This is a genomic window from Chitinophaga filiformis (assembly GCF_900102545.1).
GTDB lineage: Bacteria > Bacteroidota > Bacteroidia > Chitinophagales > Chitinophagaceae > Chitinophaga > Chitinophaga filiformis.
Genome location: NZ_FNBN01000008.1, coordinates 296,704 through 408,002, shown reverse-complemented (window position 1 = coordinate 408,002; position 111,299 = coordinate 296,704). Strand labels below are relative to the sequence as shown.

84 protein-coding genes and 2 riboswitches (1 of these 86 running past the window's edge) are annotated in these 111,299 nt (G+C 46.6%); of the genes, 40 read left to right on the top strand and 44 right to left on the bottom strand.

Going from position 1 to position 111,299, the window contains the following annotated elements:
- Nucleotides 1–124: 124 nt before the first annotated feature.
- The 3 genes from BLR32_RS27340 to BLR32_RS27330 form a co-directional block, all read right to left on the bottom strand.
- Nucleotides 125–769 (bottom strand): VIT1/CCC1 transporter family protein, encoded by a 645-nt coding sequence (locus tag BLR32_RS27340; protein ID WP_089836637.1) that lies wholly within the window; start codon nt 767–769, stop codon nt 125–127.
- 57 nt (nt 770–826) lie between these two features.
- Entirely contained in the window at nt 827–2,059 is a 1,233-nt protein-coding gene (gene rocD, locus BLR32_RS27335; RefSeq protein WP_089836635.1) for an ornithine--oxo-acid transaminase, read from the bottom strand.
- Nucleotides 2,060–2,248: 189 nt separating this feature from the next.
- Entirely contained in the window at nt 2,249–2,506 is a 258-nt protein-coding gene (locus BLR32_RS27330; RefSeq protein ID WP_089836633.1) for an acyl-CoA-binding protein, read from the bottom strand.
- 131 nt (nt 2,507–2,637) lie between these two features.
- Here BLR32_RS27330 and lepA point away from each other — a divergent pair, with 131 nt between their 5' ends.
- Entirely contained in the window at nt 2,638–4,428 is a 1,791-nt protein-coding gene (gene lepA / locus BLR32_RS27325; protein WP_089836673.1) for a translation elongation factor 4, read from the top strand.
- Nucleotides 4,429–4,668: 240 nt separating this feature from the next.
- Here the strand turns inward: lepA and BLR32_RS27320 are convergent, their stop codons facing one another.
- Nucleotides 4,669–5,265: a DUF6580 family putative transport protein gene (locus BLR32_RS27320; protein WP_089836631.1), complete on the bottom strand. Its 597-nt coding sequence runs from the start codon at nt 5,263–5,265 to the stop codon at nt 4,669–4,671.
- Between the two features lie 32 nt (nt 5,266–5,297).
- Nucleotides 5,298–6,524: a mannose-6-phosphate isomerase, class I gene (gene manA, locus BLR32_RS27315; protein ID WP_089836629.1), complete on the bottom strand. Its 1,227-nt coding sequence runs from the start codon at nt 6,522–6,524 to the stop codon at nt 5,298–5,300.
- A 78-nt stretch (nt 6,525–6,602) separates the two neighbouring features.
- Between manA and BLR32_RS27310 the strand changes: the two genes are divergently transcribed.
- Nucleotides 6,603–6,959, top strand: coding sequence for a YraN family protein (locus BLR32_RS27310; RefSeq protein WP_089836627.1), 357 nt, complete (start codon nt 6,603–6,605; stop codon nt 6,957–6,959).
- A gap of 297 nt (nt 6,960–7,256) precedes the next feature.
- Here the strand turns inward: BLR32_RS27310 and purB are convergent, their stop codons facing one another.
- Entirely contained in the window at nt 7,257–8,597 is a 1,341-nt protein-coding gene (purB, locus tag BLR32_RS27305) for an adenylosuccinate lyase (protein ID WP_089836625.1), read from the bottom strand.
- A gap of 65 nt (nt 8,598–8,662) precedes the next feature.
- Between purB and BLR32_RS27300 the strand changes: the two genes are divergently transcribed.
- Nucleotides 8,663–9,400 carry a menaquinone biosynthetic enzyme MqnA/MqnD family protein gene (locus BLR32_RS27300; protein ID WP_089836623.1) on the top strand — a complete coding sequence of 246 codons (738 nt, stop codon included), beginning with the start codon at nt 8,663–8,665 and terminating at the stop codon, nt 9,398–9,400.
- Between the two features lie 185 nt (nt 9,401–9,585).
- Nucleotides 9,586–10,251 carry an NADPH-dependent F420 reductase gene (locus BLR32_RS27295; protein ID WP_089836621.1) on the top strand — a complete coding sequence of 222 codons (666 nt, stop codon included), beginning with the start codon at nt 9,586–9,588 and terminating at the stop codon, nt 10,249–10,251.
- Between the two features lie 179 nt (nt 10,252–10,430).
- On the opposite strand, the gene BLR32_RS27290 is transcribed toward BLR32_RS27295, so the two are convergent.
- On the bottom strand, nt 10,431–12,071 hold the full coding sequence (locus tag BLR32_RS27290; protein WP_089836619.1) for a M1 family metallopeptidase: 1,641 nt from the start codon (nt 12,069–12,071) through the stop codon (nt 10,431–10,433).
- A gap of 138 nt (nt 12,072–12,209) precedes the next feature.
- On the opposite strand from BLR32_RS27290, the gene BLR32_RS27285 reads away from it, so the two are divergent.
- The 3 genes from BLR32_RS27285 (at nt 12,210) to BLR32_RS27275 (ending at nt 16,428) form a co-directional block, all read left to right on the top strand.
- Nucleotides 12,210–13,829 (top strand): ABC transporter substrate-binding protein, encoded by a 1,620-nt coding sequence (locus BLR32_RS27285; RefSeq protein ID WP_089836617.1) that lies wholly within the window; start codon nt 12,210–12,212, stop codon nt 13,827–13,829.
- 393 nt (nt 13,830–14,222) lie between these two features.
- Nucleotides 14,223–15,230 (top strand): lipase family protein, encoded by a 1,008-nt coding sequence (locus BLR32_RS27280; protein ID WP_089836615.1) that lies wholly within the window; start codon nt 14,223–14,225, stop codon nt 15,228–15,230.
- A gap of 427 nt (nt 15,231–15,657) precedes the next feature.
- A complete protein-coding gene (locus tag BLR32_RS27275; protein WP_089836613.1) occupies nt 15,658–16,428 on the top strand; it encodes an acyl-CoA desaturase in 771 nt (256 codons plus the stop codon).
- A gap of 88 nt (nt 16,429–16,516) precedes the next feature.
- Here BLR32_RS27275 and BLR32_RS27270 read toward each other — a convergent pair whose 3' ends face one another.
- From BLR32_RS27270 to BLR32_RS27255, 4 genes are read right to left on the bottom strand one after another with little or no spacing between them, the layout of a single operon-like run.
- A complete protein-coding gene (locus BLR32_RS27270) occupies nt 16,517–17,107 on the bottom strand; it encodes an HAD family hydrolase (RefSeq protein ID WP_089836611.1) in 591 nt (196 codons plus the stop codon).
- Nucleotides 17,104–17,835 carry an SDR family oxidoreductase gene (locus BLR32_RS27265; protein WP_089836609.1) on the bottom strand — a complete coding sequence of 244 codons (732 nt, stop codon included), beginning with the start codon at nt 17,833–17,835 and terminating at the stop codon, nt 17,104–17,106. The genes BLR32_RS27270 and BLR32_RS27265 overlap by 4 nt, the downstream gene beginning before the upstream one ends.
- Before the next feature lie 31 nt (nt 17,836–17,866).
- Entirely contained in the window at nt 17,867–19,198 is a 1,332-nt protein-coding gene (locus BLR32_RS27260) for an FAD-binding oxidoreductase (protein WP_089836607.1), read from the bottom strand.
- Nucleotides 19,198–20,085, bottom strand: a complete 888-nt coding sequence (locus BLR32_RS27255; RefSeq protein WP_089836671.1) for a decaprenyl-phosphate phosphoribosyltransferase — start codon at nt 20,083–20,085, stop codon at nt 19,198–19,200. The genes BLR32_RS27260 and BLR32_RS27255 overlap by 1 nt, the downstream gene beginning before the upstream one ends.
- A 145-nt stretch (nt 20,086–20,230) precedes the next feature.
- Here BLR32_RS27255 and BLR32_RS27250 point away from each other — a divergent pair, with 145 nt between their 5' ends.
- The 6 genes from BLR32_RS27250 to BLR32_RS27230 all read left to right on the top strand — a co-directional run bounded on the left by BLR32_RS27250 (nt 20,231) and on the right by BLR32_RS27230 (nt 26,276).
- Nucleotides 20,231–21,922 carry a hypothetical protein gene (locus tag BLR32_RS27250; RefSeq protein WP_089836605.1) on the top strand — a complete coding sequence of 564 codons (1,692 nt, stop codon included), beginning with the start codon at nt 20,231–20,233 and terminating at the stop codon, nt 21,920–21,922.
- Nucleotides 21,923–21,978: 56 nt separating this feature from the next.
- Nucleotides 21,979–22,893, top strand: a complete 915-nt coding sequence (locus BLR32_RS27245; protein ID WP_089836603.1) for an EamA family transporter — start codon at nt 21,979–21,981, stop codon at nt 22,891–22,893.
- A 404-nt stretch (nt 22,894–23,297) separates the two neighbouring features.
- Nucleotides 23,298–23,471 (top strand): hypothetical protein, encoded by a 174-nt coding sequence (locus tag BLR32_RS34440; protein ID WP_245705533.1) that lies wholly within the window; start codon nt 23,298–23,300, stop codon nt 23,469–23,471.
- A gap of 5 nt (nt 23,472–23,476) precedes the next feature.
- Complete coding sequence (locus BLR32_RS27240) at nt 23,477–24,553, top strand: putative DNA modification/repair radical SAM protein (protein ID WP_245705532.1); 1,077 nt, start codon at nt 23,477–23,479, stop codon at nt 24,551–24,553.
- Between the two features lie 126 nt (nt 24,554–24,679).
- Nucleotides 24,680–25,450: a TIGR03915 family putative DNA repair protein gene (locus BLR32_RS27235; protein WP_089836601.1), complete on the top strand. Its 771-nt coding sequence runs from the start codon at nt 24,680–24,682 to the stop codon at nt 25,448–25,450.
- 184 nt (nt 25,451–25,634) lie between these two features.
- Nucleotides 25,635–26,276: a class I SAM-dependent methyltransferase gene (locus tag BLR32_RS27230; protein WP_089836599.1), complete on the top strand. Its 642-nt coding sequence runs from the start codon at nt 25,635–25,637 to the stop codon at nt 26,274–26,276.
- Nucleotides 26,277–26,303: 27 nt separating this feature from the next.
- Here BLR32_RS27230 and nfi read toward each other — a convergent pair whose 3' ends face one another.
- From nfi to BLR32_RS27215, 3 genes are all read right to left on the bottom strand, one after another.
- Entirely contained in the window at nt 26,304–26,996 is a 693-nt protein-coding gene (gene nfi, locus BLR32_RS27225; RefSeq protein ID WP_089836597.1) for a deoxyribonuclease V, read from the bottom strand.
- Between the two features lie 99 nt (nt 26,997–27,095).
- Nucleotides 27,096–27,194: riboswitch (TPP riboswitch) on the top strand.
- Nucleotides 27,195–27,248: 54 nt separating this feature from the next.
- Nucleotides 27,249–28,460: a DUF763 domain-containing protein gene (locus BLR32_RS27220; protein ID WP_089836595.1), complete on the bottom strand. Its 1,212-nt coding sequence runs from the start codon at nt 28,458–28,460 to the stop codon at nt 27,249–27,251.
- A 15-nt stretch (nt 28,461–28,475) separates the two neighbouring features.
- Nucleotides 28,476–29,147 (bottom strand): MgtC/SapB family protein, encoded by a 672-nt coding sequence (locus BLR32_RS27215; protein WP_176842451.1) that lies wholly within the window; start codon nt 29,145–29,147, stop codon nt 28,476–28,478.
- Nucleotides 29,148–29,244: 97 nt separating this feature from the next.
- Between BLR32_RS27215 and BLR32_RS27210 the strand changes: the two genes are divergently transcribed.
- From BLR32_RS27210 to BLR32_RS27200, 3 genes are all read left to right on the top strand, one after another.
- Entirely contained in the window at nt 29,245–29,496 is a 252-nt protein-coding gene (locus tag BLR32_RS27210; protein WP_089836590.1) for a hypothetical protein, read from the top strand.
- Between the two features lie 104 nt (nt 29,497–29,600).
- Nucleotides 29,601–29,852: a hypothetical protein gene (locus tag BLR32_RS27205; protein WP_089836588.1), complete on the top strand. Its 252-nt coding sequence runs from the start codon at nt 29,601–29,603 to the stop codon at nt 29,850–29,852.
- Nucleotides 29,853–30,248: 396 nt separating this feature from the next.
- Nucleotides 30,249–32,036: an ABC transporter ATP-binding protein gene (locus tag BLR32_RS27200; RefSeq protein WP_089836586.1), complete on the top strand. Its 1,788-nt coding sequence runs from the start codon at nt 30,249–30,251 to the stop codon at nt 32,034–32,036.
- A 270-nt stretch (nt 32,037–32,306) separates the two neighbouring features.
- Here the strand turns inward: BLR32_RS27200 and BLR32_RS27195 are convergent, their stop codons facing one another.
- Together BLR32_RS27195 and BLR32_RS27190 are read right to left on the bottom strand one after the other, a co-directional pair.
- Nucleotides 32,307–32,783 (bottom strand): acyl-CoA thioesterase, encoded by a 477-nt coding sequence (locus tag BLR32_RS27195; protein ID WP_089836584.1) that lies wholly within the window; start codon nt 32,781–32,783, stop codon nt 32,307–32,309.
- A 25-nt stretch (nt 32,784–32,808) separates the two neighbouring features.
- On the bottom strand, nt 32,809–35,286 hold the full coding sequence (locus BLR32_RS27190) for a TonB-dependent receptor (RefSeq protein WP_089836582.1): 2,478 nt from the start codon (nt 35,284–35,286) through the stop codon (nt 32,809–32,811).
- Between the two features lie 143 nt (nt 35,287–35,429).
- Between BLR32_RS27190 and BLR32_RS27185 the strand changes: the two genes are divergently transcribed.
- Nucleotides 35,430–36,191: a DUF695 domain-containing protein gene (locus BLR32_RS27185; RefSeq protein WP_089836580.1), complete on the top strand. Its 762-nt coding sequence runs from the start codon at nt 35,430–35,432 to the stop codon at nt 36,189–36,191.
- Nucleotides 36,192–36,268: 77 nt separating this feature from the next.
- Nucleotides 36,269–38,344, top strand: a complete 2,076-nt coding sequence (locus tag BLR32_RS27180) for a BamA/TamA family outer membrane protein (RefSeq protein ID WP_143011609.1) — start codon at nt 36,269–36,271, stop codon at nt 38,342–38,344.
- On the opposite strand, the gene BLR32_RS27175 is transcribed toward BLR32_RS27180, so the two are convergent.
- The 3 genes from BLR32_RS27175 to BLR32_RS27165 all read right to left on the bottom strand — a co-directional run bounded on the left by BLR32_RS27175 (nt 38,330) and on the right by BLR32_RS27165 (nt 43,535).
- Nucleotides 38,330–40,642, bottom strand: coding sequence for an FdhF/YdeP family oxidoreductase (locus tag BLR32_RS27175; RefSeq protein WP_089836576.1), 2,313 nt, complete (start codon nt 40,640–40,642; stop codon nt 38,330–38,332). The genes BLR32_RS27180 and BLR32_RS27175 overlap by 15 nt on opposite strands.
- Before the next feature lie 10 nt (nt 40,643–40,652).
- Nucleotides 40,653–41,507 carry a formate dehydrogenase accessory sulfurtransferase FdhD gene (gene fdhD / locus BLR32_RS27170; RefSeq protein WP_089836574.1) on the bottom strand — a complete coding sequence of 285 codons (855 nt, stop codon included), beginning with the start codon at nt 41,505–41,507 and terminating at the stop codon, nt 40,653–40,655.
- 171 nt (nt 41,508–41,678) lie between these two features.
- Nucleotides 41,679–43,535: a DUF4132 domain-containing protein gene (locus BLR32_RS27165; RefSeq protein ID WP_089836572.1), complete on the bottom strand. Its 1,857-nt coding sequence runs from the start codon at nt 43,533–43,535 to the stop codon at nt 41,679–41,681.
- Nucleotides 43,536–43,705: 170 nt separating this feature from the next.
- On the opposite strand from BLR32_RS27165, the gene ypfJ reads away from it, so the two are divergent.
- Nucleotides 43,706–44,566, top strand: a complete 861-nt coding sequence (ypfJ, locus tag BLR32_RS27160) for a KPN_02809 family neutral zinc metallopeptidase (protein ID WP_089836570.1) — start codon at nt 43,706–43,708, stop codon at nt 44,564–44,566.
- A gap of 223 nt (nt 44,567–44,789) precedes the next feature.
- On the opposite strand, the gene BLR32_RS27155 is transcribed toward ypfJ, so the two are convergent.
- Nucleotides 44,790–46,736 carry an ATP-binding protein gene (locus BLR32_RS27155; protein WP_176842450.1) on the bottom strand — a complete coding sequence of 649 codons (1,947 nt, stop codon included), beginning with the start codon at nt 46,734–46,736 and terminating at the stop codon, nt 44,790–44,792.
- Between the two features lie 283 nt (nt 46,737–47,019).
- On the opposite strand from BLR32_RS27155, the gene BLR32_RS27150 reads away from it, so the two are divergent.
- The 3 genes from BLR32_RS27150 to BLR32_RS27140 all read left to right on the top strand — a co-directional run bounded on the left by BLR32_RS27150 (nt 47,020) and on the right by BLR32_RS27140 (nt 49,586).
- Entirely contained in the window at nt 47,020–47,298 is a 279-nt protein-coding gene (locus tag BLR32_RS27150; protein WP_089836566.1) for an Rdx family protein, read from the top strand.
- A gap of 33 nt (nt 47,299–47,331) precedes the next feature.
- Nucleotides 47,332–48,492, top strand: coding sequence for a BamA/TamA family outer membrane protein (locus tag BLR32_RS27145; protein ID WP_143011608.1), 1,161 nt, complete (start codon nt 47,332–47,334; stop codon nt 48,490–48,492).
- 92 nt (nt 48,493–48,584) lie between these two features.
- On the top strand, nt 48,585–49,586 hold the full coding sequence (locus tag BLR32_RS27140) for an outer membrane beta-barrel protein (RefSeq protein WP_089836562.1): 1,002 nt from the start codon (nt 48,585–48,587) through the stop codon (nt 49,584–49,586).
- Here the strand turns inward: BLR32_RS27140 and BLR32_RS27135 are convergent.
- Entirely contained in the window at nt 49,558–50,115 is a 558-nt protein-coding gene (locus BLR32_RS27135; RefSeq protein WP_089836560.1) for an NADPH-dependent FMN reductase, read from the bottom strand. The two genes, BLR32_RS27140 and BLR32_RS27135, sit on opposite strands and share 29 nt — an antisense overlap.
- Before the next feature lie 727 nt (nt 50,116–50,842).
- Here BLR32_RS27135 and BLR32_RS27125 point away from each other — a divergent pair.
- Nucleotides 50,843–53,065, top strand: coding sequence for a xanthine dehydrogenase family protein molybdopterin-binding subunit (locus BLR32_RS27125; RefSeq protein ID WP_089836556.1), 2,223 nt, complete (start codon nt 50,843–50,845; stop codon nt 53,063–53,065).
- A 318-nt stretch (nt 53,066–53,383) separates the two neighbouring features.
- Here BLR32_RS27125 and BLR32_RS27120 read toward each other — a convergent pair whose 3' ends face one another.
- Nucleotides 53,384–54,127, bottom strand: a complete 744-nt coding sequence (locus BLR32_RS27120; RefSeq protein ID WP_245705531.1) for a LytR/AlgR family response regulator transcription factor — start codon at nt 54,125–54,127, stop codon at nt 53,384–53,386.
- 29 nt (nt 54,128–54,156) lie between these two features.
- Nucleotides 54,157–55,284 (bottom strand): sensor histidine kinase, encoded by a 1,128-nt coding sequence (locus BLR32_RS27115; protein WP_089836667.1) that lies wholly within the window; start codon nt 55,282–55,284, stop codon nt 54,157–54,159.
- 315 nt (nt 55,285–55,599) lie between these two features.
- On the opposite strand from BLR32_RS27115, the gene BLR32_RS27110 reads away from it, so the two are divergent.
- Complete coding sequence (locus tag BLR32_RS27110) at nt 55,600–58,062, top strand: TonB-dependent receptor (RefSeq protein ID WP_089836554.1); 2,463 nt, start codon at nt 55,600–55,602, stop codon at nt 58,060–58,062.
- Nucleotides 58,063–58,090: 28 nt separating this feature from the next.
- Here BLR32_RS27110 and BLR32_RS27105 read toward each other — a convergent pair whose 3' ends face one another.
- The 4 genes from BLR32_RS27105 to BLR32_RS27090 all read right to left on the bottom strand — a co-directional run bounded on the left by BLR32_RS27105 (nt 58,091) and on the right by BLR32_RS27090 (nt 63,562).
- Nucleotides 58,091–58,780 carry a hypothetical protein gene (locus tag BLR32_RS27105; RefSeq protein WP_143011607.1) on the bottom strand — a complete coding sequence of 230 codons (690 nt, stop codon included), beginning with the start codon at nt 58,778–58,780 and terminating at the stop codon, nt 58,091–58,093.
- 19 nt (nt 58,781–58,799) lie between these two features.
- The gene (locus BLR32_RS27100; RefSeq protein ID WP_089836550.1) at nt 58,800–61,355 is read right to left on the bottom strand and encodes an outer membrane beta-barrel protein; all 2,556 of its coding nucleotides are present in this window, start codon (nt 61,353–61,355) and stop codon (nt 58,800–58,802) included.
- Between the two features lie 85 nt (nt 61,356–61,440).
- The gene (locus BLR32_RS27095; RefSeq protein WP_089836547.1) at nt 61,441–62,145 is read right to left on the bottom strand and encodes a response regulator transcription factor; all 705 of its coding nucleotides are present in this window, start codon (nt 62,143–62,145) and stop codon (nt 61,441–61,443) included.
- On the bottom strand, nt 62,117–63,562 hold the full coding sequence (locus tag BLR32_RS27090) for a sensor histidine kinase (RefSeq protein ID WP_089836545.1): 1,446 nt from the start codon (nt 63,560–63,562) through the stop codon (nt 62,117–62,119). The genes BLR32_RS27095 and BLR32_RS27090 overlap by 29 nt, the downstream gene beginning before the upstream one ends.
- A 105-nt stretch (nt 63,563–63,667) precedes the next feature.
- Between BLR32_RS27090 and BLR32_RS27085 the strand changes: the two genes are divergently transcribed.
- Nucleotides 63,668–64,123, top strand: a complete 456-nt coding sequence (locus tag BLR32_RS27085; RefSeq protein WP_089836543.1) for a NanQ anomerase/TabA/YiaL family protein — start codon at nt 63,668–63,670, stop codon at nt 64,121–64,123.
- 168 nt (nt 64,124–64,291) lie between these two features.
- Here the strand turns inward: BLR32_RS27085 and BLR32_RS33865 are convergent, their stop codons facing one another.
- Both BLR32_RS33865 and BLR32_RS27080 read right to left on the bottom strand, forming a co-directional pair.
- Nucleotides 64,292–64,444 carry a hypothetical protein gene (locus BLR32_RS33865; RefSeq protein ID WP_176842449.1) on the bottom strand — a complete coding sequence of 51 codons (153 nt, stop codon included), beginning with the start codon at nt 64,442–64,444 and terminating at the stop codon, nt 64,292–64,294.
- A gap of 3 nt (nt 64,445–64,447) precedes the next feature.
- Nucleotides 64,448–64,846, bottom strand: coding sequence for a DoxX family membrane protein (locus BLR32_RS27080; RefSeq protein WP_089836541.1), 399 nt, complete (start codon nt 64,844–64,846; stop codon nt 64,448–64,450).
- Between the two features lie 170 nt (nt 64,847–65,016).
- Here BLR32_RS27080 and BLR32_RS27075 point away from each other — a divergent pair, with 170 nt between their 5' ends.
- The 3 genes from BLR32_RS27075 to BLR32_RS27065 all read left to right on the top strand — a co-directional run bounded on the left by BLR32_RS27075 (nt 65,017) and on the right by BLR32_RS27065 (nt 71,829).
- The gene (locus BLR32_RS27075) at nt 65,017–68,217 is read left to right on the top strand and encodes a HEAT repeat domain-containing protein (RefSeq protein ID WP_089836539.1); all 3,201 of its coding nucleotides are present in this window, start codon (nt 65,017–65,019) and stop codon (nt 68,215–68,217) included.
- Nucleotides 68,218–68,227: 10 nt separating this feature from the next.
- Complete coding sequence (locus BLR32_RS27070) at nt 68,228–69,886, top strand: hypothetical protein (RefSeq protein ID WP_089836537.1); 1,659 nt, start codon at nt 68,228–68,230, stop codon at nt 69,884–69,886.
- A 434-nt stretch (nt 69,887–70,320) separates the two neighbouring features.
- Nucleotides 70,321–71,829: a reverse transcriptase family protein gene (locus tag BLR32_RS27065; protein ID WP_089836535.1), complete on the top strand. Its 1,509-nt coding sequence runs from the start codon at nt 70,321–70,323 to the stop codon at nt 71,827–71,829.
- 95 nt (nt 71,830–71,924) lie between these two features.
- Here the strand turns inward: BLR32_RS27065 and BLR32_RS27060 are convergent, their stop codons facing one another.
- Nucleotides 71,925–72,287: a hypothetical protein gene (locus tag BLR32_RS27060; protein ID WP_089836533.1), complete on the bottom strand. Its 363-nt coding sequence runs from the start codon at nt 72,285–72,287 to the stop codon at nt 71,925–71,927.
- A gap of 222 nt (nt 72,288–72,509) precedes the next feature.
- Here BLR32_RS27060 and BLR32_RS27055 point away from each other — a divergent pair, with 222 nt between their 5' ends.
- Nucleotides 72,510–73,673 (top strand): cytochrome P450, encoded by a 1,164-nt coding sequence (locus tag BLR32_RS27055; RefSeq protein WP_089836531.1) that lies wholly within the window; start codon nt 72,510–72,512, stop codon nt 73,671–73,673.
- Between the two features lie 244 nt (nt 73,674–73,917).
- Nucleotides 73,918–75,711, top strand: coding sequence for an ATP-binding protein (locus BLR32_RS27050; RefSeq protein ID WP_176842448.1), 1,794 nt, complete (start codon nt 73,918–73,920; stop codon nt 75,709–75,711).
- A gap of 35 nt (nt 75,712–75,746) precedes the next feature.
- On the opposite strand, the gene BLR32_RS27045 is transcribed toward BLR32_RS27050, so the two are convergent.
- Together BLR32_RS27045 and BLR32_RS27040 are read right to left on the bottom strand one after the other, a co-directional pair.
- Nucleotides 75,747–76,727 carry a terpene synthase family protein gene (locus BLR32_RS27045; RefSeq protein WP_089836527.1) on the bottom strand — a complete coding sequence of 327 codons (981 nt, stop codon included), beginning with the start codon at nt 76,725–76,727 and terminating at the stop codon, nt 75,747–75,749.
- Between the two features lie 722 nt (nt 76,728–77,449).
- Nucleotides 77,450–79,099, bottom strand: a complete 1,650-nt coding sequence (locus BLR32_RS27040; RefSeq protein WP_089836525.1) for a hypothetical protein — start codon at nt 79,097–79,099, stop codon at nt 77,450–77,452.
- 158 nt (nt 79,100–79,257) lie between these two features.
- Here BLR32_RS27040 and BLR32_RS27035 point away from each other — a divergent pair, with 158 nt between their 5' ends.
- The 5 genes from BLR32_RS27035 to BLR32_RS27015 all read left to right on the top strand — a co-directional run bounded on the left by BLR32_RS27035 (nt 79,258) and on the right by BLR32_RS27015 (nt 86,829).
- On the top strand, nt 79,258–81,858 hold the full coding sequence (locus BLR32_RS27035) for a M1 family metallopeptidase (protein ID WP_176842447.1): 2,601 nt from the start codon (nt 79,258–79,260) through the stop codon (nt 81,856–81,858).
- A 220-nt stretch (nt 81,859–82,078) separates the two neighbouring features.
- Nucleotides 82,079–83,863 carry an ATP-binding response regulator gene (locus BLR32_RS27030; protein WP_089836523.1) on the top strand — a complete coding sequence of 595 codons (1,785 nt, stop codon included), beginning with the start codon at nt 82,079–82,081 and terminating at the stop codon, nt 83,861–83,863.
- 157 nt (nt 83,864–84,020) lie between these two features.
- Nucleotides 84,021–84,995, top strand: a complete 975-nt coding sequence (locus tag BLR32_RS27025) for a terpene synthase family protein (RefSeq protein ID WP_089836522.1) — start codon at nt 84,021–84,023, stop codon at nt 84,993–84,995.
- 330 nt (nt 84,996–85,325) lie between these two features.
- Nucleotides 85,326–86,381, top strand: a complete 1,056-nt coding sequence (locus BLR32_RS27020; RefSeq protein WP_089836519.1) for a ParM/StbA family protein — start codon at nt 85,326–85,328, stop codon at nt 86,379–86,381.
- 46 nt (nt 86,382–86,427) lie between these two features.
- Nucleotides 86,428–86,829, top strand: coding sequence for a bactofilin family protein (locus tag BLR32_RS27015; protein WP_176842446.1), 402 nt, complete (start codon nt 86,428–86,430; stop codon nt 86,827–86,829).
- Between the two features lie 405 nt (nt 86,830–87,234).
- Here BLR32_RS27015 and BLR32_RS27010 read toward each other — a convergent pair whose 3' ends face one another.
- The 3 genes from BLR32_RS27010 to BLR32_RS27000 all read right to left on the bottom strand — a co-directional run bounded on the left by BLR32_RS27010 (nt 87,235) and on the right by BLR32_RS27000 (nt 90,048).
- Nucleotides 87,235–88,311, bottom strand: coding sequence for an NADH:flavin oxidoreductase/NADH oxidase (locus BLR32_RS27010; RefSeq protein ID WP_089836515.1), 1,077 nt, complete (start codon nt 88,309–88,311; stop codon nt 87,235–87,237).
- Nucleotides 88,312–88,616: 305 nt separating this feature from the next.
- The gene (locus BLR32_RS27005) at nt 88,617–89,156 is read right to left on the bottom strand and encodes a hypothetical protein (RefSeq protein WP_089836513.1); all 540 of its coding nucleotides are present in this window, start codon (nt 89,154–89,156) and stop codon (nt 88,617–88,619) included.
- 688 nt (nt 89,157–89,844) lie between these two features.
- Complete coding sequence (locus BLR32_RS27000; protein WP_089836665.1) at nt 89,845–90,048, bottom strand: cold-shock protein; 204 nt, start codon at nt 90,046–90,048, stop codon at nt 89,845–89,847.
- A gap of 283 nt (nt 90,049–90,331) precedes the next feature.
- Here BLR32_RS27000 and BLR32_RS26995 point away from each other — a divergent pair, with 283 nt between their 5' ends.
- Entirely contained in the window at nt 90,332–91,420 is a 1,089-nt protein-coding gene (locus tag BLR32_RS26995; RefSeq protein WP_089836511.1) for a fatty acid desaturase family protein, read from the top strand.
- A 99-nt stretch (nt 91,421–91,519) separates the two neighbouring features.
- On the opposite strand, the gene BLR32_RS26990 is transcribed toward BLR32_RS26995, so the two are convergent.
- The 5 genes from BLR32_RS26990 to BLR32_RS26970 all read right to left on the bottom strand — a co-directional run bounded on the left by BLR32_RS26990 (nt 91,520) and on the right by BLR32_RS26970 (nt 97,928).
- Nucleotides 91,520–92,665 carry a family 20 glycosylhydrolase gene (locus tag BLR32_RS26990; RefSeq protein WP_089836663.1) on the bottom strand — a complete coding sequence of 382 codons (1,146 nt, stop codon included), beginning with the start codon at nt 92,663–92,665 and terminating at the stop codon, nt 91,520–91,522.
- A gap of 108 nt (nt 92,666–92,773) precedes the next feature.
- Nucleotides 92,774–93,685, bottom strand: a complete 912-nt coding sequence (locus tag BLR32_RS26985) for a hypothetical protein (protein ID WP_089836509.1) — start codon at nt 93,683–93,685, stop codon at nt 92,774–92,776.
- A gap of 19 nt (nt 93,686–93,704) precedes the next feature.
- A complete protein-coding gene (locus tag BLR32_RS26980; RefSeq protein WP_089836506.1) occupies nt 93,705–94,832 on the bottom strand; it encodes a DUF5074 domain-containing protein in 1,128 nt (375 codons plus the stop codon).
- A 3-nt stretch (nt 94,833–94,835) separates the two neighbouring features.
- On the bottom strand, nt 94,836–96,806 hold the full coding sequence (locus BLR32_RS26975; RefSeq protein ID WP_089836504.1) for a TonB-dependent receptor: 1,971 nt from the start codon (nt 96,804–96,806) through the stop codon (nt 94,836–94,838).
- A gap of 63 nt (nt 96,807–96,869) precedes the next feature.
- The gene (locus BLR32_RS26970) at nt 96,870–97,928 is read right to left on the bottom strand and encodes a DUF5074 domain-containing protein (protein WP_089836502.1); all 1,059 of its coding nucleotides are present in this window, start codon (nt 97,926–97,928) and stop codon (nt 96,870–96,872) included.
- A gap of 174 nt (nt 97,929–98,102) precedes the next feature.
- Nucleotides 98,103–98,318, bottom strand: a riboswitch (cobalamin riboswitch).
- Between the two features lie 69 nt (nt 98,319–98,387).
- Between BLR32_RS26970 and BLR32_RS26965 the strand changes: the two genes are divergently transcribed.
- From BLR32_RS26965 to BLR32_RS26950, 4 genes are all read left to right on the top strand, one after another.
- Nucleotides 98,388–100,283, top strand: a complete 1,896-nt coding sequence (locus BLR32_RS26965; protein ID WP_143011606.1) for a peptidase associated/transthyretin-like domain-containing protein — start codon at nt 98,388–98,390, stop codon at nt 100,281–100,283.
- 56 nt (nt 100,284–100,339) lie between these two features.
- A complete protein-coding gene (locus tag BLR32_RS26960) occupies nt 100,340–101,215 on the top strand; it encodes a carbon-nitrogen hydrolase (RefSeq protein WP_089836497.1) in 876 nt (291 codons plus the stop codon).
- On the top strand, nt 101,215–102,264 hold the full coding sequence (locus tag BLR32_RS26955; RefSeq protein ID WP_089836495.1) for an agmatine deiminase family protein: 1,050 nt from the start codon (nt 101,215–101,217) through the stop codon (nt 102,262–102,264). The genes BLR32_RS26960 and BLR32_RS26955 overlap by 1 nt, the downstream gene beginning before the upstream one ends.
- Nucleotides 102,265–103,148: 884 nt before the next feature.
- Nucleotides 103,149–103,895 (top strand): murein L,D-transpeptidase catalytic domain family protein, encoded by a 747-nt coding sequence (locus tag BLR32_RS26950; protein ID WP_089836494.1) that lies wholly within the window; start codon nt 103,149–103,151, stop codon nt 103,893–103,895.
- A gap of 212 nt (nt 103,896–104,107) precedes the next feature.
- Here the strand turns inward: BLR32_RS26950 and BLR32_RS26945 are convergent, their stop codons facing one another.
- From BLR32_RS26945 to BLR32_RS26930, 4 genes are all read right to left on the bottom strand, one after another.
- Complete coding sequence (locus tag BLR32_RS26945; protein ID WP_089836492.1) at nt 104,108–105,721, bottom strand: L,D-transpeptidase family protein; 1,614 nt, start codon at nt 105,719–105,721, stop codon at nt 104,108–104,110.
- A 102-nt stretch (nt 105,722–105,823) separates the two neighbouring features.
- Nucleotides 105,824–107,176: an ATP-binding protein gene (locus tag BLR32_RS26940; protein WP_089836489.1), complete on the bottom strand. Its 1,353-nt coding sequence runs from the start codon at nt 107,174–107,176 to the stop codon at nt 105,824–105,826.
- Nucleotides 107,161–109,698 (bottom strand): contractile injection system tape measure protein, encoded by a 2,538-nt coding sequence (locus tag BLR32_RS26935; protein ID WP_089836487.1) that lies wholly within the window; start codon nt 109,696–109,698, stop codon nt 107,161–107,163. Before BLR32_RS26935 ends, BLR32_RS26940 begins: the two co-directional genes overlap by 16 nt.
- On the bottom strand, nt 109,699–111,299 hold the 3' portion of the coding sequence (locus BLR32_RS26930; protein ID WP_089836484.1) for a hypothetical protein. The gene runs 1,156 nt beyond the window's last position; the window shows 1,601 of its 2,757 coding nt (coding positions 1,157–2,757); its start codon lies beyond the right edge, outside the window; the stop codon is at nt 109,699–109,701.

Genomic DNA, 111,299 nt, shown 5'->3' with positions numbered 1-111,299 from the left:
AACCCCGGGAAAACGGGTGGTATCACCGAAATCCGATAACGACAACAAAACATCAATCAACCCTGTTAGGGGTTGTATTGTTTGTAGCCCCGGGTGACAACCCTGGGAAAATGCGGGGGGGTATTTATCTAAACACCAACAGGATGATATACGCGCCCAGCCATACAGCAGCGCCGTACGCAAGATTCCGTAGGATAATCGGAATGGTTGGCTGGTTGGTCATTCTTGATTTGAGGAAACTGAATACGGTGGTGGCAATGAATACATACAGCACACTGCTACTTGCAGCTGCGGAGAAATGCTCATCGCGCAGATAGGGTAAGAAGGGGAGGATGCCGCCCATAAGGAAGGAGAGGCCAGTCAGCAAGCCACTGCGGATGGCGGTGGCGAGGTTGAAATGCTTTTCCTGTACCTGTTGTGACGCCAGCGTTTCTTCCCATTGTACGGCATCTTTCTGCATTTCTGCAGCGATATTTTCTATGATGGGGTCACTGATGTTGAGTCGTTCCAGCTTCTGTCTTTCTTCCGGGGACAAGGTACTTTCATCATGTTGCAGATCTCCCCGGTTGGCCTGGAAAGCGCTGATCATTACCAGCAGACTTCCCGCTATCCAGATACAGGTGTTCACTGTATAGAATTGCTGTACGCTTACAGGCAAGCCATGCAACAGGAAAGTGGTGAAAAATAAGAGTAATAATCCATCAGGAAATCCTATCAGGAAGTCCGTTCTCCAACCGCTGCTGCGGATGGCTTTCTGTTGTTTAGGCATGCGCGGCTATAGTATTTCTGCTATAACGTATAATGTATCTGATGTACTATAACACTGCTATAATGTTTCGAGGCTTTTGCCGATGATCTGCACGGCTTCTCTTACCTGGGTAGCAGTGATCAGCAGGGGAGGCGCGAAACGGATCTTGTCGCCGTGGGTCGGTTTGGCCAGCAAGCCGTTGTCCTTAAGCGCCAGACAGAGGTCCCAGGCTGCTTCCGGATGGTTATGCTGAATGACGATAGCGTTCAGGAGTCCTTTACCACGGATGGTGCTGATATAAGGCGAATTGAGGGCCTTGAGTTCCTGTCGCAGGAGTTCTCCCATGGTGGCAGCATTCTCTATCATGTTTTCTTCCTTCAGGACTGTGAGCGCCGTAATAGCTACCCGGCAGGCTAGCGGATTACCACCGTAAGTGCTGCCGTGTTCACCAGGTTTAATGGTGAGCATGATCTCATCGTCAGCCAGGACGGCGGCTGCCGGTAAGGTTCCTCCGGAAAGGGCTTTACCCAGTATCAGGATATCGGGACGCACATTTTCGTGATCACAACAGAGCATTTTACCTGTGCGGGCAAGGCCGGTCTGGATCTCGTCGGCAATGAAGAGTACATTGGCGTCTTCGCAATACTGACGGGCTTTGGCCAGGTAGCCCTCGTCGGGTACCATGACACCTGCTTCTCCCTGGATCGGTTCTACCAGGAAGCCGGCAACGTTCTTGTCCTGCAGCGCCTTTTCAAGGGCAGGCAGATTATTATAAGGGATGATCTCGTAACCCGGCATAAAGGGTCCGAAATCAGTCCGGGAAGAAGGATCTGTGCTAAAGGAGATAACGTTCAGGGTGCGCCCATGGAAGTTGTTAGCACAGACGATGATCTTTGCCTGGTTCTCCGGGATACCTTTTACCACATAACCCCAGCGACGGCACAGCTTCAGGGCTGTTTCAACTGCTTCTACGCCGGTATTCATGGGAAGTACCTTGTCGTAGCCGAAATAGTCGGTAATGAAGGCAGCATATTCGCCGAGCAGGTCGCTATGGAATGCGCGGGAAGTCAGGGTCAGTTTCTGTGCCTGTTCAATGAGGGCACGGATGATCACGGGGTGACAATGGCCCTGGTTAACAGCAGAGTAGCCGGAGAGGAAATCGTAATAACGTTTTCCGTCTACATCCCAGAGAAATACACCTTCCCCGCGGCTCAGGACTACCGGCAGCGGATGGTAATTATGGGCGCCATACTGTTCTTCCAGGTCAAGGAAATGCTGTGTTTTTTCAGTAATCTTAGATGCGTGTAACATAACCCTTCAAAGGTACGCAATACAGCTCATGTATTAGAATCGGGAAAGGAAAACAAACCGGAAAGACTACAATATCATCCTTTACAGCCTTACAGGGCGGTTTTACGACCAGCACACACTGGTTCATCAACTATGCTTTTTCCTCCCACGCCACCGGACAGACAATCCGCTGCTGTACTATGACTTTCCTTACCCTTTCAACCTTGTAACCAACGCCACATATTCCTGCTGGGCCTCTTCTTTTGACTTGCCTTTCAGTTTCTGCCATGCCTCATATTTCGCCTTGGCCACAAAATCAAAAAGATTGGTGGGAGGATCTGTATTTACGTCGCCCTCGGTAGCTTGTTTATAGAGGGAATAAAGTTGCAGAAGTGTTTCATTATCAGGTTTTTGGGGTAGGGTTTTGCTGGTTGCAGCGGCTGCTTCGAACTGTTGTTGGAGATCCATGGGATTTTTTTAACATTAAATGTAGACAAAATAGTATCAAATACGACAGGTTCACCTATCCGGGAATAGCAAAATTTAAATACCTTTGCGGCTTGACGCGGGGCGTTAAACGCCTGGTTTTAAAAGCATATATGAAGAATATCAGGAATTTTTGCATCATTGCACACATCGACCACGGTAAAAGTACATTGGCTGACAGGCTGTTAGAACATACCAAAACCATTTCCGACAGGGACATGCAGGCACAGGTACTGGATGACATGGACCTGGAAAGAGAAAAGGGGATCACTATCAAGAGTCACGCTATCCAGATGAACTATGTTCACGAGGGACAGCCCTATGTATTTAACCTGATCGATACTCCCGGTCACGTGGACTTCTCCTATGAAGTATCCCGTGCACTGGCTGCCTGTGAAGGTGCGCTCTTGCTTGTAGATGCTGCTCAGGGTATTCAGGCGCAGACCATTTCCAACCTTTACCTGGCACTGGAAAATGACCTGGAGATCATCCCCGTGATCAACAAGATCGATATGGAAGGAGCGATGATCCCCGAAGTGAAGGACCAGATCATAGAGCTCATCGGTTGTAAAGAGGAAGAGATCCTGCTGGCTTCGGGTAAAACCGGTATCGGTATTGAGGAGATCCTGGAGGCGATCGTAAAACGCATTCCTGCTCCGAAAGGCGATCCTGAAGCTCCCCTGCAGGCGCTGATCTTTGACAGCGTATTCAACTCTTTCCGTGGTATCATTGCTTATTACAGGGTGTACAACGGTTCCATCAAAAAAGGTGATAAAGTTAAATTCTTCAATACCGACCAGGAATACTATGCTGATGAAGTGGGTATCCTCAAATTAGGCCTGCAGCCTACTCAAACCGTTAAGACCGGCGACGTAGGATATATCATCACCGGTATCAAAAATGCCAAAGAGGTAAAAGTAGGTGATACCATCACCCTGAGCGCCAATCCAAGTACGGAAGCGATCAATGGTTTTGAGGAGGTAAAACCAATGGTATTCGCAGGGATCTTCCCTGTAAATACGGAAGACTTCGAGGAGCTGCGTGACTGTATGGAGAAACTTCAGCTGAACGATGCTTCCCTGACCTTCGAACTGGAAACCTCCCAGGCCCTCGGCTTCGGTTTCCGATGCGGATTCCTCGGTATGCTGCACATGGAGATCATCCAGGAGCGTCTCGAAAGGGAGTTCAATCAGACAGTGATCACTACCGTACCGAACGTAAGCTTCATTGCTCACACCACCAGGCAAGAGGTTATTACTGTGAACAACCCTGCCGAAATGCCGGATCCCAGTAGGCTGGAACGCATTGAGGAGCCGTTCATCAAGGCACAGATCATCACCAAGCCGGATTATATCGGTAATATTATGACCCTGTGTCTGGGTAAGAGGGGTATCCTGCTGAACCAGAGCTATCTGACCCCTTCCAGGGTTGAATTAATATTTGAAATGCCTTTGACAGAAATCGTATTTGATTTCTATGATAAACTGAAGAGCCAGACCCGTGGTTATGCCTCTTTCGATTATGCGCCGATCGGTCGTCGTGACAGCGATATCGTGAAGATGGATATCCTCCTGAATGGTGATAAGGTGGATGCGCTCAGCGCCCTGATCCACCGCAGCCGTGCACAGGACTTTGGTCGTAAGCTGTGTGAAAAGCTGAAGGAACTGCTGCCACGTCAGCAATTCATGATCGCTATCCAGGCAGCTATCGGCGCCAAGATCCTGGCCCGTGAAACCATCAGTGCTATGCGTAAAGATGTAACTGCTAAATGTTATGGTGGTGACATCTCCCGTAAACGTAAGCTGTTGGAAAAACAGAAAGAAGGTAAAAAGCGTATGCGCCAGATTGGTAATGTGGAAGTACCGCAGGAAGCATTCCTTGCAGTACTCAAGTTGGATGACTAGGCGCAGTTTATATCAAATTTGGGAAATTAAAGCGGCCAGGAGACTGGTCGCTTTTTTATTTTGAGCTGATAGCAATAGGTCATATGATCCGCTGGTTGTAACTATGTGTCGCCCGTGGTGGCACCTGTGGGCGCAGGGAGCACTACAAACAGTGTGAGATATATGTATCGCCTGATATATTCAGACAAAAGGCCGGCTAAGAATATTCTCAGCCGGCCTTTATAATATTATTCTTACCTATTAAGCCAACTGGCTTTTCGGAGTGATTACTACCTGTTTTATTGCTGCCCAGGCACCGAATAATACTGCTGTAAAGAACACATTCCCCATCAGGCCATTCAATGCAAAGCTGCTGAACATATTATCTGACTGGTAAAAAGGAATACCAGCTGCATAACAAGCTAGCAGACCAGCACCAGTCTTGGGATACAGATCAGTTGTAAGGAAAGTACCCAGGTTGGAGATCAGGAAGAACAGTACACCTGTGTCGATAGAAGATAACAGTAACGTGAGTACGTTCACTTTCTTTATCAGGGTACCGATCCAGGTGATCAGCAGGAATGCACCATATACGAAGAGCAGTTGTCCCAGGTAATTACGGTCCAGTGCATGTATGCTGGTGAAGCATTGCAGGAAAACGTCAGACATAAATAAAGACAATAACGGAACGACATACGCCAGGCGTTTATCTTTCAGTACGATACCGCCAAATAATGCTGCTGCGCCGATGGCATTAAAGTTCCACAGACCGATCTGGTTTGTGAAAATGCGGCACAATGCAGACAGGAAGATCAGCATGGCAACGATCAGTATTTCGCGGATGGAATCCTTTTTCATAATGGGTCGATTATTTAACCAAAGATATGATTTTAAATAGATTCAACAGGCACACTTGCTTTAAAGATCACAACGCCTGCCTTGCTTACAATACTATAGGCCGTATTGTAATAAGTAACTACTGCCTGACCTTTCTGCAGTGAGATGGTTTCTCCCCCTGCTTCAGTGATCTCAGCAGCGCCTTCCATTACCAGCATGATCTCTGTTGCCTGACTGGTATGCTCATAACGCTGACCATTCTGCATAGCTATACGGCTTACCACGAAATCAGGTGCAGGAGAGTGGTAGATGGTTTCCAGTCCGCCGGCTACACTTTCTCCGCTGAGGATCTTCGGATGTACGGGTTCGAAACGGGTATGTTTCAGCAGCTCGGGTACATCGATATGTTTAGGCGTCAGTCCGCCGCGTAATACGTTATCAGAGTTAGCCATCAGCTCCACGTTCTGCCCTTCCAGGTAAGCGTGTGGGATACCGGCATCCTGGAATACGGCTTGTCCGGGGTGTACTTCCATAATGTTAAAGAAGTAAATAGAGAAGATCCCTCTGTCCAGGTTTTCCAGTCCCTGAGGATCATTCACAATCGCTCTTCCTGCCCAGAATGCCGGATCGGATTTCGCCAGGTTGCCATCTTTGTAAGCGGCAGATACTCTTTCCGCCAGCGGGCGTAGCATCGTATTCACCTCAGCTTGTGGCATTTCCATTACCGCTTTGTACAGTCCGAAGTAGCCTTCTTTTTCAAAGATGGGAGCGAGTGATGCAAATTCTTTTACGCTCTCTAATACCTTTCTCAGTTTATCTTCCGGCAGGAATCCGTGCAGCAACCAGAATTCACTGAGGGCCACCATGATCTCGGGTTTATGGTTGGCGTCCTTATAATTACGGTGAGGAGCATTCAGCGGGATACCGGCTTCATTTTCCCTGGCAAATCCTTTTTCTGCTTCTGCTTTCGTCGGGTGTACCTGGATAGACAACATGTCTTTTACATCCAGGATCTTGAGCAGGTAAGGTAATTCGCCAAAGCGTTTCCATACCTTAGGCCCCAGTACATGTTCGGGATCGGCTTTTACCAACTGGTCCAGCATGGAAGGCTGCGTTCCGGTAGCGATAACAGCAGGTGCGCTCTGGTGTGCGCCCATCCAGTATTCTGCACTAGGTTTCCCATTTTCAGGAATACCTAATAAAGCAGGAATATAATGATATCCACCCCATGCATAATTTTGAACCTTACCTTCCAGTCTGAATAATTTCTTCTCGCTCATGCGTAATATGTTTGTATTTTCCTAGAATTGTTAACCTGTTGTCTTTCTCCGATAGGAACAGCAAAAATAGTTAAAACAATGGCATCCCATATAGCTTTGGGCAAAAAAGGGGAACTGATTGCGAAGGAATTCCTTCTTCAGCGCGATTATAAAATTCTGGCGGTAAACTGGCGGCATCGGCGACGGGAGATTGATATCATTGCGGCGAAGCCGGATTGCCTGGTGTTCTGTGAGGTGAAGACGTTGGCGAGTGATCTTTTTGGCTGGCCGGAGCAGCATGTGACCGCGGAGAAGCGGAGGCATATTCAGGCGGCGGCGAATGTATATATGGATAAGCTGCCGCGGCTACCGCCGGCGATCAGGTTTGATGTGATTTCGATTACTTTTCAGCCGGATGGGGAGTATGAGTTGGTGCATTTTGAGGATGCGTTCTGAGATGCTTCTTTTAGATGGTAATATTATTCGGGAGTATGGGGAGGGGGAGTGTGTGGGGATGGTGGGCCGTCAGATACTTTGGGGGTGGATATAAAAATGAAGACGGATTACAGATAATGAGCACGTTGCGCGATAATATCTATAATCCGTCTTTATTGTTGCTTTGCTTTCTGCTCTTTCCTTGCTACTTAATCAATCCTCTTCAGTCAGTCTGCTTTTAGCCTTTGTGCATTTGCATGCTTGAGGTGCTGGGCGCTCGGCTTCAGCCTTTAGCCTCTAGCCTTCAGACGATTCATATCATCCCCACACACCTGTATAGTTCTGAGGCGTGATTGCTTTCAGCTCCTTCTTCAGCGAAGCACTGATCTTCAGACCATCAATGAACTTGTGTATCGTCTTCTGGTTGATCTGTTCGCCGCCACGGGTGAGGTCTTTCAGGGCCTCGTATGGTTTAGGGAAGTTTTCTCTGCGTAGTACGGTCTGGATAGCTTCTGCTACAACGGCCCAGTTGTTTTCCAGATCTTCCTGTAGTTTGGCCTCGTTCAGGATCAGCTTATCTAAACCTTTCTGAATGGATTTCAGTGCCAGTACGGTGTGACCGAATGGTACGCCCACATTTCTCAGGACGGTGGAATCGGTCAGGTCACGCTGTAGGCGGGAGATAGGCAGTTTGGCGCTCAGGTGTTCGAAGATGGCGTTGGCCAGTCCGAGGTTACCTTCGGCGTTTTCGAAATCGATCGGATTTACTTTATGTGGCATAGCGGAAGAACCCACCTCGTTGGCTTTGATCTTCTGCTTGAAATAATCCATGGAGATGTATGTCCATACGTCGCGGCAGAAGTCTACCAGGATCGTATTGATACGCTTCAGGGTATCAAATTGAGCGGAGATGTTGTCATAATGCTCGATCTGGGTGGTATATTTCATACGTTGCAGTCCGAGGGTGTTGTTCACGAATTTATCGCCGAACTTCTCCCAGTTGATCTTAGGGAATGCTACATGGTGAGCGTTGAAGTTACCTGTTGCGCCGCCGAATTTGGCTGCGAAAGGAATATCTCCCAGCAGTTTTACCTGGCCTTCCAGTCTTTCAACGAATACCAGGATCTCTTTTCCGAGGATGGTAGGTGAGGCAGGCTGACCATGGGTACGGGCCAGCATCGGGATCTTTATCCAGGACTTGCCCATCTTTTTCAGTGCCAGTATCAGGTTGGCGATAGCAGGCATATACACGTGTTCTACCGCTTCTTTCCAGAACAGCGGGGTGGCAGTGTTGTTAACGTCCTGGGAAGTAAGACCGAAATGCACCCATTCCAGTTTGTCGTCCAGTCCGAGCGTTTTCAGCTCATTCTTAACAAAATACTCTACAGCTTTCACGTCGTGATTGGTCACCTTTTCAGTTTCTTTGATCAGCTGTGCATTCTCGATGGTAAAATCCTGGTAGATCTTACGCAATGCCGGTACCTGGGCCTTTGTGAGCGTGAATAGCTTCTGCTCTGACAGTGCAATGAAGTATTCGATCTCTACCTGCACACGGTAACGGATCAGTGCAAATTCTGAAAAGAAAGGAGCCAGTTCTTCCAGTTGTCTCCTGTAGCGTCCATCCAAAGGAGAAATGGCGGTTAAAGCTTGTAATTGCATAATGTTAATTGATTAAGTGAGCGTTTATCACTTTTTACCTAATTTAGCCGGCAAAATTACTGAAATTGGAACGGAAAGTAAAAGTAGCGGCAGTAAGTTATTTGAATACCAGGCCATTATTATACGGATTCAGGGATCACCCGGTGATGAAAATGCTGGAACTGAGTGTTGATTACCCTGCGAAGATAGCCCAGCAGCTGATTGATGGAGAAGTAGATGTAGCCCTCGTACCTGTGGCTATTATCCCTAAACTGAAAGAATATCATATCATTTCTGATTATTGTATCGGTGCGGAAGGCCCTGTTGCTTCTGTCTGCCTTTTCAGTGATGTTCCTCTCAATGAGATCAAACGTATCTACCTCGACTACCAGAGCCGTACCTCTGTTGCTTTGCTGAAAGTACTGGTGCGTGAGCACTGGAAGCTGGATGCTGAGCTGATAGAAACGACCGGCGACTACCAGGATAAGATCAAAGGTACCGATGCCGGTCTGGTGATCGGTGACCGCGCACTGGCGCAACGCCATGTATCGCCCTTCATCTACGATCTGGCAGAACATTGGATGCGGTTTACCAGCCTGCCCTTCGTATTTGCTGCCTGGATCAGTAATAAGGCGCTGCCTGTTGAGTTTATCCAGGAATTCAGCAATGCGAATAGTATCGGGATACATAATATTCCTGCTGTTGTAGCGGAGAATGCGTATCCGCTTTATGATCTGACAACTTATTATACCCAGAATATCAGCTATCCGCTGACTCCTTCAAAGCGGCAGGGAATGCAACGGTTCCTGAGCTACCTGATATAAGGGCATTGATAAATGATGATAATGGCGGGCCTGCGCTGGCTGTCCGCCATTATGATTTTATTGCCCATACATCCCATTATCCTGCAACTACTCATATCAATTGCATCAGCCTGAAGCAATTAGACGCCTCATTCAGCTTTTTTCTTTATATTAGTTACCCCATCTGTTCACACAAATCCTGCAACATGAAAATTGGCATCCTGGGTAGTGGCCCTGTTGGACTCACGTTAACGGAAGGATTGATCAGGGCTGGTCATGAGGTGATACTCGGTACCCGCAATCCTGCGAAAGAATCTCTTCAGCAATGGATTAAGAAAAAAGGAGGTCCCAGCGTAGCAGCTGCCCCGTTCAGAGATGCAGCCGCACAGGGAGAGTTGCTGGTCATCTGTACCAGCTGGGCAGGAACGCAGAAAGCCATTGAGTCTGCCGGACTATGGAACTTCAAGAACAAAGTTGTTGTGGATGTCACCAATCCCCTGGATGGCAAAGGACCTGATCAGCAGGGACGGCTTACTTTCTCCATAGGCCATACCAACTCGGCAGGCGAACAGCTGCAGGCATGGCTGCCACCAGATGCGCACGTAGTAAAAGCACTCAGTTGTATAGGACATGAATCCATGTTCCGCTCCCAGCAGGAACCGGAAAAGGAAACACCTACTATGTTCATCTGTGGTAATAAGCGCGCAGCAAAAATGGCGGTAACAACGCTGTTGAATGAGATGGGCTGGAAAGATATCGTGGATATGGGGACGATTGAAATGAGCCGGAATATAGAGCCCTTAAGTATACTATGGTATGCGTATGGGTTCAGGACAGGGACATGGACACATGCGTTCAAATTGGTGAAGTGAGGATACAGACATAAATAGGCTATGACAAATACCTCGCGACAAATGCAGTGAAGATCTATCCGGAATACTGATGACTACCGGAAAAACATTTGCGACGGCAAAACGAAAACCCCGGACCAATAGCCCGGGGTTGGAAATCGCTCATAAGGGAGTAGAATGTGAATGACATCAAACTAAGCTTATATCTCTTTTACATTAACGTAAAAGTTTGGATCTACCTTAAACTTCTTTGGATCTGATAAGGTGATACCTGTTGATTGCCAGCTTCTTCCGGGATAAATGAAACGATATCCTTCATCTGTCAGGGTCACCTTTACGGGCATATTAAAGTTCTCAACGTCTGTTACCCAACGGAACTTCAACTGTGAGCCTTCAATATGATATTCCAGTGTTGGAATGGAAGTCTTCGTCAGGTATTGCTCGAATACCTTGTTGAAATTCATCTTCGTCTTTTCGTTGAAATATTCTTCTATCTGGCGGGTAGTCACTGTCTGATGGTAGAAGGTTTTGTTTAATCCACGGAGGATCTCCCGGAATATATAATCGTTGTTCACGATCTGGCGGATCGTATGAAGCATGTTACCTCCCTTGTAATACATATCGCCACTACCTTCGTTATTTACCCCGTAAGCGCCGATAATAGGACTATCGTTTTTGATATTCTTCCTGACACCGGTAATGTATTCAAAAGCTGCCTGCTGACCATACTCGCATTCTGTGAACAGGGTCTCAGAGTAGTTGGTAAAGCTCTCATGCACCCACATGTCGGCAATGTCTTTGGTGGTGATATTGTTACCAAACCACTCATGACCGCTTTCGTGTACGATGATGAAATCCCATTTCAATCCCCAGCCGCTACCGGAAAGATCGTGACCTTTGTAACCCATCTGGAATTTGTTACCATAAGCAACTGCGCTCTGATGTTCCATTCCCAGGTGAGGTGATTCCACCAGTTTGTAGCTGTCTTTATAGAAAGGATATTTGCCAAACCATGATTCAAAACATTTCATCATCGGCTTTACTACGGCAAACTGTGTTTTAGCGGTATCTACGTTGTAATCGAGCACCCAGTAGTCAAGGTCCAGTTTACCACCTTCACCGGAGTAAACGTCTTTAAACTCTGCATAGTGACCGATATTCATCGCTACGTCGTAGTTATTGATCGGATTGCTGACATACCAGGTCCATACGATATTCCCGTCGCGGTCCATTGCCTTCTTTTTCAGACGTCCGTTGGAGACATCTACCAGGTCGGGAGGTGTGGTAATGCTGATAGTCATGTTGTTAGGCTCATCGCTCTGATGGTCTTTGTTAGGCCACCATACACTGGCGCCCAGGCCCTGACAGGCAGTAGCCACCCAGGGTCTGCCCTGGTTATCTTTTCTCCAGATCAGTCCACCGTCCCATGGTGGGTTCACTGCTACTCTGGGTTTTCCGTGATAGACGATGGTAATCTTTTTGTCTTTGCCTTTCAGCTGCTTTTTGGCAACCATGTTAATGAAGATGGCATTACCTTCCCTCTGATAGGTCAGGGATTGTTTATCCTGCATCACACTGTCTACCTCCAATGGCTCCTGCAGGTCTATCTGCATAATGCTGTCGACTTTCAGGACCCTATAGGTAATCACGTTATAGCCCTCAAGGGTGCTGTCATTGATATTAGGTTTGACATGCAGGTCGTAGGATTTTACATCCCACCAAGCACGTTCCCTGCCGATCGATCCACGTAAGCTATCGGCGCGTGTAAATGTCTGTTGATGTTGGGCACCGGCGGTAAGCGCCGTAAGCAAAACCAGGAAAAGCATTAGTATGCCTCGCATAGAAAATCTTATTTTATGCCGGAAAGGTATTAATTTTCATTAATAATGCCTACGTGCTTAATGGCTAATGCTTAACGGATTTTGTAGATATACATAAGCGGTAAGCAGGCGCCGGCCAATGGCTGTAAGATAGTCCGCATGTACATAGAAGTCCTTTTCATACCGTTAATTTTGCTGTTTGCCGCCTGCGGACATCCACCCACTTCAGGGCGACAGGTGTTCCGTTATAATATGCAGGAAGGTATCGCTTCCCTTGATCCTGCGTTTGCCAAAAACCAGGCGGTTAACTGGGCAGTAAAACAGTTATACAATACCCTCGTGGAGCCTGATGATCAGCTCAATATCCGTCCATCTCTGGCTACCCGCTGGGAAGTGGCACCTGATTATAAGACGTATATCTTTCATCTGCGGACGGACGTCTATTTTCATGACAACGTAGCATTTCCTGATGGTAAAGGTCGCAGGATGATCGCCGCAGACGTGGCATACAGTCTTAAACGTATCATGGATCCAGGTACGGCGTCTTCCGGCGCATGGATCTTTAACGGGAAGGTAAACCCGGATACAGGTTTCCGGGCATTGAACGACTCGACCTTTCAGCTTACCCTGTTACAGCCTTTTCACCCGGTACTGGGCATTCTGAGTATGCAATACTGCTCCATTGTACCACATGAAGTTGTGGAGAAATACGGAAAGGATTTTCGTAAATATCCCTGTGGTACCGGCCCTTTCATGTTTTCCTTCTGGGAGGAAGGACAGGCGTTGGTACTCCATCGTAATCCCCGTTATTTTGAAAAGGACAGTGGTGGGCATGCGCTGCCATATCTGGACGCGGTAAAGGTGTCGTTTCAGGATAACAAGGCAACCGAGTTCCTGTTATTCCGCCAGGGACAGCTGGATTTCATGAATGATATTGATGCATCTTTTAAAGACGAAGTGCTTACTAAAAAAGGAATGCTGAAGAAAGAGTGGGAGGGGAAGCTGGTACTCGATAAAAGTCCTTTTCTTAATATAGAATACCTGGGATTTCTGTTGGACACGACCAAAGAAGCGGTGAAAATCTCTCCTTCCCGTTTACAGAAAGTACGACTGGCCATTAACTATAGTATTGACAGAGGCAGGATGATCACCTACCTCCGGAATGGCATTGGTTCTCCGGCGAATGCAGGCTTTGTGCCTATCGGGTTACCCTCTTTTGATACCGCGAAAGTAAAGGGATATACCTACGACCCTGCGAAAGCAAGGCAATTACTGAAGGAGGCAGGTTTCCCGGAAGGAAAAGGACTGCCGGTCATGCATTTGCTGTCCATCCCCATTTATGAAGACTACGCCAATTATGTGGCAAACCAGTTACAGCAGGTAGGCATCCCAATACAGGTGGAGGTGTTGCAGAAGGCTTTGTTGCTGGAGCAGACCGCCAAATCGCAGGCACTCTTTTTCCGTGGCAGCTGGATCGGCGACTATGCGGATGCTGAGAACTACCTGGCCGTATTCTACAGTAAAAATGGTGCTCCTCCTAATTATACAAGATATGCCAACCCTGCGTTCGACCGCTTGTATGAACAGGCCCTGCGGGAGAATAATGATTCCCTCCGTTACCTGCTTTACCAGGAAATGGACAGGATGATCGTAGCAGATGCCCCGGTAGTGCCCTTGTTCTATGACCAGGTCATTCACCTGGTACAACCCAATGTGACAGGATTTACCAGTAATGCCCTCAATCTGCTGGACTTGCGGAGAGTCAGGATAAAAGTTTGATATACCACACAGGGCAGTACTGATCTTAGTAAAAGAACCGCCTCAAAAGCATTTGGCGTGTTACCGTATGCGATTGATCCAATAGCTGCGAAAAGATTGTGGGAGCTAAGTGAGGAGCTGAATTGTTAATGTAGATAGTATTTTATTTGCAATCCGAATAAATTTACTAACTTAAGTACCCAAAGTAACCATTAATCACATTAATAGCCATTAATCCTTTTTCATTTTGAAAACCATAATCAGGGATTAGTAGTTCCTTGTCAGTAACAATCGAACAATAGATAACCAGTTTACTCCATTTTTTTAATTCTGAACACCATAACTATGGGACCCGACATCCCATATCAGTAACCAATTCAATCCCCATTTTTTTCACCTTCAAAAACCATAACTATGGGAACAATCACCCCCAACACCAGTAACGGCGATCAACTCGCGAATGCACAAGCTGCTGTACAACTTTGTTCTGCTGCGTCTGCAATTAATCCAATCAATGAATTTGGCACGCTTATGCCGGGCTGGAAAATAGTCTGGAACGGCAAGCAGACTATCGACTGCAATTACGCATTTGTTGCCCAAAACTCAAACGGAGACTATGCGCTGGCTATTCGAGGCTCAGTTCCACCCTTCAGCAGTTATAGCGACTGGGATGTTTTTGCAAATTGGGTCCTGGAAGACCTGGATGTATTAACGATGGCGCAATGGGCTTTTGCGAGCACTCCTAAACCCCTTATCAGCACTGGTGCCAGTATTGCTTTCGCAAATTTGCTGTTTATGACAGACACGCTGGGATCCAACCAGTTTATCACCGATTTTTTGTTGGCCAACACTGTCAATAGCGGCAAACAACTGATCATTACAGGGCATAGTCTGGGTGGTAATATAGCCAGTGTATTCACATCATACTACGTAGAGATCCTTAAAAAGAAAGGGCTGGCCACCAATAACATTTCGCTTTACACCTTTGCAGCACCTGCTGCCGGTAACGCCGATTTTGCCAAAGACCTGGATGCTAAACTGCCGACAGCATGGCATTACGAGAATATAAATGATCTTGTGCCAAAGTTCCCTGTTGTTGCCGGGATCATTGTTACAAGTCTGATGTACGAACCGCAACCTTCGCCGTTTGAAATTTACCTGGGTTATCAGGACCAACGCATAAGCCTGCATGACGCGTTTCTCTTGCTTGCTGGCGCATTACAGACGCAGGGTTACCAACAGCCACTAAATAACTATACGATCTTCAAGAATGACCTGGATCAGCGTTATGAAGACAACACTCTTGAGGCGTGGTTCGATCAGGCGGGTAGCCAGCACCAGATCGTCAACTATGCGAACTACCTTGGCGTAAAGCTGCCATTGGCCAAGGCAGTACAGCCTTTGGAAACAGCGGCTTTCTAAACAGATCGTTCAAAATATCAGTAAAAGAGGACGCCTTCCGTAATTGGAGTAAAGCCCTAAAAACAAAAAGTTTTAAAAAGAGCTTTCAGGCTGGTCTTTTAAGGCCGGCCTTTTGCTTTTCTATATAACAGGATACAATAAGCGCCATTCCAACAATCCCACAAACCCGCAGGTAGCAGCTTCCAGTTGACTGATTTGATTATCAGGTATGCGAAGGACTAAAAACCGGTTTTAATATCATTTTCAGCGTCATTATTGTGTTTAAAATGTGGCTTTAAAATAATTTTAACATTTCCTAAACACGCCCCTGTGGCTATCTCACTACTCATATAAGCGGTGTCTATCATTGATACGTAATTATTTATAGGGGTTCACGCCCATTTTGAGCTACCTTTGACAACTTATTAATTACGTTTAAAGAGAGAAAATGACGGCGATTTTAATATTCTTTTTTTCACATTGGTTCTTATCCTTATTCTTCCACACCTTTTTCCTGCATAGATACGCATCTCACCAGATGTATACTACCAGTAAGGGTTGGGAAAGGGTATTCTACTTCTGTACATGGTTCTTCCAGGGAACCTCTTATTTAGTTCCGCGTGCTTATGGCGCTATGCACCGTATGCACCACGAATTCAGTGACACCGAGGACGATCCGCATTCTCCACACTTCTTTAAAGATGTATGGAGCATGATGTGGCAGACCCGTAAACTGTACAATGACATCTACACCGGTGCAAAAGTACTGGACGAGAAATTTACAACCAATCCTCCGCTGCCTGTATGGAATGCTATGGACCGCTTTGGCGACCATACCATCACCCGTCTGGCATGGGCAGGTGTTTATATAGCATTCTATATTGCCTTTGCTCCAGCCTGGTACTGGTTCCTGTTATTGCCTATTCACTTCCTGATCGGGCCTGTACAGGGTGCTGTTGTGAACTGGTGCGGCCACAAATATGGTTACAAGAGCTTCGACAATGGCGATAAATCAAAGAATACCTCTCCATGGGGTATCCTGTTGCTGGGAGAACTGTTCCAGAACAATCACCACAAGTACAAAGACAGTCCAAACTTCGCTAAGAAATGGTTTGAACTGGACCCAACTTATCCGGTGATGAAATTCCTCAATGCTGTAGGTATCATTAAACTGAAGACTGCTAAGGTGAAAGTAGTGAAAATGAAAGCGGCAGCTTAAGTACTATAAGTAGTAAGTAGAAATAGATAGATGCATTTCAGGCCATCAATTACCGTCAGACCGACTGTGATTGATGGCCTGAGTGTTTTCAGAACTTCCTGAAGAAGCCAAATGTAGCCAACTGCAGCATGGGTCTGTCGCCATTGGTATCGCCGTAGGCGTAAATATCTCCGAAGACAGGCAGATCGTACTGCTGCCGTATACGACGCACTTTTTCCTCGCCATTACAGTTCACCCCATGGATGCGACCGGTGACCCTGTCATTCCTGATCTCCAGCTGGGTGCCGATACATTCAATACCCACGTTATCGCACCAGGGCTTTACCCATTCCTGGGCGGAAGCTGTCACCACCACCACACGATGTCCTTTAGCCAGGTGCTGATTGATCTCTTTCAGGGCATTTTCCCTGATCAGACCGGGAAGTTTGTCGCGACAGAAAGCGGCGCATTTGTCGCGGAACTCGTCTATAGGTGTGTTACGGAAAAAGTATTGCAGGACCAGATCCTTACCTTTCTGTTTAGAGATCAATCCCAGCTTCATCATGACCAAAGCGGGTGATAACAATGCCAGGCCGGCATACAATGCACCCTCGCCTTTCTGGAAACGGATGATCTCGAACAGGGTATCCCTCCTGGTGATAGTACCGTCAAAATCAAAGAAAGCAATGGCTGGCTTCATAATTTGAGTTTTTTGAAGATACCCTCAGGTATTGACTTGATAATGAGCATAATATAACGCCAGAACCACTTTGTATAAATGACATTTTTCTTCGCTACAACCGCCTTGTAAACATCCTTTGCTACGTCCTGGGGCTGGGCCGTCAGGGGAGCAGGCAGTTTCAGGTGCTCCGTCATACGGGTGTATACAAACCCTGGCTGAACGCTCAGTACATGTGCGCCTTTATGGAAAAGACGGTTACGGAGTCCGCTGAGATAAGCTGTAAAACCAGCCTTGGCGCTACCGTAAAGATAGTTACTCTGCCGGCCACGTTCTCCGGCTACAGAACTAATGCCCACAATAGTACCATTACCACGGGCAGCATATTCATCTGCCACAATATTCAGGATGGACACGGCGCCGGTATAATTGGTATGCAGGATACGGGCGGCTTCATTCCAGTCGGATTGGCCTTTTTCCTGCGAACCCAGGTACCCGAATACAGCAATAGTAACATCTGGCGGCTTCGGCAGCGCTATATAAAAAGCAGCATGACTGGTAAAATCAGTCGCATCAAAGGCATGGGAGCTGGCAGTTACCCGGTAACGGATACGAAGATCCTGCTCCAGGGGGGAGAGGGATGCTACATTACGGGCAGCCAGTTGAATATCGTATTTGTTCCTGGCAAACTCTCGGGCAATGGCAACAGCCATGTCTGACCCGGCTCCCAGAATAAGAACAGTAGGCATATAATTGATTATCGGTATTTTAAGTAGAAGATTATTCTGTCAGCAGCAAGCGGTCTGACTGTACAGAACGGAACAGCTTAGCACCATTATATGTTTTGATGATTTCAGCGAATTTTTGCGCATTTGGGTAGCTCTGCCAGAAAACCTCCTGTTTCATTCGGGCATCTTTCGACAGGTATAGACGTCCGCCATATTGCAGTACGATCTCATCCAGCTTATCAAGGAACTCAAAGAGTCCTTTACGAACAGGGAAGTCCAGCGCCAGTGTATATCCTTCCATGGGGAATGATATAAGGCTATCCTGTTTACCGAATACTTTCAACACAGCCAGGAAAGAACCCAGACCTGCGTCACTGATCTTCCGGAGAATGGCCACCAGTCCCTCTTTCTTTTCCAGGGGCAGTACAAACTGGTACTGTACAAATCCGGCCTTACCGTAACCACGGTTCCAGTGCAGAATGGCGTCCAGGGGGTAGAAGAACGGTTCGTAAGGGATGACGTTATTGATCTCCCGTTTTGTATTCTTTAGATAATATAACCAGTTGAATGCCTTGACCGTCAGGGTATTGAGCGCGAAGGAAGGAAGATTGAAAGGCACTGATAGTTTACGTTTTGCAGCCAGTAGCAGAGGGCTTTTACGCTGCTGTTCATTCAGTTCTTCCGGGGTGGCATGTTCACCAACAATGAGAATACCACGACCAAAGGCGTCGCCTTTCTGCAGGCAGTCGATCCAGGCCATGGAGTAGGTATAATCCTTATATTCCTCGAAGAGGCGGATGAGGTGTTCGAGGTTATCGGCCTTGATCTGCTTCTGACGGATGTATGCAGTACCGATCTTCTTCAGGCTAAACTTTACGCGGGTAATGATACCAGTGAGCCCCATACCACCGCAGGTAGCCCAGAAAAGGTCGGAGTGTTGATCTGCTGAACAGGTGATGGTCTCTTTGTTGCCCGTGATCACGTCCATATCGATAATATGACCTGAAAATGAGCCGTCTACGTGATGGTTCTTACCATGTACGTCTGAGGCTACGGCGCCGCCGACAGTAATAAATTTGGTACCTGGGGTAACCGGCAGGAACCATCCCTGGGGAACGATAATATCGAGGATCTGATCAAGTGTAATACCGGATTGACATTCAAAGATGCCCTTAGCGGTATCAAAAGCGAGCACTTTGTCGTATTTAAGGGTGGAAACACTGTGTTGCGCCAGTGAAGCATCGCCATAACAGCGCCCGTTTCCGCGGGCAATAACAGATGAATGTGTGGATATAAAATCCTGCACTTGTTCTTCCTGCGAAAATGATGATTCGTCGCAGGAGATAGCGGGGTAGTTCCCCCAGTTTGCTAACCGTTTTTCCATTACTCAAAAAAACTTTTGTTAGTGGGTAAATAAATAATCACATAAAAACTCAGCACCCACAGGAGTATGGTTAATTGAATGAAACGGTCTTTGTATAGGATTTTGGTAGGAGAACCTGTATTATTCTCCACATAAGTTATTTGCAAATATCGTAATAATCCACCAATTACAAAAAGACATGTATAATAAAGGCGGTAAGTACCAAAGCGTGACATCGTTTCCGGAGCCATCGTATACATGAGGTATGCCACAATGATCACTGCCGACACGAGCGCCAGCATTACATTCATGAAGTCCATATTGTACCCTTTCACCGCTTTCCGCATATCCTGACCTGATTGTGTTTTGATCAGTACATCGTCACGGCGTTTGGCAATAGCCATGAACAATGCCAGCAGGAATACCATGATCATCAACCATTCTGATACGGCTATATTAGCGGCTACGCCACCCGCTTTCACCCTCAACACAAATCCTACGGAGAGGATCAGGATATCCAGGATAGAAATGTTTTTTAGCCCGAAGGAATACAATAAATTGATAATGAAGTAAATGCCTACAACGAATGCAAATTTGGGTCTGACATACCATGCCAGAAAGCCACCTATGACCAGACATAACACAAAAAACACCAGTGCAGCCGGTTTTGAAACAGCACCTGAAGCGATGGGGCGTTTACGTTTTACCGGATGTATCCGGTCTGCTTCTACATCTCTGTAGTCATTGATGATGTAAATACTGCTGGCAATAAGGCTGAATGCAAAAAATCCGATCAGTAATTCCAATACCTTTTGCAGGTTGAATATTTCTCCCGCGAAGAAAAGGGGAATGTATAAGAAAAGGTTCTTTGCCCAATGGGAGGGTCTTAACAGTTTTAAATATTGCACGGGGATTGAACTTAATATTGATGCCAAGATACAACTGATTGCCGAACAACGACACCATAAAATGCTATTTTCACGTAAATTCTACTATTTTTGACCCCGTTCATGTTACTTTATACTCGTTTTCATCAATTTATTATCCCCGTTTATGCCGTCAACTCATGCTCCGTTCAGCCGTAAAGGTGCGTTTATCGCAGAATTGCTGATCATCATTGGTTTTGCGCTGGTCCCCTTGTTTGTGACATTCCCCTACAGGGTAAACATTTTTCTTTCCTGGGAAGGCGCCTATAGATTGTCCCAGGGACAGGTACCTTACAAAGATTTTGGGCTGCCGCTGGGTTATGGCTTCTGGCTCATGCCTGCATTGTTCTTTAAGATATTCGGTCCTCAGCTGATCTCGTTGGTGAAAGCCCAGGTTTTCATGAATATTCTCGCTGGACTCTCATTCCGTTCTATTCTGAAAAGTCTGAATGTACAGGCAGCTATCAGGGTACTTTCCGTGCTGCTGTTCGTATTGTCGTACTCGTTCTTCAATTTCTGGCCCTGGTATAACCAGACGGTGATCGTATATGAGCTGATCGGACTGGCTTTCCTGTTCCGTTACCTGATGGGACCCCAGGGGAAGCTGCGCTTTCTATTCCTCTTCCTGGCGGCCTTTTTCACTTTCCTGTCTTTCTTTACGAAACAGGATGGCGGCGGACTGGCCTTATTGCTCTCACTCACCCTGCTGGCTTACAATACTTTGCAGGGGAAAAAATGGCTGGACTTTGTGGCTTACCTGGCCTTTTATGGTCTCGTAGCAGCGGTGATCATTGTGCCTTTGCTACCTTACGGTTTCGGCTATTGGTTTAACCACGGACAGGCGCCGCACAATTCGAGATTATCCGTTTACGATATCCTGTCGGAGATCATGGGCTTCTCTCAATGGATCAAATTATATTTCTTACTGGTGATTTTATGCCTGGTGCCAGCCTTTCGTCAGTGGCGCAGCTTCTGGAACGACAGGCCGGCTATGCTGTTCGCCCTGCTGACCCTGGGTATATTGGTGGAGGCCGCCATTTTCCAGGTGACCAGTTACACTCCTCCGGATAATAATATCTTCTTCCACAGCTTTGCTTTTGCCTTTATTGCCAGTCGTTTACAGGAGCAGCTGAAACTGGATCTGGGGCGCTGGCCGTCTTTCGGTGCCGCTGCCTTGCTGGTGTTGCTCTGGTGGTCGGGCTCCTTCTGGAAATATCTGGACAGGATCGTGGCACGTATCATTCCACCTGAACGGGCAGTATCGGGCAAGGGTAGCACTACGGATAGTTCCTCTTATGCGATCTATAATCCACAGATCAGTGCTACAGGAGAAAATGTCGTATCCCGCAATAATTTTATGATCAATACGGATACGACTGATGTTCCTACTGACCAATGGATCTTTTCTGACCTCTGGGCTTTTCATAAGATCTATATGCCGCCATCCACAGTGCATGGCATGACCCGTTTACAGCAACTGCCTGTTGTAAAAGAGAAGAAAGAAGCGCTTAAGTTATTGAATATGACCGAGTTAACCCCTCTGGCACAAGCCTTGCCTTATAAGCTGGAGACCGGGAGTGATTATCCCTTATGGTACCATCTGGGGGTCGGCATGTTCAACAGGCAGCTATATGCTTTTGCCCAAAAGATACAGAACCATCACTATGATGTGGTGTTGTATGAATATGCACCGGGCAACAATAACTTTTTCCCGTTTGCACTGAGACATGAACTGCAAAAGCACTACCGGAAGGTAGATGAATTCCTGGCGCCCCGTCGTCCTACCAATGCGACGATCGAGGTATATGTAAAGGAATGAAAGGGTTAATATCCAATGCTTTGCAGTTAATTACCTAATCTTTATCTAAACAACCTGTGACAACTGAAACTGTGTCTTCTAAACCGGATACCACCAAACTGTGGACCTTTCTCTTTGCCGTCTATATCATCTGGGGATCTACTTATCTCGGGATGAAGATCGCCACGGAGGTAGTGCCTCCTTTTCTGCTTTCCGCATTCCGCTTCCTGGTAGCGGGTAGCCTGATGGCCCTCATCAGCAGGAGCAGTGAAAAGCAACTGCCATCCCGGAAACAGGTATTGTCTGCCGCCTTTGTAGGCCTGATGCTGATTGGTATCGGCAACTCCTGTACGGCCCTGGCAGTGCATTATATGCCTTCGGGCTTCGTGGCCCTGATCGTGGCAGCCATTCCCGTATGGTTTATCGGGTTTGACTGGGCGCTCTTCAGTAAACAACGGCCTACGGTAATGACGGCAACGGGTATTATCGTCGGACTGGCAGGATTGTTCCTGCTGTTCAATCCCTTTGCGGCCACCACGGCCCGGAATTATCCGTTATGGCCGATCGCTATACTGGCCGGAGGGTGTGCCTGCTGGGCGCTGGGCTCATTGTCGGTACCAAGGCTCCCCATGCCTGCGCCTATGCAATCTGCCGCCATCCAGATGCTGACCGGCTCCATATTCTGCTTCCTGATCAGCGCTATTGTCGAACCGGGCGCCTGGGACACCCTGCACCATATTTCTACCCGTACTTTGTCTGCCTATACGTACCTGGTACTGATAGGCTCTCTGGTGGGATTTACTTCGTATAGCTGGCTGACACGCAATGCGCCACCTCGATTACTGTCAACCTATGCTTATGTTAACCCTGTCGTAGCCCTTTTCCTGGGTTGGGCTATTGGCCATGAGAACCTGTCTTCCCAGGCCCTGATCGCCTGTGTGATTGTTATCAGTGGGGTGGTGCTGATGACGCTGGGGAAAAGAAAGACGTAATAAAGGGACGCCCATTACCTGCCTCGTCTTCCGTTCACAATGCCATGTCAGAAATAGCCATGTAAAGCTAAAGATGTGCATCTGTAAAGCCCATAATGAATTTACAATCACCTGTAAAGTAAATCCTGAGGCTCACTATAAAAACTGTAAAGTTTTTCTGTACCAAGAGATCCTGATTATCTCCTGGATCTGAACTGTATGAAAGTCATGTCCAATTCAGAAGGGCAGGAAACAGGTTTATTTCATCAAACACAAATAACTCATAAACAATTAGTTACCCGCCCTGAAACACTCACAACAAACCGCTCAAAGGCCCTGCCTGCTTTAAAAATATAGACAAATATCTGCTCTAATAAAACTAGTATTTACTAAAAATATTAGTAATTTAGCCTTAGTTGATGGCTATGGAAAGGATACAGGAGAAATTGGCGATACTGGCAGATGCAGCGAAATATGATGTTTCCTGTGCCTCGAGTGGTAGCGATCGGAAGAACGACACTAAAGGATTAGGCAATGCGGCGCCGGGGATGGCATCTGTCATTCATATACACCGGATGGCCGCTGTGTATCCCTGCTGAAAATATTGCTGACGAACGTCTGCATTTATGATTGCGCCTATTGTGTGTCCCGGAAAAGTAATGATGTCAAACGTGCGGCCTTTACGGTGCAGGAAGTAGTGGATCTCACCATCAACTTTTATCGCCGGAACTATATCGAAGGGCTATTCCTCAGCTCCGGGATCTTCAAAGACCCTGACTATACCATGGAACGGCTGGTAAGAGTGGCAAAGAAACTGCGGACAGAAAATAACTTCAACGGTTATATCCATCTGAAAGCAATTCCTGGCGCCAGTGACGAGCTGATACAGGAAGCAGGGCTGTATGCCGACCGTCTGAGTGTCAATCTTGAGCTACCCACAGAGGCAGGTTTGAAACTACTGGCGCCGGAGAAAAGCCGGCCTGCCATGATCAAACCGATCCGCTTCCTGAAGAATGAGATCATCAGGCTGGAAGACGAAAGGAAAGTACTGAAGAAGGTACCCACATTTGTCCCGGCGGGGCAGAGTACACAAGTGATCGTGGGCGCTGGCGGCGAAACGGATATGGAGATCATACACATGGCATCTCAATTTTACCGGCAGTTCCGGCTAAAGCGGGTGTATTATTCCGGATATGTACCCATCAGTGATGACACCCGGCTACCCGGTCTGCATAGTCAGGTACCCCTGCTGAGAGAAAATCGGCTTTATCAGGCAGATTACCTCGTACGATTGTATGGATTTGAACCTCATGAGCTATTGAATGAAAAACATCCGCACCTTGATACTGATATTGACCCCAAACTATCCTGGGCCCTGCGGCACCTTGACTGTTTTCCAATTGATATCAATAAGGCTGATAAGATGCTGATAGCCAGAGTGCCCGGTATCGGGCTTGAGTCTGCAAAAAAGATCTGTGCCGCCCGTATGCACGGTCCACTGGGATGGGATCAGCTAAAATTAATGGGAGTGCAGATCAATAGAGCGAGATATTTTATTACCTGTAAGTCTAAGTCCCTGGAAAGGAGGGAACTGAGCCCGGAACAGATCCGCCAGCAGTTGCTGACACAGTCACATAGCAAGTGGCTGAAGTCGCATACAACTCAACTAAGCTTATTCTGACTCAATATATTTCGACTTGATATACCATATCAATATTCTATGATTATCCTCAATTACTATCGTCTGCCGGACTGCTACCTGTGCTGTGGTAGGTAGTCCGCGGGCGGTAGATTAAATGTTACTAAAATGACTACGTGGTTGTATGATGGAAGTTTTGATGGCTTCCTTTCTGCCGTATTCGACCTGTACTGGCAGAAGAGGACAGATGTCATGATCAGGAAGGAACAGGACCACGTGCGTGGCTTGTTCGGGAATGTGATATTCACGCCCACCGTGACGGCGAATGCTGACAGGGTATGGGCTGGATTAAGTAAGAAATTACCAGCGGAAAGTCTGCAGCAGCTGTTTTGCTGTTATCTCTCAGAACTCCCTGGAGAAGAGGACAATATGGTGGGATTCATCCGCCATGTTTTTGCTAATAAACAGGATGTGACGGGCGATTTTGGCAATAAATATGTGCTGCATGTATCCCAGATAGCACATAAGGTACTGAAGGAAAAACACCGGATGGAAGCGTTTGTCCGCTTTCAGCTGACGAGGGACAATATCTACTATTCACTGGTATCGCCAGATTATAATGTACTGCCGCTGATAGCCCGGCATTTTAAAGACCGCTATGCAGATCAGTACTGGCTGATCTATGATGAGCGCCGCCGGTTTGGTATTTACTATAACCTGCAGCACGTAGAGACCATACGACTACATTTCAACGGAGAATACGATCCCTACTATCATAGCAGCAGCAATGTCTGGGCGCCGGAAGAAGAATTATACCAGCGACTATGGCATACTTATTTTAAGGAAGTAAATGTTCCCGGCCGGAAGAATCCAAGGTTGCAGCTGCAACATATGCCGAAACGATATTGGAAATACCTGACAGAAATGAAGGGCTCGTAAAGTATGTAAGTCTTAAGCAGACTGACTGCAGGAGCCAAAGTCCATTTTTTGAGAAACAGACTGGCGCCAGTGGGCTGATTGCCGGCAGAGCTACTACCGACATTGAAATGACGATACATATGGTCCCATTGTATGGTTTACAGTATGAATAATGTAACTTTGTTGCATTTTAATACCTTTATTTATGGGAAATACAAGCGGAGGAACGGAATTCTGGGAATCAGCGTTTACAGAAAAACAGGAGATGTGGGGCTTCGAGCCAGCAAAATCGGCCATACTGACGAGTGATTTCTTTACCGGAAAAGCAGTTAAAAATGTATTCATACCCGGCATCGGTTATGGACGGAATGCGCAGATTTTCAGGGATAAAGGAATGACTGTAACAGGGATTGAGATATCGAAAACGGCTGTTGAAATGGCCCAAAAGCATTATGGTTCGGATATAACCATTTATCATGGCTCTGTGACCGATATGCCATTCGATGATTGCCGGTATGACGGGATATTTTGCTATGCTTTAATTCATCTCTTAGACGAAAATGAAAGAATAAAACTGATCCGCGACTGCTATAACCAGTTGTCAGACAATGGTTACATGGTTTTCGCAGTCATTTCAAAGCAAGCGCATACTTATGGGCAGGGCCAATTTATCAGTAAGGATCGTTATGAAATGTTCGGCGGCGTAAAACTGTTTTTTTATGATGAAGCATCCATCCATGCGGAGTTTGACCATGCCGGATTATTTGAAATCACTGAGGTAAGCGAGAATTTCCCGTTCTTCTTAGTTAAATGCAGAAAGGAGAGTGAAGGGACAATTAAGCGCTAATTGGACTTTTGTCTAACCCTCAGATCTTTATACCTCGGTATATCCTTCCGGTACCTCGCCCAGGCGAAACCTGTTCACAATATTATGCGCCAGTCTTGTGGGTTCCGGTATGCGGTAACGCCCTACACACTGTGTGATAATTTCCACAGCACCAGGTACATCCATGCTATAACCCGGAGAAACAAATACCGGCTTGACAGCATTTTTTGTCCGCAGTGCAGCACCAACTACTTCATTCTTAAAGACAAGCGGTGTATTACTTCCTTTCTCTGAAGAAGGTTCTTCATACTTTCCGCAGAGTACTTTCTTCGCACAACCAACAGTAGGTGTTTGGGCCAGCACACCAAAGTGAGCGGCTATACCCAGTCGTCGCGGATGTGCGATACCGTGACCATCAACAACCAGCAGATCAGGTTTAACAGGAAGGTTCTCCCAGGCAGGCATCAACGCTGGTACCTCGCGGAATGCCAGGTAGCCGGGCACATAGGGGAAAAGTACTTCTCTTTTTACCAGTGAATAACCTATAGGTATCAGTTCAGGAAATCGTATAAGGATAATACCTGCGTACACAGTTGTGCTGAATTTATTGAAGGAAATATCTGCACCCGCAATGATATTTACAGGAAAATTTCTGGGTTGTATGATGATATCGTTCCTGAGTTCGTTCTGTATTTTTGTTGCTGCCGTAACAGTCAGTGTATCATAATTTAATGTAACCATACCGGACTTTTAAGTGCCTGTCTGCATTCAAAATTCTCACCAGAAAAAGCAGCGATTCTGGCATGAACTTCGCGCTATATTTATCAGAACAATTTCTCTATTCTAGCCTAGGGGTGACTATAAATTATGGTCTGAGATGAAACCCTAAATATCTGAACTGGGTAATGCCAGCGTAGAAAATAGGACAGAGAAATTATCTGGAGTCCCGGCTATCAAGCCGGGATTTCTTTTTAACCAAAAAGAAATGTGTTTTTAGAACAGGCTTAACTGTGAACCACCTTTTTTCTTATCCGGAGGCTGGGCTTTGCCCATTACAGTACGACCTCCATATTGCCAGGATTTATCTCTTTCTTCCTGGATCAGTTCATCCAGCCTGGCATTGGGTATAAAATCCTTCTCCACCTGTTGCGATAATACTGACAATTTACGGATAGCCTCCTGTTTATCAGATTGCCCGATCTTCGCTTTGTTCACCGCATCCTTTAGCACGCTGATCGTCTCGTCGTATACATTTACCGGAACAGGGAAAGGATGCCCATCTTTTCCGCCGTGAGCGAAAGAGAATCGGGCAGGATCAGTAAAACGGGAGGGGGTGCCATGGATTACCTCACTGACGAGTGTGAGTGATTGCAGTGTACGGGGACCTACACCTTCCAGCAACAGCAGGGATTCGAAATCATGTAACTGACGCTCATGCGCTACTGCCAGCACACTTCCCAGTCTTTTAAGGTCCACATCCTTCGCTCTCACATCATGGTGGGACGGCATTATCAGGTTCCGGATCTCCGGCAGGAGGTGAGCCGGCTTCTCTTTGACCAGCTGGAGCATACCTGATTTTGTAGATGAAGCGTCTTTGTCCGTCAGGTTGAGGATCAGTCCCTGGTTATGGCCATATATGAAAGTATGCGGTGTCTCTGTAAATTCTTTAAAGGCAGTAGAATGCCAGTGATAACGGCGTGCCATCCCATTGGCATCATTCATCCCCTGTTGTACCACCGCCCATTCTCCTTCGCTGGATACAATGAAAGAGTGCAGGTATAACTGGAAGCCATCCTGTACAGCGGTATTATCTACCTTAGCCGCCAGTTTACTACAGCGTACGAGTTCCTGTCCGGGAAGACCGGTACGCTCTGCAATAGCCAATAATTCTGCAGGCGTCTCTTTGGAATGCTTTCCTTTTCCTCCGCAGATATAAATACCCAGTTCCTGCGCCCTGGGATTCAATGCTTTCTTTAAAGCACCCATTACGCTGGTGGTAATACCTGAAGAATGCCAATCCATGCCCAATACACATCCCAGCGCCTGAAACCAGCAGGGATCACTGAGACGGCGCAATACTTCGCCCTTGCCATAGTCGGCTACAATTGTTTCAACAATAGCGCCGCCCAACAGGCTCATTCTCCTAGCGAGCCAGGGTGGTACATGACCATAATGTAAAGGCAGATCGGCGTGGCCTCCTGACATAAGTATATGCTCCTCCTAAAGTGGGTTTACCTGTACGGAATAATGATGAATATTTTTATCTGACATAAGGAATGCGTTGATGGCGGCAATTGCCTGCGGCCTGCCAGCTACTTCGTACTTGTCTTCTACGATCAGCTTTTCATTCCTTGTGTGCAGCAACTGCTTATGTTTTAAATCAAAACGCTTAAAGATGGCGGCTATTTCATCCGGACTGTATTGATCTACATGGTATCCTATGGTGTAGGTGCGTTTTTCCCTGATTTCCCCGATCTTACCTTCCAGCACTTTTAAGCCGATCAACAGCAGCAACACAATACCAAGTGTCAGCGCCACCAACAAGTAATGGCTCACACCTATCGCAATACCCAGGGCTGAAGCTATCCAGATGGTAGCAGCAGTGGTGATCCCGTCTATGGTGTAGTCACCTTTGAAGATCACACCGGCGCCGATGAACCCTACTCCTGTAAGTATATTGGACGCCACACGGTCGGGACTGGAAGGATATCCCAGTTCCACAGAAAGCATGGTGAAGAGTGTACTGCCCACACAGATCAGCGCCAATGTGCGCATACCTGCTGCCTTGTGACGGTATTCCCTTTCCATTCCTAATACTCCGCCGACGATCAGTGCCACCAGTACCTTCAACAACTGATGCTCTTCAATAACCTGAAAGATAGACTGTTCCATACGCATGTTCAACTACAAATGTAAGCCTTGGCATAATTCTTTATACAAATAGCAAGACTCGTACATGAATTTAATTGTTTAACCTAAATAGTCTATCATGAGAACGCAAAAGAAAGACCTCGGAAATAATGCAATCACTGTGCGCCTGGCGCTGTGCAAAATTGGTATTACGACGTGTCTTGCTATTATCCTGAGTATCTTCCTGTTTGCCTGCGGAAGTTCAAGGGAAAGTGGTAATACAACAGACACCACCAGCGTTAGTCAACCGGGTAATACCAGTACCGTAGATACTATGAGCAGGACCATGGACACCTCTTCTCAGAGACCTGATTCCATGCCGATTAAGTAATATATGTGGGTAGCGTGCCGTTTATCAGCGTCCACTATTTGTAGAAATAATTTCTACGATATATATCTAAAAACCCGTATTTGTTAACTGGTAAAAATATTTTTATGAAAATGAATCATAAAGGCAAACTATTCCTCGCAGGGCTTTTTATTGCAGGAGGAATGTTCCTGGCGTCATGCGGAGGCGGAAACAATACCAATACTGACTCAACATCGGTTGGTGGTCCGGATACAGCATCTGTAACACCGGATACCGCTTCATCAGAAATACCACCGGGAGCCATTAATCCAGGGGAGGATTCTTCCCGTTACGGAACCGGCACAGGAGATTCCAGCAGGAACAGGAATCCGCAATAATCATCGGATTAGCCCAGAATAAATGCCAGGTGATCAACAACGAAGCAGTATGACATGTTATATCAATAGAACAACCCGCTCTAACTGGAGCTTTATAATAGTAGCAATCACGGAATATTCTGATTATCATCTGGTAAACATTGCCGATCACACGGATATGGAAACTCTTTTCGCATCGACGCAGATTGGCTATTTAAGTCGATAATACATTAAAAGGCAATAGAATCTTAAACGTGATTGTTTATTCGTCGCAGGAAAGGAGGCCACGCGCCTCCTTTCTTTATTTATTTAAGTAGGAATAAAATATTTACCTTCCCAGCCCGTCATAACCTTACGACCTGGAAATGTGAGCAGGATTGAGCATGCCTCCATATTATTAGTAATTCTTATCCGCTGATGGAAGACAGTACACAACAGAAAAAACCGCTCCGGGTGGCGGCATTAAAACGCACGTTCAGATTATACAAGTATGTAAAGCCTTACTGGCCGGCCTTTAGCCTGGGGCTATTCTTTCTTTTTATCTCCAGCCTGGCCAACCTGGCCTTTCCCAAACTGCTGGGAGAACTGGTGGACGCAGCCAATACACATAAAGTATTGACCGATCCTCATGATATAAACCGGATAGGATTACTGCTGGTAGGCATATTGGTAGCGCAGGGCATCTTCGGCTACCTGCGTATCATACTGTTTGTCAATGTAACAGAGCGTTCGCTGGCATCTTTACGTCAGCACATTTATAACCATCTCATCAAACTGCCCATGCGCTTCTTCCTCAGCAGACGGGTAGGTGAGCTGGGCAGCAGGATCTCTTCCGATATCTCATTGCTGCAGGAAACCTTCACCACAACAGTGGCTGAATTTATCCGGCAGATTATCATCATTATCGGCGGACTCGTACTTCTGCTGCACACTTCCATACAACTGACGCTGCTGATGCTGGCCACATTGCCTGTTGTTATGGTCATCGCTTTTTTCTTCGGACGCTTTGTAAGGCGTTATTCCAAGCTGGCGCAGAAACAGGTGGCAGAGGCCAATACCATCGTTGAGGAGACCTTGCAAGGCATCCTGAATGTCAAGGCTTTCGCCAATGAGTTCTTTGAGATGAAGCGTTACAGCACGAAGATCCGGGAGGTAGCTGCCACTGGTATGAAAACAGGGCGCTTCCGTGGTGCATTTACCGCCAGTATGCTATTGGGTGTGTTTGGGGCGATGATCGCCGTTATCTGGAGAGGTGCACTGCTGATTGCTGCCGGTAAAATGGACCCTGGTATGTTGTTGTCCTTTGTGTTGTATTCCAGCTTTATTGGCGGATCAGTGGCAGGACTGGCGGAAGTCTACGCCAGTATACAAAAGAGCATCGGAGCGACAGAACACCTGCTGGAAATACTGGATGAGCCAGCGGAACCTGTGGAGGAAACCACGGCCATTGCCGCGGGAGATCATCTCAGTGGACAGATCTCATTCGACAACGTTTCATTCCGTTATCCTACGAGGGATGATCAGGAAGTGTTGACAGATATCTCGCTCGATATAGCACCAGATCAGCAGATAGCGCTGGTAGGCCCCAGTGGGGCGGGTAAAAGCACCATCGTCTCCCTCTTATTACGCTTGTATAGTCCGTCGGAAGGGATGATCCGCTTCAACGGAAAAGATGCCGCCAGCTTCCCGCTGTCAGCCCTCCGTAGCCAGATGGCGATTGTACCACAGGATGTATTCCTGTTTGGCGGTACTATCCGGGAAAACATTGCCTATGGCAAACCAGGAGCAACAACCGCAGAAGTGGAAGCCGCCGCCCGAAAGGCCAATGCCTGGGAGTTTATAGAGCGCTTCCCCGATGGATTGGATACGATTGTCGGGGAGCGGGGTATACAGCTATCCGGTGGTCAGCGACAAAGGATTGCCATTGCGAGGGCCGTGCTGAAGAACCCGCGTATCCTCATACTAGATGAGGCAACTTCCGCATTGGATTCAGAGTCAGAAAGGCTGGTGCAGGATGCTTTGGAGAAACTGATGGAAGGACGTACCTCTATTGTCATTGCGCATCGGTTAAGCACTGTACGTCAGTCAGATAAGATCATAGTATTGGACAAAGGAAAGCTGGTAGAAGAGGGTACACACCAGGAGTTGATATTGGTAGAAGGTGGTTTGTACCGGAACCTGAGCGAAATGCAATTCTCGCATTGATGTGAACACCATCATTCGCGGCCATTGCCCTCACACAAAAACACCAATCCCAAATTCCCAACCACCGGTATGTTACGGCCCCGGGGGATTATACGTTCCGGGGGAATTATATGTTCGCGTGGAATTATACGTCCCCGGGGTTCAAAACCCCGGGCTACAAACACAGGGACTCCTGACGGAGTCCTATTGTAGCGAATAATGAACCATATTTTAAAACAGAATGCAGGAGAAAATTTCCCCTGCATTCCCAATTAAATTATTGATTGAACATCACATATACGGTTTCATCTCATCCTCAATATTCTGCCTCAGCGCCATTAATTTTTTAGCGTAATTCTCCAGCTCAACACCTTCCTTACTCTCCGGCGTCCATTTAGGAACCGAAACTGTTTTACCATGATCATCCACCGCCGCAAACACCATTACACAGTGGGTCGTTTTTACCCTCTCTTTCTTCCTCGGATTGCCTGCCTGTACATTAATGGCAATATGCATACTTGAATTGCCGGTATAGATGACGGTAGCAGTGATCTCTACTATATCCCCGATAGAGATAGGTTTGAAGAAGCGGATACCGCCCACATACACTGTCACACAATACTGACCACTCCAGTTAGCCGCACAGGCATATCCTGCCTGGTCAATCCATTTCATTACAGCGCCTCCATGCACTTTACCGCCGAAATTCACGTCTGATGGTTCTGCAAGAAAACGAAGGGTGACAGTATTCCCGATTATGTCGATCATAGGTAATAGGTTTTGGACAACTAAGTTAATATTCTTCCTTAGTTTCCTGCTGATCTTCTTTCTTATTATTCTTACGCTTGAATAACTGTGTATCCATTTTACCAAAGCGGTAGGCGACGTTTATTCTCAGCTCACGGGTAGCACGTTTACGATACCTTTCCTGTTCGGAAGAAGCAGTGGTTGTATAAGTTAAGTTACGGTCGGTATTGAAGATATCATTCAACGCCAGCGATACCACCAGGTTCTTTTTCTTCAGGAATTCCTTACGTACTGCGATATCAGCAGAGTACTGCGCCGCTCTTTCTCCCTGTGGCATAATCTGTTTGGATTCATAGTTACCTGTGATCTGCAGGGTAGAATTCCAGGGCAGTTTTGTATTACTATTGATCTTACCGAACCAGATAAAGCCCTGATTGCTAAGGTTATTCTGCAGGTTGCTGGCATTTATCCTTGTCTGCGCCAGGTTCAGGTTGGTCGTAATATCCCAGCCTTTGAGGATCTGGTTACGAACAGTGAATTCCGCACCGTAAGCATTCCGGGTATCAGCATTCACCGGGTAAGACAGTACTACTTTCTGCGACACACCATTGATAGTGAGGGTAGTGTCGGTATAGTAATCAGTAATAGCCCTTTCTGTATTCCGGAAATACAAGGATACCAGCACATTATGTTTCCTGTTGAAATCTTTCAGATAGCTCAGCTCGAAAGAGTTGGTAAACTCAGGACGCAGCGCAGGGTTACCACGATTGGCACTCTGGGCGGTGTATTCCAGGTTCGGCAACAGATCACGGAACCATGGACGACGTACACGACGACTATAGTTCAGCTGCAGTTCATGATCTCCTTTGAACTTCTGGGAGAGGAACAGGCTGGGAAACAGACTGACAGGATAATCAATTTTATAACTGCTTTTGTTGATGCTCCTCATTTCACCATCATAGAAAGATTGTTCTGCACGCAGACCTCCCTGGTAACCAAAGTTACCGACTGTACCGGAATAGCTCACGTAAGCAGCATTGATCGTTTCAGAGTAGTGATAATTGTTGGACAGTGAAGAGTCTAACACAAAATCGCCTGTAGAGAAATCTTTACCCATGGTATTCAGCAGGTTATCGAACTTGCGGGTGGTAGTGCGTAAACCAGCTTCTATCTTGGAAGTCTCTGTCAGTGGATTTACATAATCAATCTGACCAGTAATGTAGGTGGTACTACCATTGCCGCGACCATTACGCAGCTGTGGCACATTCGGAGAATCGATTGGCTCGTGCGACAGGTTGTAATACTGTAACGAATAATCGGAGTTATCTTTCGAAGTAGCGTAGTTATAGTTAAAGTCGGCCGTCAGCTCATGTCCCTGCTTGGCGAAGGTGTGCTTATAACCTACCTGTGTACTGTAGTTGCGGAAGTTATGATTCTCATTATCAATACCGGTACCATAGCGTATCTGCTCCTGTCCTTCATTCAGATCGTAGAGTCTCAGTCCGCTGTTATCTTTAAAATCGCCCGCCATGATACCCTGGGAAATGCTGAAGGTATTGCGGTTGTCCATAAACCAGTCAAAACCAACACGGCCAAACTGGAAACGGCGGCCGTTCTCACCATCATTATACTGGTCGAGATAAGTAGTGGTATCGGTGCTGAGATTCTTACGGAAGAGATGTGATCGCGCATTACCCTGGCGGCTTCTCAGGTTATAGCTGAGGGAAACATTGAACTTTTCCCTGCGGATATTGAGATCGGCTCCGGCGTTGCCGCCACCGAGTGTAGACAAGCCACCGCTGATCTGGCCATTGATACCCGCTTTGCGGTTCTTTTTCAGTACAATATTGAGGATACCACTTACGCCTTCTGCATCGTATTTCGCAGAAGGGTTGGTTACCACTTCCACGGTAGCAATGGCGTCTGCAGGGATCTGGTCGAGGGTCAGGGTAGTAGGGCGACCGTCCACAAAGATGGTAGGAGAGCCGTTACGTACAGTGACGTTCCCGTCAATATCCACGTTCACAGAAGGGACCTGTTTCAACACATCTGTAGCGGTACCGCCTACACTGGCAAGACTTTTATCAACATTGAAGACACGCTTGTCAATCGCCATCTGGAAAGTAGGCTTGTCACCCACTACTTCCACACCGGCCAGCGACCTTACATTGGGATTCAATTTGATATTACCAACATCTATATTATTATTTTTTGCAGTAAGTGCAATTGTTTTATAAACGGTTTCGTAACCAATGAAATTCACTTTGATAACATACTTGCCATAGGCTACTTCAGGGAAGTTGAAATCACCATTTGGCTTTGATAACATACCTGTTGCCACACTGGAATCTGCTACGCGGAGCAGGGCAACAGAAGCATATTCAACTGGAGAATTGGTTTTAGCATCAACGAGTTTTCCGTATAGGGAGCCATTCTCGGCGGGCTTGTGCGCCGGTTGCTGTGCATAAGTAACTGACAGGAACGAGATCATCATTCCCAAACATAAAGCGACAATTTTCTGCATGATCCAAAGTACTTTTCTAATATTAAGCCTGTAACTGCCGTAAAATTAGTCTGATTTAAAAAAAGATTGATCTACTAATGGATGAATGGCGGTAAGGGTTCCTTATCTTTACATCTGACTGTTACATTTCGAATCAATGCATTATGCCTGACGCTTACCAACCAGACTGGGACATCTATACCTGCCATATCGAAGATAAGCCGGCTATTATAGGCCTGGACCTGGACCTGCGGCGTTTTGCCCCATTGAGTAAAAAGCCGTATGCCATCTTTGTATCGGTATACCTGAAAAATCCGCGTGTGGACGGTTTTCCGCAGGGGGATGAGTTCACCGTGCTGGGAGACATTGAGGATTGCCTGGTGCAACAGCTGGAAACAACTTTGCAGGCACATTTTGTTGGCCGTACTATGTCAAATGGAGTAAGGGACTTTTATTTTTATGCCTCCGGCACCCTGCTGCACGACAAATACATTGCAGATGCGATGATCCAGTTCCCTGATTATCATTATGATTTCGGGGTTAAGGAAGATAAGACATGGGAATTGTACTTCGATTTCCTCTTTCCGGATGTACAGGAATTTCAGCGTATCCAGAACCGCAAAGTGTTGCGTACGCTGAAACAACATGGGGACATTGCTGAAAAAGCCCGCCTCATAGACCATTGGATATATTTCTCTGCGGAAGCAGAACGTGAATTGTACGGACAGCAGGTGCAGCGCCTGGGCTTCGTCATAGAAGCACGACCAGTGGATGAAAAAGATCCTCATCCCTATGGATTAAGGCTTTCCCGCAACGACCGGACCGACGAGGAAAGCATAGATGCAGCGGTAATGTTGCTCTGGGAACTTGCCCAGGAAATGAATGCACGTTATGACGGATGGGAAACTGTCATCGTAGCGCAATAATTTAGTTAACTTGTTACAACTGTTACATAATCTTTACGTTAAGTAAGGAAGATGCTTGCTTATACTGCTAAGACCGAGTGAGAAAATCGCTGAAAATATCAATTTATGTCCTGATCAGCTGTTGCCTGGCCTTCGGAATGCTGGAGGCGTACGGCAATTCATTCCCGAAGGAACGAGCCCGCTTTCCCTTTAGCCGTGACACGGTGGTACCGGTGAGGCCTTCCATTCCCGTAATGCCCGTTCCGGAGGATACCATCTTCCCGCTCATTCCCAGGGCCCCCAGCGTACCGATCGTACCGACTATCCCCGGAGACACTGTCGTACCTGGAGATGTGATCCTGCATGGAGATACCATTCCTGTATCAAAGAAGTATTCCAACTCCTGGCTGGGCCGCGTACGTGCTTACAGGGATTCCCTGCGGAGTAAACAGTACCGCGACTCTCTCATCAGGAAAGTAACCCGGCAGAATGTACCTGAGCCATCGGGAACAGACAGCAGCATTATCAAAAGCGAACAGTATTTCAAACCTTTCGCCGGGAAAGTGATCCGGGATATCTACTACCGCCGCGTGAACGTGTTTGGTCCCAGCAATATCAAGGATACCACCTTCTCCACCTCTATGAAGCTGGTGCATCTTGCCAACCGGATGCATTTCAACTCGGAGGAATGGGTGATACGGCAATTGCTCTTTTTCAGGCAGAACGATACGATCAATCCTTATGAAATGTCTGACAACGAGCGTTACATCCGTAACCGGCCCTTCATACAGGATGCCCGTTTGTATATCATTAACACCGGCCCTTCCGAGGATTCCGTCGATCTCCTGGTGGTGACCAAAGACGTATTCGAATACGGCTTTGACCTTTCCCGTTTAAGTACCTCAGGTATAAGAGCCAGCGTTTCCAATGACAACCTGTTCGGCGCCGGTCAGGGTATCCGGATAGGGGGCTCGTGGAGCGGTAACGACAATCCTCCTTTCGGATCGCAGGTCAGGTACACCAAAACGAACCTCCTGGGCACATTTATAGATTTCTCCGGAGGATATACCACCCTGAACAATATTAACACACTGGATTCGGGTACTTATGAAGGGACTTACTACTTTGCTGTTGACAGACCGTTGTACAAGAGCGAGGCTAAATGGGTAGGAGGTTTCAACTTCAGTACCAATTATTCCATCAATATGTTCAAGCGGCCCGATTCCCTGTATCGGGATTACCGGTATAACATCCTGGACGTATGGGGCGGTTTCAACTTCCTGAAACAGGATAACCGTAATCCGGATAGCCGTAAACCGAACCTGGCATTCCTGGTGCGCCATTTTAATCTCGCATTTACGCAAAAGCCCTCCCAGGAGGCCTATAAATGGGATCCCGTCTATAACAATCACCGCTTCTACCTCGGGCAGGTCGTCACCTTTCGGCAGGAGTTCTTTAAAACAAGCCATTTCTTCGGGTTTGGACGAACGGAGGATATTCCCCTGGGATATACTGCTTCCGTAACGGGCGGCTGGGAGACCTGGCTGGGACGCACCAGGGGGTATATAGGCGCCGAGGCGGAGAAGTTCTGGGTAACTTCGGGTAAAGGGATACTTTCCGGGCTGGTAGGACTCAGCACCTTCTTTCAGAATGGGATGTCGGAAGATGCGGTCCTTCACGCCAAAGTGGAATATTATAGCCGGGCGTTCAGGTTTGCAGGAGGAAAACTCCGTCAGTTCCTTTATGCAGACTACATCTGCAATCCGAACAACTATTTCTATCGCCCGCTCAATATTAACAGGGACCTGGGTGTATGGGGCTATAAGGACGTACCGCTGAGTGGTTATCAGCGCTTAAATGTCAGGTCAGAAACTATCTATTACAGTCCTTTGAAAATATTCGGTTTTAAGTTCAATTTCTTCTCTTCCATCCAGGCCTCTCAACTGTCCTATAAGAGTAATAATATCTTTAAGAATCCGATTTATACCGGGCTCGGACTAGGCTTCAGGATACGCAATGAAAACCTGTCACTCAATACCCTCAGGCTGTCGGCCAACTACTACCCGAATGCACCGGAACCAATGAAATCAGTATTCTGGGAAGCTACCACCACTGTGGACTTCCGCTTCAACATCTTCGCATTGAGAACGCCGGCTTTCTTACAGTTCAGATGATTTCCTGATCTTAATAATAACCATTTTGGATGTAGGCGTATTGCTCTTGTCGGCTACACTATTGAGTGGCACCAGGGCATTGGCCTCAGGGAAATAAGTAGCAGTGCACTTCTCCGGGATACTGTATTCCACTACCAGGAATTTATGGACGATCCTTTCCACACCCTCGAAGTTATTGATCAGGTCAACCACATCATTTGCTTTGAGTCCGGTGGATTGCATATCCCTGCCATTCATCAGTATCACTCTTCTTTCCTGGTAAACACCACGATAGCGGTCATCCAATCCGTAGATAGTTGTATTGAACTGGTCATGGCTGCGGATGGTCATCATCATGTATTCATCTGCTGCCAGTTGCTGGACAGTTACATGAGCGACGTTAAAATTCGCTTTGCCTGTAGTAGTATTGAAACGTCCTTCCCGTGCATTGTTAGGTAGATAGAAACCACCGGGATGTCTTACGCGGGTGTTATAGTTGTTGAACCCGGGGATTACCTTTTCGATATCCTCACGGATGTAATCGTAGTGCTGCATGTAGTGATGCCAGTTTACTTTTGAACGCTCTCCCAGGGTCGCGATTGCCAGTCTGCAGACAATGACAGGTTCACTTAACAGGTGCTGCGAAACAGGCGGCAGGTTACCCTTGGACATCTGTATCACGCCCATAGAGTTTTCACAGGTGACGAACTGTTTCTGCCCCTGTTGAATATCCATATCGCTGCGACCAAGGGTAGGCAGGATGATGGCTTCACGACCATGTATCAGGTGACTGCGGTTCAATTTGGTAGAGACCTGTACGGTTAGAGCACAATTACGCAGCGCCTGGGCAGTGACAGGAGTATCAGGTGTGGCCGAGAGGAAATTGCCTCCCATGGCAAAGAAAACACCCGCCCTGCCATCACGCATAGCGCGGATAGCGTCCACAGTATCATAGCCATGTTCCCGGGGAGGGTTGAATCCATATACCGTCTGGATCTTATTGAGCAATGCCTCCGAAGGCTTTTCATAGATCCCCATGGTGCGGTCGCCCTGCACATTACTATGACCGCGTACCGGACAGGTGCCGGCGCCTTCCTTTCCTATACTGCCTTTCAGGAGCAACAGGTTGACCACCTCCTTGATAGTATCCACGGCATTTTTATGCTGCGTAAGTCCCATGGCCCAGCAGGCAACGATCTTCTTTTTATGCATCAGCATGGACGCTGCCTGACGGATCTGTTCCAGCGAAATACCACAGGCATCTGCCAGCGTTTCCAATTGCAGCAGCCGGATATGATTAATATATTCCGTATATCCGCTGGTATTACTGTTAATGAACCCATGGTCAAAGACAGTTCCCGGATGGCGATCTTCTTCTTCCAGCAACAGAAGGGCGATAGCCTGCAACAAGGCCATATCTCCATTGATCTTTACCTGCAGGAACAGGTCTGTAAGATGTGCCTTGATATTGAATATGCCCTTGACAGTCTGCGGATTAAGGAAGTTCATCAGCCCTGTTTCCGGCAGGGGATTCACAGAAATGATGGTAGCCCCGTTTGCCTTCGCCTTTTGCAGGGCAGTGAGCATGCGGGGATGGTTGGTACCAGGATTCTGTCCGAGAATGATAATAACCTCCGCTTTATGCAGATCATCCAGTGTTACCGAACCTTTCCCGATACCCAGGGCATCAGAAAGGGCCACACCACTGGATTCGTGGCACATATTGGAGCAGTCGGGCAGGTTGTTGGTACCATATTCCCTGACGAATAACTGGTAAAGGAAAGCCGCTTCATTACTGGTACGGCCGGAAGTATAAAAGATGGCTTCATCGGGCGAAGCCAGTGCATTCAGATGTTGTGCTATCTTCTGAAAAGCATCGTCCCAGGAGATAGGCTGGTAATGGGTAGCGCCGGGAGCAAGGTATACCGGTTGTGCTACACGCCCTTTCTTGCCTATTTCATAGTCGGTCAGGGCCGCCAGTTCAGCTACACTGTTCTTTGCAAAGAAGCTGGCGTCCAGCTTTTTACTGGTGGCCTCTTCAGCAATTGCTTTTACGCCATTCTCACAGTATTCGGCAATGGCCGAGCGGTCATCGTCAGGGTCGGGCCAGGCACAACCCGGACAGTCGAAGCCATGCTTCTGGTTCAACTGCAGTAAGGCTTTCATCCCGCGGATCACATCCATTTCCTGGAGGAGATGTTTCGCGCTGGACAGCACAGCAGGGATACCGGCGGCCACTGTTTTAGGTTTACTCAGCCGGACATGTCCGGTAAAGTGTTCAGGGTTCTGGGATGGGTCTGTTGTATTATGCTGATTCATTAGTAGATTTTCATTGCTGAAGGGTGGACGATCCGATTGCTATTCTATGTTCACCCGAGTAAATATTAAACCTTTGCTGACGGAGAAACCCGATCAGCGTAATATCCCATTCATTCGCCATTTTTACGGCCATTCCGGAAGGAGCACCCACAGCTGCAATTACCTTAATACCAGCCATAGCGGCTTTCTGGATCAGCTCAAATCCGGCCCTGCCACTAAGCAAAAGGAGATATGGATCCATCGGGAAGAGCTGCTGCAGCAGCGCAGCGCCTATCAGCTTGTCCACTGCATTATGACGCCCGATGTCTTCCCGCATGAGTAATAACGTTGAAGACTGATCGAATAGAGCTGCAGCATGTATGCCACCCGTATCATCAAACAGCTGCTGCCTGTCCCGAAGCAGATCAGGCAGACGATGGATCAGTTCTGCAGGCCATGCAGGAACAGATCGGGCGCCTCCAGATGCTGCAACTGGCGTATAGATAGCAGAAAGATCTGTTTTACCACACATACCGCATCCCGAATTGGAGACAAAATTCCGCTGTGCCGTTTTCAGCACAGGGGTCACATGTTCGTGCAGGCTTACCTGTATCGTGTTGGTGATGTCGCTATCAGAGCAGATAGCTTTGATATCCTTTTCCGAGCGGATGATCCCTTCGGTATAGAGAAAACCTGTAGCCAGTTCAGGGTCCTGGCCGGGAGTACGCATGGTAACTGAGATGCTCTGTTGCTGTCTGTCGGCCATTGGGCCGTAGATCAGCTGAATCTCGAGCGGTTCCTCAGCAGCCAGTGCATCTTCCGTTGCAGTAACAATTGTATCCTGTACTCTTGTTATGCGCGTGTAAGAAATGGCAGGGTTCAGCATGGGGTAAAGTTACGTAAAATAAGACGCTTGCGGGAGTCGAGCTGACGACTGCTTGCATGCCATGCAAGCGCTCTGGCCAACTGAGCTGATTCCCCGCATATTTTGTAGGTACAGGGTAAATACGGCAGATAGGAGCCATCAAATTTTCATCATAATTGCACCCTCCTGTATTCAGGAACGATTGTGCAGTTCCGTACTGCCGGCTGTTGCAACAAAGTAACTGATATCCCTGATGGTTTCGGAGAAAATAACAGCAGGAACATCCCGTAGTGCGAGTGGCTCACCCTCCCTGTAAAAATTGATCATATCCGTGAGTACCGTCTCTTCCTGCTTCCTGTCTGCAAAGAAGTTAACCCTGATATCCCAGTCGGTCAGTATCATATAGGGAATATACGCCCAGTTATGCGCCGCTTTTTGTCGCAATATCCAGCCCCGCTGTGTGATAACATTCTTAAACTTCTGTTTATCGAGCACCTGGGAGGCGAAGCGGGAAGAGTAAAAGCCATCGGCCAGTTCCTCATTATTGGGAGTATAAATTTCACGGTTCACCTGTTTGAAAGGCTGATCTATCTGGCGCTGCGACAGGAAATCGCGCCAGGCCTTCACTGTTTTGGCAGCTTCATTCATCGGATGCCACAGGCTCACGGCGGTATCTCCGGTGATAGTTATCGGTCTGCCCTTATAATCGATAATATGACCATCAAGGCAGTAACCGGTGGTCTGTACGCCGTTAGTATTAAAGGTCCAGATCAGCCGTGTGGTGAGGGTCTTTACAAGCGGATGATCCAGGTAATATGTTCTCCAGTGACTGTACGGCCATGGCGTCATACGCATAAAGGCCCGTTCTATCCTTGCGCTGTTATCCACCAGCGCCTGATCGATATCTTTGGCCAGCCGTCTGAACTCCTGTCCGGCAGCAAAGGAGGACTGTGGCCCTTTCACCGGTTTACCATCCTTTTCCCAGGAGATACTCGACTTACCGGTATTGTTGATGGTGTAAACACCTATGAAATTCGATCCTAGCGACACACGAACAGTCCCTTTCTTATCCAGACCGAAATCGGGCACGATATACTCTTCCAGTTCATACGGCGGAATACTATGCTGCTCTGCCAGATCGTGTAAGATCTTATCGATGCTTTTCACAATACCCGAATGCCTGATCAGTGAGCGGAACCGGCTGATCCTGGCCAGGGCATCCCGGAAGGGAAGAAAAGTAAGTGCATAGATACAGGCTGTACCGGTTTTAACCGACAAAGGGCCTCCGGTACCTTTTTTCTTATAAGCCCATATGGCATATGGCTCCAGCATGTCCAGCAATTCTTTATTATCTGGAATTGCGCTGCACCATATGATGGCTTTCAGCAGATTATGATTAATAGTACTCAGAAAATCGACGTGATAATCAATGAAACTATATGCGCGCCCTGCATGTTGTTTCATCAGAAGTCCCTGGCAGAAAGATATCCAGTCCTTCAGTTTCATGACGAAATGCTCGGTATTGATACGGCTTACCAGCTCTTTTGCGCGCTTCCACCATTTACGATTGGGTGCACTGCTTTCACCGGCGTTCAGGCAGTGATCAATGAAGGCCGTCCAGCATTCCTTTTGCCGGGCACTTCTGATATTCGACAGGAATTCCACGACGAGGATGCCTAAAGAGTCCCGGCGACTGATAATCAGTTCCGGTCCTCCGTGCAGAATGATATCTATCTGGATATTAACCCTGTCGGCAGCTACGGTGACAGTTTTTTTCTCTGAGGTATCCAGGAGTTCCAGGCAGAGATGCAAGGTACTGGTCAGGCCTTTTCTACCGATCTTTTCCTGAACAACGTTTAAGAGCTCCTGTCTGGGGAACCACCACTCACTACTACGTCTTAAGGTTGTTTCGTGCCATTGGAAGAGGATCTGGAAGCATTGCTCATCGGAGGTATATATAGACAGGTATTTGATCAGCCCTGCGGTATCCAACGCTTCGGGCAATTTATCCGCCTGTATTTTCCCGATCCAGAAGTCTGTAAATTGCATAGCTTCATCAATGTAGAGGTGTAATAATGAGGGTATCGCACCACCCAATGTATGTAAAAAACAGGTATTAAAAAAATGGAGTCGGGCTACAGCTGAATCGGGCAGGGAAATTGTTGTAAGTAAAAGGGTATCAAAATTTCTGTACTTTCGACATATAAAAAAATCTAAATATGCGCTGGCAAAACAGAAGATTAAGCGACAATGTAGAGGATCGCCGCGGTGGCGGTGGTGGTATGCGAACAATCGGTATTGGTGGAGGTATTGGTGGTATTATTATCGTGGTGCTGGCCCTGTTGTTCAACCAGGACCCGCAGCAGGCATTACAATCCGTACAACAGGGCAATGGTGGGGCACAACAATCTGAATCCCGCACCGTCACCAGTAGCAGTGATGAAATCTCCCGGTTTGCATCCACCGTTCTTGCAGATACTGAAGATGTATGGTCGGAGCTGTTTTCTCAGATGAACAAGAATTATAAAGATCCGGGTATGGTGTTATACACAGACTACGACCAATCTGGTTGCGGTGCTGCACAATCTGCTATGGGCCCATTTTACTGTCCTGCGGATGAGAAGGTTTATCTTGACCTGAACTTCTTCAATGAAATGGAACAACGGTTTAAAGTAGCGGGTGACTTCGCCATGGCTTATGTTATTGCGCATGAAGTTGGACACCATGTACAAAACCTGCTCGGTACCAGCCGTAAAGTGCAGGCAATGCGCTCTCAGCTCAGCGAGCGGGAATACAACAAATTGTCTGTGATGCTTGAACTGCAGGCAGATTTCCTGGCGGGCGTATGGGCGCATCATGCACAGAAGAAACACAACATACTGGAACCAGGCGATATAGAAGAAGCGCTCAATGCGGCAAGCGCCGTAGGCGATGATGCATTGCAGAAAGCTGCACAAGGTCATGTGGTACCGGATGCATTTACACATGGTACCTCTGAACAGCGGGTACGCTGGTTTAAGAAAGGTTTCGAGACAGGAGATATTAAGCAGGGAGATACGTTCAACGCTGCGAACCTGTAAGGCTTTTATTCAAAGCCATTTCACATATAACACATTCAGCCCGCTGTAAGCGGGCTGCTTTATTTAACCACGAATTGCAACCAGGGATGAGGTGCAAACCCAAAGAGCAATGCGTATCAACAAAACATGATAGGGCTCCGGCAGGAGTCCTGTTGCCTGTAGCACAGGGTGATAACCACGGCGGGGCGGTGTGTCTATAACCCCAGATATCCCCATGGATAATCTAATCGTTCAGCACGCGCTCATGATTATCCTTCACAATAATAGTATACCCCCTGTTTGAATTCTCTTCTTCTGCAGACAACGGCAATGTAAAATGGAAGCTCGTACCCTTTCCGGAAGCACTGTGAAACCATATGCTGCCATTATTCCGTTCAACGAAATCCTTCGACAGCGGCAATCCCAATCCACAGCCTTTTTCATTACGGGTACCGCTGGTAGAGTAGTAAATGTTGGAGAATACCTTCACCTGATCTGCTGCCGCTATTCCCAGGCCATTATCCTGCACGATCAGTTCTATTCTGTCAGGCAGCAGCAGATAGTTAATGTTAACACTCCCATTTGCAGGTGTAAACTTAATAGCGTTACTGATCAGGTTCCTGAGTACGAGTCTGATCATATCAGGATCTGCAAATACCATTATCGGGCGCTGCAGTTCATGTGTCAGTGTTATTTCTTTTTGTCTGGCGAGAGATTGCAGGAGTTCAAATTCACTTTTCAGGACTGCACTGATATCAAAATCATCTGGCGTAACATGAATGCCTTTCATCTGGCTGCTGGCCCATTGCAGGAGGTTGTCCATCATGTAGGCTGTATTTTTCATGTCCCGCCAGAGTTCATGGGAAAAGAGTCTGAACTGTTCTTCAGACATTTTATTATCTCTTAACAGGAAGAGCAATCCTTCGAGGATCGCCAGTGGCGAACGCAGGTCGTGGGAGATAACGGAGAATATTTTATCCTTTATCTGGCTGCCATTTTCCAGTGCAGCATTCTGTTCCATGATGATCTCATTCTGTTGCTGTACCTGTAAATTACGATGTGTCAACTGGCTATAGAGCTCCTGCTGACGTCTGTACATCAGGTATAGTACTGCGGTGATCACAAAAAGCCCCAATAGCAACATAGTACAGAATATCACGAAGATGCGCTGCTGTTTGATGGTGGCTAGATGTAACTGCTGTTCTTTTCGCAGCAGTTTGTTTTCATGTTGTTTCTTCTCCGACTCGTATTTCTCTTTTGTATTGGCGATAAACTTTGTCTTTTCAACGCTGAACAACTCTTCATTCAGCCTGCTGAATTCCTTATAATTCGTCAGCGCTCCCGCATAATCACCACGTGCCGAATCCAGCGTAGCCATATTCTTATGATAGACCAGCGTATTCTTCATATTCCTGATATTGCTGTTCAGCCGGGCTGCTTCGGTAAGGTGCTGCTCCGCTTCATCATACCGGTGCAACATCGTCTTGGCAAAGCCTATATTGAGGTGGGCTTTTACCAGGCCATTGAGATTATCCGTCTCCTGGTAATATTGCTCAGAGATCTCAAAATAGGGCAGCGCCATCCCATATTGCCGTTTCTCCGCATAAACCAGTCCTATATTCTCATAAGTGACTGCCAATCCGGGATGATCATTCAGGGATAATTTAATCCGCTCGGATTCCAGCAGAAAGTGCAGCGCAGAATCAAGTTTATTCAGGCGAATGTAACTGGAGCCAATGCTGTTTAACGTACGGGCAATCTCTGCGGGTTGTCCCAGGGACTGTTTAATACGCAATGCCTTTTTCTGATAGCGCAGGGCCTGTCTGGGCTGGTTCTGCTCTACGAGAATATTACCCATATCCGTATTCAGCACGCCCTGGGCATAAGCATCGTTTATTTCATCTGCCAGCTTAAGCGCATTGATAGTCAGGTCCGTCTGCTTCTCAAGGTTCCCTTTGATATTCTCAGCGAGAGCAAGGTTGCGGATAGCCCACATGGTTCCGGCCTTAAAACGGAGACTATCGCTCAACTTTAAGGCTTCACTGGCATACTGTGCTGTTTTAGCAGCGTCTTTCGGAAAGAAACTACGGCTTAACTGGTTTAATAAACGAACGCGCGCTGTATCCTTTTGGGGATGTTTTTCCAGTTCACTTACCTGCGCGGAAACGTTGGTAACCAATGTACATAGCAAGACCAGATATATAAAAGTATATAAGTTAGTTCGGACAATCCACATTGATGGTCTAGTTGTCGGCACAAACGATCTTTAAGGGTTACCTGAATGCTGTGCTAAAATTATAGAAAAAACGGATGCAAATTTTCGAAATCTAAAATATTGTGATTCGTTGTAACTTCCGGGCACATAAACAGTACTGATGTAAGGAGCATTTATTTAAAATTTCCCAGGTATTCACAAACTTTGGGCCGGATAATCTTACATTAGTCGTATATCATAAATTACTAATCAGATACAGATGAAACCGACAGTAACAATAGAATATTGCCCTAAATGCGGATGGTTAATGCGCGCTGCATGGATGGCCCAGGAACTGCTGACCACCTTTGCTGACGATATCTACAGTGTTACATTACAGCCCAGTGAAGTAAATGGCAGTTATATCATTTATGTAGATGGCATAGCCCTGATCAACCGGAAAGAGCTTGGGCATTTCCCTGAGATAAAAGAAGTTAAGCAGATGATCAGGGACAAAGTAGCTCCTGAAAAGAGCCTGGGCCACAGTGACAGAAAGTAGTATAAAAGTTGTTTCTTTGCAACCCGGATGAGTATGCAAAGGATCATATATTTCACAGCAACACTACTGGCATTGAGCCAGGGACTGACAGCGCAGCAAAAAGATACAGTACAAGGCGTAACCGTAGACACACTGTTACCGCATAAACGCAGCTTTTTCCCACTCCCTGTATTGGGTTACTCACCTGAGAAAGGACTGGAAATAGGAGCCGCGATGTTGTATTCTTTCTACACTTCTAAGGATCCTGTCCTACGCAATTCTACAATCAATCTCATTCCTTCCGTTACAACGGAGAGCCAGCTGAAAATAGATCTGAAGACGGATATATGGACGGATGCCAATAACTGGCATTTTAAAAGTAATCTCCGTTACCATGACTTCCCTATCAATTTCTACGGATTGGGAGACACTACACGTAAGGCCGGCGCTACACTGCTTGACAATAAGCGCTACAAAGTGCAGCTGGAGGCTGAACGTCGTATAACCGGTCACTTCTACGCAGGACTTTCCTTATTATACCAGAAGGATACCTATAAAGCACGTGAAGATAAAGGTGTATATCCTGATATGTCGCTGGTTGACAAGGAAGGCGGCCATGTTACCTTCATTGGCGCCACAGGTATATTCGACAACAGGGATAACCAGAACTATACACGCAGAGGCACCTGGGTACGCTTAAATATCTCCTATGCGCCGGGCTTTATCAGCAAACATGAATTGTGGAAGATTGACGGGCAACTACGCCATTTTGTTTCTATCTCCCCCAAAAGCACTGTTGGTTTCAACGGGTTATTCAACTCATTGCAGGGCAGCAGATTACCTTTTTACCTTCTACCGGAAATGGGCAACGATCTCATGATGCGTGGATACTATGCAGGCAGGTACAGAGATCAGAATTACCTGGCCGGACAGGTGGAATACCGTTATTTCCTGGACCCAAAGATCCCTATCAATATCTGGTTTGTACATATGCAACCTAAATTCGCGCTGGCTGCGTTTGGCGCTTCCGGTGCGGTATTCAACAACCACGATATCGCGATGTCTCACTTTAAACCCAGCTATGGCCTGGGCGTACGCTGGTTCTACGATGAAGGCGCCAGGCTGACTGTCCGCATCGACTACGCCTGGGGTGAAAAACGCTCCGGCGAGCAGCGCCAATCAGGATTATACCTTTCTCTCGCAGAAGCATTTTAATACTTCCATTGCCGTTATCGGGCATACAAATTGTGTACCTTTACCCATATCGATCATTGATCGATCGTAGTTTTTTATCCAAAAATTCCGTTATGAAAACAAAAGCAGCCCTAATGGCGGCGTTATGCGCTGTCCTTTCTGTGTCCACAACCCAGGCACAGAACATTAAACCCACGTCCAAGTTTTATGTAAAGATCGCCGGAGGCTACTATTTCAGTGTATTTCCCGGGCAATTCCCTAAAGTCGGCAGTTACCAGCCGCATGACCAACACCTGGAGTATAATCCCACAACTGAAACATCTACATCTGTCTCAGAGAAGGTATTAACAGGATCGTATGGCGCCGGTGGGAGGGGAGGACTCTCCTTCGGCTGGAACATCAACCGTTACATTGCTGTTGAAGGAACGTTTAACTACTACCGCAGCAAGAAAAACCTGATGACCCGTGAAGTCACAACAATGGCTGGCAGCAATCAGACGCTCGGCAAAATTGAGTCGCACGGATTTGTAGACGCCATTGATTTTGCGCCTGGTGTCGTGATCAGTCCGGGATTTGCGAAAGTTAATCCGTATGTCCGTGTCGGTATGGTGATACCATTATGGGGCAATCTGAAGATCGAAACAGACGCCAGCCGTAGCGGTACTGCGAGCGTTGGTGGACAGACTGTGCTAACGCAGACAAGTATTCACCGGAAAGAAACCGTCAAACCAAATGTTACGATTGGTTTCCAGGGCGCAATGGGTGTTGTTTTTCCCGTGGCCAAAAAGCTTGACATTTTTGTTGAAGCGGAATACAGGAATATTCCTGTAAGAAGTAAAAAGAAAGAAGTCACCGCTTATGATGAAACGATCTCATTGCTGAATCCAGCCAACGGTTCAGTGATCTCTCAACAGCGCCGTGCCCTGAATGACCTGTCGACTGCCGAGCGGCACACCGAGTATGTAACAACGCTGGATCAGACTTCAAACACACCGGTAAGTCAGCAAGGCGCAACAGTAACCTACAAGCACAATGATCAGCCTGCGAATGACCTGAAATCGTACATCAATATCGGCGGCTTAGGCGCTAATGTTGGTTTACGGTGGAGATTTTAGTCGCCAGGTGATTGATCAGCGTCAGCAATGATCTTTCCAGCTCCGGATCGGTAACATTTCCGTTTTGATCCATTTTGGTGCGCACTACAGGAATAATGAGTTTATATTCTTCCTGGATATCGGCGGTCATCACTTTCAGCGTTTGGGTCAGTGATGCATGCGCTTTATCGCCGCCGGTAGCAAGTGGTGAAGCACTGATCACACCCGTGGGTTTATGGGTAAATTCCCCGGAGGAAACAAGCCAGTCCAGGGCATTTTTCAGCACGCCCGGTATGCCGAAAGCGTATTCGGGTGTGCTGAATAAAACAGCATCTGCAGCGCGGATCTGGTTTCTCAGGGAGAGCACCGTATCGACAGGCCAGGAGCCTTCCGTATCCAGTTCGGGACTGAAGTATGGCAGCTTATCCAGACCTTCATAAATCGTAATTTTAATCCCTGCAGGCGCCATTGCAGCACAGGCTCTGAGTAATGCCGTATTTGAGGAAGAACTTCTTAAACTGCCGGATATGCCAAGTATACTGATCGCCATTGTTTAAATTTCTTTAATATGTAGGAGAGGACTCCTTCCTGAAAAACCCGGGAATTCTTCTTCTCCGGGAAGGCACAAATCTAGCCGTTATATTCAGATAAACATAATGTTTTAGCCGGGGACTTGCTTAATGGAAGACTATCCTAAGGGTATGTATTCGGTACGAGTATAGTGGGACTATAGTCGCCCCATAAAACCGGCCATAAAATGAACAAAATGGCTGAAAGCCGTTCCAAAATTAAAGCCTATTATTGCTGTTTAAATCTCCCGTAAACCCCAATCCCTGGCTTATTTATACGACTCTCTGGCTAGTTAACTTATTTCTATATAATACGTATAATTTATATTATGTTAAATAGATAGTTATTCAAAATAACGCTGTACCACTCTATTATTTGCTTAGCATTATATTCCTCTAAAGTATCCCTTTTACTCTCCTGTTTGCGTTCACTCCTGATCTTTCTTTTACGTTTGATCCAGTGCAAAAAAACATTCAGGCGCTTCCAGAAAAATCCGGATGCAATACTCCTGATTCGCACCGAACTTTCTTCAAACAATTGCCGATATCCGGCTGAAAGATGCATAATTCAAAGACAACACATTTCCCCCGAACATTTGCAATTCCCTGGCCGTTATATTTGTCGTAAATCCAGCGTTCAGGCTTTTTACAACTGCCTGCTTTATATGTGAACAATTCCTACCCTGACCCATTTAAAAAGAAAACACCATGACGACATCCCATATGTTCAACCGGAGACAATTCATTAAAGACACTGCCCTTGCAACAAGCGGCCTTATAATTGCTTTTACAGTGCCCGCGCTGGCAGGAAAAAGGCGGCTGCTTGACCAGGCCCCTATCGCTGCCCCGGGAAAAATACTGGCCCCTAATACGTTTTTGCGGATCGGCCCAGATGGCACTGTAACAATCACGCTTTCCCACTGTGAAATGGGACAAGGCATTTCCACCTCCCTTGCCATGCTGATTGCAGAAGAACTGGATGCCGACTGGCAAAAAATAAAAGTCGAAGACGCACCTGCTGCACTGGCGTATTATCACACCATGTACGGGACACAACGTACCGGTGGTTCTTCCAGCCTCCTGTCTGAATTCGACCGCTACCGCAATGCCGGAGCCACCGCACGTGCTATGCTGGTGCAAGCCGCCGCCAAACGCTTACAGGCTGATGTCAAAGACTGTAAGACGGAAAACGGATACGTCATCGCAGGCGACAAGAAACTCAGCTATGGCGAGCTGGCCGAAGAAGCCGCTGCACTGCCTGTGCCCAGGGAAGTCACCCTGAAAGAGCGTACTGACTGGAAGTTTATCGGGAAGCCAATCAAACGCCTCGACACGCCAGTTAAAGTAAATGGTGAAGCCATCTTTGGAATGGACATCCATTTCCCCGGTATGCTGACGGCGCTCGTTGCCCGGGGACCAGTTCCCGGTGCAAAAGTGAAAACATACAATGCCAAAGCCACTTTGGCCATCCCCGGTGTTCGCCAGGTTGTGGTTGTTCCCACTGGCGTAGCCGTACTGGCAGATAATTTCTGGGCCGCTAAAAAGGGGCGTGAGGCACTGAAAATTGACTGGGAACTGGGACAGGCTGTCCGTATCAACAGCGCCACTCTCCTGTCCGAATTCAGGCAACGCGCCGATGAAGGCGGTCTCGTAGCCACCAACACCGGCAATCCTGAAAACGTATTCCCGAAAGCAGCCCATGTCGTGGAGGCTGAATACTTCCAGCCCTTCCTCGCACACGCGCCCATGGAGCCGCTGAATTGTACCGTACAACTAACTGCCGACAAATGTGAGATCTGGACTGGTACTCAGACCGTAACAGACGATCAGAAAGCAGCATCAGATATCACAGGCCTGCCCATTGACAACGTATTTATCCATAATCAATTCCTGGGCGGCTCTTTTGGAAGAAGAAATATCACACGCTCAGACTTTGTACGTGAAGCCGTTGAAGTAGCCAAAGCTTCCGGCAAGCTCGTAAAGACCGTCTGGACACGCGAAGACGATATACAGGGTGGCATGTACCGCCCCGCATTCCTGCACCGTTTCAAAATAGGATTGGACAGCGCCGGAGCCCCTATCGCCTGGAAACAGATCAGCGTCGGACAATCAGTTATGACTGGCGGACCATTCGAAAAAGTAGCTGTGATCAATGGCGTGGACCAGTTTTCCATCGAAGGCATGCACACCGTGGAATACGTCAAAAGTATCCCCGACCAGCGGATAGAACTGAATACTCCCGTATGGCCCATTTCGGTGGATAACTGGAGAGCTGTAGGATTGAGCCACACCATCTTCGCTATGGAAAGCCTGATAGATGAACTGGCCTATGCTGTTAAAAAAGACCCGGTGGAATACCGCCGGATGTTGTACAGAGATGCTCCCCGACACCTGAAAGTATTGGAAATGCTTGCAGAAAAAAGTAATTGGGGACAACCATTGCCCGCTGGTCATGGACGGGGTATCGCCGTATTTGAAGCGGTAGGCAGCTACGCTGGCGTGGTGGCGGAAGTTGCTGTTATGAAAGACATGCCTCTCAAGGTGCATAAAGTAACCTGTGTGATTGACTGCGGCACTGTTGTAAATCCTGATGGCGTCATCGCACAGATGGACAGCAATATTCTTTACGGTCTTTCTACTACTATGTATAGCGAGATCACATTTAAAGCAGGTCGGGTTCAGCAAAGTGGTTTCCTGGATTATAAAGTACTGCGCATGAATGAAACGCCGGGGATTGAAACATTTATTATGCCCAGCAATGAAAAGCCTGGTGGTATAGGTGAGGCAGCTGTCGGGCAGATAATGCCAGCTATCACAAATGCAATATTTGCAGCTACCGGTAAACGGATTAGGTCTTTGCCTTTGGCTAAACATGACCTGCATGCTGAGCAACATGCACCGGAAGTCAGGTTGGAAAAGACAGGCGTCTAAAGATAACGAACGTTTGCTATTACGCGATTCTGGACTAACAGTGGTTATGCGCCGACCTTCTGGCGTTGGTTTTCAGATAGGATCGCGGGCTGTACCCCTCTCGAGTCCTTACTATGAGGCTTTATCAAACGTGTTTGGCAATAGAATATTTATTAACCTCCCATCAAGCGTATGGACGCTCTCAAGGGCTATGGCCCGCAATCTCTATCTGAACCAACGCTGCGGCGGTCTCTTAATAAATAGCAGCGCGGTGAAATTTTAGGCGCCGACCGACATTCCATTATGTTGAGACCAAAGCTACTTTGGGTAACAAGAATATCAGGAGAATTTAATCTTATCCCACAGCTTATTCTTTACCACCTGCTCAATAACAATATCATGATAGTTCCTGCTGATGGGTATCTTGTTTGATTGAATGAAGATCTCATTCCCCTCAATGCCTTCTATTTTATCAATAGAAACGATATAGGATTTATGTACCCGTATGAACGCCTTTTTATCCAGGTTCTCTTCCAGGTTCTTCAGATACAGTAATGTCATGTATTTCCCCTTACGTGTATAGATCGTCACATAATTCTGCATTCCCTGCACATAGAGGATATCATTGAAATAGATCTTCTCATATTTACTGCCGCACTTGATGAAAAAATAGTCTTCTTCCTTCTCTATTTTATGCGTGTCGGATGAGGCAGTTTTATGCAACAGCTGATAGTATTCTTTTGCCTTGTTGGCCGCTTTGAAGAAACGATCAAAAGTGATCGGTTTTAATAAATAATCCATCACATTCAATTGAAATCCCTCCAGTGCATAACTGGGAAATGCCGTTGTAATGATCACCATAGGTGGTTTCTGGACGATCTTCAGAAAATCCAGTCCGTTCATTTTCGGCATCTGTATATCCAGGAAGATTAGGTCAACCGGATGCTGGTCCAATAATTTGATCAACTCAACCGGGTTGGTACAGGTGTCGACAAGATGAAGGAAATCAACCTCTCTGACATAGTTAGAAAGACCTTCCCTGGCTAGCGGCTCATCATCAATAATTACACAATTCATCTTCATACGAGGTGTTGTTATATTCAGGATTATTTTCAGGCTATTTTTTGCAAGGGTTGCGACAGTTCCAATGCGGTCAGATGCAGCTGCAGGCTGACGTCAAATCTGTCGTTGTGATGCTGTATGTCGAGGCTGTACTGACCGGGATAGATCAGGTCCAGCCTGCGTTGCACATTCTTCAGACCAATACCACCATAATGCACAATATCATTGCTGGCCATATCTGATGTGCTGTTTGACACAGTAAAGTACAGCCGCTCTCCTTCCTGTTCCAGGTGCATCCTGATCCAGTTGGGTTTATCCGCATGCTTTGAAACATGCTTAAATGCATTCTCCACGAATGTCATCAGGATGAATGGCGCTATTCCCCATTGGCTGCTGTTTTCCTGGTCGATGTCCAGCGTCACTTCCACATTGTCATTCTGTCTTAGTCTTTCCAGTTCTATGGAGTTTTCCATGTATGAGATCTCCCTGGACAAAAGGATCTGCTTGTCATTGCATTCATACAACTGGTATCTTAACAGCTCTGAGAATTTCGCCAGCGAAGCAGAGGCCATATCAGGATTCTTGTGGATCAGGAAGAAAATGGAATTGATCGTATTAAAGAGGAAATGCGGATTAAACTGATGCTTCAGGAAGTTCAATTCCGTTTCCAGTTTTTCCTTCTCCAGCAACTGTTGCTTCCGTTGTGTTTGTAACCAGTTCTTTCCCAACTTAATGCTCATCGCCAGTGTCATGGCCGCCAGTGTGGAGGGTAACGATGTTCCCAGATATCCATAGAAACAATCGCCATTCGGACCATAAGCTTCCTGCATGGTTTGCCCTGCAAGATAAGCGCTCAGGTAATATCCGGGAATGATGAGCACAGACACACCAATAGTCGTCAGTAACAAGAAGACCATGTATTGTGTAAACCTGCCTTTTTCAAGGTACTTCGGGATAAGGTAATAAAGGTTAAAATAAACTGCCAGCGCCTGAAATATCACATAGAATAAGAACTTCAAAATAGACGCGGTGAAGAATATTGCTGCAAAAGCTTTCATCGGATTACCCAGGGCAACCGTCCACCAGGTAAAGTGATACAGGGCCCAGAAAGGAATATGGTGAAGTTTGTACCTCAACAACCAGTTCTGCTTTGAAGAAGTGTATAGTAAAGCGTTCATCTCACCCGGATTTAACAGCGCTGAATAAAAAAGGCCTTTTTGAAAGTTACACCAGTTTTCGCCCATTTTAATGCAATACTATTTGAACTGCAGGAAATAATTGACCAAATGCATCTCAGGCTACAGGAGAGGGGCTCCCCTCCCATTTTTTGCGGTTTCCTGGTCATTAACCCCGATTTAATGCGTTTGATCAATCCAGTCCTGCTGCTGGTCATTTGCGTTTTTTAAACCTCTCTACCGCTGTTTTCTTTGCACTGGTGTGTCAGTCATAACAGTGGCTATTAGGTTAACAGGTTCCCTTTAAATCAATGAAATATGAAAAAATTATCTTTCCTCCTATGCTGCATTCTACTACTCAAAACTGCCTCCGGACAAATCTCCGGTAGGTTTGCCACTGCTGCCGGTCAACCGGTTCCTTTTGCGAATGTAATACTGTTGAACGGAACGGATACCACGCTAATAAAAGCAGTACTGACTGATGAAAAGGGCGTTTATTCAATAGAAAATACGCCTTCCGGAAAGTACATCCTGCGCTTCAGCAGTATGGGATTTCAGACCTGGAACTCTCCCCTGTTTGAACTGACTGCACAACAGAAAAAACAGGACTTCGGCCTGCAGGTCGTCCATGAAGGGGCACAGCAGCTGGGCGAAGTGGTTGTACAGGCGGAAAAGCCACTATTGCAGCAGCAGCCGGAAGGCATGGTAGTCAATGTGCAGAGCAGCCTCCTTACTAAAGGTAGCACGGCGCTGGCCGTACTGGAGCGATCGCCCGGAGTTGTAATAGACTACAGAAATAATAGCATCGCACTGAATGGCAAAAGCGGCGTAACCCTTATGCTGAATGGTAAATTAATGCGTGTGCCGCTTGAACAACTGGTCAACCTGCTAAATGGCATGAGTGCAGATGATATCGAGAAGATAGAATTGCTGAGCACTCCTTCCTCCAAATACGATGCAGATGGCAGTGCAGGTATGATCAATATTGTGCTGAAAAAAAATAAACAGCAGGGAACTAACGGAACGCTGTCAGTAACAGGAGGTTATGGCTACAGGGAAAAGGCAGCAGCGAGTATCAGTCTCTCTCACAATACTGCGAAAATCAACAGCTACGGCTCCTACAGTTACAATCTTAACCGAAGTTACAGCTACATGGATATCCTCAGTTACCAGGATATGCCTGTCTTCGGCGGACGGATGGAAGTACGGGGAGCTGACATTACCAGATTGCGGCAAAATAACCATGATATCACGTTAGGACTGGATATGAAACCAAACACCAAAACCACCATTGGCGCCAATGTAACCTACAACATTAGTCGCGCAGGAACCGCCAATCATCCTACCGCCAATTATCTTTTGCTGCCTGATTCCCTGTTAACATTTGATGGACGGATAGACAGGGTGAACAGCTGGTATAACCTCGTATCATCTGTATATCTTGAAAAGGAGATCAATCCAAAATCAAAGATCAATTTTGATATGGATTACCTCTATTTTAAAAACTACAATCCGTCACAGATATACAGCTCTCTGCTCACCAGAAACGGTGAACAGGTGGACAACAACGACAGCTTGTTTTCACCTTTCCAGAGAGGCTTTGCGAATACACTGATACAGATGGGTGTAATTAAGGTTGATTACAGCAGGCAGTTAAACGATAAGATAAAACTGGAAGCAGGTATCAAAGGAACCTATACCGGTAGTAACACCTTATCCAGGATAGAGAGCCTGGTTGATGGCCACTGGGTCAGCAGAACAGAAACAATCAATGAAATGAAGATGAAGGAAGGTATTGGCGCAGCTTATGTCTCCGCCAATATAGGTATAACGTCATCTCTCAGTCTTACGGCAGGAACGAGATTTGAATATGCCCGCACCATTATGGAAGACACAAGGACGGGGAAAAATACCGTCGACAGGAAACTAGCTACTTTATTCCCCAACATCTTCCTGACTAAAAAACTGAATGAGCGCTCCAGTCTCCAGTTATCTTATACCAAAAGAATCGCCAGACCTTCTTACAATGATCTGGCCTCTTTTATGGCTTATAGTGATCCTACTGCTATCTACGCAGGAAATCCCCTGCTGAAGCCAACAATTACCAATAATATCAAGCTGGGATATAACTACGACGGGGTTAGCTTTTCATTGCTCTTCAGCAGGGATGACCATCCAATTGCCCGGTACCAGTTAAGCCAGAGCACAGCTGCCAATGTCCTGTATATTTCACCGCAGAACCTGGCGTACCAGAACAATATTACCATACAGGCCACCATCCCGTGGAAAGCTACTGACTGGTGGGATATGAGCTACAGTATCACCGGCGGATTACGGCAATTCAGGGCAGATTATACCTTACAACCTGTTACAAAAAATTATTTTGCCTATACCTTCAATTTCACTGAATCATTTAAACTGCCACATGATTTCTCAGCTGAATTGACCGGCTGGTACAACACCCGTTTTTATAACGGTACAGTGAAGGTAGGTCGCATGGGCACTGTGAGCGCTGGTATTAAGAAAGAACTGAAAAATAATGCCGGTAGTATTCAGCTGTCGGTAGCCGATGTTTTTACGACAATGAATTTCAGTGTGCACTACGGAACTATTGCAGAAGAAGCATTTCAGATTAAAAACGACATTAAGATCTACCAGGAGTCCAGTTACTCCCCTATCTTCAGGCTCTCTTACTCAAGACCCTTTGGTACAGGCACTTTGAAGGCTTCCCGCAAGGAGGGGGGAGCAAAAGATGAAAGGGACAGGATCAGAAAGGATTAACCTCTCCCCTCCTGCCCTTTTAGAACGGCTATATTCCTTTGTGGTCGCTGCTTTTCACTGTTTTTAGGTCAGCCGGGGGAGTTACCTCTTTCTCTGCCACAGGTACGAATTCAATACTGGTGGCTTTGAAGCTTATTCTTTTGCTATCTAACGCCAGTACAACGCCTTTATCGGTAAACGCGCTTGCCGGTGTACCGGCTTTCAACGGCAGTTCCGTAGTATACCAGATGGTAAGCGGACCATTCTTAGATTTAACGATTAATTTTTTGCAGTTATACCCAAGGATTTGCTGTGTTTCAGCACTTTCCGTTTCCTTGCCCTGGTCTTCATCCTTTTCAAGCAGGGATTTCTCTACTAACACAGGAGGAGTCTTTGCTTTGTCTACCCACCAGAGTGTTTTCCTGTCGATATCCGCATATTTTTCATTGCCGTCTTCTGAAGAGACCTTAATGCTGGTATTGACGCCGTCCTGTTCATTCTGTATATCGTCGTTGAAATAGGCTTTCAGTCGTTGTCCATGATACTTCAATTCAGCCTTTTCAACGACGGTTTCCGGTACGAGGTCCTTATACTGCATCTGGTCGGGCTTTAAAGAGGCATGAATGTGATAGGTAATATCATAGTGAATCACTCCCTGCGTTTTGTCCTGTGCGAAGCTGTATTGCTGAACGCAGCTGATGCCTGCTGCCAGTATAAGTGTACGGATGATGTGTTGCATGTTGTGTTTATTTAAGTGTTCATTGATTATTCTTTGCAAAATGGCGCAGCTTACAGATCAGGCTGAGCATGTAATAACGACCCAGTACGTTATTCTGTCGGTCTTCCGTATACCCGTTACGCGCCAGCCTGTTGAAACTTTTGTTCTGATTCAGCAGGTCATGACCTTCCAGGCGGAGTGAGAACTGCTTATTAATATCCCTGGAAAGACCACCACTCAACAGTGCCACAGTATTATTATATGCGCCGCTCAGACCAGTAGTTGTATAACATTCAATGGCAGCATCAGCATTCAGTTTCCATGGCAAATTGGCCATGAGGTCCAGTCCATAGTTCAGAAACCAGTATTGCTGATTGGTACCGGGATTCGCTTCACTGTGACGGTCATTCCAGCTGGCATTTCCCCTTAATGTCATACTGAGGTTAGTGATGGGATAATAATTGAAGTTAATGTCAGGCGTAATGCCCCATTGCCTGATATTATCGGCAATAGCATTGAAATAGCTGGGATATCTATTATACGCCAGCTCTGCCCCGAAAGTCAAACTGGAACCATTACCACCGAAAGGCACAGACCTTTCCGCATGCAGACTTCCGGAGAAATAACCATTCGCATTTATGGGAGAAATGATTTGTCTGCCTGCACTGTCAATTATATACTGATCCGTAAACTGGTTCCTGGTAGTTGAGATACGCAGCTGAGCGTTGGTGAAGATGTTACTGTAGATATTATTGCTGAGATACGCCAGCGTCACACTATGATTAACAGCCTGTTGCAGATCAGAATTTCCTTTCCTTATATAAAGCGGATCGCTGATATCTTCCAGGGGACGTAATTGATTGAGACCCGGTAGTACCGTATTACTGTTATAGTTGAGCGTCAGCTGTTTTGATTTCGAAAAGCGGTATCTGGCGTAGAGGTGTGGCAACAGGGTGTTATAATAACCGCTGAGGCGATAGGTTCTATAATCTGAATTGCCTTCCAGGTGACTGTTCTCTACGCTCAGACCTACTGTATAATTAAACTTTTTATAACGGCCGGCAAATGCCACATCAACTATATTCCTCATGATCGTACTGTTATAGATATCACTGTAGCGATCATCTAACTCACTGTACTGTCCATCGGCATGGTTAATATTGTGTGCCAGCTGCGTATAATTCCCATGATTGATGTTAAACTGCTCCGTGAGCCGCAACGCAGTATGCGTTGAGAGTTGTTCTGTATAGATCAGGTTATTATTGAGGGAATAATTGTCCGAATGACCTGTTGTCTGCTGGTTAATACTGTCTTTTGTGGATAGATTATAGTACTCATTTCGGGCAATATTCAATCCCGTATTCACCAGGCGCAGATATTCAGGAGTAATGGTTAACGAGATCGTACGACCAGGCTTTCCAAAACGATGACGGTACAGGATATCTGCCATCGCATTCGTGTTCGTATTATCACTGTTCAATGCCTGCTCTCCCTGGTTTAGCAGCAATGTCTTATCTGCATTATACGAACGGTATGTCCGGTTGCTTTTGAGCACCGATGTGTTGTGATTAATAGCAGGCGAGATCTTTAAAGAGTTGTATTTGTCCAGTTTAATATCAACAGCAGCATTGCCCCAGTGATTATTATTCTCCTGTAAGGAGATGCCGTTTTGAAGATAGTTATAGGCTGTATCTGCCAGCAGGTAATGGCGGTCGTAATTAAAACTATTGCGTGATGTAAAGCGATTGAAGAAATAGCTGCTGCGCAATTTAAGGGCATCACTCCAGTCGTTATTGTAATTCACACCGCCATACTGCGTATTATTGATACCTGTAGGGCGCGCCAGTTGCGCCTTTTCCGCAGGATCGTCACTGTCGATACGCACGCCCTTCATCTTACTCAGTTCCGCAATAGCAGTAGCCGGAAGATTGTTAAAGAGCTCGGGGTTGGCGCTTAACATCCTTATCAGCTCAGAGGCAGAGAAGCCGGATTTATTGACGTTATTGGCTTTGAATAAGGCGGATAACTGTTGTTCACCGGCGAAACTATTGATATTCAATCCACCGTCATACTTTCCATCCGGACCGATACCGGCAGAGATATTACCAAAGTATCCTTTCTTACTGTTCTTCTTTGTAACGATATTGATGGTCTTGACTTTATCGCCATCATCAATACCGGTGAATTCCTCCTGATCACTCATCTTATCCAGCACCTGTACCTTGGCCACCATATCCGCAGGCAGGTTCTTAGTGGCAATAGCCGGATCATTACCAAAGAATTCCTTTCCATCTACCAGCACCTTGCCGACTCTTTCCCCCTGTGCAGTGATGTTGCCGCTCTGGTCCACTTTTACACCCGGCAGCTTCTTTAGCAGGTCTTCTACCACGGCATTTTCTTTGGTTTTATACTGTGCAGCGTTATATTCTACAGTATCTCCCTTCATACGAATAGGAGGACGACTTTCCACCACCACCTCCTTCAGGTCGCGGACTTTGGTTCTGCTCGTATCCATCCGCACAGTGTCTTTTGTTTGCGCGAAGAGATGGATAACAGGCAATAAAAGAAGAGAAATAATAACGGTAAAGTTTCGCATGGTCACTATAATTTCAGACCATACAAAAGTAGCGGGAAGCCTTATGGGACTGCGTTAAAGAGTCCTGTTATATCCTTAATGAATGTTAATAGACCAGTTTGTAACCTAGTCCGCGCACATTAATCAGCTGTACAGAAGGATCATGCTGCAGGTATTTACGGATCTTGCTGATGTAAACGTCCATATTACGGCCGTTGAAGAAGTTATCATCTCCCCATAATTCCAGCAGTATATTCCTGCGATGGGTAGTTGCATTAGGGCGTTCCGCCAGCATTTTCAGCATATCAGCCTCCCGCAGGGACAGGTGAATAACTTCCTTTTTATGCCGCAGCTCCTGTCTGTTGTGATCAAAGGTATAACTCCCCAGTAAATAGACACCACTGTGAGCCTTAGGCGCAGCAGGGATATTAGTCAGCGCCAACTGGGTACGTTTTAGTAATGTCCTGATACGCAGGATCAGTTCTTCCAGGCTGAAAGGCTTTTTGATATAGTCGTCCGCACCACTCTGGAGGCCTTTGATAACATCCTGCGTCTCGCTTTTGGCCGTCAGGAAGATAACAGGCGTCTGTTCATCCACTGCGCGGATGTCTTTTACCAGAGCAATACCGTCTTTTTTAGGCATCATGACATCTACTATGCAAATGTCAGGCCGGAATGATAAAAACTGCTCCCAGCCCTGTATTCCATTCTCCGCATGACTGATATGAAAGCCATTTGTCTCCAGGGTTTCTTTGATAACTCCTGCCAGAACTATTTCATCTTCAACCAGTAGCAGTTTGATCTTTTTCATATTTCGGTAATTGGAAAATAAAAATAGTACCATTGCCAGGCATACTGCTGACACTGATGCTGCCATGCAACTGATGTAATAACGCTTTCACATGACTAAGCCCCAGCCCATAGCCTTTTGTATCATGACGGTCGCCCTGCACCACCCGGTAAAACTTATCAAACAGGAAGGGGAAGTGCTGTTTTTCAATACCATTCCCATTGTCTTTTACTGTAAAGCTGTAATGCCCCGTAAGTTCCTTTACGCTCACAAATATCTCTTTCTGAGGCTTATCGTTGTATTTTACGGCATTATCAAGCAGATTACTCAGAATGGTATGAAAAGCGGTTGTATCGGTCTGAAAATGCCCTTCCTGTAGATCGTACTGCTGCCCGATAGTGACACCCGGCAGATGGGCAAAGCGGACAACCGCCTCATTTACCAATACTTTAAGGTCTGTCGGCGTCAGAGACAAGGGTAACTGTTCCTGCTCCTCCCTGGTCACCTGCATGATCTTATCGATCAGGTCCTGCAGTTTGTCCAGTTCCGCTTTGGAATGGCGGAGGTAACGTTCTGTTTTATCCGGATCATTGATCCCCCGGAAGGTGAGCAATGCTTCATTCGTAGCCTTCAGAATAGACACCGGTGTTTTCAGTTCGTGCGTTACATGACTGATGAATTCCCGCTTCATGCTTTCCAGTTTTTCCTGTCGCAGGATGATACGCCACAGTGTCCAGATACACCCTATGATCAGAAAAGCGATGAAGATGGAAAGGATAATGGCGCTACTCATTTTCTTTAACAAATAAGTAGTAAGCCCGCTGAACTGCACCCCCATCATTTTATCAGGGTTATTCATGCCCGGGTAGATCAGTAAGGTAGGCCGGTTAACAGTCGTATCAATTTCTTTCCTGCCGATTAGCACCTTGAAATACAGTGGAATATGTCTCTTATCTAATTCCCTCCGATAGTACTTGTTCAGTGTATCAATATCCGGCCTTACATCTGTAAAAGATGAAAAGACAGTAGAAACAAAATGCGCCAGTGGAGAGATGGTATCGAAAGACATATTGGTGTTCGCAATAGAGGTATCCAGGTGTATATCTTCCGGGATTGATTTTTTAGGTCTTTCCTCTGTTGAGTCGTAACGTATGAATGCCCTCGGGCCTGCAGGAGCCGGATCATCCTTTGACGTCTTGTCTACATCAATCATCGCCTGAATGGTGTACTTCTTCTCGGCAGGCTTGCCTCCCGACTTTATCCTGGCGCTAATAATGATCGCATTGTCATACACATTATGAAATGCCTCAGTGGCAGTAGCTACAAATGCCTCCTGCTGCGACTGGTACGTCTGCCGCAACCAGTATAACTGAAATAGCAGTACCGCCAGCAATGCCGGTATAGCGATCCACCATATTCTTTTCCTGACCTTACCCATATTCCGGCAAATTTAACTTTCTAATATTTCCGGCTACGGATTCTTTAACAATCATTAACGTTTCTTCACATTTGATTGTATCTTGCCGCCGCATAATACAGTTACATGATTATCGATACTTTACAGAACGCAACGCTTTACTACGGCCTGGGCCCCAAATTCGTAAAAGCCTTTGAATATCTACAGCAGACGAACTTTTCCAAAGTGGAAAAGGGTAAATATGAAATTGATGGTACCACAATCATTGCCATTGTAAACGAGTATGATACGATTCCTACGGATGGCGAGCAAATGGAATCTCACAAAAAATATATCGACGTACAGTATATCGTAAGCGGTGAAGAGCTGATAGGACATGATTTCCTGCGGAACCAGACACCTTCAAAAGCATATGATGATACTGCGGATTATATGTTGTTCGGCGAAACGCCTGCATTCTTTTCAAAACTGGAGCAAGGCATGTTTGCCGTCTTCTTTCCCACCGACCTCCATATGCCGAATATCAGGGTGAAAGATCCAATACCGGTAAAGAAAGTGGTGATGAAGATCAGCGTACAATAGCTAATTGAATCTCCGGGGCTACGGTTTCATTGGGCAGCATTTCCGTTGGAATTAATTGCATTGCCTGGAGGCATACAATAAAGGGGCGTATTCAATAATACAGCCCCTTTATTTCGTTTTATTCGTCCTATTCCCGGATCGTACTCTTATCGCTCAACGCGAGTTTCGCTATCTCATCCTCACTACAAGGCGTGAGCCATCTGCCCAGGAAGATACCGGCTTTGTTTGCCTGGCAGGACTGGCCGCGAGGGCAGACGGTCCCACCATACCGGCCATACCTAACAAACCGGCAGTTTTGAGAAATTCTTTTCTGGTAGTCATATGTTATTTCTTTACGAGTTTATCCAGTGCGCAACTATTGTATGTGATATAATTTAAAAGCAGGGCAAAAATAGCCACATGTACCAGCTGGGAAACCAGCGCCTCCCAGTTCTCTATCAAAGTAGTTCCCAGTATCAGCATTATCATCACAATACTACCCGCAATCAGGGACTGCCTGGTAAATAATCCTGCAATGAGCAGCAATCCTATCAGGAATTCTGCTATAGGCAAAACATAACTGAAAGGTTTTACAAGGGAAACAGGAAGCATAGCGTTTTCAAAGCTCTTTACCATCCAGCCACTAAACTTGTCAAGTTTAGGTAACCTTACGAGTCCGTGTCCGAACATACTCGCGCCAATGGCTAAGCGCAGCATTAAAAAGCTGATTGTGTTGTTGATCATTTTGTGTGTATTTAACTGTTTGACTAGGCAAATTTCGGACGAACTGTTATCATCTTACCTGTACGATCAGAGGATAATCCTGTACTTTTTCAGGAAGCCTGGATAAAAAAATATCTTACTCATATTAAAAATAATATTATTTTGCCTGCTGTGTTTAATGTTGTTAGCTCATGCGATTTATAAAGCAAACAAAGCTTTTCTTTAGAGAGGGGAATTCGGACAAGACCTATGAGATTGATTTATGTGAAGTTGGCCCGGGACAATATATTGTCAATTTCCGCTACGGTAAGAGGGGAAGCGCATTAAAAGAAGGTAGTAAAACAGTGTCCCCGGTAGACCTGCCAACAGCCACCGCTATCTATGATGCGCTTGAAAAAGAAAAACGCTCCAAAGGATACAGTGCCGAGCAGGATGCCGGTCCGGTAGCAGAATTCGTTGCTCCTGATACTACACAGGTACAGGACCCCAGACACGTAGCTATTCTCAAACGCCTGGAATATGCCCTGAAAAGGAATTCTAAGTACAAGACAGAATGGAAGACTTCCCGCGTTATCTGGAAGGCGGGCGAATACCGTATCAAAGAAGCAGCTCCCATTATCTCCAAACTGATAGAACGGGAGGATGCCATGCAGCGTTATTCGTCATTGTGGGCCCTGGGGCGTTGTGGTAGCGAAAGCGACGTACCAACGCTGAAAGCTTATGCAGAAAACAGCAGCTACCCTTATTACCTGCGCCAGATGGCTACCCACGCCATGTTGCTTTTACAGCCGGAAGAGGACCGTAAGCGTTATATTGAGCAGTTCGAAAAAGGATTGCTGCCTGAGTTCCAGGAAGCGATAAAATCGGGCAGTAAACAAGCGCTGGACAAGTTACTGGAAGAGCGGGTGAAACTGTTGTCGCAGCCCGCCTATCCTATGCTGGAAGAACTATATATCGTCAGTATTAACAATCCTTTTGTACGGGAAGTATTGCTGCAGTTCCTGGCTACCTTACCATTCAAAGCCAATTTCTTCCAGCATATCCGTCACCTGCTCAAACAGGCCGAATTAAGGGACGATCATGAACTGGTAGCCATGCTGGCAGAACGCTTTGAAAGAGAAGACCATAATCCGGGCGATGGCTCTTATGCCAGCAGAAAAAGGCCGTACCCTAAAAATACCCGCTTCTATCTTCACCGCCGTATACTGAGAAGATTGAAGATGATGGGTAAACAAAATGATCTTCATTATGTGAGATTCTCCACGGCGATGCTGCTGCAATATGATGCATCGAAGTATACTCCGGACCGCTCACAGTCCTGGCGTACCTCGCCCTATCATAGTATCTACAGCCCTGCCACTACCTATTTCCCCGCTAATGCAAAGGCGGTATTGCTGAACTACATTTTGCAGGGTAATAATAAGAAGCTGGAGCTGGCGTCTGATGCTACTATATGGTATATTAAACACGACCGTTCAGGTACCTCTAATCAACAGGCTGCGCAGAATAAAGGAGAAAGCCTGCTGAAAAAAGTAGCTTCTCTATTCCGTGGAGGTCGTAAGCACGCGGATATACAACCAGGCATTTCATCTGAACAGGTGGTGAAGACTATCGACAGCGAAGTGCCTTTCCTCCACCTTTGGCAACAATTGCCACAGGCATTTATTCAGTTGCTGATAAGGGGAAAGATGGACGAGATCCATGACTTCGCACTCCATCAGCTGTTACAACATCCTGAATATGAGACACTGAAAGGAAGGATGGACAGCAACATTATCCGTGCCTTACTGAGCAACCCTTTCCGTTTGCCGCAGGAATTTGGTCTGCAACTGGCCAGGGAGAAATTCGATGTCAATAATCCTTCCCTGCCGATTATACTGGCCTTACTATACAGCATTTCTGCAGAAGCACGGGAACAGGGGCTTGAATGGACTGCCGCAAGACCAGACCTCTGCCTGGCGGATGTTGACTTCCTCCGTGAACTGATCTTCTGTCCTCATGAAGACGTTCGTGCATTTGCAAAAGTGCAGCTGGCACAGTTCAGGCCTGCAGAAGATAAGGCCAGACTGCTGGTTGGTAAGACGATTGCTTACCTGCTGTCCTTGAAAGACGCAGACAAGCAGCTCAATGATGCATTGACAGATGGTTGTTTGATACTGGAGAAATATTTCGGAGATGCGCTGATACAGCTCGACTTCAAAGTGATCGAAGACCTGTTGCAAAGTGAACTGTCTGCAGCACAGGCACTGGCAGCCCGTTTACTGTTACTGAAGAAACAACAATTCAAGCTCGATCTGATCACAGACAGCCTCTTACACCGCTTACTGGAACATCCATATCAACCGGTGAGAGCTGCGGGTATCGATGTTGTATCTGCCATCAGTGAGACTGAACTGGTGAAGCGTCACGGCCTTTTATTCTTCTGTTGCAGCGCTTCCTATACCGATGTAAGGAATGCCGTGAGACCTTTGCTGAAACGCCTGGCGGAAAAGTATGCTGAACTGGCAGTATGGCTGGTGAATGAACTGGTGCCATTGCTGATGCGTAAGGAAACATCTGAAGGATTGCATGCTGATCTTGCCGCATTGCTGAGCAATGAACTGGTAGGTCATTTACAGGATATCGATCAGGCAACCGCTTTACGTTTATTATATTCCAATTACCGCCCGGGTCAGGCATTCGGTGTGCTGGTACTGGAGAAATATATTCCTGCCGACAGTCTTACTATCAAACAGGTGATCGCTGCCGGTAATCATGAATTAGAGGCCGTAAGACAATGGTGTCAGCGTTTCTTCCAACAGCATGTAACACGCATCCGGGAGGAAAGAGATGCCGCAGTAGCCCTGCTGGACGCTACCTGGGAAGATACGCGCATGTTTGCCGCGGAATTCTTCCGTACACAGTTTGAGGCAACTGATTGGTCTGCAGAATCGCTGGTGGCCATTGCGGATAGTGTGAACCCTACGGTACAGGCATTCGGCCGTGAACTGCTCACCCGTTTCTTCCGTGAAGAAGATGGTCCCGTTTACCTGATGAAACTCAGCCAGCATCCTGGTGTAGCTATGCAGCTGTTTGCTACCAACTACCTGGAAACATATGCCGCCGGTAACCTGACCTACCTGAAAGAGCTGGAACACTATTTCAGATCAGTGCTGTCCAGAGTAAACAAGGCACGTGTAGCGAAAGAAAGGATCTTCAATTTCCTGGAAAAAGAAGCGCTGAAATCAGCGGAAGCAGCCGCCTATATCGGAGCTATCATTACAGATATATCCGCAACGGTAGCTATCGGCGATAAAGCCCGCTGTATTGCGCTGATGCGTAATATCCATCAGTCATATCCTGACCTGTCCTTACCGGTACTATTTACCGATTTTCCCGTGAAACAATCTTAAACCCTGGAAGATGTTATTTAACTACAGATATAGCGGGCAAACCGAGGTTTACAGCAATGCAACATCAGCTGGAATATCATTTGCTCCTGATACACACCGGGAACCGACATTCTTTAACGGTAAACTCCGTAAGAAGATCGCTTTTCGTGAAGCTATTTCGGCTTTACATGACGTGGTGGTGTCCGACCTCCGTTTTAAACCCAAAGACAAAACCGCTTATAAAGAATGGGCTGCTCAGCAGGAGTCTATGTGGCTGGCCGAATACATGGGTCAGTACGATGTAGCTGCTGCCAATGAGCACATCAATGCCCTGAACCAGGAGCTGCGCGACATCTACCTGGAGAAGGAAAAAGTGATGGCCCCCTTCTATAAAGCCCGTAAAAATTATTTCGATTACCTGTATAAGAAAGACAGGGATGCCTGGTTTGTGCTTGATCCTGTTATCAGCGTACATCCCGATGAGATCTTCTTCGAATGTTTCAGCCAGGATGAATCTGCCTATGGTAAACTGAGCGCCAGTTATAACGTATTCAAAGAAGTGAACGAGTTCCAGTGTGGTACTACCAACATTGACTACTCTGCTGCACTTTATAACGAATTCCAGAAGATCCGTGACTATAAGGAGACCACTTTCAGTGTTGATCCTGCCGGCTTCTCCGTACAGACCACGCAGGAGGAAATGTTCCGTGAAGTGAAGATAGACCTGCCGGATAGCTGGGTACGCGGATTCCTGCAGGTAAGTTCTGCCATGACATTGCCTGCCGCAAGTTTCGACCTCCATCCGATGGACGTTTATAACTTCTGCAGCTGGCTGCGCAGGTTTAAAGAGAAGAAAGGTCCCCGTTCTATCCGTTTTGTACTGGACCCCGGACAACCAGTAAAGGCCATATTTGAGCCATGGAATAAAAAGATCGTTTGTGCACGCTCTGTATATACCGGCGCGCAGCGCAGAGAGATCCGTATCTGGGGTCGCAGGCGACTGCTCATTCTCGAACGCCTTATTCCTGTAGCGAAAAAATTCACCGTACACCTCACCGGTAGCGGTTTGCCATCATTCTATGTAGCTGACCTGGGAGATATGCAGTTTACGCTGGGGCTTTCCGGATGGACAGCAAACGACTGGTCGCGTGCAGGACAGTTTGATCTGATGGCGCCGAGAGCTGCGGTAGAAGATGCTACCAAGCTTCGTGTGTTCAGTGAACTGCAGCAGATGTGGATGGGAAAACCTGAAGAGATCTCTGCAAGAACAGGGGTATCTGTACCAGAAGTACTGGCTACACTGGGTATATATACACAGGCAGGTAAGGTGATCTATGACCTGCATACCGGTTATTACCGTTTGCGTGAGTTGAGCAGGGAGCCATTACCACTGGACCAGCTACGATTCTCTAATCCGAAAGAAGCATCGGCTACAAGACTGTTAAAAGAGGGTAAGCTCTCTCTTACAGCACAGCAGGTGCCGTCAGTAGGATTACAGGTAGAAGGACAAATCACTGCAGAGCGCCGTACATACCGTCCTGTTATCGTAATAGACAACGATGAACGTATGAGTACCGGGCATTGCGACTGTTACGATTACATCACCAACAAGCTCTATAAAGGCCCTTGTGAACATATGCTGGCACTGCGTATGGCATATGAGCAGAACAAAGCTAACAATAACGCATAAGCAGAGAAAGGAAGATGAGGAGATCAAAAGAAATGAAAGAAAAAAATGCAATATGTATTTGTACTTTCAATAATTGTCTCTATCTTTCGCATCAGAAAAAGATCTTTGTAAAGAGGAATTGATTGCACTTGCGCCTGGTTTCAGGAAGAGTGATGTTTCGTCACTCAGGTAACATGACATTTTCATGCTTCACTAAATGCAATCTTTACTTTGGGAGGGGCGTACCTAGTGGTATTTCACGGTACAAGCCCCGGGGGCTTAAAATACCACTAGGTACGCCCCTCCCTGGAGTTGATTGATTTAGTCAATGGCTTGCACGAAGGCCACTTCCTCTTTACATTGTTTTTCTGTTGACCCTCATCTCCCCTTTTCCTCTTTTCCGCTTGTTACATCAACGAACTATCTTTTATCAGCAATAAACCGTCTGAAAGATTATGGCAGAAGGATTGACGCGTCAGCAATTGTATGACCGTATCAGAACATCCACCAGAGATGAAGTCATCCTGGAAGAAATGACCCGCCTTGGTTTCTGGCAGAAAAATACGCTTAAACCTTCCCCCTCGGAAGCCCTGATCCATAGGGAGGCCGACCTGCAAAGAGCACTCAACCAGTTATTGGAAGAGAAACGTCGTTACCAGAACCGGGAAAGGATGTTGCTCGAAATGCGTAAGCAACGCATGGCTGCAGCAAAAGCGAAGAGAGCGGAAACAAAACAGCGCAACGAAGAGAAGCGTAAGGAAAAAGCGGCGCAATGGGCTGAACAGAAAGAAAAGACGATCGTCTATCTGGGTGAAGAAGTATCCCAGGGTCTGAATAAGACCGTTTCTGATACTGAACGTCTGACGGCATCAGGTCTTCCTGTTTTCCACGATGGTGTTGCACTGGCAGCCGCGATGGGTATCAGTATCGGTAAATTACGCTTCCTGGCCTTCAATAGGAAGGTAGGGCATATCACACACTATAAGCGGTTCTATATACCCAAGAAGTCCGGCGGCAAGCGCCTGATCTCCGCCCCTATGCCACAGCTGAAAGCTACACAATACTGGATACTGGAAAACATCCTGTATAAAGTACCCAACAGCGACGCAGCACATGGCTTTGTACCGGGAAGATCCATCGTCACCAATGCCACACATCACGTAGCGCAGGATATTGTCATTAATATCGACCTGCGCGACTTCTTCCCCACTATTGAATACAAACGTGTGAAAGGCATGTTCTGTAAGCTGGGTTACAGTGAACAGGTGGCTACTATCCTCGCATTATTGTGTACAGAGCCAGAGGTTGACCAGGTAGCGCTTGACGGAAAGGACTATTATGTAGCTAATACCAATCGGCATCTGCCTCAGGGTGCTCCCTGCAGTCCGGCGATTACCAACATTATCTGCTTCCGCCTGGACCGTCGTTTTGAAGGTCTTGCCCGCAGGTTTAATTATAACTATACCCGCTACGCGGATGATATGACCTTTTCTGCCAGGGAAGCCGCTGCTGATGATGCAGGAAAACTGATATGGGGTGTAAAACAGGTGGTAAAGGAAGAAGGCTTTATTATCCATCCTGATAAGTTAAAGGTGATGCGTAAGGGCGATAAGAGAGAAGTAACCGGTATTGTGGTAAACGACAAGTTGAGTCTGGACAGGGAAACACTCCGTAAGTTCAGGGCGCTGCTGCACCAGATATCAGTATCTGGATTAGCAGGTAAACAATGGGGCAAGGGTAATATCGTCAGCAGTGTGGAAGGTTATATCAACTATGTATTGATGGTGAAACCTGAAACCGGTAAACAGCTGAAAGATAAATGGCAATTATTGCTGAACCGGGACGATATCAAGCGTCAGGCACGTGCATCTGCGACACAATCTATTGTACCTCCTGCTTCATCTTCCGGCAAAGAAAATAATACAACAAATGATGGAGAGAAGCCCTGGTGGGATGTCTTATAACAGATAATAAAACTAAAAGCCCCGTATACTTCATGTATACGGGGCTTTTTTATGATAGAGGATTAGTAAATCTCCGTTGATAAAATTAAGCAATTTTATTGATTAAATGGATGCATATCGATCACCGTATCATTTCTATAATAAGTTCCCAGTTGTCGCTGGCCTTTTTCATTATAAGTGATAGTCGGTCCATCCTTCTTTTCATGCTTATAAAATTGTACGGCGGCTATCTGCTGGTTGTAATTAAAGACCTTCACATAGGAAAGCGATGTATCTTTCTTATGCGTATAAACTTCCGTTTTCAGATAAACGCCTCCCTGTCCCTGTAATGTCTGTGTAAGTGAATAATCTGCCGTATCTGCCAATGCATAAGGATCGTTGGTAGTGGGGCTTGCCGACTGCCTGCATCCATAGCAACTGAATAGCGCAGCAATAGTAATGGATAAGTAGTATCTCATATTGTGGTATTATCGCAGCAATCTATTTAGTTTTTCTGAAAATGATATTTATAAAGAGAGAAATCTTAACTCGTTAACAACCAGTTAACTTTTTCTTCCGCACATTAAACTATTTTAGTCAAGTGTATGTTAATAAGCTATAATATAGCACCGTTTTAATCTTATCTTATTTATATCAGGGACAATAACCGAATCTGTACGCTACGACAACTCAAAGATTGTATGACTCCATCTACTTTAACATCCCCATTATCCTGGCATCGGCAGATGCAGGATGAGCAACCAGTTTATTTTGATCCGTCATTCAGGTTCTATTTTGGCGGCCAGGGCGCCTGGCAGGTATTTCATCATAAAGATGTACAAAGGGTCCTTAGCGACTATGAAGTTTTTTCCAATGAGTACATGCCTAAATCTGATGATAATCTGCTTGGCAGCAATCTGAACCAGACCGACCCTCCACGTCACCGTCAGCTGCGTGCACTGGTCACAAAAGCCTTCTCTCCTTCCATTATCGCTAAACTGGAAAGCTGGATCCGGCAGGAATGTAACGACATTCTGGAGCCTTATCTGCAGAAAGGAGAAATGGATTTCGTGAAAGCATTCTCTATTCCTCTTCCCGGCAGGGTTACTGCACAATTACTGGGTGTGCCCAACCAGGATCATGACCAGGTAAATGCCTGGATCAATGCCATCTCCAGCGATCCTGCAGTAATAGGCATGGAAGCTTATTTCCAGGCCCAACAGGAAATGGGTAAATTATTTATGACCTTACTGGAAGAACGATCAAGGGAACCACGCGCTGACCTGATATCTCATTTATTACAGGCGGAAATAGACGGCGAAAGACTTAGTATGCCTGATACACTGGCATTCTGTATCGCCCTGCTGATCGCAGGCAATGAAACAACTAATGGTTTCCTCGCCAATGCCATGTACACCTTCGCCACCATACCTGCAGTACAGTCGCACCTGATGGACAACATGCAGGACCTTCCGGCTGCCTTAAATGAAGTGTTACGCTATGAGCCTCCCGTTCAGAGCATGTGCCGCATTGCTAAGATGGATGTAGAGCTGGGCGGACGACTCATCAGGAAAGGAGATTTTATGAACGTATGGCTGACAGCAGCCAACCGTGATCCTTCTGTATTTGCGGATCCGGATACTTTTGATATAAACAGGGACAATATCAAAATGGTCAGCTTCGGGCATGGTCCTCATTACTGCATCGGCGCCATGCTGGCCAGAATGGAGGCTAAGATCGCTTTTGAGATCATCTTTGGAAAGATGAAAAACATACAGATTAAACCGGGCACCACTCCCAACAGGAATCCAAGTACCATAGTGGCTGGATTCCTGGATATGCCTATTGTATTTGAGCAAAAATAATATGATTGGGTACTAAAGGAAACGCCCTAAAAAGTATACTCATTATACTAAGTAATATAATTTGAATGTATGTAAATTGCAGGTGGAACTGGCCCCAAATTTTCGAAACTATACCCACTGCTTACAGACAGACTAGCTAACAGACATCCGATTTGAAAAACATTGACAGCAAGGAACTAAGTACATGTTGGGAACCTGTATTATTCCGTATTGTATGTCCCCCTTTAACGTAAATGAATGGTGCATGAATTTATTACAACTACTAACCACAGCTGGCTACAGTAAAGTACCTGATGAAGACAAACGACGCTCGCTCAAAATAGTGAATACCCTTTCACTGGTTACAGCCGCCATGTCGGGCGCGTTCGGTCTTGGCTGCTTTATTACTACAGGCAATATCGCTATTTCTGCTCCGGCCGTGATAGAATGTTGCCTCTTATCAGCCATCATTCTCATGAACGGACTTGGCCGGCACACGGCAGCCGGACTATCGCTGATCATCATCAATAATGTCAGCATCCAGTATTACAGCGCTATTATGGGAAGAGTTACAGAGGTCCATCTCCTGTTCATCTTCCTCGTGGGATTGTCCCTCCTGGTATTTGAGAAGGATAAGCCGATGCGCGTCTTCAGTATTGCATTTACTATTTTTGCCTTCCTTATTGGCGAGATCAACATGTACAACGGCTTCATCTCTCCTGTTGTACCTGCTGAAGATCACAACAACGCCCAGTTCATTATCAGGTGGGTCACTATTCCCAGTATCCTGATCCTCGACCTCCTGGTGATCTACTATTATGTGAGGAATATCGACCGGCTCAGGATGCGGGAAATGCTGCATGTGCAGGAAATGCTGGACACCGTAAAGGAGCACAACAAAGACCTGGAGGTCCTTACCGCGCAGCTGGCCAAAGCCACAGACGCTAAAACGGTCTTTGTACGGGAAACCAGCCATGAGATCCGCACGCCCCTGAATGCCATCTTTGGCATCAGCCAGTTATTGCAATTAAAAGTAGAACAGGACCGCTCACTGGCTCCTATCCGCCAGTTGGCAGACCACCTGTATGCCGCCAGTTACAATACGCGCGATATCATTAACAATGTGCTGGAATTCTCCCGTATTGAAGCCGGAAAGCTCGACACGCCCCAGACAGCCCCTTTGAATGTAAGGGAATGGATGGATGGCATTGTCAACATGCATCAGTATGTAGCAAGTGTGAAGACCGTGAAGGTTAAAGCCACGCTTGATCCCGAGATTCCTCAGCTGATCATGGGCGATAAGATCCTGCTGACGAAAACGCTGAATAACCTCTTATCCAACGCCATCAAATTTACCCGCCAGGAAAGCACGGTAACACTGGACATCTTCCGGAATGAGTACAAATGGTGCCTGCAGGTAACCGACCAGGGCGAGGGTATCAGCGCAGAGAGACAGTCTACCATTTTTGATGCATTTGTTACAGAAAGGAATATCTTCCTGGAAGGCACAGGCCTCGGATTACATATTACGCGTCACCTGGTGACCTCCATGGGTGGGGAGATCAAAGTTTACAGCAAGCTCGGTAAGGGCACAACATTCACTGTCATCCTTCCATTGAAGGTACCTTCAGAAATATGTAGTAACACTGTGGACGATGATAGCAGATCTGTAGCGCTGACCGATACCAGCATCCTCATCATAGAAGATGATAAAATGAGCCAGATGGTATTATCCCGTTTCCTCAGTGGCATGGGGAGTCGTATCATACTGGCGGCAGATGGTTTGGAAGGACTGTTACTGGCAAGGGCTTCAAGGCCGGATATCATTATCCTCGACTCTCATATTCCCGGCATGAGTGGTAAAGATACATTGGCGCAGATCCGTACAGACGATGAACTGAAAAATGTGCCTGTCATTATAGCCAGTGGAGACGCGTTCAAGGAAAACAGTGAAGAGCTTTTACTGGCGGGAGCAAACGAGTATCTTGTAAAGCCGATAGATTTCAAGGTATTGCACAGTACACTGTCTAAATACCTGAGAGCAAACGCCCACCCCTGATTCCCCCTATCATCAGAGATGGGCGTTTTGTTAAATCATGCTGTTGCCAGCATGGTAAAATGATACCTTTCCGTATCATTTACGCTCCAGTCAATATTGCCTTTCATCATTACAGCCAGTGCATCAATGTAACGGCGTAACTCTGCATCAGTTATTGCACCGAATGATGGTAAACGGCGGGATAAACGTTCAAATGCCTTTACCTGTTCATCATGTATCTGCACAGCGGCTGTAATGGCTTCGTCTATTGTACAGTCCCTGGTATTGCGGATTAACATCACAATATTCATTTCATCTCCCTGTTCCAGTTCTTTATTGAATGAGAACAGGTCATTGGCCCAGCAGATCGTGTTGCTGCAGAGTTGTATCAGCTGTTGCACGGTGCCGTCAAGAAATACATAGTCGGGTAAGGAAAAGCCTTCAATCGCTTCCAGCAGATAAGCAAAAAAACTGGCTCCGCTGAAAATAGGACGCCATTTCATGTACTCCTCCAATGTTGGCAGCTGAGCACGGCTTACCTGCTCAATACGCCATAGATTGGCAGCAAAGGCCTGCTGCAGGCTTTCAATAAAACGTACCTGCCAGCCCAGGTTACCAAGCTTGCGGATCCTTTTCCAGAAGTCGCTCACTGCACTTAGTACAGGTCCGCCTTTTTCGAAAGAAATCTGTCTGTTGTGTTTCATGATACCGATCAGCGCATGCACAAGCTTTTCAAACTGTTTGCTTTGCTTTATCACGTCGGTACCCTCACCATGTTCATCAAACTGGTCGTCGAGTACAAACAGTAAAGTATTGAGATCAGCCGCAATACTCAATGCATGCAGGTCGGCGGTAGGGAACATCCTGGCCACCATCCAGGTAAACTTTTGTCTGTGATAATAGGTCCACGTTTCTTCATTCGGGACGAGCTGGTGTTTTTTTACCCAAAGAGTAGTGTGTCTGTCTGCTTTGTCTACATTAGGATTAAGGGTAATCGGAAAAGGGCAGTATAAGCCCGGCAGCTGATGTGTGTACATAATAGGAAGAATTGAGTTTTAGATAATGAAAATGAACGAACACTACACAGGGGGGCTTGTGAATCACATGACAAAGTAAAAAGACCCAGTCAGGGCTTATTGCATACACTGCAGACAGGATTTATACAGCGTAATGGAATATACATGTTTATGGAGAATAAATCAAATACTGTGCACAACTCTGATCGGAATGATCATGCACTGATCATAAAGCAGTTAATAAACGATCAATAGGCAATTAAATAAGTAATTCATCAAACAATTCCAGGCTATTGGCAACCATAATACTGAAAGGAATTATTACCTGATCTCATCACCCAGGCCCGAAGACTATAATAAAGAAGACACTATAATAAAATAGACGAATGACAGTAAGAAGACCGCTCAAGTAGTAGCGGTTTCAGATGGGAATGGCGGGCCTTCGGCTCTCCGGTGATACGACCGGTGCTGCCCAATCTATATTCAACGCCCCTATTCGCTTGACAATGCTAAATCGACATTCAGAGAGGCGCCGACCGCCATCCCATACTGAAACCGAAGCTACTTAGCGGAACTAAAAAAGAAACTGATCCGCAAGAGAAGCACCGTCAAACCGAAGCTACTTAGCGGAACTAAAAAAGAAACCGATCCGCAAGAGAAGCACCACCAAACCGAGGCTACTTAGCGAAAAAAAAGAGGCATCACAAATAATGATGCCCCTTCCTTTACAAAAAAGTATTTAATCAGAACTTCACCCATGCAACACACGCCTTCTTCTCCTCCCCTTTTCTTGTAATCATAATAGTCGCATAAGTATATTTTTTCTCATCATAATCCGACGCCCCCAGCATACAATAATATCCTTTAAAGGTCTCAGGTGTGCCAAACAGGAACAACCTCTCCTGACCGGCATCAGTACACCTGTAACAAACAGTATTCGCCTCAGTAAGATATTTCAGCGGCTTTTTATCCAGGTAAGTCCCCCCCTGATCCAGGTAAGCGAGATAGTCGTTGAAAATGATATAAGTAGCCTTAGACGCCGGCAGATAATCATACGACAGATAAGGCGTGGTATTCAATACCTGTATCCTGTTACGGAAGAACCATTGTCCCTTCTCCTTACGATGAAAATATAAAGGCTCATAAGTACCATTAGCCACCTGCATCTTTATCAATCCGTAACCGGATTGCTCATGCCCGCCCGCATCTATCCGGCTTACACCAATGTCATTCATATTGGTATGTGCCTTATTCCACGCATTGCTACCAGTAGTATTAAACTGATCCATGGTTTCCAGCAATACGGTGCTGCTGCCATCTTCATGCGTGATCAGCGCCTGCGGCTGACCGGTATAAGCACCGGTATATTTCATCTTCTGCTGTGCAAAAGCAGTGATCTTATCTGTTGTCAGCGGCTGACTGGTTTTAAACGCCAGCGTACCCGCATCCAGGTAGTTGATATAAGCAGCAGGTGCGGCAGCTTTGCCTGACTGGCTATTGGTAGTGGTCAATAACACCTGCAGACCGTTCACGGCAGACGCATACTGCACAGCAGCATGAACATCAGTAAAGTTGGCCGTATATGGCAAAATGGTATGCGTGAAACTGTTGTCATTTTTGCCAATGGCGGATATCACCACTACAGCACTGGTATCTTTCAGGCTCCTGCGACTGCTAAGAGCGACAGTAGCCAGGAATATTTTATCGCCTCCCTGTACAGCCATATCCAGATAGCCCAGGTAAGGATAGTCCTGGTCAGAAACAGAATAATAGCTACGCCTGATCAACTGATGCTCCGGCGTAAAATGAAGGATCTGGACTCTTTCTGCGGGAGATTCTTTCCGTTGTAATTCACCACCGGCAAAAGAGGCCACCGCATAATAACCGCTATTGGGGTCTTTAGACACATAGAAATCATGCGAAGCAAAATTATCCTGCACCATTACATCCCGGTGTAATACGGTAGGCAGTTCACCCAGCTTGTCTTCCTGTATCAGTTTACCATTATTGCCGTCCAGTACCAGGCGGTACAGGTTGGGTTTATACTTTACCAGTTGCTGCAGGAAGATCACCACCTGGTTATTGATCGCATAGATACCGTCAATTTCAGTGTCATTCAGATTGGAAGCATCCCACAACTTTCCCCTGATTACCTCTGTAGCAGCAATTGTACGCTGCTCGTTATACATATTCGCTATGATACCCTGCTTCTTGTCGAAATGCAGGTAACAGGTATTCCCGCCAGGCAGCAATACGATCTTGTCAAACCCCTCTCCGGGTTCCGGAAACGTGGCACTAAGCTGTACTGATGGCGCTGGTGTGGGTGTTTGTGCAAAAGCGTGGCTGGTGAATAGCAGGAAAAACAGGCCCATGCCTGTCCGGAAAATTTTCATAGGTTAAAGGTTAAAGTCTATCGTTCTGCCCGTAAAGATATAATATTTTTCAAATGTGTGTCTGACTGTCAGACAAATTACATCGCCCTTTTTGCTTTTTCTCTATTTGCTTTACAGCATTATCTTATATTTATGGCTATTTCCAAATCGAAACACTAATGACAATCAACAAAATCCTGCTCTGCTCCGGCTTTCTGCTGGCAAGTTTTGTCCATGCTGCAGTAGGACAGACGACTACTACTTCAAAGTACGATCAGCATGAGGTATTCAGTCCCCTGTTTTATCCAACCAACGGTAACGAGTATCGCAGCGCATCCGGCGCCCCTGGCCACAAATACTGGCAAAACAGGGCCGACTATGCCATCACCGCGGTCCTGGATACCGCCACTCACCGTATCAGCGGTTCAGTAGCGATCACATACAAGAATAGCAGCCCTGATAAACTGCCTTTCCTGTGGCTGCAGCTAGATCAGAACATCTACCGGGAAGATTCCCGCGGCGCAGCTACTACCGTGGTAACAGGCGGTCGCTTTGCCAACCGTTCCTTCACCGAAGGCTATAACATTAAGGCCGTAAACGTAGTCATCAACGGTAAGAAAACAGCCGTAAAATATAACATCACCGATACCCGTATGCAGCTGATCCTGCCGGAAGCCCTGAAAGCAGATGGCGCCGTTGCAAAGATCTATGTAGACTATGCATATGAGGTACCGCAATACGGAACTGACCGTACCGGCCGTCTGAAGACCCGCAACGGATGGATCTATGAGATTGCACAATGGTATCCGCGTATGGAAGTATACGACGATGTACTGGGCTGGAACTCTATTCCTTACCAGGGCGCGGCAGAGTTCTACCTGGAATACGGCGACTTCGATTATACCATCACAGCTCCTGCCGGTATGATAGTAGCTGGTTCCGGTCAGTTGCAGAATGAAGCACAGGTACTGACGCCTAAGGAACAGGCCCAGCTGGCAAAAGCGCGTAACAGCGACAAAACGGTTATGATCAGGGATAGTGCTGAGGTAGCAGCCTTACAGCCAAAAGGCGGTATGCTCTCCTGGCATTTTATCTGTAAAAATGCACGCGACGTGGCCTGGGCAGCTTCTACTGCATTCGTATGGGATGCAGCCCGTATTAACCTCCCAAGTGGTAAAAAAGCACTGGCGCAGTCAGTATATCCTGTAGAAAGCATTATGGCCCCTAACGGCTGGGTAAGATCTACAGAGTTTGTAAAAGGTTGTATTGAGATCTACTCTAAACAATGGTTTGAATATACCTACCCGGTAGCTACCAATGTGGCAGGTATCGTAGGCGGCATGGAATATCCCGGTATCGTATTCTGCTCCCACAGAAGCACCGGCGGTGGATTATGGGGAGTAACGGACCATGAATTCGGTCATAACTGGTTCCCGATGATCGTAGGTTCCAACGAAAGGAAGTACGCCTGGATGGATGAAGGCTTCAATACCTTCATCAACGACGGTTCCGGTAAGGTGTTCAACAATGGAGAGTTTTACCAGAAGCAACAGGGACAGTCAATGGGCCGCGCCATGAGCGGAGATCCTATTATGAGCACTCCTGATGTGATCCAGAGCAGTTACCTGGGTATCGCAGCTTATTATAAGCCTGCTATGGGACTCACCATCCTGCGTGATTATGTACTGGGTAAAGAGCGTTTTGAATATGCTTTCCGCACTTACATCGAACGTTGGGCATTTAAACATCCTACACCATGGGATTTCTTCCGTACGATGGAAAACGTATCGGGTGAAGATCTGAGCTGGTTCTGGAGAGGCTGGTTCCTGAACAGCTGGAAGCTGGACCAGTCAGTGAAAGATGTGAAATATGTAAACAATGATCCTGCTAAAGGCGCATTGATTACTATAGAAAACCTGGAGCAGATGGCGCTTCCGGTAGTTCTTGCCATCACCGACAGCAAAGGCAACACTGACACGGTAACATTGCCTGCTGAAATCTGGCAACGTGGTTCTACCTGGACATTCAAACAGAATTCAGATTCCAGGATCACTAAGGTAGTGATAGACCCTGATAAGGCTTTCCCTGATATTGATCCTTCCAACAATACCTGGGCGGGTGGTTCCAGGAAAGTGCCTGCGAATGTTACTGCAAAAGATGTTCTCAACAAGTACCTGCAGGTTATCGGCGGTATTGATAAAGTGAAAGCGATCAAAGACCAGGTAACTACCGCTACCGGTTCTGTGCAGGGCACTGAGATCAAAATGACGAGGAAATTCAAATCGCCCGACAAGTTCCTGCTGGATGTTTTCATCCCTATGATGAATGTACATGCTACTAAGCTGGTGGTAAACGGAGACAGCGTTTCTGCTATACAGATGGGCAACCCTATTCCGGTAGACGCTGCTTCCAGAGAACGTATCAGAGCTAATCTCACCCTGATCCCTGAAGTAGAATACCTGAAGGATGGCGTTGAGATACACCTGTCGCCCAACATTGTAACTGATGACAATGGTAAAGAGACTTATCTCATCACTGTAAAAGAAGATGAGGATCTGGTTACCGAGCTCTATTATGATGTTGCTACAGGCTTCCTGGCAAAGAAAATAAGCCGCAGTGGAGATCAGGAAACCGGCGCTATTGAAACAAGTGACTACAGAGAGGTAAATGGGGTTAAATTCCCTTTCCTGCTGAAGAATAACATCGGTGGACAGCAGATCGATTTCAAAGTGGACGAGATCAAAATAAACAGCGGTCTCACGGATACTGATTTTAAATAACGTATTCGGAAAAGATTATTTGTTGAAGGAGAGGCCCTTCTGGTGATAAGTACTCATTATCAGCAGGAGGGCCTCTCCTTTGGCTTTTTTTGTTGGTAATTAGTTTATATTGTGGATTATAATTCGGCCATAACTAAACAGGACAACATTTTATATTATAGAGACCTATAACAACAACACTAACAAACCCCGGAAGTAATTCCAGTAAACCCGATTGCGAATGAGTATAAAGGGGATATTTCGAGCAGTTACCCTGATAGGTGCAGATACCCTTGATTTAAATGAAAGGAGCAGGATCATTAAAGTAAACATTCTTGCCATAGTCACCGGTGTAATGGCACTATTCTTTGGGACATTCTTTTATATTGTCTCCGGAAAGCTTGGTCTTTTCCTGGGCACTTTCGTAGAAGGATCGGCTTGTTTCTACGTTATATTCCTGAATAAACAAAGGAAGTATGACATAGCAGCATTCTATCTGCAGATGATCCATAATGCTGCTACATTCTACTTTGGTTGTCTGCTGGCGGGTGTTGTAGAAGCCAGTTTGCTCGCTATATTCCTCATAGGCACTTCCCTGCTGATCGTAAAAGATAAAATGTTCCGCACTACCTGTATCGTCGTGGCACTGATCACATTGATTATGCTGGAAGTGAACAGGATCGCCGGTATCATTCCTCCCTATGATTTTACACCGGTAAGCAGGATCATTATTCACTACTCCGCTATCCTCGTTATTGTATCGCTGAATATTCTCATCATCATGTTCTATGTCAAGCATAACGATCAATTGCTGACTGCACAGAAAGAACATAGTGAAAACCTCGAAAAACAAGTACAGTTCAGAACTGCCGAACTGGAAAAGGCCAACAACTATAAGAGCCTTTTTCTCCGGGAAACCAACCATGAGATCCGCGTACCATTGAATGCTATTTACTCCATCAGCCAGTTATTACTGATGGATGCGAAGAAGAATAATGATACGGCCTATATAAAGCAGGCGGAACACCTTTGCGCCGCGAGTCATCATGCACTGGACGTGATCAATAATGTGCTGGAATTGTCGAGAATAGAAGCGGGTAAACTGCATGAAGTACATAATGAAGCCTTTCCGATAAGAAGTCTGCTGGACAATATCGTGGATACCGGTCAATACATCGCCAAAACAAAAGGTGTCCGCATTGTACTGAGCTATAACAAACGGAAACTCCCCGCACTACTGGTAACAGATAAGGTCAAACTCACCCAGATCATCAACAACCTCTTATTCAACGCAGTAAAATTCACGGCAGATAACAGCACCATCACTTTATCGGCTATTGTGGAAAATGATACCTGTAGTATTAAAGTAAAAGATCAGGGAGAGGGCATCAGCGAGGATAAGATCATTCCTATCTTCGATCCTTTCATTACGGGATGGAACAGCTTTTCCGGTGGTACTGGCCTTGGCTTGCATATTGCGCGTCACCTGGCCACTCTGCTGGGAGGCGACATTTCGGTAGAAAGCGTGGTAGGCAAAGGCACTGAATTTAGTTTCACCTTCCCCTTGCTGGCCTGTGCAGTACCTGCTGCCAGGGAGGAAGTGGCGGAAGTACCGGAAACACGCACGGACAATACAACACTCTATACCGGGGTGAAAGTGTTGGTTATTGAAGACGACGATATGAGCCGGATTTACCTGTCGCAGTACCTGCGCAGGCTTGGATGTGAATTGGAATCCTGCGGTACGGGCGCAGACACGATTGAATTATTGCACCATTATACCCCTGATATTATCCTGGCAGACAGGCATTTGCCGGATATGGAAGCCGGAGAGATCCTGGCCTATGTAAGAAATACTCCTATGCTCAGCAGAGTTCCGGTGATTGTCATTTCAGGCGATGTTTTTGAAGAAGACAGGATCGCCACTATCGAGGCAGGAGCTACTGCTTATCTGATCAAACCGGTTGATTTTAAACTGTTGAATGTTGCACTCAAACAATGCCTGAATAGCCCGGCATTATTGTAATCTTTCTTCCCTCAATTCCTGACCACCCTGGTACAGGCCGCACAACTACTCATCTTCCTGAATTTCACGCTATTTGACTGCGATTATGTCGCGTCATCACAGTACATTTTTGTCTGAATTAGTTTTTTTTCTCCTCTCATTTTTAAACCCAATTTTTATGCAACCAATTAACGTTCCGTTACTCAATTGCCCTTTTGAGGCCAAAATCAGTCCTTTCGTGTCAGAAATTGACCAGCACACTTCTGCCTGGCTGCAGGAGTTTAACCTGCTGCAATCTGACGAGGCGTACGACCGCTTCCGTAAGTACAAATTCGCATGGATGACTGCACGCACCTATCCGGACGCCGACCTGGATTTCCTGTGCACCGCCAACGATCTGAACACCTGGCTCTTTGTGCTGGATGATCTGCTGGACCATGTTACCCCCGAAACAGCGGGGTACCGGGAACAGGGGTATCTGCAACAGGTTATCACAGACTTCGTGAATGTGCTGCGGTATGACAGGTTCGTCGGCCGGGATATTAATCCTGTACTGGCAGCGCTGAGCGACTTTTGGAACAAGATGCGGCAACTGAGTACGGTATCATGGCAATGCCAGTTTACACTTAGTCTGAAGGCAACCTTTGAGGCGGCCGTCTGGGAAGCCGAAAATGCAAAACAGCGGAGACATCCATCCGTCTTCCAGTACATGCAGATGCGTCCATTCTTTAGCGGCGCCAATCTGGGCACCGATATGCTGGAAGTAGCGGCACAGACCTACCTCCCTATTTTCGTACTACAGAATGAGCAGTTCCAGAAACTGGTCGACCTTGCACGGAGGGCCGTATGCTGGGCTAACGATCTCTTCTCACTGTCCAAAGAACTGGCTCATGGAGACGATCACAATCTCGTGGTAGTGATTGAGCATGAACAGCAGATCAGCCTTGAAGAGGCCATCGCTGAAACAGCGGCTATCCATAACCGGGAAATAGCGCTTTTCAACGAACTGAGGACTCAGCTGCCTTCCTTTGGCCCGCACATTGACTGTGCTATCCAGCGTCATCTGGATGCATTGGGCACAATGGTACGGGGTTTCATGGACTGGTCCATTTACGACACCGCCAGGTATGAATTCAATTACACGGCCAGATAAGGCCACTTCCGGCCTGGCAGGAGCCGTCCTGCCAGGTACCCTCTCCACAATCCCTTCCACCGCAATTTATCCAGTCTCCTCCCGGCTCTTCCATTTAATAGCAATTTGTTAACCTGTCAAAACACTGATAATCAATATATTTGAAAAGTGTTCAGTTTCCGCTTGGTAATGTTTAATATAATTTTATATATTTAATGTCGTTGTAGTGCGGGAGTAATGCCCCTCCCCTGTGAAAAAACCTACTGCCCTGGAGTTTGCCGTGACAGATTGAACCTTGAATTATTGAAATCAAAAACCTGAATTTTAATCATATATAATAATCCTGCTATCATGAAAGTATCACCCATTAGCTTTCCGAGCGTTTTCGAAACTGCGTATGGTAACACCGAGAATTCCTCAAAAGACTTATTGAATGGCCTGAAGATCAAAAAAGACGAGAACTGGTATATGGTCGGAAACCTGGCAAGGCGGGGCGGGATCAATCCCGGTCGTATTACCAATGCCGCTCCACAGGAAGATGATTACGAAATCCTCTTCAAAGCAGGCCTGGTGAACGTGCTGGATAAGGTACAGCAGCCATTGTCCATCACAATGGGCTTTCCTTTTTCTACTTACAATATCTACAAAGGCGCCGCAGAGAACTTCCTGAATAAGCGCCATTTCCTCATAGAATACGACACCCATACTTTCAACAATAAAGGCGCCATCAAAAAAGGGATGCTGGACATCGAGCGGTATGAAGTGATCCCTGAGATCGTAGGCGGCATCATCGGTCTGAAAAAGACCGTTAATGATCCTAAAACAGAAAACTTCATCGCTGTCAGCTTTGGTTTCGGTACTATTGAGGGCGGTATGGCAACAGCGGATGGTCTCATTCACCGTACCTGCTTCAGCTCTCACGGTATCAAATATGCTATCAACAACCTGGCCCGTGAGCTGAACAAACAGTATTACCTCGACATGAAAAATGAGCACCAGCTGGACGATGCTTTCATGAAAGGTTCTATCTTTACCAACAGGAAACGTATTGACCTGAAGGATGTACGAAAGGCTTTATTGACCCAGTACTATAAGGAAGTAGTGTCTCCGCTGATGAGGAACTATTTTACCGACCAGGACTTTGAAAACTGTAGCAAGATCTACCTGATGGGTGGCGGTGCGTATTACCGCGAACTGACTGATGCTTTTATGGAAGAGTTCAAAGACTTTATTCCTGTAGAAGTAGCACCTAACCCTGAAAATCTTGTCAGCATCGGCTATCTGTACAACTCTTTGAGAATATCAGACGATAAACATCATCGCAGCGTGGGACTTGACCTTGGCAATGCGTCCTCGATCATTTCTATTTTTGAAGAAGAAACTTTATCTGCTGTCTCAAACTTGTGATGTGCTTCCCTTGAAAGACTTAATTAAAAGGGCTTTTGGAAAGGACATGTTTCTGATCCCAAGCCAGGTGTCCGTGCAGGGCGCTGTCGAATCCACTATTCCCGGACGTATTGATGGTAACATAAGAGGCGATGTCCGGACCGAGGGCATGCTGGTAATAGGTAAAAGCGCGAATATCCGCGGCAATATCTATGCAACAGATCTGGTTACCTACGGTAAAGTCTATGGGGATATTATTGTAAGCAATAAAGCTGTGATCAGCAACAAAGCATATGTAAAAGGCGATGTGACTGCGCTTGTGTTGGAAGTAGAACAGGATGCCGTTATTGAAGGCGCTATCCGTAAGCATCCAACTGAAGCAGATGATGTCGTTCCGCCTCCTGCTGAAGAAGATGTTGAGAAACCACTGCCAACTGAAGATGAAGAGCAGGCGAGTTCGTGGTTTTAATAAGTAGTTTCAGATGATCAATTACAAGTTGGGCGAAGAGATAACTGTGAAGTGCTTCTTGTTCGTTAATTGTAATTGATCATTTTTTTATTCGCAGGATCAGGGCATAAAAAAACCGTATCATCATGATACGGGCATCTTATAGTAAATCGGGGGAAAATAAGGGGAGTTCAATTTGATATTTAACTACGCGTCAAGGATCAATTTCCACGTTAGTAACAAATCTTCTGCGTATCAAAATAATTTTCACAGCCTTAACTTATAACTGATATGAATGAACCTTCAGCATAAGAATTAAACACATCTTATTCGACAGTAAATACTTACCGATACGCTTAAACGAATATAAATTACAATCCCCGGGCATTACACCCAGGGATATAAAAATGACTCCTAAGGATCTCTTTAACTCTTCAACTTCGCCCGCTCATACTGCACCGGCCAGACAAACGACTCGTCCTTCAACTCATGTGCTGCATGCATAGGAAAATATGGATCCCTCAAAAACTCTCTCGCCATTACCACCAGGTCAGCTTTCCCTTCCGCAATAATAGACTCTGCTTCTGCCGCTGTAGTGATCATCCCAACAGCGCCAGTCAATATACCTGTCTCCTTACGGATATGCTCCGCAAACGGTGTCTGATACAAGGGACCAACAATTATTTTCTGATGATGCACTAATCCTCCGGAAGAGGTATCAATAAGATCTACGCCTTTATTTTTTAGTATGCGCGCCAGTTCTGTAGTGCTTTCCAGGTCCCATCCACCGTCTGCCCAATCTGTTGCAGAAAGCCTTACAAATAAGGGATAATCTTCCGGCCATACTTCCCTTACAGCGGCCACTACTTCCAGCATCAGGCGTATCCTGTTCTCAAAGCTACCACCATATTCATCTGTCCGTTGATTACTTAGCGGAGAAAGGAATTCATGCAGCAGGTAACCATGTGCACCATGCAGTTCGATCACTTTAAATCCTGCTTTCAATGCATGCGTTGCAGCTGCTTTAAAATCTGCGATCACTTTTTGAATACCAGCTGCTGTCAGAGCAATAGGTTGCCCGTATTTTTCTGAAAAAGGAATAGCGCTTGGCGCATAGATGTCTTCCCAACCTCCTTTATCGGGCGGTATCAGTCTGATACCCTTCCAGGGCACCTCTGTGCTCGCCTTTCTACCCGCATGCGCCAGTTGTATCCCCGGAACAGCACCATGGGTGGAAAGGAAACCTGTGATCCTTTGCAGGAAGGAAATATGTGCATCGTCCCAGATACCGAGATCCGCAGGCGATATCCGTCCTTCCGGGCTCACTGCGGCCGCTTCTGTAATAATAAGCCCGGCCCCGCCTACTGCACGGCTACCCAGATGCACCAGGTGCCAGTCATTCGCAAAACCATTTTCTGAACTGTATTCACACATCGGAGAAACCGTGATCCTGTTCCTGAATGTAATATTCCTGATCTGTAACGGTGAGAAGAGTGCTGCCATTGATCCTGTTATTTTGTTTACGTTTTCTGATCAAAAGATAAGAAATAACTACAAGAGGATCAACGTCGCCCTGCCCCGCTTCCATTGATCCGTTTTCCCAAAGCCATCTATCTGAACAGCGAACATTTTGTTAAGTGCGTACCAACCAGCAATCAACAGGGAAGGCACAGCTACGCCTACCTACTTTTAAAGTGGGAGCAATACATGTCAAAATAATCTGTGCTGGTAAATTGAAGAATATGCAGGAATATGCAGACAAAGCTCCTCAACCAGCAGGAAGCTATTCCTAAACAGTGAAGACGGTTTTATGTAAGCAGCAACTCCTTCACCGTCTGACACCCCGGTAAGTTTTCCGCTACTACAATGACTTTACCGCCTACAGGCAGCGCAGTTGCTTTATAATGCCAATCTACTCTGTTGCGATCCAGCACTGCCTGACCGCTTTCTGTGATAACGCCTTCAGCGTCTACTACCTTTACTTCCACTTCTGCTACCCGGAACTCATTTTTGGCAGTCACCACAACCTCCTCATTTTCTAACCTGATATTCTGGACTTCCGGACTGTGGTAAGCATCCTTCACCGCCATATTGTAGGCATTCTGGCCCGGCCCGGCCATCGACTGATAGTAGGCCTTTATCTCCGGATCGGCCATCAATACCTGCGCTCGTGCTGAAGCAATGGTCATCTTATGCCTTGCTTCCAACTGTTTTTGTGTAGGCTTTTTCCTGGACGGGCCGCGTTTCATCGCCATAATAATCTGCCCATTCCGTTCATAGATGATGTAATGTTTGCCGAGAGTGCCCCGTACAAGCTGCATGAGAATATTGTCTTTAACAATGGCCATAAAAAGGTTTTTTGAGGTTATCTATACAAAAGCTTGTTGTCTTAATGCGACTAATATACAAATAGTTATGCAACTGGGGATCACAATAGTATTTATAGGTCACTTCAATATCCCTTTGATATAGAGGTACCCTTTAAATAGCCTCTTGATATCATTTTAGCCTTCTAATGGAAAGCCGACTTCAGGCCGATGGTAAACTGACGGTAAGCCGACAGTAAGCTGTCCGAACGCTGCGGGGAAAGATTAACTAACTCCTGTAGGTCTATCATTCTGATGTGCCTGGTCGATCCGAATTATCAAACAATTCGGTTGAGGAATGGGATGTGAGGGCAAGGAATATAAATCCTGGTTAGAGGTTCTTAGATAGCGCTAAACAGGGTGTTCAGAATATGGGGCAACAAGAAGAACAGCGCGCTACCAATGCGGCTGCTGAATCATTTAATGCTAGGGTAAAATCAATTAGAAATGCTATGAGAAGCGTGAGGGACGTACTTCTTTCTTTTTAGGCTTGTTAATTATATGCTTAATGGCAATCCCTCAAGTTTTCAACTTGATCCGCGTTCAGTCCGAAAACAGCCGTACCTATGAATACAATTAAAAACTTCATCACCGAATAGCAGATTGCATATAAACAAGAACCCCCAGGCCTGGCCTGAGGGTTCTTTGCTAAATGTATGAAAAAGCAAGCTTAGTCGATACGTCTAACGTTAACGGCATTCATTCCTTTCCTACCTTCCTGCAGTTCAAACTCTACTCTGTCATCTGCCTGGATTTCGTGAATAAGACCGTTTACGTGTACAAAAGTCTCTTTATTGGACTCTTCATGTTTAATGAAGCCAAAGCCTTTTGTCTCGTTGAAGAACTTTACAGTTCCCTGGAATTTTGTGTTCATTTGTACTATTTGAAAAATTTGTAAAGACTGAAGGTAGGTCATAAAACTCAGTGTACCAAATAAAACTCATTCTCTTTCAATATTTTCTCATATTGTTCGTAATTAGAAGATTAACATATTTATAACATTTTTATATATCAATCCTTATATGTACTTTGTGTCACGCAATATGGGGATGCAACTTTTTTTGAACCTGATCACTCTCTTTCTTATTCAGTTCCGTCGCCAGTATTCATTACCTACAACTACCGATTCGCGAACTAATTATTTTTTTTAATCTTTTATGGCCAAAGTTACATTTAACAACAAAAAAGCACTCTTCTTTCAATCGCTGAAGGCTTCTGTAGAAGAGTACTTTACAGAAAATAACATTAAAAAAACGGGTAATAGACATCTTTATATAAAAACTGTCGTACTCATCCCATTGGCAGTGCTGATTTATCTGTCGCTGTTGATGTTCCCAATGCCCGGACTACTGGGAATCACCCTCTCCGCGGTACTTGGTTTTATCCTGGCATGCATCGGGTTTAATGTTATGCATGATGCCTGCCACGGCAGTTACTCAGAAAATTCAGTAGTGAACGATATCCTTGGGCTCACATTAAACGCCCTCGGAGGAAATGCATTTATCTGGAAACAGAAACATAACATCATTCATCATACTTATACAAACGTAGACGGTATGGACGATGATATTGCCAAGAGCCCGCTGATGCGTCAATGCAGCACCCAGACATGGACTCCGGCACACCGTGTGCAGCACATCTATGTGGTGCTGATCTATGCCATCTCATCCTTTGCCTGGGTATTCATTATGGATTTCGTTAAGTACCTCAGCCGTAAAGTATACAGAACACCACTTCAACCCATGAAGATGAAAGACCATGTGACTTTCTGGGCCAGTAAGGCATTATATCTTGTGTTCTATGTGGCGATTCCGGTTGCTTTATTAGGCTGGCAGGCCTGGCTGATCGGCTTTACCGCTATGCATGTGGTGATGGGCTTTACACTGGCTATCGTTTTCCAGCTTGCGCACGTGGTAGAGGAAACCAATTTCGAAGTAGTGGGCGACGAACCAAAAGTGATCGAGAACGAATGGGCTATCCACCAGATCAATACCACTTCCAATTTTGCGCCGGGTAACAGGATCATTTCCTGGTTTGTCGGTGGACTGAACTACCAGGTGGAGCATCACCTCTTCCCTCGTATCAGCCATGTACATTATCCTGAGATCAGCAAGATCGTGGAGGCCAAATGCGCCGAATTCGGTGTACAATATAACTGCCTGCCTACTATGACATCCGCAGTTCGCTCTCATTTCCGTTTTATGCGTGATCTGGGCAGAAAACCGGTTCCTGTAATGGCTGGTTGACGAAGTCAAGCAACAAGTTGACACTATCAAATAACTCACAAAATATAAGCCCGGCAGCCTTCATAAGACTGCCGGGCTTTATTTATAAATTACTCAGGCTTACAGCGTTGCCTTATTAATCTCGGTAAACAGCTGACGGAAACACTTAGTCTGCGTATGTGTTGTATCTGCAGGTTTGCCGTCTTCACGAGGTCTTGGCTGTTTCCTGCCATAATACTCATCCATGAAGTCTTCCGCACCTGACCATACGGTCTGCATCATACCCTGATACCGGTCTTTCATGATTGGAGTGGAAGATGCCCGGTATTCCAGCATGTCTTTTACCTGCTGAGTGGCAAACTCCGGCTTCCGCCATGGACAGGTAATTACCTTTAACCCCTTCATCGCAAAATACACCGGCGTTTTATCAGGACGGTCGTAATGCCAGTCGCAGATCGTCACATCCTTAGGGATCAGGTCAATAGCACGGTAAGTGTTGTTCAGGCTAGCCTCCCACATACCAATACCGGTAGTTTTACCATCTATGAGACGATCACCCCATATCCATAAGCTCCTGCCCTTTTCCGCAAGATGATTACGTAACAGACTTACCTCGCCGGCGAATAATTCGGCCTTATCACGGCCACCGCAACGGGGACATTTAGCTTCTCCGATATAGAATACCTCATCCATGCCTGCATGAAATGCAGTGCTCTCAAACGCATCACACAGCTCATCTACGAGCTTGAATACCACATCATGCACTTCCGGGTGCAGCGGACAATAGCTCTTACAATAGAGCCCATCGGCATTAGGCCATTCATATTTCTCCGGCATCTTTACCCAGGGCGTTTCGTCAAACTGCGGGAACTTCGCCAGCAGGTTATGCGTCTGGCCAGCCCAAGACTGATGCCCCAGCAGGTTCAGTTGCGGAATAAGGTTGATCTTGTTCTGGCGACATACCTGCACCAGCTTTTTAACATCAGCCTTCGACAGCGCCGAAGGATCTCTCAGCTCAGGATAACTCTCATACTCGTAGTTATAGTCCACCCGGAGGATGAGGGTGTTGACCTTACGGGTTACCAGTTCCTCCCTGATAAATTTGATAAAATCATCGAGCGCGGGTTTTCTGGGCGCTCCGATACAAAAACCTCTTACGGGCATAATACTGTCAGGTACAGGCGCCTGAGTGACTGTCGTATTACTGGCAGACCTGAACGCAGTCAGAACGGCCACCAGCCCACAGAGCAGGAGCACATTTCTCATAAATGTGGCTTTAAGCATGGAATTGAATTTAGAACGTGAACATGAAATGGAAAGGGCCGTCCGCGTTAAACGAACAGCCCTCGTAAAATAACAAAAATTAGCTGCAAATTATTTCATATTCAGATCAGCGGCGCCTCTGATCTCCGTAGAGGTCTCTCCTACTGCAGCATCGCCTTTGTCCTGCTGACCGGTATACACCTTCACAAAATCAATGGCAGACAGGCTTACCGCCTCTCCATTGCTATTCACCGCCCAGGATAGATCAAATGAATTATACAGGTTGGTGGCATAAGGATCTTTTACAGCATCGGTACCCCAGTTGTCCGCATAGCCCCATGCAAAACCGGTATTTACATAGGTAGTAGTACCTGGTAGCACGCCGGAAGTGCTTTTCAATAGCGTACCCTCAAACGAGATAGAATCCTGGTTAGCCGCAAATAAAGGGTAATACGAATGATTATGGAACGTATTGATCAATACCGCACCGGAGCGCCCCTGATTATCCTTCCAGGACACATCCTTTATCCCACCGGGATTGTAATAGGTTACTTTATAGTGTTTGATAGTCGTGGCAGCTCCATATTCACTACCTGCTAACTCATACCAGGTATCGTCAGGCTTACCGTTCCTGTTCTCATCTTTACTCACCATCACAATACCGGGTTCTGACAGCTCCACTGGCGGCTTCACCGGGTTGCCGTAAATAGCCAGATCAGCACCGCTTTTATTGAGGATGGAATGATCAAACCCAAACACTACATACCCGCCAAACGCCCCAAGGTGCAGCAGTTCAGCTGTTCCTCCGATGATCTTCTGTGCGCCTGCCGGAGTGCCAATAGTCTCGTTGACAAACTGTCCCGGCGCGGGTTGGTAATCATACACCACACTGATATATGGGCTACTGCTATCGGTAATAGGTCTGATGCCGGTGTCCTCCGGCTGACCTCCGTCATCTTTTGAACAGGAAACGAGCACCGCCGCAAACAGGCCTGTTAAAATAATTATTCTGCTAAAGTTCATAAGCAATCAGGTTTAATGGTTAATTCCGTACAAAAGCAAAGTGCCCCGGGATATCTCCCGTGGTCACGCTCCATTTCTTTTTGCCCGCCGGACTGAAACAATACAAAGTACCCGGCAGCAGGTTGTCTTTTCCATCTGTTACATAGATCTCCTTCGAATCAGGATCTACGGCTATGCCAGACGGTGTTGTTATCTGCGCATCTGTTCCATCTGTAATAAACTTGTTCGTGAGCACACGCTCATTCTTAATATCAACAATACCATAGCTGACGGTATTCTTATTCGTCACATAACTCCATTCTACACCATAAACATAGGCGCTGTCGCCCGATATCCAGAGATCACTGACTGCCAGTGGCAGAGAATCTTTTACAATATCCTTCCGGGTATCTATCACAAACAGCTTTGAATGCAGGGCATAATAATCCCCACGGGAAGTAACGTAAACGTCGCCGTATTGATCGGCCTTGACACGATGCAGGTTAACCGCTACATCGATACGCTTTGTCTCTTTGAACGTGTTCATATCAATCACCGACAGGGTCCTTTCGAAGTTCCCCGGACTATATCCCCCGGAATTAGCCACATATAGCTTATCTCCCGATATAGCCATTTCCTCGGGTTGGCGACCTACGCCGGCCGTCCGGATCACCTGTAAAGTAGCCGTATCAATTTCAGCCACATACCCATTCACATTGGATGTTCCGCCCGCGGTAGTAGCATAAGAACTCACATAAGCTTTCCCCTTGTAAAAAGTAATATACCTGCAGGATGGTACATTAATCTGCCCGATACGTTTAGCCGTATGCACATCCATCACTTCGACCTTATCAGACATGGCGATTACGGCATATAGTTTACCGCCATAGATCTGCAGATCATTGCCCACATCTCCCAGTTCTTTTGTAGCCCCGGGATTGATAGTGCTGTAAATATTGCTACTGTAAATACCTGTACTGCTGTTATAATAATCCAGCGTAGCCAGGTTCATACCCATGTTACCTTCATTCAGGAGGTAAAAGCCATTGCGCAGGCTGTCTGCGCCCACATGTGTATCATCACCCGGTACAACAGATGCACCCTTACGACAGGCGGCAAGCCCTATAAGCAATCCACACACAACCAGCAGTGATCTGTAAAAACGCATAATCTAAAAATTTATACTGGCAGTAAGACGGTAATAACGCCCCGGCATCGGGTAGTTAATCACCACGTCATAATACTGGTTAAATACATTATTTAATTCCCCTGTCAGCTTTACCAGCTTGCGACCGAACAACAAACTCGTCGTCACCGATACATCACTGGTATACCAGGGTTCCATGTAATATAGCGGAATATTGGTATTCAGGAAATATCTTTCTCCGACATAAATAAAACTATAGTTCACGTCCCACTTGTTCCAGGAGGCATGCGCAACGAAGGATCCGCTATGCACTGGAATATAGGCAATCTGGTCCTTATAGTTAACCTCTGCCGGGTTGCTCTTATCCAAAGCCTTCTGATAAGTATACTTCACAGAAAAGTCGGTCTTCACTGCCTGCAACAAAACAGGCGATAACTGTATGCTGGCATCAATACCATATATATCAACCGAACCAATATTCTGCATCATCCATTGGAAGTTACGTCCCGGAGAGGCGACGATCTTATCCTTCACATGAGTGTAGTACGCGTCTGCCTGCAGGGAGAAAAATTGCAGGAAGCCGGATGAACTCTTCGTATATCCTGTTCCGATGTTATACTGTCTGGCATACTCAGGCCGCAAAGCAGGATTTCCTACTGTGCTATAATACATGTCGTTGAAGGTAGGCATGCGGAAGCTACTCTTGTAGAATGCTCTGAACTTCAAATCCTCTCCCCGGAAAGGCTGCCAGGAGGCTAATATGGTAGGGGTAAACTTATGGAAATCTCTGCCGGCCGTATATGCTTTCGTCGTTTCATTGACGATCGTAGCCAGCAGATTACCCTGTAGCTCCACTGGTCCCAGGTGCAGTTGTGTAGCTGCCGCCGCCAGTGTGCTGTAACGGGTGGGAATTGCGAAATGATCCAGGTTAACGGCGGTCATCTCGTTCACCTGGAAGTCGGCCGACAGCGCCACATCCCAGAAAGAAGTGATCTTGTATTGATTGGCAGATGAGATATAATACTCTTTCTGCTGATACCGGTTCATCAAAGGGCCATCCACTGTAACTATGGCCGTATCCAGGTAACGGACGTAGTCATACATGAACTTCGCGTTCAGCAGCATGGTATACCGTTTCCCGAATTGTTTCTTATAGGATGATTGTATAAACAGGTTCCTGTCCCACTGATGTTGTCCGTTGAGGAATTTATTACTGACAATAGCGCCGGGTAATCCACGTGTAGAATTGTAATAATACACCTTCGCCTGCCAACTGCTGCTGTCTTTCAGCTGCCCATACAATCCAGCCTCCACACGGGCGGCATCGATCGCTGTATTCTGCCTGACGGCCGTAGTGTCATAGGTGCCGTTGGTGTATCTGAACTTATATCGACCGTTCCCATGCAGCCATTCACTGCTCACTACAGCCGATAAGCGTGCTGACAATCGCTGTTCCAGTCGCACGGAAGGATTAACCAACCCGAAAGAGCCTGTTTTAAAAGCCACCTTGCCATGTGTCTTTTCACCCTCCTGAAACACCGGCTTACGGGATTGCAGGTAAATAGCCGAAGCAGTTGCAAATCCTTTTGCCGGTTGTAACAGGACGCCCTTCTGGGCATTGTAGAGTGCTATCTGTTCTATATTATCCAAAGAAAATCTTCCAAGATCTACCGTTCCGTTCTGGGCATTACCCAGCTGTACACCGTCATAGAATACACCTGTATGGTTGGTGCCCATACTACGCACATTCAACGTCTTCAATCCTCCCAGGCCGCCGTAATCTTTCAACTGTACGCCTGAAAAGAAGCGTACAGCATCCGCTACTGAAAGGCTGTTCATCTTTTCCAATGCAATACCGCTCAGCGTCTGTACGGGCGATACCGGGTTACTCCTGTCAGAGAAGATCGTCACTCCCTGTAATATCCTGGCAGCGGCAGTGTCTTTTGCAGTCAGTGCCGCTTTATCCTGTGCATGAAGCCTGCGAACGGCCGTCATGCACAGGATAAAAAGAAATACAGATCGTATGTAGTAGCGATTATTCAAGTATGTCTCAATGAATTAACGGAAAACAGCCATACCTGGGAAATAGAATCCCTCGTAGGTCTTGCTGTGCTGCAAGGCGCCTGTAGTTGCATTATATATGTAGATCGTATTATTCGGATCAGAGCCGTAAATGTTTGTATTACTGTTCAATACGAGGTAGTTCTTCGTTTTATCGTACCCGATACCTTTTCCGTAGAAGTATTGTCCGGCGGGAAGCGTAATGAACGGCGTACCCAGAGATGCTGCATCACCGGTATAACGATATACCTTGTTATTGCCGGAAACAATGAAAATAGCATTTTCAGTAGTAGATGCTACCATAGAGCTATTATAATATGTCCACTCATTATAAAAGACCGGAAAACCGGTAGTGATACTATCCACCGCCAGTGTAGCAGCATTGATCTTCTTCAGCTGAGTGGTGGAGGCAGCCCATACATTACCGTCTTTGCTCTGTACAAAACCAGACACTGCTGTTCCCAGTTTCTTTGCCAGACTGTAATCATTAGCGTTCAAAGCTACAATACCATCTTTAGCCGACATCACAAATATATAATTGCCGCTTCTGATCATATCTTTCACTTCACCATCCACGCTGCTGATCTTTGTGCCCAAAGTCAATGTGCCGAGGGTAACAGGATACAATCCCACGGCAGTACTAAGCAGGCCCCGGCTGTCGTCTACACCCAGAAACGCCCGGCCGTCATGGCCCGGCAAACTGTCCACTCTTCCTGTCTCTTTCAGTGTTGCAGCATCAACAGCTACGAACGGACCGTCATATTTACCTACGAGGTATAACTTACCATTATAGACGGTACCAAACTGCATAGTAGTGGTGGATGTACCCAGGGCTTTACCTGGATTTTCTGCGGAATAAGCTTTGGTGTATATAGAATCCTTATCATAATCATAGAAGTAAATATCGCCGGCGGCAACGTTAAAATTCCCTTCGCTGATTATATAAAACCCATTGTCATACTTACCTGGAGGAGGCGTTACCGCATCATCATTTGAACAGGAGGCTACCGCAAACAGCAGGCAGGCCATTAACAAGCTGCGTAAATTTTTATGCATAATTCGAACGTTTGTCTCAGTTGATGGATACCATGACCTTCATTCGGTTGAACAGACGAATTGCAGGCAATCTTGTCTACAGTGACTTTCTTACCGGCACAAATAAATTGATAAATAAGAAACAGCGCCTTTACAGGCAGTAACTGCATCAAGTGTCTTTCACCCGAAGGCACGGAATGTCGGTTGCTATTGGCAGGTCTTCTGGCTTTCCTGCTTTTTCCGGGCCTTCCCGTCCGCCTTTGGCGAACAGTGGCAATTGAGAGATTGAGTATCCGGAAAAACCGATCGCATACACACGATACAGGATTACAGCTACGGGGATAGCTCCGGATTTACACCGGATTCCCTATTAATTCACCACCAGGTGAAACCAAATGCGCCACAAACCTACAGTATGAGTAGTTAATATCCAAAAAGAAAAATAGGAGTATCTTGCCGCAAAACATCAAAACTGTTCTGTTGAAATATCTATTAATACTGGTGGTATTTTTCCTTGGAAGCTACGCCAGTTATGCCCAAAGCCCGCTTAATAAGACGGTTACCGTTGATGCCGACCGACAACCCCTTGCTGTAGTACTAGATAATATTAGCATGCAGGGCGGATTTCATTTCTCTTATGTGAAGGAATTTATTCATGACGACAGTCTTGTAACAATACATGTAAGCAACAGATCTGTTAAACAGGTCCTGGATATATTGTTCCAGGGCAATTTCCAGTTCCGCGAGATAGGCGACCAGATTATCATACAACCCGGTACCTCCTCAAAGGAGAAATGGTTCGTAGTAAGCGGACACGTAAAAGACGCCGTTACAGGATCTCCTATCAACAATGCCAGCGTTTATGAAAGAGTGCAGCTGATCTCCACTATGACCAATGAACAGGGTTATTACAAAATACGCCTGCGTGAAAGGGAAAGGGCTGCCGCCATGCTGACTGTCAGCAAGGAACTGTACCGGGATACTATTATGCTGATCCTCACCGGACATGACCAGGAACTGGACGCCAGTATTAAACCGGCACCGCCAATACAGCTTAGCGTAGTAGATATAAATAAGTATTCCCATGTGGAGCAAACCATGTTCGGCCGCTTTTTCATCTCCTCCCGCCAGCGGATGCAGAGTCTTAACCTGAGCGATTTCTTTACCAAACAGCCCTACCAGTACTCCCTTGTACCCGCTATTGGTACACATGGTAAAATAGGCTCGCAGGTGATCAATAAATTTTCACTGAACCTGATTGGTGGTTATACGGCCGGTCTTCGTGGAGTTGAACTTGCCAGTGTGTTCAACATCGATCAGAAAGATGTGAAGTGGTTACAAATTGCAGGCGTCTTCAATATCGTCGGCGGACGTATGACCGGTGTGCAGCTGGCGGGTGTACATAACCACACCATGGATTCACTGAAAGGTGTACAGGCAGCCGGAGTAAGTAATGTGTTGAAGTATGGTTTCCGGGGAGTACAGGCCAGCGGGGTGTATGGTCAGACGGGCGCCTATTCAGAAGGTGCACAACTTTCCGGCGCTATCAGCCATGCTGGTGGAAAAACCCAGGGAGTGCAGGCTGCCGGTCTCATTAGTGTTGCAAGAGGAGTTGTTAGCGGTGCACAGCTGGCAGGAGCCGTCAACTATGCCCAGGGAATTGGTGGTGCGCAAATTGCCGGCCTTGTAAATGTCAACATCGATACTACCAACGGCACACAGATAGCCGGCGCCATTAACTATACCAAACGACTGAAAGGCGCACAGATAGCAAGCTGGATGAACGTCAGCATAGATACGACCAGCGGCGCCCAGATATCCGGCCTGGTGAACTATGCAGGTATCCTCAAAGGTGTACAGATCGGTTTATTTAACTATGCCGACTCCTCCGATGGTTACAGCATAGGCCTGGTCAGCTTCGTGCGGAGAGGTTATCACCAGGTACAGATCTATACCAACGAGGTCCTTGACCTGAACATAGCCTACAAATCGGGCAACAGGAAGTTGTATAGCCTCATGCTGGCAGGTATGAGCTTTGGAGATAAGAAGGCCTACTCCTTTGGTTACGGTATCGGCCATGATTTCAAATTATCTCCTTTGGCTTTCATTACTACGGAAGCTACCTCGCAATACCTCTACCTGGGCGACTGGAACGCTACTAATACGATGATCAGGTTACAGGCAGCCTGGAACAGGCGGCTGGCAAAAAAGATCACCTTCTTTGCCGGTCCGACGTTTACCGTTTATCATAGCGACAAACTGGATGTGTCTGAACCGGAACATGAAATAAAGGTTCCCAGACACTATAGCCCCTTCGATTTTGGCGATGGTCTCTTCAGCTGGTTTGGCTGGCATATCGGCATCGCGTTTTTCTAGATTATTTGGTACTTTTGCGCCTTCATTTTTCTAACGGTAAAATTTAAACTCAGGTAATGTCAAAAGTTAAAGTAGGTTTTGTGCAAATGTCCTGCAGCAAAGACAAGGCGGAGAACCTTGCCAAAGCTACCAAAGGTATCCGTGACGCCGCAGCTAAAGGTGCACAGATCGTTTGTTTGCAGGAATTGTTTACTTCCCTTTATTTCTGTGATGTGGAGGATTATGATAATTTTTCCCTGGCAGAACCTATCCCCGGCCCGTCTACCGACTCCCTGCAGAAAGTAGCCGCAGAACTGGGCGTGGTGATCATCGCCTCCCTCTTTGAAAAGCGTACACAGGGTATCTACCACAATACTACTGCCGTACTGGATGCAGACGGAACCTACCTGGGTAAATACCGTAAAATGCACATCCCGGACGATCCGGCTTATTATGAGAAATTCTACTTCACCCCGGGCGACCTGGGATATAAAGTCTTCAAGACCAAATTCGCTACCCTTGGTGTGCTCATCTGCTGGGACCAGTGGTATCCGGAAGCTGCCAGGATCACGGCCCTCATGGGTGCTGAAATTCTGTTCTATCCGACCGCTATCGGCTGGGCTACCTCCCAGGACGAAGCTACTAACACAGAACAGTACAACGCATGGCAGACTATCCAGCGCAGTCATGCCGTTGCCAATGGCATACACGTAGTGAGTGTAAACCGTGTAGGCTTCGAACAGGATGGCCTCATGAAATTCTGGGGTGGTTCCTTCATTTCCAATCCTTTCGGTACTATTATCTACCAGGCGTCTCACGACCAGGAAGAGGTGTATGTACAGGAACTGGACCTGAACACCACCAACAGGTACCGTACTCACTGGCCGTTCCTGCGCGACAGAAGAATTGATTCCTACGCTCCTATCACCAAAAGATTTATCGACGAAGCATAATGAACGGACAACCAACGCTGAAACAGCAGGGATACTTTTTCCCTGCCGAATTCCATCCGCATGTCGCTACCTGGCTGAGCTGGCCCCACAAAGAAGCCAGCTGGCCCGGAAAGATCCATACGATCTATCCTTACTACAGCCAGTTTGTAAAATACCTGGCGGAAAGTGAACTGGTCCGTATCAATGTGAATGATGAAACCATGAAGGCTTTCGCTACCGGTCATCTGCGCAATGCCGGTGTCAACATGGATAAGGTTGAATTCTTCATTCACCCTACCAACGACGCCTGGTGCCGCGATCATGGCCCGGCCTTCCTCATCAACCCGGCTGCTGAACAGAAAAAGGTCATCGTAGACTGGAACTATAACGCCTGGGGCGGTAAATATCCTCCTTTCGATAAGGATGATGTGATCCCTACCAGCATTGCCAAACACTTCAATCTGCCGGTATACCACCCCGGAATCATCATGGAAGGTGGTTCTGTGGAATTTAACGGTAAAGGCACTGTCCTGACCTCCTGCTGCTGCCTGTTGAATGAGAACCGTAATCCGCACCTGAACAGGGAACAGATCGAAGGTTACCTGCACGATTTCTATGGTATGGATCAGGTACTATGGGTGGATGAGGGCATTGTAGGCGATGATACCGATGGTCATATCGACGACACCATCCGTTTCGTGAATGAAGATACCGTCCTGACCGTTGTTGAAAGCAACAAACAGGACGAAAACTACGAACTGCTGCAGGGTAACCTCCGTCAGTTACAGCAGATGCGCCTGTTGAATGGCAAACAGCTGAATATAGTAGAACTCCCGATGCCGGATGCTGTGGTCTATGAAGATCAGCGCCTGCCGGCCTCATATGCTAATTTCTATATCAGCAATAAGCATGTGATCGTTCCTGTATTCAATTGTAAAAATGACGATAAGGCATTGCAGATCATTGCCGAATGTTTCAAAGACCGTGAAGTAGTGGGAATTGATTCTACCGAGATCATCTGGGGGCTGGGCAGCTTTCACTGTCTGAGTCAGCAGGAACCTGCTGTTTAAACCGGTTAAAAATATCATTTAAAGCCTGTTAGGAACTCTCCTGGCAGGCTTTTCTCTTATAGCTCTTTAAGGCGGCGGTTTACGTTGAATGCTTCCGCATGTTTGAACTCGCTCCCCTAATGCTATTTAACTTAAGAACTGGAGAGAACTAGCAGAGAACAAGCGATGACGTCAGTTTTGTACAGGAAATCTCCGCCTCCGTCTTATTTGTAGTTGGGCCGGCATAATACGGCGTGCATAGCCTCAGGTTTGCGGTGTTGGGGTGCTTATCGGAAAGGTTGCAGGTGGGATCCCTGGCTGAGTTCTTTGAAGCTTCCTGACTGTTTAGCTTGAGGAGGTCGTATTGGGCATTGGGGGATTATTAAACCCCTGGTAAGTCGTATCATCAGCTTCAAAGAACTTAGGCCAGGGATTCCCACCTGCACCTTTCCTGGCGCCCAGTTAAGGTAGCGATGACCATTGCATAGCCTATGCATGCTACCCGCATACTATTCAGTGAAATCTCACCTATGCAATGTAATATTGGCAGCTATCGGCGTGGACCAGTTTTGGGCCGCGATACCATGCACTATACATGCCTTTGATATGCCTTTAATACGTCTTTAATATGGCTTTGCGGAAGAGGGGAATCTGGGCGAGATGTGTCAGAATGGCAGCGTCGGTTTATACAGCCGCGCTGTACACTTATCTAAGTATCAACTACTTGCAGCGCCTGCCTGCAATGTCATAACATTGTTAAAGATCAGTCTACTGCAGAGCTTAAATTATCCTCTTCACATTTTATTAGCATTTTCCGCGTTAATTTTGCATTAGTCATTTTACGTAAACGCAGCCGGACTCACATAAGCCCGGTTTATTTTTAAATTGCCAAACCATTTCCGTTAATGAAGAAACCTGTTAAGAAATTTATCAAGTTCGCCCTTACCGCCGGTCTGTTTGCCGGAATTCTCTTTACCATTGCACCTACCGAGGGACATAAAACGAAAATAGTCCCGCTTGCCGAAAACAAATTGAACAGTAAGGCCGCCTTATTTGCAGCATTAAAGCTGGACTCCCTTGGACTTTCCGAGGAGGCATTCAATTATGCACTGTCTGGTCTGGAAAAGCTGGAGAAAGAGGGTAAACTGAAAAATCCTGACCTGTTGACCATTGCCGACTTCAGTCAGCCGTCAAACAGGAAACGTTTGTTCGTCATTGACCTGAAGAACGAAACAGTGTTGTTCAACACTTTCGTATCTCATGGCCGTAATTCCGGTACTGCACTGGCCACTACTTTTTCCAATGCGCCGGAGAGCTTTAAAAGCAGCCTGGGATTCTATGTGACCGGCGATACCTACAAAGGTCAGCATGGCTATTCCCTGCGCCTGGAAGGCGAGGAAGAAGGCATTAACGACAATGCTATGAGCAGAGGTATCGTGATGCATAGTGCGGCATATGTCAGCGAAAAGATCGCTAAACTGCAGGGTTATATCGGACGTAGCCTGGGTTGCCCGGCTATTCCGGAACAGGTACACAAACAGATCATCCAGGTCATTAAAAATGGCAGCTGTCTGTTCCTTTACAGTCCTGATAAGTCATACATGGCTAATTCAAAGATGTTGGCGGCTGAGAAAGATACTACTGTCGCTTAAAGATGCGAATCTGAGATCCATTTTCCAATAATCAAATCAGATCCAAACCATCTTCATCCTCCCTGGCCCCTCTTCAGATACTCACATGACAGCGTCTATGCTTGCACGCTGCAATAACATTACCGGCCTCTGCATGGTGATAATGCGTGTACCGAAAAGGGCCAGGGGGATGGGATGAATTTTATATCATGTTCTAGTGATCAGGGTGACGGTTATCTCGGATCAGTAAAGAGCTTCCGGGCTGTATAGGCGTCATGGTCATAAATGTCCTCTCTGAATTGCAGTATTCCTCCTTCATCGACCCAGACCGTGTAGTACGTGATCAACACTGGCACCGGATCCTTTATCTTAACATATTTTTCCTTCCCGCTGTTCATTGCACTATCAATTCTTTCCGACGTCCAGTTGCTATTATCAGCTAACAGGTAGTTGGCCAACCTGACAGGATCTCCCAACCGGATACAACCGTGACTGAAAGCCCGCTGATCTTTCTCGAATAAATATTTCTGATTCGTATCATGAAAGTAAATATTGAAGCTATTAGGAAACAGGAACTTTACCTTTCCTAATGGATTATCCTTCCCGGGCAATTGCCTGATAACAGGCAGTCCATTCCTCTCTCCTACAACTTCCATGTTTTTTTCACTGAGATAATTGCCATTGCGCGACATCGCCGGCAATACTTCCTCCCGCACAATGCTGTTAGGCAGGTTCCAGTAAGGACTGAATACAATCTGATTCAACTTACCGGAGAACATAGTCGTGCTTTTACCTTCCTTACCCACCACTACCGGCATATCAAATTCCTTGTTCTTACCATTCCATACATGTAAGGCAAACTCCGGAATGTTTACCAATATAAGACGACCTTCCGGTGTCGGTGGCGCCCAGCGCATTCTTTCAAGGTTGATGAGCATACGCTCTACCAGCTGAATGGCCGGCATATTCATCTCACGTAAGAGCGTATCTGTAATAATACCCTTCGGCGTATGACCATGGGTACCTTCAAACAACCTCACCGCATTTTCCAGTCCATCATTGAATACAATCGTCGTGTCCTTATCAGCCAATTCGCCTGTAATCTGTAAACGCTTTTTCACCCAGCCAATAAGGGCAGTACTATCTCCTTTTTTATATCTTTTCTTCTTCTCTACAGTGATGGTATCCCATCCTCCTTTCTTCGCAATATCTGTATACTGTTTCAGTGCCTTTACCAAAGCACTGTAAGTATTATTCAGACCATCTTTATTCTTATCATCAAGAACAGCTTCCGCCTTTTTCAGGATCTCTGCCTTCATAGCCGGTACTGCATGTTCCAGTCCTTCTACCGTTTTATCCGGACCAATGTTCAGGTAATAATTGATGAGGCGCTGCGTCAATTGCAACTCCGTCTTTACAATATTGGCATCCCGCGGAGAGGCAGCAGAGTCGCTATCGCCCGTCATCATAGCGTTCAGCCGGTATTCCAGCGACTTATTACTCTCACTCGTATCTACACTATAATCATAGAGACTGCGGAAGCCATAGGCCTGTTCATTCAACCCCTGACTATCAAACCAGGCATACTGGTAATTGCGTGCATTATAAAAGCTACGGATACGGTTAGCAAGCGTATCATCCAGCTTTTGCTTCGTAATGAAATTAGCGACATCACTGGTGTCAAGAAAAAGATCGTTGTAGGCGTTCGCAGGTGTGATCTGCGTGTTTCGGGGTGTAACGGAAGTAGTTTTTTCATCCTTTTGCTTTTCCACAGTCCTGCTATTACAGCTATAAGAAAAGATGAGCAGTCCGCACACAGCCAGCAGCAATAAGTTTATCGTTCTCATGCCCAACACAAAAGCAAAAGGCGTGCCCCTGCCATTACATAGTGCATACTAAAAGGGTCCTTATTTTTTTGTAGAAAAAATTTCCCAGGAAGTGTAGTCACCCTAAAAATTCAGCGTCTTCCCTTCCTTATTAAACTCCTTACGAATCCCCGTCAGTATATCTTTGAGTAAAATAGTCTTACTATTCTTACTCAGCGCCGCCAGACAACTATACTGCACGACATTGATAATCGCGCCACCCGCCAGTTCGTACTTCTTCGCAATGTCTTCCAGGCTCACATTGGCATCCAGCTGCACCTGTGAGGGAAAGGACTGCTGCCAGATACGTTGCCGTTGTGCAGGTCCCGGTACAGGGAAATAGATCATAGACTGGAACCTTCTGCCGAAAGCTTCATCAATATTCGCCTTGAGGTTGGTAGCAAGCACGACCAGTCCCGGGAAATCTTCTATTCGTTGTAAGAGATACGCTACCTCCTGGTTGGCGTAACGGTCATGCGAAGAGTTGGTAGCACTACGCTTGCCGAATAAAGCGTCTGCTTCATCAAAGAAGAGTATCCAGTTCTTATTCGCTGCCTGGTCAAATACGCCGGCCAGGTTCTTCTCTGTTTCACCGATATATTTGGATACCACCATAGAAAGGTCTATACGGTATACATCCAGGTGGAATGTCTTTCCCAGCAGACAGGCGGTAAATGATTTACCCGTTCCCGGAGGTCCATAGAAAAGGGCCCTGTAACCAGGTTTAATCCTGTTTTCCATCTGCCATTCCTTCATCAGTGTGGGACCATGTTCTATCCAGGTACGGATCTCTTCCACTTCGGCCATGATGTGCTGATCCAGTACCAGGTCTTTCCAGTCCAGGTCTGTCCGGATCTGCTTTGCGGGGAACTGCGTGCTGTAATGCGGTTGATAGGCTGTACCATGTGTGAAGAAGCTCAGGTACTCCGAAGAGATCTGTAACGCGCCACTCATGGAAGGCTCGTCTACATGTGCCGAGACGAGCTTCAGCATATTATGCCGCGCGAAGAAATGACCCGGACTGAATAACTGTAACAACTGAAAACGTTGCTGCAGGTCATTGGCTGCCAGCAGGAATGCTGCTGTTTCTCCTGTAGGAAGAAAGCCGCCATGCTGGTTGCCTTTCATACCACCGAATTCAGTGAATCCACGGTCATAGGTACTATTCTTCACGAAGAATACATCCAGCAGCTGCGGTTGTATATGCGGACATAAAGCCAGCAACAACACCAGCCTTTCGGGTATGCTCATGTTGTAGTGACTGACGATCTGTGAATACACCGCATCCTTTACTCCCGGCGGCGGGGGTGGTTCTTCTGCCACATAGGTATGCGCCTGCTCAAAATACTGTTTCATTCTCAGTTGCAGTATCTCATTGAACCATTGCAGGTCCTCATACAAAGCCTTAGCATTCGCCGCAATCAGGTGATTGTCCATTCAGTATATAACATTTTAGGGAGCCAGGCAAATCGCATCATGCCATAACTCCAGGGTAATGTCTGTAAAATAATATCATAGCTGCGTTTCTCTACATAAAGGAACCAGCCTTCTTCCGTGTGCCAGAGCCGCCCTTCCCTTTGCAGGAAAGAGGCCCTGAAACCATCTATGGAGCTGTTATGCATCTTCGGCCATTGCTGGATGGCAGCACCTATCAGTGAACGGGCGAGCTCTTTCTCAGCGTCTGTTAGTACAATATCGGGCAACAACGGTTCTTCCCAGGGCATATTACATATCACCTTATTCAATAACAGCGCATGCTCCTCCTGCTCTGCACCACCGTCTACGAGCAGTTGTAAGAGGCGGACAGCCCGATGCCGGGCCATTTCATTTACAAACTTACCTCCCGATAACAGTTCCAGGCGGGAGAAATAAGTATGGAAGAACGGATGCAGTAATACAAGCCCCGCATTCTTTACGGTCACCGCCTGCTCCGGCGATCCCGCAATTGGCTGCTTTCTGCCAAACAGGCTTTCGTAAGGTCTTTCTTCGGGCACAACAGGTTCAGTTATTTCCTGTTGCCGACGGGCAGGTACCAACGCCTGTTGTTCTTCCGGAGTGGTGACTGCCTGCGTTGTACTTGTTTTTAACATAGCTGCTGTAGCCTGTTGTAACACAGGCACTGCCGCGCGGATCTGTGTAAATGAAGATACCGACCCCATATCAAAACTGACAATCGCCTTCAGCAGTTTATGCATGGTGGTTTCATCATAGCTGCCAATATATCTCGCCAGATGATTAATATAGTCGTCGCTGTTATTGACCTGTATCTTGCCCGACAACCATAAGAGGTTGAAACGGCGGAACAGCAAACGGATACGCTCGCGCTCCAGGTTGTCTGTCAGCAGTGTTTCCATCAAACCCTGCCACTCTTTCAATGCGGTAATGGTATGGTTACCCCACAACAAGGGCAATGCATCACGCATCATATGCCAGAAATCATCCTCTGTTGTGTGTAATGCTACCTGTTGCAATACGGCAACAGGCGCCAATACGTTCCTATAGAATGCTAACCGCTCTGTATGGGAACGCTGCTGGTATTGCAGCCATATCTCTCTGAAGCTATCCCGGTGTTGGATGAAGGTATGCGGTAATGCCTGCTGCAGGAATTGCAGGGCATCCTGTTCGACATATACCTGCAGTTGTTTACGGATGTTCTCTTCCAGCGGTGTGACCGGTCTGTCAAATAAACGATGTACTTCCAGCCTGGCCTGGAGCTTGTGTACCGGATGCTCCCACATGGACGCCAGCACTAAAGGACGTTTCCTGAACAACAGGATCACTGCCTGTTTCAGGAGCACATCCTGTCGACCAGTTTGTAACCTACTGAACCAGATTGGCAAAGGCTGGCCCGTAATAAACGCGCGGAACAACACAACCGCCTGTTCCCATACCTCTTCCCGGTCTTCCTTATTGATGATCGTATCATAGTTGATCCACAACAAAGGCAGGGGCAGATCTGTATGTATCCCTCCCGGCAATGGCAGTAAACGGGGGGCGACTACATTCTCGTAGGCATCATGTGGCATCACGACCAGCGACTGCCCGCCTTGTGAATGCAGGCCCGCTGCCTCACTCTCTTCATACAATACCTGTATGAAGGTGACGAAAGAATCGGAAGGGATATATTGGCGATAAGTGTCTATCGCCTTACGGAAAATATATAACAAGTGAAAGTAGTCAACGTTGAAGTGCCGCGCCAGTCTTTCCAGGTTACGGCGGATGAACTGTTTCCTGTTGAACTGACCACTATTGTCAGTCACCAGGTAGGTGAGTACAAACAGCCATACCGCCCGCTCAAATTCACTCTGGGCATTTTGTACCAGTGGCTGCCGGTTATGCAGGGTAATCACCCCGGTAATATAACCGAGAATGAAAGTTGCCTGTGCCTCTTCCAGTGAGGTGATGATCTGCTGCACCACATTCCGCGAAAAATGCCAGGCAATTCTTTTCAGGATATAATCCTGCTGGGCTATGTTGGTGATGAAGGATGCAAAACGGGCAGGATTGTCTGCTATCAGTGTCAGCAACATCGTTTCCAGTTCTCCTCCCTCTTCCGGAAGTATCCACCAGGGCATGCTGCCGGTACGCAGGTAATGTGCTACAATCGCATAGTAACGGTCTTCCTCCGTATGGAAATGTAATCCACCTTCTCCGGTAGCCTGCTGCTGGTCTACTTTAGCGATACGTTCGCGTAATGCCTTTTCCAGCGCCTCGGGCAACAAGCGGAGAATATCCTGTTCAAAATTGGTGTAAGGTAAAGTGCCCAGGTCTATCTCTAAGGCTGATATCCAGACACTCTCTGCGGGTGATAGTACTCTATCTATCACTGTTTCTGCTGCTGCAGATAAATGGAGGTTGAACAGGCTGCTGAATTTATCCTGTAAAGTCCTGGCATTATCCTTATCGGTATACTGCACATCAAACGTCCACTTGCGGATAATATGTTCGCCCTTGCCCATTTACGGCCGCCTGTTTTTAGTGAGGAATTCAAACAACTTCGCGCGCTGCGGAGGAACAATGCCATTCATATAAAAGTCGGGCAATGCCTTTAACCAGGGATAGTAAATGCTTTCAAACTGTCGCATGTCGGCAATACTCAGCCAGCGGAAATTTAACTTATAATAAACAGGGGTCTGCTCACGGATAAGGTCTTCCGTGAACTTCCTGAACTCTGCATACTGGAACCTGGCCGGCCAGGAAGGCAGTACGATACAGATCGCCGGCCGGTAAAAGTTGTCAGACATCGCAGCGCCATTTCCTGAGTCGACATAATATTCCATCCTGGGATAATCGGCAATGGAACCTGCCGCTATCTGCCGGAGACTAACGGCTATCTCGATCATGTCAGCTTCCAGGGTTGCCGATCCGGTGTATACGTAACAATTCGTCAGTAACTGCTGGTACATGTCCGCTGGCGTGAGTGCTGCCCAGTCAGTCTCTATCAGCAGATTAACCATCTTCTCCCGCTCGTCGAATGTCTGGTAGCTGCGTAGCTCCAGTAACAGTTTCCCACCGCGGCCCAGCAATTTAAAGCCATAGGCTTTTGTTTTCAGCAAGGGTCTTAACAGCGTATGTTCTACAATATAAAAGCCTTCCGATGCTCTGCTGATCTCCTGCAGGTGCCTGATCATACGGTACTGCGCCTGCGTGGCCGACTGCTTGCTGAAATGTTTGGCCACTGCATGCCAGGTGTTCTGGCCGGGAGCTTTATATAAGACGAGGAAATGATTGTTGGAAGGATCTTCCACGATCCTGTAGTGTGCAGGATCCACACCGTGTTTTAACAGGGAAACAGGCTGATGCCCGAAGTAATATTTCTCTGTGCCGATTTCACTATCAGCAATATCATCACTGTACCAGATGGTTTCACCGTTGACATGTATATGTTTAGCCTGTGGCACAGGCTGCCATCCGCTTACCTTCATGTCCACATGATCTTTGTTGAAGACCGCTGTCAACGGCTCCTGCAGGTTACGCTCAATATGCAGGAGCTTATACAACCACTGATGGTAGCCCGAAAAGAGGCCTTCAGTAGCCTGCATGTAGTTGAAGGCCTGCACACGCTCGGACAAGAGCGCCGGCAACTTCTGCAGGATGCTGGCTTTCCAGCGCAGTTCACAATTGATCCTGTTCTTTTCATCCGGCGGCTGATAGGTCATTTCATACAGACTTACCGGGTATCTTGGCACAATCATATTGAAGCGGGCCAATAGGTGGTCGAAGATGCGGACCTTCCTTTGCTGATACAGGTCATCCTGCTCAGTTATCTGCTGCAGGGAACGCACATATTCATTGTCTGCATTCGCTGTAAATGCTTCCCAGCTCTGTTTACCGGAGGTAAAGGCTTTCAGCAGATGTTTCACATGTGGTACATCATACAGCGGCTGCGTAAAGTAAGTATTAGGTGGTACTTTATTGATATCCGGAGAAAACACCGAAGGCAGGTTACCCAGTTGTGCCAGGTAGTTGGCAAGGATCTGTTCAAAGAATAACAGATATGCTTTCAGCTGTTTCGCCTGCGCCCTGCGCTGAGGCGTTTCATGACGGGATACTTCGTCAT

Excerpts from the sequence above, each read along its gene's own strand:
- BLR32_RS27340 (WP_089836637.1), bottom strand. The coding sequence starts at position 769 with ATGCCTAAACAACAGAAAGCCATCCGCAGCAGCGGTTGGAGAACGGAC.
- rocD (WP_089836635.1), bottom strand. The coding sequence starts at position 2,059 with ATGTTACACGCATCTAAGATTACTGAAAAAACACAGCATTTCCTTGAC.
- BLR32_RS27330 (WP_089836633.1), bottom strand. The coding sequence starts at position 2,506 with ATGGATCTCCAACAACAGTTCGAAGCAGCCGCTGCAACCAGCAAAACC.
- lepA (WP_089836673.1), top strand. The coding sequence starts at position 2,638 with ATGAAGAATATCAGGAATTTTTGCATCATTGCACACATCGACCACGGT.
- BLR32_RS27320 (WP_089836631.1), bottom strand. The coding sequence starts at position 5,265 with ATGAAAAAGGATTCCATCCGCGAAATACTGATCGTTGCCATGCTGATC.
- manA (WP_089836629.1), bottom strand. The coding sequence starts at position 6,524 with ATGAGCGAGAAGAAATTATTCAGACTGGAAGGTAAGGTTCAAAATTAT.
- BLR32_RS27310 (WP_089836627.1), top strand. The coding sequence starts at position 6,603 with ATGGCATCCCATATAGCTTTGGGCAAAAAAGGGGAACTGATTGCGAAG.
- purB (WP_089836625.1), bottom strand. The coding sequence starts at position 8,597 with ATGCAATTACAAGCTTTAACCGCCATTTCTCCTTTGGATGGACGCTAC.
- BLR32_RS27295 (WP_089836621.1), top strand. The coding sequence starts at position 9,586 with ATGAAAATTGGCATCCTGGGTAGTGGCCCTGTTGGACTCACGTTAACG.
- BLR32_RS27290 (WP_089836619.1), bottom strand. The coding sequence starts at position 12,071 with ATGCGAGGCATACTAATGCTTTTCCTGGTTTTGCTTACGGCGCTTACC.
- BLR32_RS27285 (WP_089836617.1), top strand. The coding sequence starts at position 12,210 with ATGTACATAGAAGTCCTTTTCATACCGTTAATTTTGCTGTTTGCCGCC.
- BLR32_RS27280 (WP_089836615.1), top strand. The coding sequence starts at position 14,223 with ATGGGAACAATCACCCCCAACACCAGTAACGGCGATCAACTCGCGAAT.
- BLR32_RS27275 (WP_089836613.1), top strand. The coding sequence starts at position 15,658 with ATGACGGCGATTTTAATATTCTTTTTTTCACATTGGTTCTTATCCTTA.
- BLR32_RS27270 (WP_089836611.1), bottom strand. The coding sequence starts at position 17,107 with ATGAAGCCAGCCATTGCTTTCTTTGATTTTGACGGTACTATCACCAGG.
- BLR32_RS27265 (WP_089836609.1), bottom strand. The coding sequence starts at position 17,835 with ATGCCTACTGTTCTTATTCTGGGAGCCGGGTCAGACATGGCTGTTGCC.
- BLR32_RS27260 (WP_089836607.1), bottom strand. The coding sequence starts at position 19,198 with ATGGAAAAACGGTTAGCAAACTGGGGGAACTACCCCGCTATCTCCTGC.
- BLR32_RS27250 (WP_089836605.1), top strand. The coding sequence starts at position 20,231 with ATGCCGTCAACTCATGCTCCGTTCAGCCGTAAAGGTGCGTTTATCGCA.
- BLR32_RS34440 (WP_245705533.1), top strand. The coding sequence starts at position 23,298 with ATGGAAAGGATACAGGAGAAATTGGCGATACTGGCAGATGCAGCGAAA.
- BLR32_RS27235 (WP_089836601.1), top strand. The coding sequence starts at position 24,680 with ATGACTACGTGGTTGTATGATGGAAGTTTTGATGGCTTCCTTTCTGCC.
- BLR32_RS27230 (WP_089836599.1), top strand. The coding sequence starts at position 25,635 with ATGGGAAATACAAGCGGAGGAACGGAATTCTGGGAATCAGCGTTTACA.
- nfi (WP_089836597.1), bottom strand. The coding sequence starts at position 26,996 with ATGGTTACATTAAATTATGATACACTGACTGTTACGGCAGCAACAAAA.
- BLR32_RS27220 (WP_089836595.1), bottom strand. The coding sequence starts at position 28,460 with ATGTCAGGAGGCCACGCCGATCTGCCTTTACATTATGGTCATGTACCA.
- BLR32_RS27215 (WP_176842451.1), bottom strand. The coding sequence starts at position 29,147 with ATGGAACAGTCTATCTTTCAGGTTATTGAAGAGCATCAGTTGTTGAAG.
- BLR32_RS27210 (WP_089836590.1), top strand. The coding sequence starts at position 29,245 with ATGAGAACGCAAAAGAAAGACCTCGGAAATAATGCAATCACTGTGCGC.
- BLR32_RS27205 (WP_089836588.1), top strand. The coding sequence starts at position 29,601 with ATGAAAATGAATCATAAAGGCAAACTATTCCTCGCAGGGCTTTTTATT.
- BLR32_RS27200 (WP_089836586.1), top strand. The coding sequence starts at position 30,249 with ATGGAAGACAGTACACAACAGAAAAAACCGCTCCGGGTGGCGGCATTA.
- BLR32_RS27195 (WP_089836584.1), bottom strand. The coding sequence starts at position 32,783 with ATGATCGACATAATCGGGAATACTGTCACCCTTCGTTTTCTTGCAGAA.
- BLR32_RS27190 (WP_089836582.1), bottom strand. The coding sequence starts at position 35,286 with ATGCAGAAAATTGTCGCTTTATGTTTGGGAATGATGATCTCGTTCCTG.
- BLR32_RS27185 (WP_089836580.1), top strand. The coding sequence starts at position 35,430 with ATGCCTGACGCTTACCAACCAGACTGGGACATCTATACCTGCCATATC.
- BLR32_RS27175 (WP_089836576.1), bottom strand. The coding sequence starts at position 40,642 with ATGAATCAGCATAATACAACAGACCCATCCCAGAACCCTGAACACTTT.
- fdhD (WP_089836574.1), bottom strand. The coding sequence starts at position 41,507 with ATGCTGAACCCTGCCATTTCTTACACGCGCATAACAAGAGTACAGGAT.
- BLR32_RS27165 (WP_089836572.1), bottom strand. The coding sequence starts at position 43,535 with ATGCAATTTACAGACTTCTGGATCGGGAAAATACAGGCGGATAAATTG.
- ypfJ (WP_089836570.1), top strand. The coding sequence starts at position 43,706 with ATGCGCTGGCAAAACAGAAGATTAAGCGACAATGTAGAGGATCGCCGC.
- BLR32_RS27150 (WP_089836566.1), top strand. The coding sequence starts at position 47,020 with ATGAAACCGACAGTAACAATAGAATATTGCCCTAAATGCGGATGGTTA.
- BLR32_RS27145 (WP_143011608.1), top strand. The coding sequence starts at position 47,332 with ATGCAAAGGATCATATATTTCACAGCAACACTACTGGCATTGAGCCAG.
- BLR32_RS27140 (WP_089836562.1), top strand. The coding sequence starts at position 48,585 with ATGAAAACAAAAGCAGCCCTAATGGCGGCGTTATGCGCTGTCCTTTCT.
- BLR32_RS27135 (WP_089836560.1), bottom strand. The coding sequence starts at position 50,115 with ATGGCGATCAGTATACTTGGCATATCCGGCAGTTTAAGAAGTTCTTCC.
- BLR32_RS27125 (WP_089836556.1), top strand. The coding sequence starts at position 50,843 with ATGACGACATCCCATATGTTCAACCGGAGACAATTCATTAAAGACACT.
- BLR32_RS27120 (WP_245705531.1), bottom strand. The coding sequence starts at position 54,127 with ATGAAGATGAATTGTGTAATTATTGATGATGAGCCGCTAGCCAGGGAA.
- BLR32_RS27115 (WP_089836667.1), bottom strand. The coding sequence starts at position 55,284 with ATGAACGCTTTACTATACACTTCTTCAAAGCAGAACTGGTTGTTGAGG.
- BLR32_RS27110 (WP_089836554.1), top strand. The coding sequence starts at position 55,600 with ATGAAAAAATTATCTTTCCTCCTATGCTGCATTCTACTACTCAAAACT.
- BLR32_RS27105 (WP_143011607.1), bottom strand. The coding sequence starts at position 58,780 with ATGCAACACATCATCCGTACACTTATACTGGCAGCAGGCATCAGCTGC.
- BLR32_RS27100 (WP_089836550.1), bottom strand. The coding sequence starts at position 61,355 with ATGCGAAACTTTACCGTTATTATTTCTCTTCTTTTATTGCCTGTTATC.
- BLR32_RS27095 (WP_089836547.1), bottom strand. The coding sequence starts at position 62,145 with ATGAAAAAGATCAAACTGCTACTGGTTGAAGATGAAATAGTTCTGGCA.
- BLR32_RS27090 (WP_089836545.1), bottom strand. The coding sequence starts at position 63,562 with ATGGGTAAGGTCAGGAAAAGAATATGGTGGATCGCTATACCGGCATTG.
- BLR32_RS27085 (WP_089836543.1), top strand. The coding sequence starts at position 63,668 with ATGATTATCGATACTTTACAGAACGCAACGCTTTACTACGGCCTGGGC.
- BLR32_RS33865 (WP_176842449.1), bottom strand. The coding sequence starts at position 64,444 with ATGACTACCAGAAAAGAATTTCTCAAAACTGCCGGTTTGTTAGGTATG.
- BLR32_RS27080 (WP_089836541.1), bottom strand. The coding sequence starts at position 64,846 with ATGATCAACAACACAATCAGCTTTTTAATGCTGCGCTTAGCCATTGGC.
- BLR32_RS27075 (WP_089836539.1), top strand. The coding sequence starts at position 65,017 with ATGCGATTTATAAAGCAAACAAAGCTTTTCTTTAGAGAGGGGAATTCG.
- BLR32_RS27070 (WP_089836537.1), top strand. The coding sequence starts at position 68,228 with ATGTTATTTAACTACAGATATAGCGGGCAAACCGAGGTTTACAGCAAT.
- BLR32_RS27065 (WP_089836535.1), top strand. The coding sequence starts at position 70,321 with ATGGCAGAAGGATTGACGCGTCAGCAATTGTATGACCGTATCAGAACA.
- BLR32_RS27060 (WP_089836533.1), bottom strand. The coding sequence starts at position 72,287 with ATGAGATACTACTTATCCATTACTATTGCTGCGCTATTCAGTTGCTAT.
- BLR32_RS27055 (WP_089836531.1), top strand. The coding sequence starts at position 72,510 with ATGACTCCATCTACTTTAACATCCCCATTATCCTGGCATCGGCAGATG.
- BLR32_RS27050 (WP_176842448.1), top strand. The coding sequence starts at position 73,918 with ATGAATTTATTACAACTACTAACCACAGCTGGCTACAGTAAAGTACCT.
- BLR32_RS27045 (WP_089836527.1), bottom strand. The coding sequence starts at position 76,727 with ATGTACACACATCAGCTGCCGGGCTTATACTGCCCTTTTCCGATTACC.
- BLR32_RS27040 (WP_089836525.1), bottom strand. The coding sequence starts at position 79,099 with ATGAAAATTTTCCGGACAGGCATGGGCCTGTTTTTCCTGCTATTCACC.
- BLR32_RS27035 (WP_176842447.1), top strand. The coding sequence starts at position 79,258 with ATGACAATCAACAAAATCCTGCTCTGCTCCGGCTTTCTGCTGGCAAGT.
- BLR32_RS27030 (WP_089836523.1), top strand. The coding sequence starts at position 82,079 with ATGAGTATAAAGGGGATATTTCGAGCAGTTACCCTGATAGGTGCAGAT.
- BLR32_RS27025 (WP_089836522.1), top strand. The coding sequence starts at position 84,021 with ATGCAACCAATTAACGTTCCGTTACTCAATTGCCCTTTTGAGGCCAAA.
- BLR32_RS27020 (WP_089836519.1), top strand. The coding sequence starts at position 85,326 with ATGAAAGTATCACCCATTAGCTTTCCGAGCGTTTTCGAAACTGCGTAT.
- BLR32_RS27015 (WP_176842446.1), top strand. The coding sequence starts at position 86,428 with ATGTTTCTGATCCCAAGCCAGGTGTCCGTGCAGGGCGCTGTCGAATCC.
- BLR32_RS27010 (WP_089836515.1), bottom strand. The coding sequence starts at position 88,311 with ATGGCAGCACTCTTCTCACCGTTACAGATCAGGAATATTACATTCAGG.
- BLR32_RS27005 (WP_089836513.1), bottom strand. The coding sequence starts at position 89,156 with ATGGCCATTGTTAAAGACAATATTCTCATGCAGCTTGTACGGGGCACT.
- BLR32_RS27000 (WP_089836665.1), bottom strand. The coding sequence starts at position 90,048 with ATGAACACAAAATTCCAGGGAACTGTAAAGTTCTTCAACGAGACAAAA.
- BLR32_RS26995 (WP_089836511.1), top strand. The coding sequence starts at position 90,332 with ATGGCCAAAGTTACATTTAACAACAAAAAAGCACTCTTCTTTCAATCG.
- BLR32_RS26990 (WP_089836663.1), bottom strand. The coding sequence starts at position 92,665 with ATGAGAAATGTGCTCCTGCTCTGTGGGCTGGTGGCCGTTCTGACTGCG.
- BLR32_RS26985 (WP_089836509.1), bottom strand. The coding sequence starts at position 93,685 with ATGAACTTTAGCAGAATAATTATTTTAACAGGCCTGTTTGCGGCGGTG.
- BLR32_RS26980 (WP_089836506.1), bottom strand. The coding sequence starts at position 94,832 with ATGCGTTTTTACAGATCACTGCTGGTTGTGTGTGGATTGCTTATAGGG.
- BLR32_RS26975 (WP_089836504.1), bottom strand. The coding sequence starts at position 96,806 with ATGACGGCCGTTCGCAGGCTTCATGCACAGGATAAAGCGGCACTGACT.
- BLR32_RS26970 (WP_089836502.1), bottom strand. The coding sequence starts at position 97,928 with ATGCATAAAAATTTACGCAGCTTGTTAATGGCCTGCCTGCTGTTTGCG.
- BLR32_RS26960 (WP_089836497.1), top strand. The coding sequence starts at position 100,340 with ATGTCAAAAGTTAAAGTAGGTTTTGTGCAAATGTCCTGCAGCAAAGAC.
- BLR32_RS26955 (WP_089836495.1), top strand. The coding sequence starts at position 101,215 with ATGAACGGACAACCAACGCTGAAACAGCAGGGATACTTTTTCCCTGCC.
- BLR32_RS26950 (WP_089836494.1), top strand. The coding sequence starts at position 103,149 with ATGAAGAAACCTGTTAAGAAATTTATCAAGTTCGCCCTTACCGCCGGT.
- BLR32_RS26945 (WP_089836492.1), bottom strand. The coding sequence starts at position 105,721 with ATGAGAACGATAAACTTATTGCTGCTGGCTGTGTGCGGACTGCTCATC.
- BLR32_RS26940 (WP_089836489.1), bottom strand. The coding sequence starts at position 107,176 with ATGGACAATCACCTGATTGCGGCGAATGCTAAGGCTTTGTATGAGGAC.
- BLR32_RS26935 (WP_089836487.1), bottom strand. The coding sequence starts at position 109,698 with ATGGGCAAGGGCGAACATATTATCCGCAAGTGGACGTTTGATGTGCAG.